Origin of the sequence: Sphingomonas sp. Leaf21 (genome assembly GCF_916858675.1) — a bacterium.
GTDB lineage: Bacteria > Pseudomonadota > Alphaproteobacteria > Sphingomonadales > Sphingomonadaceae > Sphingomonas.
The window spans coordinates 169,864-282,702 of the sequence record NZ_CAKASM010000001.1 but is presented as its reverse complement, the minus strand read 5'-3'; the positions used below and the strand labels follow the sequence as shown (position 1 = coordinate 282,702).

Sequence of the window (112,839 nt, the reverse complement as noted above, 5' to 3'; positions counted from 1 at the left end):
GGGGGCCAGCGGGAACTGTTGTGCCTTGTACCACGGAAGGTCATGCTCGGGCGGACGAACCCCGGCAGGGAGGGGCAGGTGGTTGACCGCCATCCAATAGGCCAGGCTGGCGTCGCGCCAACAGCGTGCCTCACGGTTCTGGATGGCGAGATAGGTGGCCGTCTTTTGCCAGCGCTCCTCGTCGATCTTTGACTTCAAACCATCCCATTGCCGCTGCATGCCAGCAACATAGGCCACGCCCTGGTCGTAATGCGCGACCAGATCTCCCCACAGCGTCCGGCCGTTCGCCATGCGGCGGTTCCAGGGTACGTGGTGGAACCAGAGCAACAGCGACTCGGGCGTCGTGTCCGCCTTGGCAAAGGCCTTGGCCGCGGGCCCGGCATATTGGCTGACCGCATTGCTGCCGGTAGCCGTCCTGTCGAACCCGATCCCGGTCGCATCGGCGCGGTGGTAATAGACCGGGTTCCATTCGGGGCGCGCCAGATCGGCGACCCAAGGCCCCGGCCCGTAATGGTGACTGGTCGCCACCAGATGCGCGAGCCCCAGCGCACCCGTATAGTCGACCACCGCCTCGCGCGATCCCATCATCATCGTGGTCACCGTATCGACCACCTGGGGGTCGTTGCCGAAGGTCTGCTTAGCCCAGGCGCGCGCAATCGCTTCGGCGGACAGATCCGGATCCCAGGCCAATCGGCCAAAGGCATACCAGTTGGCCTGATTGAAGGTCGAACCGCTCCAGTCGCGATCACGGCCGATATTAGCGACCCCGGCCATACCGGAAAGGCTATGGTGTTCGGCCTGGCCATCGACCACGTCGGCGACGGTTTCGCCCGGCTTTCGTCCCGTCTTCGCGTCCAGCGTCTCGGTAAACAGCGGGCCGAGATAGGCGAGATGGGTCGCGAAGCCGAGATATTCCTTGGTGATCTGGAACTCGATCATCAACGGCGTGCGCGGCATCGCGCCGAATAGCGGATGGAAAGGTTCGCGCGGCTGGAAGTCGATCGCCCCGTTCTTCACCTGCACCAGAACATTGTCGGCGAACTTGCCGTCGAGCGGTTTGAATTCGGTATAGGCCTGCTTTGCGCGATCCTCGGGATCGGTTTCGGCATAGACGAAGGCGCGCCACATCACGATGCCGCCATGATCACGGACCGCTGCGGCCAGCATGTTGGCGCCGTCCGCATGGCTCGCGCCATAATCGCGCGGGCCAGGCTGGCCCTCGCTGTTCGCCTTGACGAGAAATCCCCCGAAGTCGGGGATCGTGCGGTAGATTTCGTCGGCCTTCGCCTTCCACCACGCCGCGACCGCCGGATCGCGCGGGTCCGCCGTCTTGAGCCCGCCCAATTCGATCGGCGCCGAGAATTTCACCGACAGATAGACACGGATGCCCCAGGGACGAAATATGTCAGCCAGCGCAGCCGCCTTGGCGATATAGGGCGCGGTCAGGCTCTCGGCCTTGGCGTTGACGTTGTTGAGGACCGTGCCATTGATCCCGATCGACGCATTCGCCCGCGCATAGTCGGTGTATCGCGGATCGCGGAAGTCCGGCAGCGTCCACCAGTCCCAGATCGACTGACCGGCATAGCCACGCTCGACCGACTCATCGAGATTGTCCCAGTGATTCAGTACGCGCAGCCGCACCTTGGGGGCGGAGCGAAGGTCGATTGCGTCGCCGGAGCCCCCGGTGGCGAGGTGACGGATCAACGCGAACGTGCCGTACAGCACGCCGCGGTCGCTGTTCCCCGCGACCAGCGTTACGCGCTGCCCATCGATCGCGACGGTCCGGACCAGATAGCCTTCGTCACCTAGCCCTTCGAATGGCAGCCGCATCGCTTTCACGGCAGGCATCGTCGCCAAAGCGAGAACGATCGGTTGCGTAGGCGCCGCCAGATCGCGGCGGAGTTCGGCTTCTGCGATCCGCATCGTTTCGGAGTCGCCTAACCGCTTCACATTTATTTGTCCGACCGATGTTGCGGGGTGACGCAGCCATAGCGCGTAACCGTCTTCCGCTGCGGCAGAATTTGCGCTCAGGAACAATGGGATAGCAATTACCGTCCGCCAGATGCGCGCGCTCGTCATGCTATTCTCTCCCGTTACGCCGCCAATTGACAAGCCGACGCCTGATCAGCACGTTATCGCTATCAGACCAATTGGCAAGTCGGCTGATGGCTTTTGGATAGAGGAGAGGCGTGTGACGCGGCAGATGATGGGCGAGGGCTCGATCGCGCGCACCTACGGAGCGCCGCTCTTTCGACCGATGCCAGCTCCCAACATCATGATCGACACAGTGGCGCCCGGCGCTCCCGGCCTCGCCTGAAGGAACCAGAATGCCCAAGATCATCGCCGCCCGGCTTATCGTCACATCACCGGGCCGCAATTTCGTGACGCTGAAGATCGAGTGCGACGATGGCACGACCGGGCTGGGCGATGCCACGCTCAACGGGCGCGAGCTTGCCGTCGCAAGCTATCTGCAGGACCATGTCATTCCCTGTCTGATCGGCCGCGACGCGCATCGGATCGAGGATATCTGGCAGTTCCTCTACAAGGGGGCCTATTGGCGCCGCGGGCCGGTGACGATGACCGCCATCGCGGCGGTCGACATGGCGCTGTGGGACATCAAGGGCAAGATTGCGGGGCTTCCGGTCTATCAGCTGCTCGGCGGCGCGGCGCGCGAGGCCTGTCTGGTCTATTGCCATGCCAACGGCACGACCATCGAGGATACGATCGCCACCGCGATCCGGCACCGCGACGAAGGATACCGGGCGATCCGGCTTCAATGCGGAGTCCCCGGCCTCGCCGCGACCTATGGTGTCGCCAAGGCCGGGCAGCGTTACGAGCCCGCCGATGCGGACCTGCCGAGCGAGAGCGTGTGGTCGACCGAGAAGTATCTGCGCGTCGTCCCCGAACTCTTCAGCGCCGCGCGCGAGGCGCTGGGCTGGGACGTGCATCTGCTGCACGATGTTCATCACCGCCTGACCCCGATCGAGGCGGCAAGGCTGGGCAAGGACCTCGAGCCCTATCGCCCCTTCTGGATCGAGGATGCGACCCCGGCGGAGAATCAGGACGCCTTTCGCCTGATCCGTGAACACACCACCACCCCGATCGCGGTGGGCGAGGTCTTCAACTCGATCTGGGACGCCAAGCACCTGATCGAAAACCAGTTGATCGACTATATCCGCGCGACTGTCGTCCATGCCGGCGGCCTGACCCATTTGCGGCGGATCGCCGCGCTGGCCGACCTGTATCAGGTTCGGACGGGGTGCCATGGCGCGACCGACCTGTCGCCCGTCACCATGGCGGCGGCACTCCACTTCGGCCTGTCGATACCCAATTTCGGCATTCAGGAGCATATGCCCCACACGGAGGAGACCGGCGCGGTCTTCCCGCACCAATATCGTTTCGAAGACGGTATGATGCATCCCGGCGACGCCCCTGGCCTGGGGGTGGATCTGGATGAGGAACTGGCGTCGCAATATCCGTATAAGCGCGCCTATCTGCCGGTGAACCGGCTAGAGGACGGCACTCTGTGGAGCTGGTGAAATGAGCGAGATCGCCGACGCCGCTGCGACCGCACCCGAAACGGTGGCACATGCCGTGCCGCCGCCGCGCGGCCGGGTCCGCTGGGTCATTTGCGGACTGCTCTTCGCGGCGGTCGTGCTCAGCTACATCGATCGGCTGGTGCTGGGCGTGCTGAAGCCGCAGCTTACCGCGCTCTATGGCTGGACGAACAGCGGTTACGGCGATGTCACCGGCTATTTTCAGGTGGCCTATGGTCTGGGATTCCTGCTGTTCGGATGGCTGATCGACCGCATCGGGCCCCGCGCGGGCTATCTGCTGGCGATGGGGGCCTGGACGGTCGGGCATTTCGCCCAGCCCCTCGTGACCTCCACGACCGGCTTCGCGATCGCGCGCATACCGCTCGCCTTTGGTGAGGCGGGCACCTTCCCATCGGCCCTCGCCGCCGCGTCGCAATGGTTTCCCAAGAAGGAGCGAGCCTTTGCGATCGGCATCTTCAATGCGGGTGCGAATGTCGGCGCAGTCATCACGCCGCTGTTGATCGGATTCCTCATCGCCGATCTGGTGCTCGACTGGCGCTGGGCCTTCCTGATCACCGGGTCGTTCAACCTCGTCTGGCTGGCGGCATGGTGGCGGCTTTACCACCCGCCCCATGCCCATCCCCGCATCACGCCGGAGGAACGGGCCTGGATTGAGGCGGAGCCGGTCGAGACGGCGGGACGTGCGGGCTTCCTGACCGTGATGCGGCACCGCGAGGCCTGGTCGTACATGATCGGTCGCTTCCTGATCGATCCGGTCTGGTGGACCTTCCTCTTCTGGCTGCCTGACTTCTTCCACAGCCGTTATGGCTATGATCTCAAGAATTTCGGGCCGCCGCTCGTCGCGATCTACATCATGGCCGATGTCGGGGCGATCCTCGGCGGCTGGTATTCGTCACGACTTCTCAAGCGTGGCAGCGATGCGGGACAAGCGCGCAAGCGGGCGATGTTCTTGTGCGCCCTGTTCGCGCTGCCGGTGATGTTCGCCGCACAGGCGAGCAGCATCTGGGTCGCCGTCGCGATGATCGGGCTCGCCTGCGCCGCGCATCAGGGCTTCTCGACCAATCTCTTCGCGCTGCCCGGCGATCAGTTTCCGCGTTTCGCGCAAGGCACGCTGATCGGATTGGGCGGCTTTGCCGGGGCGACGGGCGGCTTCATCGCCTCGAAGGCCTTGGGCGTGCTGCTCGATCGGGTCGGCAGCTATCAGCCCTTCTTCATCGCCTGCGGCGTCGCATATCTGTTCGCGCTCCTGGTCTTCCACCTCCTCAACCCGCGCTACCGGAACGTGCGGATCGGCGCCACGACGACCGATTGACGGACGAACGGCGATCCCGTGCCGTCTATCGCGACGCGCCGCACGTGGCGAGCGGCACGACCCCGTCATCGCGAACCGTCACGCCCGCCGCGTCGCAGGGGTTTTCGGCCGCCGGATCATGGCCGATGGCAACAGGAAATCCGACAGCGAAACGATTGATGTGCAGCAAGACGTTCCGTTCGACTTTGCCGTAGGTTGGCATCATCCGTCGCGATCCATCGTCCATGTTGGGCCGTGCGGGTCGTCGAAAGGCGAGGAGTTCGAAACTGTCCGACGCTTTGCCCGCCCTTATCTGCATCCCCGCCCGCAATGAGGAAGCGGTACTGCCAGATTTGCTGACCGGGTTGGCAGGGTTGGCCGGTGATTGGGGGAGGGTGACCGTCTGCGTCCTGCTGGACAATTGCGCGGATCGCAGTGCCGCCCTCCTCGAACAGCGTGCTCCGCATCTGCCCTACCGGCTTATCGTCGGCACGCGCGACCAGGGCGGGCCGCCAAATGCCGGCGTCGCTCGCCATGCCGCCATGACGACGGCGCTCGACCTGCTTGGCGGCAACGAAGCACTGCTGTTCACGACCGATGCGGATACCATCCCCGCGCCCGACTGGATCGTTGCGGGGCGCAGAGCGGCGGCCGTGGCGGATGCGGTTGCCGGTCGGATTCTGCGACAGGGCGCGCGCGGCGATGCGCTGCAGTCCCGGATCGAACATTATTATGACCGGCTTCACCGCTATCGCCGGGCGCTCGATCCCGTCGCGTGGGAGGCCCGCGACACCCATCATTTCAGCGGCGGCGCGAATATGGCGATCCGGGCGTCGACCTATCGCGAAATGGGCGGCTTCAAGCCTTTGGCTTCGGGTGAGGATGCGACGTTGCTCGACGATGCCGCACGCGACGGCTTTCGGGTTCGGCGCGACGCGGCGATGCGGGTCACGACATCGTCGCGTCGCGACGGCCGCGCCACCGGGGGACTCGCCGACGATCTGCGCGCGCTGGAGGCGGGCGTGCCACCCCGCACGGCTGATCCGCGCGCCGCCGCGTGGCAATGGTCCGCACAGGCGGCTGCCCGGCGTAGTTTCGCCGTGATAGACGGGGTCGACGAACGGTTCGCGCTCGGCGAGCGCCTCGGCCTGACCGCAGACCATATCCTGGGCGTGGCGCGCGACTGCCCCAATGCGGAGGCCTTCGCCATGCGGATCGTACCCGGCTCTCCGTCCTATGATGCCAGCATGACGCTGGCCGAGGCAGAGGAGATGCTGGCCATGATGGAACTCCGGACCTGCGGGATCGCAGCATGATCGCCGTCGCTGACAGGCTCCGCGCCACCATCGCGGCGGCACGGTGGGTCGAGACACCCCCTGAAGATCCGTACGACTTCGACGGCTATATCGCCCTGCTGACGACGCTCTATGGCATCGGGCGAGAGGATCTTCCGGTTGCCCGGTTGGCCGAGGGCCATGTCGATGCGGTCCAGATCGTCCGGCGGCATGGCTCGGTCGAACAGGTGGATCGTCTGCACAGGCTTTTGAAGGACGGTGCGATGCTGGGCGTCTGGAACGCCGGGCTTCCGGGGGAACCGCTGGTGTTGAGCGCGAACCGGCTGAGCGGCGGAAAGAGCTATGCCTCTGGAGCGGGCGTTCTGACCCATGCGCTGGTCACCGTCGATACGCAGGACGGCGCGCAATTGCTGCTGCTCGATCTTGCGCGGACCATCCCGTCGATCGAACGAGACTGGTGGCGGGTAACCGGGATGCAGCGCTCCGAAACGCACCGTGTCCGCTGGGGTGGATCGCCCATCCTGGAGGGGGATCGGATCGGACCACCCGATTGCTATGCGCAGGAGCCGCATTTCAGCGGTGGGGCTTTGCGGTTCGTTGCCGTCCATGCCGGGGGCGTTGCGGGCATCTTCGACCGGGCCCGCGACCATCTGATCGACGCGGGCCGGGCCGACGATCCCTTCCAGGCAGCACGCCTGGCCGAGCTGTTCCAGTCGGCCGATGCAGCCGCCGCGATCGTGCGGCGCACGGCGAAGCGCTGGTTCGAGGAGGAGGGCGAGGCGCGGCTGGCGCGAGTCGCATCCGCTCGCCTGGCGGTCGCCGCCATCGCGGAACGCGCCATCGCGGTGGCCAGGAAATCTGTCGGTCTGGCTGGCGAATTTCTGACGCATCCGCTCTCGGCAGCCATCGCCGATCTGACCGTCTATCTGCGACAGCCAGCCCCCGACGCGCAACGCTTGCGGGTCGGCCGTGCGGTCGCCCAGGGTGGGCTGACCCCGAAGCTATGACACTGACGCTCAAAGGCGTTCGCTTCGCGGTGATCGTCGCGCCGCATCCCGACGACGAAATCATCGGTGCGGCGGCGTTGATCGCGGCACTGCGTCGGCAGGGAAGCACCGTCCGGGTCATCATCGTGAGCGACGGTGCGGCATCCCACCCGACAAGCCTCTCATGGCCGCGTGCCAGACTGGTCGCCGCTCGCCGACGCGAAAGCTTGCACGGACTTGCCAGGCTCGGCGTCCGAAGCGACGACGTCACGTTCCTTGGCCTGCCCGATGGAGAATTGTCCGCAGGGTTGGAACGATGCCGATACACGATCGGCAGGGCGATCGCCCGCAATCGCCGGATCGACCTGCTCGTCGGCCCGACGCTCAGCGATGCCCATCCCGATCACCGTGCGGTGGCGGACGCCCTCGACATGGTTCGATCATGCCCGAGATACCTGACCTACCGGGTCTGGCCGCCGCAGGGTCGGGTCACGGCCCCGATGCGCTCGATCGTGATGCCGTCCGGCGCGGCTGCGAAGCGGTCGCTGATCCGCAGCCACCGGACCCAACTCGGCGCGATCACCGACGATCCCAAAGGGTTCACGATCGCGCCGCATGAGCTCCGGGCTTTCGCGCATCCCGTCGAGCGTTTCGTGGAGCGACGGCGATGAGGTCGGCCGATCTGAGCGCGTTCGACGGCAAGTTCAGCGCCGACGACGATCCCTGGGGAACCTTCACCCGCCGCGACGAAGCGGTGAAGCGCGCCGCCATCCTCAAGGCGCTCGGGCCGGGACCGCTGGGCCGCGTGCTCGAGCTGGCCAGCGGCAACGGTTCGAACAGTCGCGCGATCGCGCCCCGCGCGCTTCGGCTGGACGCGGTCGAAGGCGCACCGCAGGGGGTTCGTCTCACCGCGCGGGCGATCGCTCGCTGGCCGCGCGCTCGCGCGCTGCAACTGCTGTTGCCAGCGACTTTTCCCCGGCGCGCCTATGATGCGATCGTCATCGCGGAATTGCTCTATTATCTGACACCTCGCCAGATGCGGGCGCTTGGCTCGGCGGTCGGTGCCGCGCTGAGGCCCGGGGGGCGGCTGGTCCTCGCGCATCATCAGGTCGACTATTACGACTTCGAGCAGCACGCGCAGGGTATCCATGATCGCTTCCTCGAGGGCACGCATCGACGCTGGACCCTCCGCACGGTGAGGCGCAGGCCGCGCTGGATCGTGGTTTCGGCCTTCTGAATGCTGAATGTCGTCGTCGTTCATGGATCGAACGACATGAACCCGTGATCGGGTCGCACGTTCATAATCCAACGAGGAGAACGCTTCATGGCCGCGCGCGCCTATTGGCAGGGACAGATCAAGCTCGCCTTGGTCAGCATTCCCGTCGAGATCTACTCCGCCACCCGTTCCGGCGCGACCGTCTCGTTCAAACAGATCCACGAGCCAAGCGGAAAGCCGGTCCACTATGAAAAGGTCGTGACCGGCATCGGTCCCGTCGACAAGGACGAGATCATGAAGGGCTATGAGATCAAGAAGGGCGAATATGTCCTGCTCGATCAGGACGAAATCGATGCGGTGAAGCTCGTGTCCAAGCGAACCCTGGAGCTGACCCAGTTCGTCGACGCCGATTCCGTCGACATCCTCTATTACGAAAAGCCCTATTTCGTCGTTCCCGCCGACGATCTCGCCAATGAAGCCTTCATCGTATTGCGCGAGGCGTTGAAGCGAACGAAGAAGGTCGGACTCGGTCAGCTCGCCCTTCGTGGTCGCGAATATGTGGTCAGCCTCAAGCCATCAGGACGGGGCATGGTTCTGGAAACGTTGCGATACGCGAGCGAGATGGAAAAGGCGCAAGGCTATTTCCGGGAAATTCCGGATGACGAGCCCGATGAGGAACTGCTCGAACTGGCCGAGGCGTTGATCGACCGGAAGAGCGGGCCTTTCCACCCGCAGGAATTCCATGATCGATATGTCGATGCGCTCAAGGCGCTGATCGAACGCAAGCGCAAGTCGCGGGGAAAGAAGCTCATCGAGGACGACGGAACGGACGAAACCGCCAGCTCGTCCAACGTTGTCGACCTGATGGCTGCGCTACGGCAGTCCATGGGTGGAAAGTCCGGGAGCGCCAAGAAGGATAAGCCGCCGGCGAAGACCGCGTCGACGGGCAAACGGACGACGGCGAAGCCCAAGGGGGGAGCCCGGAAGCGTGCCTGAACGCCGCAAGTCCGGGGCAGCGAAGGCGGCCGTCGACGCGCTGACCGTCTACAACGCCAAGCGCGACTTTTCGCGAACGCCCGAACCCGCGGGCGCGCTGGCGCCGGGTCATGCCAACGGCTTCGTCGTGCAGAAGCATGATGCGACAAGGCTCCACTGGGATTTCCGGCTGGAAGTCGATGGCGTGCTCAAGAGCTGGGCGGTGACACGCGGGCCAAGCCTCGATCCCAACGAAAAGCGGCTCGCGGTCCGCACCGAGGATCACCCGCTTACCTATGCCGGGTTCGAGGGCGTCATCCCCGAAGGCGAATATGGTGGCGGCACGGTGATGCTGTGGGACCGGGGGACATGGGCGCCGGTGGCGGGCAAGACGGCCGCCGATCTCGAAAAGGGGCATCTCCACTTCATCCTCGACGGAGAGCGGATGCGGGGCGAGTGGATGCTCATCCGCCTGAAGCGGCGCGGCAAGGAAAAGCGTGAAAACTGGCTGCTTCGCAAGGTCGATGACGACTATGCGGGCGGCACCGACATGCTCGTCGAAGAGGGACTGACCAGCGTCGATACCGGGCGGACCATGGCCGAGATCGCCGAGGGGAAGCGCGCACTCCGCAAGGCGGCGCCGAAACGGCGTCGGGCGAAGGCCATGCCGGGCTTTCGCGAACCGCAGCTCTGCACATTGCGCGATACGGTCCCGACAGGCGGGGCCTGGCTGCACGAGATAAAGTTCGATGGCTATCGCGTCATGGTTGCCGTGGGAGGGGGAAAGTCGAAGATCTACACACGTTCCGGGCTCGACTGGACCGACAAGTTTCCCGCCATCGCCGCTGCTGCTGCCGCTTTGCCAGGAAGCGCGCTGATCGACGGGGAGGTGATCGCCTTTCGCGAAGGCCGTCCCGATTTCTCGACGCTGAAGACCGCGATCGCCGGGGGCGGCGAGATGGTCTTGATGGCATTCGATCTGATCGAGCAGGACGGCGCCGACATTGCGAGCGCGACGACCCTCGATCGCAAGACCCGTCTGCGCGCGCTGCTCGCAGACGTGCCTGATCCCATTCGCTTCTCTGAGCATGTCGTGGGGCAGGGCGAGGCGCTGCTGGAACAGATGTGCCGCGACGGCCTGGAAGGTGTCGTCTCCAAGCGGGCCGATGCGCCTTACCGATCGGGCCGTGCGCGCGCATGGATCAAGGTGAAATGTGTTCAGCGCGCGCAGTTTCGGATCGTCGGATGGCTGCCCTCCGACAAGCGTCGCGGCCTTCGCTCGCTGCTGCTGGCGCGCGACGGAGACGACGGACTCGTCTACGCCGGGAAGGTGGGAACCGGGTTCGACGGCGCGACGATGGACCTGATCCGGACCAGGCTCGACGGCCTCTCCCGCAAGACGGCGCCGGTCGATGCGCCCAAGGCGATGGTGCGCGGCGCGCAGTGGGTCACGCCAAGCCTTTCCGCGGAGATCGCCTATGCCGAGACGACGCCAGACGGGTTGCTCCGCCACGCCAGTTTCATCGGGCTTGGCGACGGCAAGTCACAGCCAAAACCGCAACCCGACACGGCGTCGTCGACCAGCGTCGCGATAACCCATCCCGATCGCGTCGTCTTTCCCGACAGCGACATCACCAAAGGCGAGCTTGCGGGCTATTACGCAGCCGTCGCACCCATCATGCTGCCGCATGTCGGGCAGCGGCCGGTCAGCCTGGTGCGCTGCCCGCAGGGCCGGGCACGGCGATGCTTTTTCCAGAAGCATGACGCAGGCAGCTTCGGCGATCATGTCCGTCACGTGTCCATCCGCGACAAGGATGGCGGCAGCGACGATTATCTGTACGTCGACGACGCCGACGGGCTGCTCGCTTGCGTCCAGATGGGCGCGATCGAATTTCACGGCTGGGGTTCCGGCGTCACGACGCTTGAAAAGCCCGATCGCCTGGTATTCGACCTCGATCCGGACGAGGGGCTGAGCTTCGCCGACACGAAAAAGGCGGCCGCCCATCTCAAGGAGCAACTGGCCGAGGTCGGCCTGACCAGTTTTCCGATGCTATCGGGGGGCAAGGGGGTGCATGTCGTCGTGCCGCTTCGACCGGAAGCCGACTGGCCGCAGGTCAAGAGCTTCGCCGAACGCTTCGCCCGCGCGCTGGCGACGATGGAGCCGGATCGCTTCGTCGCGACCATGGCCAAGTCGCAGCGGGCCGGTCGCATCTTCATCGACTGGCTCCGCAACCAGCGAGGGGCGACCGCGGTCATGCCCTATTCGGCACGGGCGCGGGCCGGGGGACCGGTCGCGGCACCGGTCTCATGGAGCGAGTTGCGCGACATCGAGTCGGCGGCGGCGTGGACGGTCGGCGACGCCCGGGCGTTGATCGATCGCGCCGCCAGCCGTGCGCTCGCGGGCTGGGGAGCGGCCGACCAGACGCTCCCCGGATTGTGATCCTTCAGGGGATCAGGCGTTCCTGGCGGAGGCGTTCGAACAGCGCGAAAAAGGCATCGTCGGTCGGTCTGTAGCCGTTGAAGCCGAGGCGACGACTCTTGCTCATATCGGTCACCACCTCGATCGGGCGGCCGAGATCCGCATCGGTATGCCATGGCGACGCGAGCCGACCGAGATCGGGTTCGATCAGGCCTTCACGCGCCGCGATACGGTGCCACAGCGGCGCATCTTCGGCCATCTGCCGCTCCAACGGGCGGACGACGCCGTCGAACGGCGCGGCCTCTAAGCCGAACCAGTCCGCGATGCGACTCCACATCCACTGCCAGCGAAAGACATCGCCGTTGACGACATTGAAGGCTTCGTCATGGGCGGCTGGTGTCTCCGCCGCCCAGAGCAGGTGATCCGCGAGCTGCCCGGCATCGGTCATGTCGGTCAACCCGGCCCATTGCGCCGCCGAACCCGGGAAGACGAACGGACGTCCGGTTTCCCGGCACAGCGTGGCATAGACCGCCAGCGTCGTACCCATATTCATGGCGTTGCCGACCGCCAGGCCGATCACGGTATGCGGGCGGTGGACGCTCCAGGTGAAACCGTCCCGTTCCGCCGCCGCGAACAGCGCGTCTTCCTGCGCATAGTAGAAATTCTCGACATCGAGCCGTCCCTGCTCCTCGCGGAACGGCGTCTGCGGCAGGCTGCCCTTCCCATAGGCCTCGAACGGCCCGAGATAATGTTTGAGGCCGGTGACGAGGGCGACATGGCGGGGCCCCGTCGGTCGTGGCAGGCCGTCGAGCAGGTTGCGAACCATAGCGCCGTTGACGCGGATATTCTCCGCCTCGCTATCCTGGCGGAGCCAGGTGGTGATGAAGACGGCATCCGGATCGAGATCGCGCAGGGTATCCGCCGTCGCACGCGGGTCCTGCAGATCGGCGGTGACCGGCCGGACGCCGCTTTGCCGCGACGGGCGCCGGGCGAGGCCGTAAACGGCCCAGCGTCGCGCTATGAGAAGGTCGGCCGTCGCGCTGCCCACGATCCCGCTCGCGCCGACCACCAATGCCGTTTTCGTCATGACAAACTCCTTTGCTGGCCGGGAGTTAGGGAAGGGTGGACAGCGCTTCCAGAAGGCACCATCTGGTAACCCGGCCAAAATGGAGTAACCCGATGCAGCCCGGAACGCCCGATGGCGAATGGCGCGAGGACTGCGCACCGCGTCGTGTTCTCGAGCTTTTCTCCACCAAATGGACGAGCATGGTGTTGCACACGCTTCACGCCCGTCACGCCGGGGCGGCGCGGACCGGGGTGCTCCTGCGCAGTCTTCCGGGCATTTCGAAGAAGATGCTGACCCAGACGCTGCGCGACATGGAGGCGGGCGGGATGATCAGCCGCCATGTGCAAAGCGCCGTTCCGCCGATGGTCGAATATCGGCTGACGAACCTGGGCCACCGCTTCGTCGAGCCGGTCGAACTCCTCTATGGTTGGGGACGTGACAATGCCGACGCGCTCGACCAACTCGTGCCGCGGGCGACCTCGCGGCGCAGTTGACGATCGGCGACGTCAGCGGGCCGCGTCTGCCCCTTTCTCGGCGTAGAGGGTAACGCGCTCGCATAGCGCATGGGTCGCCAGGATCTGGTCGGCGCTGGTAGGCCGTTCTTCGCGCACGGCGCACAGGAAATCGTCGCACATCGCCTCGAATCCGCGCTGCCGACCGACCGAGGTCCAATCGCCCCGACGATCGTGGCACGCGTTCCCGTTCGACGTGATCCGATCCGACATGTTGAGGACCGATCGGCGCACGCCCTTGCCGATCACGTCCAGCCGTTCTTCATTGAGGCCGCTATCGCGGTTCATCGTCCCGATGGCCGTAAATCCGTCGCCCGACAGCATCAGCGCGACGGAGAGCAAGAGCCCATCGGCGACCTGCGCATCGATGACCGTGCGCTCGACCGGTCCGGGCGCCAGGAAGAGCAGCGTGTCGATGACGTGGATGAAATCGTCATAGATCACCCGTCGTGGCGTGTCGGCCTGGCGGTGACGATGCTTCTCCATCACGACCTGCGTCGCCCCGGTTCCAGCGAGCGTGGCATAGCTCGGCGCAAAGCGACGGTTGAACCCCATGGTCAGCAATGTTCCGCGTCGCTCGGCCAGCGCGACGATGGCCTCGACCTCCGCCAAGGTGTCGGCCAGCGGCTTGTCGACGAATGTCGGAATGCCCTGTTCGAGCGATCGGCGAACGATGGCCGGATGCGCCTCGGTCGCGGCATGGACGAAGACGGCGTCGAAACGCCCGCTGGCGAACGCCGTGTCGAGGTCCGTATACAGGCCAGCCGCATGAAAGGTCCGACCGACCTCATGCAGGACATCGCGATTGCGGGTGGCCAGATGCAGCGAGATGTCCGGGCGTGTGGCCAGGACGGGCAGATAGGCCTTGCGCGCTATATCACCCAGACCGACGACCAGAACCCGCATTACCTTCTCCCGATGGCGAGTGATTGCGCCATGCCGCAGCTAAGTCTAGTAATTTACCGTGCAGTCCAGTCCATCCGATCCCGTCGAGGCGCGTGTCAGATTGTTCGACGCGCTCGATCGCATCGGTGCGGGCGACCGGGATGCGCTTAGCGATCTGTACCGTATGACATCGGCCAAGCTGTTCGGCATCTGCCTTCGTATCTGTGGCGAACGCAGCGCGGCGGAGGACGTGTTGCATGACGTCTACGCCACCGTCTGGACGCGTGCCGGAGGTTTCGAGCCGGGGACCGCCAGCCCGATGGCGTGGTTGGCAACGATCGCCCGCAACCGCGCGATCGACTGGGTACGCGCGCGTCGCAAGCGGCCGACCCGCCCCATCGAGGACGCTGCGGCGATCGCCGACGGCGCGCCGGATCCGTCTGTCGCACTGGAGAGGAGCGAAGCCGCGCAGCGGCTGCATGAATGTCTGGAGGGGTTGGACGATCGCCAGCGAGACGCCATTCGCACCGCCTTCTTCGACGGCATGACCTATGCCGAGCTGGCCGATGCGCGGGGCGTGCCGCTCGGGACGATGAAAAGCTGGGTCCGGCGGGGCCTCAGCCAGTTGCGGGGGTGCGTTGGTGACGACTGAACCCGATCCCGACATGATGGCCGCCGAACTGGTTCTGGGCTTGCTCGAACCCGGGGAACGGGCCGTCGCCATGCGCCGCGTGCTGTCCGACCGGGATTTCGCGCGCGAAGTCGAATGGTGGCGCCTTCATCTGGCCCAGTGGCTGGAGGAATATCCCGCGATCCCCGCACCAGAGGGGATTGCGGAACGGATCGTTGCGAGCCAGGCGGCGCGCTCGCGAGGTCGGGTCCGGTGGATCGCCCCGGCGCTCGTCGCCGTGGCGGCCGCGATCCTTTTGATCGTCGTCCAGCGACCGGCGCAAACGCCAGCGCCACAGCCACTCGCTACCGCGCCGACACTGGTGATCGCGGCCCTGGCCCCGAGCGACAAATCCATCTCGCCCATCGCCGCGACCGTCAATACCGGTACGGGCGAGATCCGCGTCGCGTCGTCCCGTCTTGCACCGGCGGGCAAGGCGGCGGAGCTTTGGGTGATCCACGACGGCACCCCGCATGCGATTGGCCTGTTGACGGACGGCAAGGCCACGCGCCTGACCGCTTCCCCCGTGCAGCGCGCCTATCTGCGGCCGGACTCGGTTCTGGCAATTTCAATCGAGCCGCCCGGCGGCTCGCCGATCGCGACCCCGACCGGCCCGGTCGTCGCGACGGGCCCGCTGGCCGCCACCTGACGATCAGAACAGGATCGCACCGCCCGTCACGAGACGCAGCGCCGGAGAGGCGTGATTGAGCCCCGCGACGGCGAGGACGTCGAACTGCATGATCTTCGTCGGTCGCCAGGCGGCAGACAGCGCGGCGAGCGCCATCGTCTCATGATGCTCCGGGTCATCGTCCCGTTCGAGCGAGAGTTCGGCGGTCGTCGTGACCTTCTCGGTCAGCTTGTACCGAAGCCCGGTGATCTCGCTATAGGCCAGATGGCGGCCCATGCCCGACTGGTTCGCGGCGGCATCGGCTTCCCCCGTGACCGCGACAGCGACCTTTTCGGTCAGGTCGTATTGCAGGGGAACGATGACGCCCGTCGCCCAGGTCCCGGCGCCGATCGGGGTTCGCCCTGTCGGCGCGGTGAAATAGGCCTGGACGCCGGCGGAAAAGGCCTTGCCCTTTTCACCGGTCAGATGCTGTCGGATGGCGAAGGTCAGGTCGCCGGTTCCAGACACGGTATCGATCTGTCCGCTCGCCTTGTCGCGCGTGCGATCATAGCCGAAGCCGACCCATTCGAGCTGTAACTCGGTATTCTTGCCGACGCCGACGCGGGTCAGGATATCGGCGGTGACGATCCGATCCTCGCGCTGGTCGGGTTGGTCGTCGCGCTCCCAGTCAAGGGTGGAGGCTTCGACATGAACCCTGCCCGGCTCCGTGGTGCAACTCGACCCGCCGAGATTCGGGCGGGTGGGACAGAAACGTGGCCCGTCATCGTCGGCAAAGGCGGGCGCGGCCGTGACGAACGCGGCGGCTGCCAGCAATCGGGCTATCGAACGTTTCACTGACAATCCCCCTGTCACCGCAATGGAATATGGCGTCTTTCATCGATCAATAGGGCGGCGCGCGGCGGGCGCGTTGCTCGCGAGCGGCTTCCGTCCACCATGCCAGATCATCGGCAAAACGGGGAAAGGCGCGGGTGAGGGCGGTGCCGCCTTCCCCGACCGGCTGCGCCTGCGCGTCGAGCGCATGTCCGATCCCGCCGACGGTCAGCGTGCTGGAGACGACGACCATGCCCATTTCCGTCAGGGTGCCGTGCCAGGCTACGCTGGCATGCGCGCCAGCCAGTTGCCCGGCGGAATAGCTCGCAATCGCGGCCGGGCGCCAGAACCATTCCTCGAGGAAGTGGTCGGTAAGGTTCTTGAGACCCGGCTGCGGCCCCCAATTATATTCGCCGGTGACGAAGACGAACGCGTCGGCTTCGCGGATCTTTTGCGCCAGGCGCTCCAGCTTTTCTGGCGCTTGCCCGGTCGGATATTCCTTATACATGCGATCGAGCATCGGAAGGTCGACGGCCTTCGCATCGATCAATTCGGCCTCCGCGCCACGCTCGCCGAACGCACGGACCAGATAGTCCGCCAATCGGATACCCTGCCGATCGGAGCGGTAGGAGCCGTAGAATATCAAAACGCGGTCTGCCATCGCTCGCCCCAATTCCCTGTTATCCCGAGGTAACGTCCCTACCGCACCGTCGATCCGGATCAGCCCTTGGCGGCGATCGCGCCGAGTTCTTCCAGATCGAGATCATGCTCCAGATCGTGAAGCGTTTCGTCGTCGATCCGGCCAGCCCGGTGCAGGCGGACCAGTTCTTCCCGCCCGGCCTCGACGGCCGCGAGTATGGTGTTGAAATGGCTCTCGATCGCGACCGTGCGTTCCTCGGGCGTGCCTTCGAAATTCTCGCCCGCCGTGGCGCGGGCCTGATAGCGGCGAAGCAGTTGCGGATGGATCAATTCGCCTGCCGCATCGTAAGCCTCGCGCTGTACGGCCACCAGTTGCGCCTGAAACATCGCATGCTCGGCCGCATGGAGATCGAGCGGCGGTAGCGAGCGGGCATCCTCGACCGGGCTCGCCATGCGGATCATCCAGCCGAGCGAGGTGCCCTGGACCAGCACGGTCGCCAATATGACGGTGAATGCGGTCACCAGCATCAGGTCGCGCGCGGGCATCGTCTCAGGTAGCGACAGCGCCACCGCCAGTGTGACGACGCCGCGCATCCCGGCCCAGCCCATGACCAGCGAGGCACGCGGGCCGAGCGGGCGGGCATTCTCCCAACCCAGACGACGTGCGACGCCGACCAGTGCGTCGACGCCGAAAATCCAGACGAAGCGCGCGATGACGACCGCCACGACGATCAGCGCTACCGGCCCGGCCATGGTGGCGAAGACCGTCTCCACACCGCCGACCCGCTCCAGCAAGCCGCGAAGCGACAGTCCGATCAGGGTGAAGACGGCGGCTTCGAGCAGGAAGACCATGACCTGCCAGAAGGCCAGCGCACGGATGCGGACGCTCGCGTTGAACACCACGTGCTGATACCAGCCGCAAGTCAGCCCGGCGGTCACGACAGCGATCACACCCGACACGTGCAGCCATTCGCCCGCGATATAGGCGCTCCAGCAGACGAGCAGCGTCAGCGCGATCATCAACGTCTCGTCGCCCAGCCGACGGAGCAGCAGCACCCACAGCCCGCCGATCGCCGCGCCGACCGCGACCCCGCCGATGACGAGCAGGAAGAAGCTCCCCGTCGCCGCGCCCAGGCTGAACGTGCCGGTCAGCACCGCCGCGACGGCAAAGCGGAACAGGACCAGCCCCGCCGCGTCGTTCAGCAGGCTTTCGCCCTCCAGCAGCGTCGAAAGCCGACGCGGCAGCTTCACCCGTTGCAGTACGGCGCGAGCCGACACCGCGTCGGGCGGGGACAGGATCGCACCAAGCGCCACGCACGCCGCCCAGGGTAATCCCGGCACGATCAGCTTCGTGACCACCGCGACGACCGCCGTGGTGAAGAAGACTGCGCCGATGGCCAGCGACAAAATGCCCAGCATATGGCGCCGGAACGGTGCGATCGCCGTGAACCATGCGCCGTCCATCAACAATGGCGGCAGGAACAGGACCAATACCAGTTCGGGGTCGATCGCGATGCCGGGCAGGCCCGGCACGAACGCCAGCGCGCCGCCACCGACGATCAACGCGGCAGCGGGCGGGAGCGACAGACGCTGCGCCAGATAATGGAGCCCGACCACCACGATGAACATCGCGATGATCAACTCGAACCCCGCCGCTGCATGCATGTCGCCGTTCCCCCGCTCTGGCTTTACGGGTGAAGAGCGTAAAAATGCCGCCGAATCAATACGCCCGTTTACCAGCCGCAGCCATTGGCGTTCGGGCCGAGCCGCGCGCCGTTGATGCCGCGCGAGGTCCACGCGCCGATGGCGTGGACAGCATCGCCTGGCGCGGTGCGTCGTGCCGACTTGGGCCGATCCTTCCCAAGACCCCTGACCAGCATCTCGATCGTATCGACGGCGTCGCCGCTCCGCACCGACAGGGTGTGGAGGCCGGGCTTCTCGACCGCCACATCCGCCTGCCAGGTCGCCGGGACATCGGGCACGGGCTGCATCGCGATCTGCCGGTCCTCGATATGGAGTACGGGTGAGGGGGCTTCGTTACCCAGCACGCGCGCGATCACGTTGACCGATCCCGGCGCGGGTATGTGGCGGACATCACCCTTGCGCGTGGCCAGCCGAACATCGGCGGGAGACAGGATCTGGACATGCGGCGCGGCCCGATCCGCTTCGGCGAGCGTCCGGAAGGTCCAGCTCGGCACGGTGTCATGAACGCTGACCAGGCTATAGCCGGGCGCGCCGCCATCCTCCTCGATCTGGGCGGTCGAGCGGGTGGCGCCGTACACGACCTCTCCGTCGTTCAGCAGCTCGTTGTAATGCGTGTGTCCGGTGTCGACGAACGCCACCCGGGCATCCGCGAAGGCCGTCGCGAGGGCGGTGCCGCCCTCGGTCAGGTCGCTCGGGAAGGCATGCATGAACACCAGCGACGTCATCCCGGCGTCGTCCGCCTCGGCCAGCGCATCGCGTAATCGGCGATGTTGCCCGGCGGGGATCCGGAAATCCGGGCCACCGCTTCCGGCACTGACGATGTCCAGGAAGAGACAGCGATGATCGGCGATGATGCGGTCGAACGGCCGCATATCCTCGGGTATTCCGGCGCGATAGGCCTGCAGCGTACCGTCTTCGAAATCATGGTCGCCGGGGATGACAAAGACCGGGAGCGACAGGGGTGCCAGTGTCGCCATGATGCGGCGATACTGCTCGGGCGTCGCGTGGTTCGCATTGTCGCCGGGCAAAAAGACGAAGTCTATGCCGTCGCCGAGTTTCCGGAGATCGGCGACGATGCGTTCCAGCCGCTCGATGCCCTGCCATCCATCCGCCTCATCCGCGTGGAGGTCTCCGATATGGGCCCAGGTGATCGTCGCGGTCATGCGTCTTGCTCCGAAGTCGTGTTCTGTGTCGAGCAGGCGGGGCGAAGCGTCCCGGCGAAGCCGATCCACAGCGCGAGGCTGACCAGCGCGAAGCTGCCCAGTACGTAGAAGGCGATCTGGTAACCCAGCACCTGGGCGAGCCATCCGCCGATCGCCGGACTGAGCGAGGCGCCGACGCCCTGGATCGTCATGACCGCGCCCTGGCCGATATTGACCCGGCCCGAACCGTTGAGCAGACATGCGACGAGGCCCGGCACCGCCACGCTCTGGAGCCCGGCTCCGATCCCGTCGAGCGCCTGAACCGGCCACACGCCCCAATGTTCGATGAACGTCCCCGCCAGCGCTCCCCTGATGGGAAGCGCGGCGAAGGAGATCAGCAGGACGAGCCAATAGCCCTTGCCCGCCGCCATGCGCATGGCGAGCAGCGAGGTGAGGATCATGACCCCCTGTGCCACGACGACGACCGTCGCGGTGAACACGGCGGCATTCCCCTTGCCCGCGCCGACCACGGCAAGGCTGTAGAGGGGGAGCATCGCGCCATTGCCGAGATGGAAGCAGGCGAGCGCAGCAGCCAGGATCAGCATCGGCTTGTTGCGCAGCAGCGTCCGAAATCCTTCGGCCTGACCGCCCTTTGCATCGTCCCCGGCTTCCGCGTCCTTTTCCAGGCCGCGAGCCGCCTCATGGTCGATCGCACGCTCCGGGATCATCAGCACGCTGATGATCGCCAGCACGCCGAATGCCGCCGCCAGATAGAAGATGGCGGGCATGCCGAACCGCCAGCCAAGCCATCCCGACAAGCCCGCGCCGATCATGTTACCGGCATGGTTCCAGGCCTGGTTACGGCCATTCTGCGCGTTGAAGCCCTTTTGTCGGACGACGCCCAGCGTCATGCCCGAAACCGCCGGGCCGATCGCAGCGCCCGCGATCGCGGTGGCGACCTGGCTGACCGTCACGACCAGGCCAGATTGCGACAGAAGGATCAGGAACGATGCCATCACCGTGCAAATGCCGGTGACGATCACCACCATCCGCTTTTTCTCGGTCCGGTCGATGAACGCGCCCGCCGGGACGGTCATCAGCATTCCCGCCACGCCGCCCGCCGTCATGACCGATCCGATCGGCCCCGACGTCCAGCCCCGCTGTTGCAGGAAGACGCCGAGGAATGGACCGATCCCCGCCTGCATGTCGGCCATGAAGAAATTCAGCGCCTGCAGCGCCGTTTTCGCCTTTTTGGTATCGTCACCCGAGCCGGTGGCGGCTCTGGGAATGGACGCCGTCGCCATGGCATTGCTCCCACATATCGGGCGCAACAACATCCCTTTCGGCCGTTTCGTACCAATCCGCAAAATATAAAGTTTATGTCATGATATCGATGGCAGCCATGCGACACCGGCGCTCGTCATATCAGGGCGAATTCTTTGCCTGGCAACATGGATTTAGCGAATTGCTTGCGCGTCGCCGACCGATGGCTTCCCAGCCCGGCGGATAAAGCTCGACACGTCGTCCAGCACTGGCGCGCGACCACGAAATGGCCTGGCGAGCGAGAGCAGTATGCCGACATGGCCAAGTTTGGGGTAAGCCCGGACGTCGACGCTTACCCCGCCCGCGCGCAACCTGGCGGCGAGCGCCTCGCTGTTGCGGGGTTGGACGACATCGTCTTTCCGCCCATAGAGCAGCAGCGCGGGCGGATCTCCCGCACCGGCCCATGTCACCGGCTGTGTTTCGGCGGGCCGTGGAAAACGTCCGAAGGCGGCACGGCTCGCATCCACGTCGAACGGAGCGAAGTCATAGGGGCCCGCGAGCCCGATCAAACCCTTCACCGCGCTACGCTCTGCGCCAAGCCACCGCTGGTCCACGGCCAGCATCGCGGCGATATAGGCGCCCGCAGAATGTCCCATCAGGAATATGGATCGCCCGTCTCCGCCATAGCGTGAGGCATTTCGCGCCGTCCAGCGCACGGCCGATGCGCCGTCCTCCACGAAAGCGGGATATTCGACCGCCGGGACCAGGCGATAGTCGGGGACGACGGTGACGAAGCCTCGCGCGGCCAGCGCGCGACCGACAAAGGCGTATCCCGCCTTCGTCCCGCTGTTCCAGCTACCACCGTAGAAGAACACGACAACCGGCCGTGCTGTCGCCGCCGCGGTGCGCGGCGCATAGACGTCGAGCCGCTGGCGGGATTGAGCGCCGTAGGCAATGTCGCTGGCGACCCGAACCCCGCCCCGATCCTTGGGAACCAGCGTATCGAAGCTGGTCAGTGGCGAACATGCCCCCGCCAGCAGGCTTGCTGTCAGCGCGAGGTATCGGCGCAACCCGTGCGCGATCATCGGGCCGCCCCATGGGCAGCAACGATCGCAAGCGCCCGATCCTTCGCCTTTTGCCACACGGCCAGCTCGCCGGTCGCATCGGCGAGTGCCCGGTGGGCGGGGTTGGCGGCCTTGGTCGCCGTCGCCCAGGCGACCAACTGCTCGATGGCATCACCGAGTTGCTTGGGCGGGTAGATACTCTCAAGCACAGGCGTAACGGCGTCGCGCAGGGCGACCTCCGTATCCTGCAAGCGAAGCGCATGACGCGGCAGACCGGCGGCACGCAGCAGCACGCTGAGCCATTTTCCGTCCCATGACGGCGCGCTGGCGTACAGCGCATGACCGGCCAGGCTTTCCACCATCGCCTGCGCGACGTCGACATGCGAAACACCATCGCTTGCCAGCAGGTCGCGCGAAATGCCGTGGATATTCTCCGCCTCGTCACTCCAGTCGGTCCAGTCCTGTGTAGGCTTGATGAGGTGGCTTTGCGACCGCCCGTCCTCGAAGATCCAGGCGACTTCGATGGGATAGCTTTTGTCGCCCAGCGAAGACGCCTCGAAATCGATGAAAGCGATCATGCCTCGGTCTCCAGATCGGCATACCATTGGGCATAGCCCGTGTTGCGGGCCATATGCCGGTTCAGGTCCGGGCTGCCATCGTCCCACCAGACCGGACCGCGCTCGCCAAGCGCCACCTTCGCCGCCTGTACGCGTGAGCGCGCGAGACCGAGCGCACTCTCGTCCCCTGCTCGCTGCGCCTGTCCGACGGATCGACGCGCGTCCATCAGCGCGTCGACCAGGGACCGGCGTTCGGCCTCGCCAAGCGCGGGATTGCTCCGTCGCCACAATCGCCCGCGAACGACGATGTAGCGACCATCCGGCGTTGTCGGTGGACGCTCTCGCGCGCTCCGTCGGCGCTTATCCATTGGGACGGCAGTGGCCATGACGGCAGACTCGATCGAGGGCAGAGCTATCGAGACGCATGTCCTGCTATGTCGTTCCGCTCGGCTACTTTGCGCGACCGTGGGCGTTGATGCCGTTCCCCGGGGTTACAGGAAAGAAGCCGCATGAGAGCAGTGCCCGAGCCCGCTGGCCCCGGCCAGGAGAGCGTATGGGACTATCCGCGTCCCGCCATCGCGCTTCCCGCCGATCGACATGTCCGGATCGAGCATCGGGGCGTCGTGGTCGCCGACACGCACAGGCCGGTGCGCACGCTGGAGACCAGCCATCCGCCGAGCTGGTATATCCCGCCCGACGACATCGCAGCTGAGTTGCTGCAACGCTCGGACAGGCGCTCCTTCTGCGAATGGAAAGGGGAAGCGATCTATTGGCATCTCCATGTCGGTGGAGAAGTCCTTCGCGACGTTGCGTGGAGCTATCCGCGGCCGACGCCCGACTTCGAAGTATTGCGCGACCATTTGGCGTTTTACGCCGGGCCATTCGACCGCTGCACGGTCGATGGCGAGATCGCGCGACCGCAGCCCGGAGGATTCTATGGCGGATGGATCACGTCCCAACTGGCGGGACCATTCAAGGGCGTGCCGGGCAGCATAGGCTGGTAGAACAACGGCTTCCAGTCGTGTATTGACTAGACAATACACATCGGCGATCTTTCCGCCCATCAAATGGGGAGAAGCGCGATGTATAGCGAGAGCGATATCGATGGCGCTGTGGCGGCAGGGGCGATCTCGCCCGACGCAGCCGCTGCGCTCAGGCGCCATGTCGCGACGGTGCACGCCGCACCGGCGGTCGACGAGGAGCATTTCCGTCTGTTGACCGGGTTCAACGACATCTTCGTGTCGATCGCGCTTGCCCTGTTGCTGGCCGCGCTGGGCCAGATCGGATTTAGCATCAGCCATGGCCTGGGGGGCGCGTTCATCGCCGCCGCCTCGTGGATGCTGGCCCTGTACTTCACCGATCGCCGCCGCATGGCGCTGCCGAGCATCCTTCTCCTTCTGGGCTTTGTCGGCGGAGTCGCGGGTGCGCTGGCCGGGACGGTCGAGGCGATCTGGCCGAACATAGGCGGGACCGCCGGCGCGCTGGCGGCATCCGGGGTCGGCCTCGCCTCGGCGGTAGCGGCATGGCTACACTGGCGCCGGTTCATGGTTCCGATCACGGTCGCGGCGGGAGCCGCGGCGCTCGTGGTCGTCGCGATCGGGCTGCTCGTGGCGGCCTTTCCCGATATCAAGCATGGGGTTTGGCCCATTCTGCTACTGTGCGGCGTCGCCGTGTTCGCGCTCGCAATGCGCTGGGACATGTCCGACCCACGCCGCGAGACGCGTCGCGCCGACGTGGCGTTCTGGCTGCATCTTGCCGCCGCCCCGATGATCGCGCATCCCATCTTCCAGTTGCTGGGCGTGTTCAACAGCGAGATCGGGGCAGGGGTCGCGGTGATCGTGCTCGGTCTCTACCTGCTGTTCGCGGCTATCGCGCTGGCGGTGGATCGTCGGGCGTTGCTGGTGTCCAGCCTGGTGTACGTGCTTTACGCACTCTACTCGCTGTTCCGGAGCGCGGGCGCGGTCGAGCTTGGCGCGGCGTTCACCGCGTTCGTGATCGGATCGGCACTCCTGACCCTCTCGGCCTTCTGGCAGCCAATGCGCGCCATGGTGGTCGGTTGGCTGTCCCAGCCGATGCGGCTGCGTCTGCCCCCCGTCCACCAGCCGACCTGACACGGTCCGGGAGCCTAGATATCCACCCGGAGCGACGCGCGCACGGTACGCGGCGCGCCGGGGAAGACCCAGAGCCGACTGTACGAACTGGCGGCATAGCGCGCGTCGAACAGATTGTCGGCTTCGAGGCGCAGGCGAAGATGGTCGGCGACCGGCGCCTCGATCGCCGCCTTCGCCTTGACATAGGCGGGCAATACCAAAGGCCGGGCATCGAGCGAACCGGCCCGATCGCCGACATAGGCCAGGCCACCGCTCAGCTGCCATTCGCGGTCCCCGACCGGCAGTCGATGAACGACAAGCGCGGTTCCCGAATGCCTGGGCACCCCGAGCACCGCCGGGGTCGCGAAGCTCCTGTCGTCGTTGCGGGCGTCTACCCAGCTATAGTTGGCAATCACCTGCCACCGGCGACCGAGGCGGAGCGACGCATCGGCCTCGATCCCGCGGCTGTTCAGCCGCCCGACCGGCGCGTTGAAGGCTGGATCGACCGGATCGGTCGTCAGGATGTTGGTCTTGGCGATGTCGAACCAGGTCAGTCCGACGTCGAGCCCAGCCCATCGACCGGCAAGGCCGACCTCCAGGCCGCGCGCCTCCTCCGGCTGGAAGCCCTCGCCCGTGCGACCCGTGCCCGAGTTCAACAGGAAGGACTCGCCCCAATTGGCATGGACGGAGATATGCTCGTCCATCGCGTAGCGGCCGCCCGCACGGAATTTGACTGGCTGTTTTACGATCCGCCCGACGCTGCCCGTCCGGTTGTTGACGATGGTCTGGCGATAGGGATCCACGCGCGCCCCACCGACGAGGGTCAGTCGCTCCGTGACCGCCCACATATCCTGGACATAGACCGTGCCCGCCCATCGACGCTCGTCGTTATTGGTGAATGGCAGCAGCGGCGCGGCGGCTCCGCCATAGCTGAAAGCCGGATCGTAGAGATCCACGGCATAGGGAAACTCGGCCGAGGGATTGCGGCGCATCCATCGCTCGCCATAGGTCATCCGATAGCCCTTGATGCCCAGACTGACGCGGTGCCGACCCAATTCCCCGGCCAGTTCCAGCCGGGCGGAAAGATCGTCGACGGTGAAATCGCGCGACCGCCGCTGCCGCCAGACCTGCGTGCCGACGATCCGCGACTGGTCGGCGGAAAATCCCCGTAGCGACCCGATCCGCAGGACGATCCCCCCGTTCAAGGTCCAGCCGCCACCGATCTGCACCAGCCCCGTCATTTGATGGCGTTCGTTGCGAAAACGGGTGAGCCCGTTGGCCGGTTCGCCATAATAGTTGGAGCGGGGCAGGGCGTTCGCATCGTCGCCTACCGCCGGAATGCCGCGATCGAACGGCGTATCGAACTGCATGAATTCCGCCAGATAGGTCAGGCGCACCGCGTCGCTCGGCCGCCAGGTGATCGACGGCGACACGACGCGGCGGCGGAGCGTCACCGTGTCGCGCCAGCCGTCGCTATCCTCCGCCGCCACGACGATCCGCGCGGCCAATGTGTCGGACAAGGGGCCGGTCGCGTCGACTTCGGCGCGACGGGTATCGAACGATCCATAGGTTATGGTCGCATGGGCGGCGGGTGCGAAGTCGGGGACCTTGGACACGATGTTCACCCGCCCGCCGGGATCGATATCGCCGAATATGGCACCGGCCGGTCCCTTGAGCACCTCGATCCGCTCAACGGTGGCGGGATCGCGCGGGGGCGCCATGCCGCGATTGGCGACGAAGCCGTCGACATAGAATTCCGCGCCGCCGTCCGGCGTACCGAGAAAGCCCCGGATCGCGAAATTGTCGAGCACGCCGCCCCGATTATTCTGCTGGCTGAAGCCGCTGACGAGCTCCAGCGCGTCGCTCAGGCGATAGGTCCCGGCGGCCTGGAGCACATCCCGCTCGAGCGAACGGCTGGATTGCGACATCCGTTCCGTCGCCGGATCGGACGACAAGGTACGATCGGTCCTGCCTCGCGTGCCCAGCACGACGATGTCACCCTTGCGCTCCATGTCGTCCCCGGCCTCGACGTCCTGGGACTGGGCAGCCACCGGCGTACCGCTCCACAAGATCGCGGCGGCGATCGCTGTGGTCGATATCAAGCGGCGGGGAAGGGCGGCGGCCATGGATGCTCCGAATATTTGGTATGTTGCAACGTCTCATAGATCGAGCGCCGCGCATTGCAACCGGGCTTCCCGTTCACCCGCAATCACGGCCAGCGGCGCTGGCCGTGATCGCGGGCGTCGTCGTCCAGAGAGATTAGTCGGAGCCGAAAATGTCGCGGGTGAAGACCTTTTCGGCGCAGTCCGCGAGTTCGGGCGCGTTGCGATTGGCGATGATGACATCGCATTCCGCCTTGAAGGCGACGAGGTCGCGCACGACGCGCGAACCGAAGAAGTGATCGTCCTCGAGCGTCGGTTCGTAGACGACGACCTCGATACCCTTCGCCTTCACGCGCTTCATGATGCCCTGGATCGACGACTGGCGGAAATTGTCCGATCCCGCCTTCATCGTCAGCCGATAGACCCCCATCCGACGCGGCGCGCGTGCGATGATCTGGTCGGCCAGGAAGTCCTTGCGCGTGCGGTTCGCGTCGACGATCGCCCGGATCAGATTCTGTGGCACGTCGGAATAGTTGGCCAGAAGCTGCTTGGTATCCTTGGGCAGGCAATAGCCACCATAGCCGAAGCTGGGATTGTTATAGTGCGTGCCCACACGCGGATCGAGACCGACGCCCTCGATGATCTGGCGCGTATCCATGCCGCCCGCGATGGCGTAGCTGTCCAGTTCGTTGAAGAAGGCGACCCGCATCGCGAGATAGGTATTGGCGAACAGCTTGATCGCCTCCGCCTCGCGCGCATCGGTGAAGAGCACGGGCGCGTCCTTTTTCTCGGCCCCCTGGAGCAGGAGATCCGCGAAGATACGGGCGCGCTCGGACCGCTCGCCGACGATGATCCGCGACGGATTGAGATTGTCGTAGAGCGCGCGCCCCTCGCGCAGGAATTCGGGGCTGAAGATCACCTGCTGCGTGTCGAGACGGGCACGAACATCGTCGACGAAGCCGACCGGGATGGTCGACTTGACGACGATGGTCGCGTCGGGTGCGTGCCGCTTGGCAAGCCGGATCACGTCCTCGACCGAGCTGGTGATGAACTTGTCGGTCTTGACGTCGTAATTGGTCGGCGTCGCGATGATCACGAATTCCGCACCCGACAACGCGTCCGCCGCCTCGGTCGTGGCGGACAGGTCGAGCGTGCGATGAGCGAGGAAGTCCTCGAGTTCGGCGTCGATGATGGGCGACCGGCGAGCATTCACCTGGGCGACGCGATCGGCCGAGATGTCGACCGCGACGACCTGATTATGCTGGGCCAGCAGCACGGCGTTCGACATGCCGACATAGCCGAGCCCGAAAACAGCGATCTTCATTCGTCAAACCCCGTGCCGTGGAAGGCGCCCATCCGGGCCGCTATGACGGAGCGACTAGCCCTGCGAGCCCTCGCACGACAACCCCATTGATGGCACGGGCGATTGCCTGAGCCGTTTCGGGACAGCGGGGAAGGCCGCCTTGCGTTACAATGCGGAACGCCAGGTGCTGCATAAGGCGTTGCAAAGCGCCCGAGCCCCGACTAGGGCGGCGCCACTTCCAGCCAACCCAATTCTAGGAGCTGCGTGACCATCATGGCCGCGAACCGTACCTTTTCGATCATCAAGCCCGACGCGACCCGTCGCAACCTGACCGGCGCCGTCACCAAGATGTTGGAGGAGGCCGGCCTGCGCGTCGTCGCCTCGAAGCGCATCCAGATGACCCGCGAACAGGCCGAAGGCTTCTACGCGGTCCATAAGGAGCGTCCCTTCTTCAACGATCTGGTCACGTTCATGATTTCGGGCCCGGTCGTCGTGCAGGTGCTGGAGGGCGAGAACGCGATGCAGCGCAACCGCGACATCATGGGCGCGACCAACCCCGCCAATGCCGAGCCGGGCACGATCCGCAAGGAACTGGCCGAGTCGATCGAAGCCAACACCGTCCATGGTTCGGATTCGGATGAGAATGCGGCGATCGAGATCGCCTACTTTTTCAAGCCGGAAGAAATCGTCGGCTGATGGAATGGCGGCTGCGACGGGCGGTATCGGGCGACGCGCCCGCCCTGTCGCTCGTCGCGGCCGCGACCTTCCTCGAGACCTTTGCCGGGACCATCAGCGGTCCCGACATGGTGCGCCACTGCAACGTCAATAGTGCACCCGCCAAGTTCGACGCATGGATCGGCGATCCATCCTGCGTCGCCACCCTGGCCGAGCATCCCGACGGCGCCGCGCCGGTCGGCTATACCCTGCTGCTGCCACCCGATCTGCCGATCGAAACCGACGAACGCGATATCGAACTGCGCCGCATCTATGCGCTGTCGCTGGCGCAGGGAACGGGATTGGGCCACGCGCTGATGACCCGAGCGATCGATGACGCGAAAGCGCTCGGCGCACGCCGCATATTGCTGGGGGTATTGGGCATCAACCTGCGGGCCCGCGCCTTTTACGAACGCGAGGGCTTTGAGTTGGCGGGTACGCGTCAGTTTCGGGTCGGCGACACGATCTATGACGACGTGATCTACGCACGCCCGCTTTAGCGTTTGATCGCGGCCCATGCGGCGTCGAGCTTGGCGGTCGTGCCGTTGCGATCCTTGAGCCGCAGGCCTTCCAGTCGAAGCGTCCGCCCACGCAGCCAGCGGCCATGCGTGCTCCAGATCACATCGTACAGGCCCGTTGCGGTTCGCGCGGTGTCTCCATCCCAATAGCGGGTGGTGATCAGCACCGGCAGGCGGCCCTCCTTCGTGTCGGCTTCACCGTCGGTCATGGCGAGGATCGGCTTGACGATCGGCTCGGCCTCGATCACCGGATCACCGACCGGCACCTGTCGACCGATGCCCGATTTCGTCGGGAAGACGATCGAGACCTCTTGCAGATCGTGATTGGGATCGCGCAGCGCCAGGCGACGGCCATCGCCTTCGGCGGTCGCGGTCAGGTCGAGCCGCGCGCGCTCGCTGCGCTGGGCATTGGCGGTGGCCGCACGGTCGGCGGCATCGCTGCGCTGCTGCGACCAGTTGAGGTACAGTGTCAGCGCCGCCACGCACAGCCCAGCGACGGCGACGAACTCGGCCAGCGTCAGCAGGCGTCGCCGGGACTTGGCGCGATCGGCAGCCTCGTCGCCTGCCGAACCGCTCATCGCCCGCCCGCCTCCAGCAGCGCGGTCGGAGCCACCAGTTCCCAGCTCCGCGCGACCCGATCCTCAACCAGCGTCCAGTCGGTCGCGTCGCCGAGCGGAATGTCGGCCCAGCACGGCTCGTTGCTCGGGTCCGCCGTGCAGACCTGCAACAGGGCGCCGTCGCCCGAGAGCCGGGCAAATGCCTCCCCCTCGACCAGGAAGCGGGTTTCGCGCTCGCCCACATCTTCGGTCGTGCCGGGCAACAGCATGGCGATGTCGCGGATACGGCTCAGGTAATCGGTCATCGACGCACAAACTCCGTCAGGATCTTCGGATACAGGCGATGCTCCTCGACCAGCACCCGCGCCGCAAGGGCGTCGGCGTCGTCACCGGGCAGGATCGGCACGCGCGCCTGGCCGAGCACATCGCCATCGTCGAGCTCTTCGGTCACGATATGGACCGAGCACCCGGCTTCGGCATCACCCGCCGCGATTGCGCGCGCATGCGTGTCGAGCCCCTTGTAAAGCGGCAGCAGCGACGGATGGATGTTGACGATCCGCCCGCGCCACCGGCCGACGAAATCGCCCGACAGCAGCCGCATATAGCCCGCCAGCGCGATAATCTCGACCCCCGCTTCACGCAGCGCGGTATCGACTGCGGCTTCATAGGCGGCCTTGCCGATGCCCTTGGGCGAAAGCGCGAAGGTCGCAATTCCCTGCTCCGCGGCCCAGCGCAGACCGGCGGCGTCTGGCTTGTCGGAGGCTATGATCGCCACCTGATAGGCGGCGCCCGGCTGCTCGGCCGCGGCGACGAGCGATTGCATGTTCGAGCCGCGTCCCGAGATCAGAATGCCGACCTTCACCGGCTCGTCAGCCCGCATGGGTCGCCGTCCAGTCGGCCCTGGCGCTCCAGGTGCCCGCCGAACCGGTGACGGTACAACCGCGCTCGCCAGCCGTGATGCGACCGATCGTCACGACCGTCTCGCCCGCCGCGCGCAGCGTGTCCGCTAGCGCCTCCGCCTGGTCGGCCGCGACGATGACCGCCATGCCGATTCCGCAGTTGAAGGTGCGTGCCATTTCCTCCGGCTCGATCCCGCCCTGCGCCTGAAGGAACGCCATCAGGCGGGGCTGTTCCCAGCCATCGGCGTCCACGACGGCATGGACGCCCTTGGGCAGCACGCGAGGAATATTCTCTAGCAGGCCGCCACCAGTGATGTGCGCCAACCCCTTGATCGTCCCAGCCTTGACCGACGGGAGCAGCGACCGGACATAAATGCGTGTCGGCGCCATGAGCGCCTCGATCAGCAGTAGGTCCTGGTCGAACAGGGCAGGGCGATCGAGCTTCCAGCCCTTGTCCGCCGCCAGCCGCCGGACGAGCGAGAAGCCGTTCGAATGCACGCCGGACGAGGCCAGGCCGAGGATCACGTCGCCATCCGCTATGGTCGCGCCGGTCAGTACCTGTGTCCGCTCGACCGCGCCGACGCAGAACCCCGCCAGGTCATAGTCGCCGGGTGCATACATGCCGGGCATCTCGGCGGTCTCGCCACCGATCAGCGCACAGCCCGCGATCCGGCACCCCTCCGCGATCGAGGCGATCACGCGCTCGGGCACATCGCCTTCCAGCTTGGCGGTCGCGTAATAGTCGAGGAAGAACAGCGGCTCCGCGCCCTGCACGACCAGGTCGTTGGCGCACATCGCGACGAGGTCGATGCCGACGCCGTCGTGACGGTCATGTTCGATCGCGAGCTTCAGCTTGGTGCCGACACCGTCATTGGCCGCGACGATCAAGGGATCGGTGAAGCCCGCAGCCTTCAGGTCGAAGAAGCCGCCAAAGCCGCCCAGATCGGCATCGGCACCCGGCCGCCGCGTCGACTTCGCCAGCGGACCGATCGCGCGGACCAGCGCATTGCCTGCGGCGATCGAAACCCCGGCATCGGCATAGGTGTAGGACGTGCCGGACGTGGCGGGCGACGGGGCGGCGGACGGCGTGCTGTGGTCGGTCATGTTTGCCCGTTAGCTATATCGCGCTTGGATTTCCACGTCTGCTTCGCCAAAAGACCGCGATGCGTTTGCGATTGCCCTCCGTAATGTTCGGTCTGGCCGCTCTGACCGGCCTAGGCCTCGGGGGCGGGGCCGTGCTCGCCCAGATCGATGGGCCCGCGCGCGGCGTCACACCGATCGACAATGGCGGCGCCTATGAGGTGACGGGGGTCGCGGTCGACATCTCCGGCAAGACGGCGGAGGCGGCGCGGCTGGGCGGCTGGCGCATCGCGCAGCGCAAGGCCTGGGCCGTGCTCGCCCAGCGCGTCGGGCGGGGCGGCATGGCGGCTTCGGATGGCCTGCTCGATTCGCTCGTGAGTGGCCTCGTGGTCGAAAACGAACAGATCGGCCCGAATCGCTATGTCGCGCGGCTCGGCGTTCTGTTCGATCGAACGCGCGCGGCGGGGGTGCTGGGCGTCAGCGCCTATGCCGATCGTTCACCGCCGATGCTCGTCATGCCGCTGCAGGTTTCTGGCGGCGTGTCGCAGATGTTCGAGGCGCGCACGCCCTGGCAACAGGCATGGGCGCGCTTCCGGACCGGCAGCAGCGCCATCGACTATATCCGGCCGTCCGGCACCGGGACCGACCCTCTGCTGCTGAACGCCGGACAGATCGGGCGGCGTTCGCGCGGATGGTGGCGCACCATTCTCGATCAATATGGCGCGTCGGATATCCTGATCCCCGTCGTCCATCTTTATCGGCAATGGCCGGGCGGACCGGTGATCGGTGTGTTCGAGGCGCGCCACGGGCCCGACAATACGCTACTCGGCACGGTAACGCTGCGTGTCGGCAGTACCGACGGCATCAACCAGCTGCTCGACACGGGCGTCGGGCGACTGGACGGGCTTTACCAGAAGGCACTGGCCAGCGGGATGCTGCATCCCGACGCGACGCTGAACCCACCGCCCAAGCCCGAGGAAACGGTGATCGACGACACGACGCCTGGCGAGGAGCCGATCGCGGGGCTCGACTCGGCGATCGCTTCGACCGGCGCGGGCATCGCGCTAACGCTGCAATATGATGCGCCGAGCGCCAGCGCCGTCGCCAATGCCGAGAGCCTCGTTCGCTCGATACCCGGCGTGGTTCGCGCAGGGACGACCAGCCTTGCGCTCGGCGGCGTGTCGCTGATGGCGGTCACCTTCGACGGCGATCCCGAGCAGCTTCGCCGCGCGCTGGAGCAACGCGGCTTCCAGGTGTCCGGCGCGGGTACGACCTTGCGCATCCGGCGCGCGGCGGCTGCGGCGCCAGCGGCCACTCCCCCTTCGGATAATGCGACGACCGGATGAATCAGATGGCGTTGCCGCTGGAATGGCCAGCGGATCCCAAATCAGACGCGTTCCTGCTGACCGATTCGAATCGGATGGCGGCGAAGATGCTCGACCAGTGGGAGGCTTGGCCGACCATGGCCGCGATCCTGACCGGCCCGCGCAAGTCGGGGCGGTCGCTCCTCGCACGCATTTTCGCCGCCCGCAGCGGCGGCACGATCATCGACGACGCCGAGCGCGTCCCCGAAGTGCAGATCTTCCATGCCTGGAACACCGCGCAAGCCGAACGGCGGCCGCTGCTGATCGTCGCGGACGCGCCGCCGCCACGCTGGCAGGTCAAACTGCCCGACCTCCGCTCGAGGCTCGCCAATAGCAGCCTGGCGGCAATCGGCGCGCCCGATGACGAACTGGTCGCGGCCTTGTTCGAGCTGTTGTTCCAGCGGCGCGGCCTGGATGCCCGTCCCGATCTGATCGAGTGGCTGACGCTTCGCATCGAGCGTAGTCACCTTTCTGTCATCCGCGCGGTGGATATGCTGGATCAGGGGGCGATGGAACGGCGTGCGCGCTTGTCCATTCCCCTGGCACGATCCACACTGACCGCGGCAGGCCTCATCGCCGAGCCCTAAGCGCAAGCGAGTAAACATGACCCGTCCCGCCCATATCGCGCAAATGTCCGAACCGGACGACGACCATTTTGCGGCCGAGCCGAACGGGCGGTACTTCAATCGAGAGCTGTCCTGGCTCGCCTTCAATCGCCGCGTGCTCGAGGAAGCGTGCAACAGCGCGCATCCGCTGCTCGAGCGGCTGCGCTTCCTGTCGATCTCGGGTTCGAACCTCGACGAATTCTTCATGGTCCGCGTCGCGGGGCTCAAGGGTCAGCAGGCGCAGGATGTCGAGCAGCGCTCGGTCGACGGACTGACCCCGGCGCAGCAGTTGAGCGGGATCGTCGCCGAGGCGGATCGCCTGATGGCCAGCCAGCAGGAAGTCTGGGGCGACCTGCGCGTCCTGCTGGACGAGGCGGGCATTTTCGTCCTGCGCCGCGACGCGATCGATCAGGAGGCAAGCGCCTTTCTGGAGACGCATGTCCGCGATCAGATCTTTCCGATCCTGACCCCGCAGGCACTCGACCCGGCGCATCCCTTTCCGTTCATTCCGAACAAGGGGCTGTCGATGATCTTCGACCTGACCCGCGTATCGGACAAGGCGCCGATCCGCGAGCTGGTGATGATTCCCGCGACCATGCCGCGCTTCGTCCGCCTGCCGGGCGAGGGCGCGCGCTATGTCGCCATCGAGACGATCCTCCGCCGGTTCTCCGGGCTGTTGTTCCCCGGCTACATCGTCAACGGCGCCGCGACCTTCCGCGTGCTGCGCGACAGCGATATCGAAATCGAGGAAGAGGCGGAGGATCTGGTCCGCTATTTCGCCAATGCGATCAAGCGTCGGCGACGGGGCCGGGTGATCCGGCTCGAGCTGGAAACCGGGATGCCGGACGAATTGGCCGACGTGCTTCGCGACGAACTCGGCGGGAGCGATGCGATCATCACCGAGAGCGGCAATCTGCTGGGTATCGGCGACCTCGACACGCTGGTCGACGAGAACCGGCCGGACCTGAAATTTCCCTCCTACACGCCGCGTTTTCCCGAGCGCATCCGGGAATTTGCGGGCGACTGTTTCGCCGCGATCAAGGCCAAGGACATCGTCGTCCACCACCCCTATGAGACGTTCGAGGTGGTGATCGCCTTCCTGAAGCAGGCGGCGGTCGATCCGGACGTGGTCGCGATCAAGCAGACGCTTTACCGCGCCGGCAAACAGTCCGCCGTCATCAATGCGCTGATCGCGGCGGCCGAAGCGGGCAAATCCGTGACCGCGATCGTCGAACTGAAGGCGCGGTTCGACGAGGAGCAGAACCTCTATTGGGCCTCGGCACTCGAACGCGCGGGCGTACAGGTCGTCTATGGCTTCATCGACTGGAAGACCCACGCCAAGGTGTCGATGGTCGTCCGCCGCGAGGGAAGCGACTTCCGCACCTATTGCCACTTCGGGACGGGCAACTACCACCCGGTCACGGCCAAGATCTACACGGATATCAGCTTCTTCACCGCCGATCCTCTGATCGGACGCGATGCGGCGCAGATGTTCAACTACATCACCGGCTATGTCGAGCCTGCCGCCATGAGCAGGGTGAGCCTGTCGCCGCGCGACCTGCGGCGCAACCTGATGGCGCTGATCGACGCCGAAATCGCACATGCCCGCGCCGGTCGAAAAAGTAGCCTGTGGGCCAAGGTCAACTCGCTGGTCGACCCCCAGGTGATCGAGAAGCTGTATGAAGCAAGCGGCGCGGGCGTCGAGATCGACCTGATCGTGCGTGGCATATGCTGCCTGCGCCCCGGCGTTCCCGGCATGTCGGAGAATATCCGGGTAAAGTCGGTCGTCGGCCGCTTCCTCGAGCATAGCCGCATCTGGGCGTTCGGCGACGGCAAGGCATTGCCCCATGATTCGGCGAAACTGTTCATCTCGTCGGCGGACTGGATGCCGCGCAATTTCGATCGCCGCGTCGAATATATGCTGCCGATCCTCAATCCGACCGTCCACGACCAGATCCTGGATCAGGTGATGGTCGCCAACCTGCTCGACAATGAGCAGAGCTGGGAACTGGAGCCCGACGGAAGCTATGTCCGCGACGAGCCGGGAGATCGTCCATTCAACCTGCATCGCTATTTCATGACCAATCCCTCGCTCTCGGGACGCGGTGCGGCGCTCGATACGAGCAAGGCGGTGCCGACGCTGTCACTCCGACGGCAGCGTTGAGCGGGGTTCGCTGATCCATGGTGGGAGCACGCGCGCCGCGCACGGCGATCATCGATATCGGGTCCAACTCGGTCCGGCTCGTCGTCTATCAGGGGCACGCCCGACTGCCCGCGATCCTGTTCAACGAAAAGGTGATGGCCGGACTGGGCCGTGGCCTGGCGGCTACTGGCGCGATCGATCCGGGTGCGCTCGCCAAGGCGCAGACCGCGCTCTTCCGGTTTGCCAGCCTCGCGCGCGAGATGGGCGTGGCGACGTTGCGTACGGTGGCGACGGCGGCGGTGCGCGATGCGGCCAATGGCGGCGAACTGATCGCCTGCGCCGAATCGCTCGGCCTGACGGTGGAACTGCTGTCGGGCGAGCAGGAGGCGAAGGCGGCGGGCGAGGGGGTTCTCTCGGCCATTCCCGACGCCGACGGTATCGTGGGCGACCTCGGCGGCGGCAGCCTGGAGTTGGTGCGCGTGCGGGGCGGCAGGGTCGAGGACCGGGTGTCCTTCCCCTTGGGCGTGTTGCGCATCCCCGCGCTGCGCGAGCGTGGCGGCAAGACGTTCGAGCGCCATATCGCCCGCATGATCGACGATGCCGGATGGGAGGGGCGGGGACGTGGGCTGCCCTTCTACATGGTCGGTGGATCGTGGCGCGCGCTGGCGCGGCTCGACATGACGCTCGCAGGCTATCCGCTACCGATCATCCATCACTATGAACTCACCCCCGTCGACATTCTGCGGCTGTCGCGAACCATTCCGCATCTCAGCAAGGCGCGGCTTCGCGAGGTACAGGGGCTTTCGTCCAGCCGCGCCGCGACGTTGGGCGACGCGACGGCGTTGCTCGGCGTGCTGCTCAAGCACCTGGGCAGCAGCACGACCGTCGTATCCGCCTTCGGTCTGCGCGAAGGGCTGATCTTCGGCGACCTCGACGCCAGGACGCGCGCGCTCGATCCGTTGATCGTGGCGGCGCGTGAAGAGGGGCGGCTGTTGGGGCGGTTTCCGGAGCATGGTGATCTGCTGGACGGCTGGATCGCCCCGCTGTTCGAGGAAGAGGCCGCTGGCGATGCGCGGCTGCGTCACGCCGCCTGCCTGCTCGCCGATGTCGGCTGGCGCGCCAATCCAGAGTTTCGCGCCGAACGCGGGGTGGAGATCGCGCTGCATGGCAATTGGGTGGGCATCGATGCGACCGGTCGGGCGATGCTGGCCCAGGCCCTGCACACCAGCCTTGGCGGTGGGCTCGACGTGCCGGCACCGCTCGCCGAACTCGCCACCCCCGCGCAATTGAAGCAGGCGACGAGCTGGGGCCTGGCGATCCGTCTGGGCCAGCGGTTGAGCGGCGGTCTCGCGGGGCCATTGGAGCGCACCGCTCTGGCGCTGAACGAAAAGAGCCTAGGTCTGGCGATGGGCGAGACCGATCGGGGCTTTTACGGCGAGGCGGTCGAACGCCGTCACAGCGCTCTCGCCGCTGCGCTCGGGCGCACGCCCGAACGGATCAGCCGCAGCGAAGGCGGGTGATCCGGCCCGCGGCGTCGGTCTCCACGTTGAGGCGATCGGTCCGATAATCCATCGTGACGACCGTCTCGGGGCCGATCACGCGAATGGCTCGCGCGCCAGACCGCTTGATCGCGTCTGCACGAAGCGACTCGGTCCAAACCTTGCCGATCAGACCGGCCACCCGCGTATCGCCGCAACCGGCGTCGTTCGTCATCGGAGCAGGTTTCGGACTGGGGGTGCAGGCGGCGAGGGTGGTCAGCGCGACGAGCGCAAGCGCCTTCGTCATGCGACCTCCTCGGTATCGCGTACCATCTTGAGCTTGCCGCCCTTGACGACGAAGCCCAGGCGCCCCTCGACCAGATCGAGCGCGTCCCGGCCAAATTGTTCGAACCGCCAACCCTCTAGCACCGACAGACCCGAACGGACGCCCGCCGCCAGCATCTCCAGATCGTCGGCACGGGCGAGCAGACGCGGCGCCACGTCGATATCGCGTGCCCGGATCTTGAGCAGCAGCTTGAGCAGATCGGCGACCAGCGCGCCCTCACGGCCCATTCCGGGCTTGCGATCGTCACGGGCGGGCAGTTCATCCGCGCCGAGCGGCACCGCGGTATCGAGCGCGTCCATCAGGCGCGCGCCGATATCGTTCCCCGCCCAGGTCGCGGACAAGCCGCGCACCTTGGCGAGATCGGCCTGCTTGCGCGGCGGATGCCCCGCCAGGTCGGCCAGCGTCTCGTCCTTGACGATGCGGCCCCGTGGCAGGTCCTTGGCCTGCGCTTCGAGTTCGCGCCAGCGCGCCAGCGCCTTCAGGCGGCCCAGCATGTCCGGCTTTCGACCCGATACGCGGACCCGCTTCCACGCGCAGTCGGGATCGTTGGCATAATGCGACGGATCGGCCAGCCGCTCCATTTCCTGGTCGAGCCACGCGCCGCGCCCGGTCTTGCGCAACCGCTCCAGCATCTTGGGGAAGATCGCGGACAGGTGGGTCACGTCGCCGATCGCATAATCGACCTGGCGCTGGTCGAGCGGGCGGCGCGACCAGTCGGTGAAGCGCGCACCCTTGTCGACCTGAATGCCGAGCCAGCTGTCGACCAGGTTCGAGTAGCCGATCTGCTCGCCTTGCCCCAGCGCCATCGCCGCGATCTGGGTGTCGAACAGCGGGTGGGGCGTCTTGCCGGTCAGGTTGTAGATGATCTCGATATCCTGCCCACCGGCATGGAAGACCTTGAGCACCTGGTCGTTGTTGACCAGCAGGTCGAGGAGAGGCGTCATGTCGAGGCCCGGCGCCTTGGGATCGACCGCCGCCGCCTCCTCGGTATCGGCGATCTGGATCAGGCAGAGTTCGGGCCAATAGGTGCTCTCCCGCATGAACTCGGTATCGACCATCACATAGTCGGCTTGCGAGAGACGGGCGCAGAGATTGGCGAGCGTGGCGCTGTCGGTAATCAACGGGTGAACGTGCATAGACGGCACATAGCGCCGCCCGTGCGGCTTGACAAAGAGGAACGCGCAGCCGCCGTGTCCGGGCACATTAAGATTGACAAAAGGGGGGTAGACGGGGAAGCGGCATGGCTTTCCTAGACGTTCAGAGAATGTTCGCCATGCACGCCTATCGTACTCATAACTGCGCCGCGCTGACGGCCGAAGCCGTGGGCCAGACGGTCCGCCTTTCCGGCTGGGTCCATCGGAAGCGCGATCATGGCGGCGTGCTGTTCGTCGATCTGCGCGACCATTACGGCATCACCCAGATCGTCGCCGACAGCGACACGCCCGCGCTCTCCATTCTGGAGAGCGTCCGCGTCGAGTCAGTCGTCACGATCGACGGCGTGGTGAAGGCGCGCTCGGCGGGTACGGTGAACCCCAATCTCGCGACCGGCGAGATCGAGGTGTTCGCGCGCGGCGCGACCGTGCTGTCGGCGGCAGAGGAACTGCCGATGCCGGTGGCGGGCGAGCAGGAATACCCCGAGGATATCCGCCTGCGGTATCGCTTCCTCGACCTCCGTCGCGAGACGCTGCACGCCAATATCGTCCGCCGCACCCAGGTGATCTCCGACATGCGGCGCCGCATGGAGACGGCGGGCTTCACCGAATACTCGACCCCGATCCTGACCGCGTCGTCGCCCGAGGGCGCGCGCGACTTCCTGGTGCCCAGCCGCATTCATCCGGGCAGGTTCTACGCGCTCCCCCAGGCGCCGCAGCAATATAAGCAGTTGCTGATGGTCGCGGGCTTCGACCGCTACTTCCAGATCGCGCCCTGTTTCCGCGACGAAGACCCGCGCGCCGACCGTCTGCCGGGCGAATTCTACCAGCTCGATCTGGAGATGAGCTTCGTCACCCAGGAAGAGGTATGGGAGACGATGGAACCGGTGATCGGCGGCATCTTCGAAAAGTTCGCCGATGGCCGCACCGTGACGCCGATAGGCCAGTTTCCGCGCATTCCCTATTCGGAGTCGATGCTGAAATACGGCAGCGACAAGCCCGATCTGCGTAACCCGCTGATCATCACCGACGTGTCCGAGCACTTCACGACATCGGGTTTCGGCCTGTTCGAGAAGATCGTGGGTTCGGGCGGCGTCGTCCGTGCGATCCCTGCGCCGAAGACCGCCGAGAAGAGCCGCAAGTTCTTCGATGAGATGAACGAGTGGGCCCGGGCCGAGGGTCATGCCGGTCTCGGCTATGTCACCCGCAAGGGCGGCGAGTTCGGTGGTCCGATCGCCAAGAACCACGGCACCGAGGGCATGGAGGCGCTCTATGCCGCGCTCGGCCTCGGCCCGGATGACGGGCTGTTCTTTGCGGCGGGCAAGGTCGAGGCCGCTGCAAAGCTGGCCGGCCTCGCGCGCACCCGCGTCGCCGAACAGCTTGGCCTGATCGAGGAGGGCGCGTTCCGCCTGTGCTGGATCGTCGACTTCCCCTTCTACGAATGGGACGAAGACGAGAAGAAGGTCGAGTTCGCGCACAATCCCTTCTCGATGCCGCAAGGCGGGATGGAAGCGCTCAACTCGGCCGATCCGCTGTCGCTCAAGGCGTACCAGTACGATCTGGTGTGCAACGGTTTCGAGATTGCCTCGGGCTCGATCCGCAACCAGAGCCCGGAGCTGATGGTCAAGGCGTTCGAGCTGGTCGGCCTGTCGAAGGCGGATGTCGAGGAGCGGTTCGGTGGCCTGTACCGTGCGTTCCAATATGGCGCGCCGCCGCACGGCGGCATGGCGGCGGGCGTCGACCGTATCGTCATGCTGATCTGCGGCGCGCAGAACCTGCGCGAGATCTCGCTGTTCCCGATGAACCAGCGTGCCGAAGACCTGTTGATGGGCGCGCCGAGCCTTCCCGAGCTTCGCCAGATGCGCGAGCTTCACCTGCGCTCGACCGCCGAGGCCAAGAAGGACGGCGATCCCGTCGTGGTCGCCGCGAGCCACTAAGTCTCGTGAAAAAGGGACGGGCGTCGCGACCGACACCCGTCCCCCTTCAAAGCGATACCGCCGGCGTCGGAAGTCCCGACGCGGGCGTCTTCGTTCAGGCCGCAGCGACGGTCGCGGCGGCGGGCTTGAACTCGCCCTGCTCGTCCATCAGGTGCAGCACGCCGTCCGCAATGGCGAAATAGGCGCCGCGAAGCTTCAGCTTGCCCGCATCCTCACGCGTCGTGACGAAGGGGAAGGTCCGCAGGTTGGCGATCGAGGTGCGGACCGATTCCAGCTCCATTTCACGCATCGCATCGGGTCCGTCGCCATGCTTGGCGATGACCTTCTCACGCGCCTCGTCGAGCAGATTGACCCAATTGGAGATGAAGCCGCCTTCGCCCTCCGGCGCATGGGCGAAACCCTGCGTCAGCGCCGCTTTGCAGCCACCGCAGGCGCCGTGGCCCATCACCACCACGTCGGTGACCTCCAACTGCGTCACCGCGAATTCCAGCGCCGCCGACACGCCATGATGGCCGCCGCCGGTTTCGAACGGCGGAACGAGGTTGGCGACGTTGCGCACGACGAAGATTTCGCCGGGCAGGGTGTCGAAAATCTGTGCCGGATCGACGCGGCTGTCCGAACAGGCGATCACCATCACCTTGGGGCTCTGGCCTTCCTTCAGCTCGGCCCAGCGGTCGCGCTGGCGACGCCAATCGGAAGTCCGAAAGCGCTTATAGCCATCCACGAGGTCGTTAAAGTCGGTCATTGCTCTCTCTTATCCAGTTAAGGAAACGTCGTAGTAGCAGGCGAACCCGGGCATGGCCGTTTCGGTTCCATATCAAATTGTGTCTGCCAGGCCAGCCATTCGCCGCTATCGCAGCCATTGTGTCCGACCGATAGCATCGCTATTTCGCGGGGCATGAACGAGTTGACACCGCTGGTCGCGCCGGTGCGCGCACGCAAGCCCGATTGGATCCGCGTCAAGGCTCCGACGAGCGCCGGGTTCGCCGCCACTCGCGAATTGATGCGTGCCAAGAGCCTGACGACCGTCTGCGAAGAGGCCGCCTGCCCGAACATCGGTGAGTGCTGGTCGAAGAAACATGCGACGGTCATGATCCTGGGTGACACCTGCACGCGCGCCTGCGCCTTCTGCAACGTCAAGACGGGTATGCCGCGCAAGGTCGACGCGATGGAGCCGCAGAACGTCGCGGACGCTGCGGCGCAGATGGGGCTCAACCATATCGTCGTCACCTCGGTCGACCGCGATGACCTTCCCGATGGTGGCGCGTCGCAGTTCGTGAAGGTGATCGAGGCGCTTCGCCGCACGACGCCGAACACCACGATCGAGATCCTGACACCCGACTTCCGCAACAAGGCGCAGGCCGCGATCGAGTCGATCGTCGAGGCACGCCCGGACGTCTATAACCACAATCTCGAAACGGTGCCGCGGCTCTATCCGACCATCCGGCCCGGCGCGCGCTACTATGCGTCGCTTCGCCTGCTGGAGAGCGTAAAGCGGCATGATCCGTCGATCTTCACCAAGTCGGGCGTGATGCTCGGCCTGGGCGAGGAGCGACTGGAAGTCCATCAGGTGATGGACGACATGCGCTCGGCCGATATCGATTTCCTGACCATGGGCCAGTATCTCCAGCCGACCCCGCGCCATGCCAAGGTCGCCGAGTTCGTGACGCCCAAGGCGTTCGACGCCTATGCCTCGATCGCGCGCGCCAAGGGCTTCCTGCTGGTCGCCAGCTCGCCGCTGACCCGGTCCAGCTATCACGCGGGCGACGATTTCGAGCGGCTGCGGGCCGCGCGCGAGGCGAAGCTGGCAGCCAAGCGCTGATGCCAAGGCATAGCGAGACGCGCCATCTGCCCTATACGCCGGAGCAGATGTTCGATCTGGTCGCCGACGTGGCGCGCTATCCCGAGTTCCTCCCCTGGGTCTCGGCGATGCGCGTGCGCTCGGACAGCGATACCGAAACGGTTGCCGACATGATCGTGGGGTTCAAGGGGTTGCGCGAGACCTTCACGAGTCGGGTGACGAAGTCGCGGCCCGAGTCGATCGATGTCGACTATCTCGACGGGCCGCTCAAATATCTGCGGAACAACTGGCGGTTCCGGCCCGAGGAACAGGGGTGCGCGGTCGACTTCACCGTCGACTTCGCGTTCAAGAACCGGGTGTTCGAAATGCTCGCGGGGCAAGTGTTCGGCACCGCGCTTCGCCGAATGATCGGCGCGTTCGAGGATCGCGCCGCGAAGCTTTACGGCAGCAGCAGCTCGAGCGCCAACAGCGCCGCCTGAAGCCGGATCGCGCCGCGCCCGATATCGCCGAACTCGTGACGTTCGGCCTTCACGTCCTCGGGATCACCATCGCGTAGCGCTCGCGCGAAGACGACCGTACCGACGGGCTTTTTGGCGGTGCCGCCGCCAGGCCCGGCGACGCCGGTGATGGCGACCGCTACCTCGGCCTCGCTCGCCGCCAGCGCCCCCTGAGCCATCGCCCAGGCGGTGGCGGTCGACACGGCGCCGAACGTCTCTATCACTTCCGGGTTGACCCGCAGCAGTGCGATCTTCGCCTGGTTCGAATAGGTCACGAACCCCGCCTCGACCACGTCGGACGATCCGGGAATTTCCGTCAGCGCGGCGGAGACGAGCCCGCCGGTGCAGCTTTCGGCCAGCGCCACGCGCCGTCCCGCCGCGCGGTTCTCGGTCACGACACGCTCGGCAAGCGCGATCAGTTCGCGCGGGAGGATCACGTCCATCAGCGGTTCCCGTTGGTGCAAAGCGGCAGATCGGGCACGGCGACCTGCCGTCCACGCGCCTTCTCGGTCTTGAGATATTGAAGCGCGGTGACGACCACCGATGCCATGTTGCGCGGGGGCAGGGGGGCGAGCTGGGTGACCAGCCGGTCGATCGTCCCGCAATCCTCCAGCCCGATCCGCCCGACGATGAACGGCACGAGCAGCGAGGTCAGCAACGGACGCGCGTAATCCGATTGGAGCAGAGTATCGATCGCGGGATCGGACAGCTTGACGATCGCGGCGCGCGCGGACGGCCACGCCTGATCGGCCGCCGTCTCATATTTCGCGATCAGCGTGCCGCCACCCCGGATCAGGCTGGTCGCGGGCAGGCGTGCGCCGCAGACGCGACCGGTTTCGCGCAGGATATCGGGCATGGCGACCAGCGTCATGGCTTCCGCCTCGGGCGCGGTGATGCAGGCGCGCGTCTGTGCCGCAGCGACCTGAGGCGCCGCCAGCGTGACTAGCGCGACCAGGGTGGCGAGCCGCTTCACGCCGACTTGCTCGCGGGAATGCGGACCGTCGCCACCGCCTGGGTCGCGATGCCTTCGCCACGTCCGGTAAAGCCCAGCCGTTCGGTCGTCGTCGCCTTCAGGCTGACCCGGTCCCGACCGATATTCAGCAGCGCTGCGATCCGCTCGACCATCGCCGCGCGGTGCGGGCCGATCTTGGGCGCTTCGCAGATGATGGTCAGGTCGACAAAGTCTATACGTCCGCCCTTCTCGGCGATCAGCTTGGCGGCATGCTGGAGAAACTGGCCCGACTCCGCGCCCTTCCACTGCGGGTCGCTCGGCGGAAAGTGCGTTCCGATATCGCCCGCCGCGATCGTGCCGAGCAACGCGTCGGTCAGCGCGTGAAGCGCGACGTCCGCGTCGCTATGCCCGGACAATCCCTGATGATGTGGGATCAGGACCCCACCGAGCCACAATTCTTCGCCATCCTCCAGGCGGTGGACGTCATAGCCCATGGCGGTACGGGTTTCCCAAGCCAGTCGCCCATCGGCTCCGGCCATGTCGTCGGGATAGGTGATCTTTTCGAGCATCGCATCGCCCTGCACCAAAGCGACGCGTCCGCCAAGCCGTCGCACCATCTGAGCGTCATCGGTGGCTTCCGCATCGGCGGGCCAGGCGGCATGGGCCGCGATGACCGCTTGGAGGTGGAAGCCCTGCGGCGTCTGGACTCGAACCACGCCGTCACGCGGGACGGTTTCGCCGAGCATCGTGTCCCCCCGACGGTGGTCCTCCCGAGCCAGCGTGTCCGCGACCGGCATGACGGGCATCGCCCCATCCGCCGTGTCCAGTCCGGCCAGGACGCGCTCGATCACCTCGGCCGACAGGAAGGGCCGGGCCGCGTCATGGATCAGAACCCTCTCGACGCCTGTCATCGCCAGATGCCGCAAGCCCTTCGCGACCGACTCGCGACGGCTGGCACCGCCTGGCTCGCACCAGCCTGCGGGGAGAATCGCCCTGGCGGTCTCGAGCTGATCCGGCGCCACCATGATCAGTACGGGGCCGATCGCGGGATGCTGAGCGAACGCGGCGTGGCTCCACGCGAGCATCGGCTTGCCGCCCACCTCGCGAAACTGCTTCGGAATGCCGCCGCCCATCCGGCTGCCGCCACCCGCAGCGACGATCAACGCCGCGATCTTGCCATTGTCGCTCATGGCGAGGCGTTTAGCGGCAATGGAGCCACACCGCCAACCTTGCCTGTCGGGCCATGTTGGCGTAGACGGCTGCTTATTTTTCAGGCAGTATGATGCGCAACCTCGCCCCCATTCAGGTCGGTCCCGTGACGATCGACAGCCCGGTCGTCCTGGCCCCGATGACCGGGGTGACCGACATGCCGTTCCGCACGCTGGTCCGTCGATACGGCTCGGGCCTGAACGTGACCGAGATGATCGCCAGCCAGGCGGCGATCCGCGAGACGCGGCAGTCGATCCAGAAGGCCGCATGGCATCCGCTGGAAGAGCCGGTGTCGATGCAGCTCGTCGGCTGTACGCCCTATGAGATGGGCGAGGCCGCCAAGCTCAACGCCGATCGCGGTGCCGCGATCATCGACATCAACATGGGCTGTCCGGTGCGCAAGGTCGTGAACGGCGACGCGGGCTCTGCGCTGATGCGCGACCTGAAGCTGGCCTCCGCGATCATCGAGGCGACGGTCAAGGCCGTCGACGTACCCGTGACGCTGAAGATGCGCATGGGCTGGTGCCACGACAGCCTGAACGCCCCCGAACTGTCGCGCATCGCGGAGGATATCGGGGTCAAGATGATCACGGTCCATGGGCGTACCCGCAACCAGATGTACAAGGGGCAGGCGGACTGGGCCTTCATCCGCCAGGTAAAGGACGCGGTGTCGATCCCGGTCATCGCCAATGGCGATATCTGTTCGGTCGAGGATGCCGATATGGCACTCGACCAGTCGGGCGCCGACGGCGTCATGATCGGGCGCGGTGCCTATGGTCGGCCCTGGCTGCTGGGGCAGGTGATGCATTGGTTCGCCACGGGCGAGCGTCTCGAGGATCCGTCGCTGGACGAGCAATATCGTGCCGTCACCGGTCATTACGACGCGATGCTCGATCATTATGGCACCGAGACCGGGGTCAACATGGCACGCAAGCATATCGGCTGGTACACGCGTGGCCTCCACGGCTCGGCGGAGTTCCGCAACAAGGTCAATCAGGAAGCCAGCGCCGACCGCGTCAAGGCGATGCTGTACGACTTCTACATGCCGCAGATCGAGCTTGCAGCCGCGGCCTGACGCCACGCGCCTCGGCCGACCGGGTTTCGGGGCGCTGTTCGCCGCCCTGCCGGTCGCGGTCGTGGTGGTGGATCCCGACGATCGGATCGCCCACGCCAACGGCTTGGCCGAGCAGCTTCTCAACCTGTCCGAGCGTCTGATGGTGGGGCAGCCGGTCAACGCGATCCTGCCGCCGCCGGATGCGCCGCGCAGCCGCGACGGGCATGGCTTTGCCGTCTATGACACGGTGATCGCGACGCCACGTGGTCCGAAGATCCGCGTCGATTTCGTCGAGGCGCAGATTCCCGACCATCCCGGCTGGCGGGCGATCACGCTGCACAGCGCGGGGCCCTCACGTCGGCTTGCGCATTCGTCGGAACGGGGGCCGGGCGCACGGGCCGCCATCGGCGCGGCCGCGATGCTGGCGCACGAGATCAAGAACCCGCTCTCGGGCATCCGCGGCGCCGCGCAGTTGCTCAATGGCGGTGAGCTGACCACGCTCATCACCACCGAGGTCGATCGTATCGCAGCCCTGATCGACCGGATGCAGGACTTCAGCGATACCAGGCCTTTGCCGCTGGCTTCCGAGAACATCTATCCGCTTCTCACCCATGCGCGGGGCGTCGCATCGGCCGGCTTTGCGCGCGGGATCGCGATCGAGGAGCGGTTCGACCCGTCGCTGCCGCCCGCGCGGATCAATCGCGACGCGCTGCTCCAGATCGTTATCAATCTGTTGAAAAATGCCCGAGAGGCGGTGCGCGCGGTGCGCAATCCCCGGATCATACTGACCACCGCCTATCGTCACGGCATGTCGATCAGCACGGGCGAGGGCCGGACGCGATTGCCCTTGCCGATCGAGATTTGCGTGATCGACAACGGCCCCGGCGTCCCGCCGGATCTGGCCGATCACATGTTCGATCCCTTCGTCTCCGGCCGCCGTGAGGGGCAGGGGCTGGGGCTCGCACTGGTCGACAAGCTGGTCCGCGACATGAGCGGTATCGTGCAATATGCGAGAGAAGGCTCACCCGAAATGACTGTCCTGCGCCTTTTGCTTCCCCGGGCCATCGCATGAGCCACGTGCTGGTCGTCGATGACGACGCCGCAATCCGGACCGTCGTGGGGCAGGCACTACGCCGGGCGGGCCATGAGGTGACGGCCGTCGAGACCTTGGCGCGGCTCGATCGGGTCCTTGCGAACGGCGCGCCCGATATCCTGGTGACCGACGTCATCCTGCCCGATGGCGACGGCATCGACCATATTCGCGGCGTGGCCGAACGCTTCCCCGCGTTGCCGATCATCATCCTTTCGGCGCAAAATACGCTGACCACCGCCGTTCGCGCGGCCGAGGTGGGCGCCTATGAATATCTCCCCAAGCCGTTCGATCTCGACGCGCTGACCAACGCGGTGTCGGGCGCGCTGGCGCGACGCGGCGTGGCCATCGAGGACGGAATTGCCGAAGACGATCGCGCGCTGCCGCTGATCGGGCGATCGCAGGCGATGCAGAGCGTCTACCGCGTCATCGCTCGCGTGGTGTCGACCGACCTGACGGTGCTGATCTCGGGCGAGTCGGGAACCGGCAAGGAACTGGTCGCAAGGGCGATCCATGATCTCGGCCCCCGCCGCGCGGCGCCCTTTATCGCGATCAACATGGCCGCCATCCCGCGCGAGCTGATCGAAGCCGAGCTGTTCGGCCATGAGCGTGGCGCCTTCACGGGTGCGGCGCAGCGGAATGCGGGCCGCTTCGAACAGGCGGCGGGGGGGACGCTGTTCCTCGATGAGATCGGCGACATGCCGATGGAGGCGCAGACCCGCCTGTTGCGTGTCCTCCAATCCGGCGAGTTCACCACCGTGGGCGGCGCGCGCACCATCAGGACCGATGTCCGCATCGTCGCGGCGACCAATCGCGATCTGAGCCAGCAGGTAGCGTCGGGCCAGTTCCGCGAGGATCTCTTCTATCGCCTCAACGTCGTGCCGATCGCGCTTCCGGCATTGCGCGAGCGTCGGCAGGATATCCCATTGCTAGCAAGGCACTTTCTGGAGAATGCCGCGCTGCAAGGGCTGCCACGACGCCGGATCGACAGCCAGGCGATCGACGTGCTGGTCACGCACGACTGGCCGGGCAACGTCCGTGAGCTGGAAAATATGATGCGGCGGCTGGCGGTCCTCGCCCGCGACGAGGTCATCGATGCCGAGGCGATTCGCGCCATGATGGGAGCGGGGCGGTCGGCACCGGGGCACGCGGCCGAAGCCGGTGATGGCGATCTGGTCCGGGCGGTGCGCACCTATCTCGCCCGATTGGCCATCGAGCGGCCGACCGCGCTCGACGACGGGTCGCTCTACGACCGGATCATCGGCGAGGTCGAGCGCCCGCTGATCGAGGCGATGCTGGCGCGCCACGGCGGCAACCAGCTGCGGACGGCACGGGCGATGGGTATCAATCGAAACACGCTGCGCAAACGGCTCGATACGCTTCGCATCCCGACGAGCGGCGATGACGGGATATCGGGCTGACTGACGATATTTTTAAGAATTGTGGCTTGCAGGTCACGCATGACGTTGTACGATTGCAACGATGTCGGCGATCCTGAACCCTGTCGTTCCCGACGAGACACGGCGGCCGCGCTTCGCCGTGACGCCGCTGATGGAGTTGGCCATCATCGTCGTGGCCATCACGATCGCGGGCGGAACATACTGGTTCATCGAGCAGCGGCATGATGCGCAGGGACTGATCGCGCCACCGGTCATCGCCGGACTTCTCGCGCTCAACCTCGTTCCTGCCATCCTGCTGCTGATGCTGCTGGGCCGTCGCGTGGCCATGCGCCGGGCAGCCGAATCGGCGGTGGGTGGTGGCGGCCGGTTGCATGTTCGCCTGGTGGCGATCTTCTCGCTGACGGCGAGCGTCCCCATTCTCCTGACGGTGGTGACCGCGTCGATGATGTTCCAGTCGTCGGCGGAGTTCTGGATTTCCGACCGGGCGCGCAAGGCGTTCAGCGATGCGATGGACATCGCCCGCCAATCGCAGCAGCAGATCATCAACCGCTGGGTGTTCGCCGGGCGAGCCATGTCGCAGGATCTCGGGCGCAATCTGCCGGTGCTGCGCGAGAACCGCCGCGATTTTCACGACTATCTCGTGCAGCAGACGATCGTGCGCGACATGGAGGAGGCGGTCCTCTTCTCCTATGACGCCAAGCAGGGCTTCAAATTCTACGACTTCTTCAACCAGCCGACCGATGCCAGCTTCCGCGAACTCGTGACGCCGGAGATGATGGATCAGGCCAGCCGCTCGAACCGCCCCGAAGTGGGCATCAACGAGCAGCGCGTCTGGGTCGTGACGCCGTTGCCCGACAGCAGCGGCATCATGCTGTATGTCGGCACGAGCGTGAACGCGGCCTTCCTGAGCAAGCAGCATTTCGCCGCCGAGGATGTCGTCGAGGGTTACCGCGCGCTTCAGGGACGCGCGCGGTCGCTCCAGTTGAAGTTCAACATCGCGCTGTTCTTCGTGGCGCTGCTGATCGTGGGTATCGCGGTGTGGATCGCGCTGGCCGTCGCCGACCGGTTGGTGCGACCGGTGGGCGAACTCGTGGATGCGGCCCGGCGCATCGCCGGTGGCGACCTTTCCGCACGGGTGCCCGATCCGCGGACCCGGGACGAAGTCGGTACGCTTGCCAACGCCTTCAACCAGATGACCGGCCAGCTCGAGCAGCAGAATACGGAACTGGTCACCGCGAACGCGCAGCTCGACAATCGTCGCGCGCTGATCGAAGCGGTGATGGCGGGCGTATCGGCCGGCGTCGTGGCAATCGGCGCCAATCGCCAGGTTCGGATCGCCAACAATTCCGCCGACATGCTATTGGGGGTGGAGCCGGGCGGGCTGGTCGGCCACCGCCTGACGGAGGTTGCCCCCGAGCTGGACGCTTTGCTCGATCAGGGGCGGCGTGAGGCGACGGTACAGGTCGCGCTTCACGGCGACATGCGGACGCTTGCCGTGCGGATCGCGCAGACGGCGGACGGGCCGATCCTGACCTTCGACGACATCACGCAGCAGCTGCTCGATCAGCGTCGCGCCGCCTGGTCCGACGTGGCGCGCCGGATCGCGCACGAGATCAAGAACCCGCTGACCCCGATCCAGCTGGCGGCCGAGCGATTGCAGCGCCGCTACGGCAAGGTGATCGATCCGCAGGACGAGACCTTCGGGCGCCTGACCGAGACGATCGTGCGCCAGGTCGGCGATCTTCGCCGGATGGTCGACGAATTCTCGTCCTTCGCCCGGATGCCCAAGCCGGTGTTCCGCGAAGAGGCGATCGCCGACATCTGCGCCCAGGCGATGTTCCTGCACGAAGTCGCGCATCCCGAGATCCGTTTCGAGATGGAGCAGGACGAACCCGCCCCGACGATGGTCTGCGACCGGCGGCAGATGAGCCAGGCGCTGACCAACATCGTCAAGAACGCGGTCGAGGCGATCGAAGGTCGGCCCGAGGGGACCAAGGGCGGCCATGTCATGCTGACCGTCGGGCAGCATGGCGGGATGATCACGATCACGGTCGCCGACAATGGCGTCGGCCTTCCTCCAGAGCGGGATCGTATCATCGAGCCCTATATGACGACGCGCGCGCGGGGCACGGGGCTCGGCCTCGCCATCGTCAACAAGATCATCGAGGAACATGCCGGCACGATCGGCTTTTCCGACAATCCTACCGGCGGCACCATCGTTTCGATGATGTTCGATGCCGGCGCCCTGGCGGCGCTGGATCAGGGGGGCGCCGAACCCGAACTGGCTGGGGAGGGCCAGCTCACCGCTTTGACTCGTACTCGGACGTAAAGAATCATGGCTTTGGACATTCTCGTCGTCGATGACGAACTCGATATCCGCGAACTGGTCGCGGGCGTCCTGGAGGACGAGGGCTATGACGCCCGCGTCGCCGCGGACAGCGACGCCGCGCTGGAGGCGGTGGCGGTGCGGCGACCGTCGCTGGTGCTGCTCGACGTGTGGCTGCAGGGATCGAAGCTCGACGGGCTGGAACTGCTCGATGAGATCAAGCGGCGCGATCCGTCGATCCCGGTTCTGGTGATTTCGGGACACGGCAATCTCGACACGGCGGTCGCCGCGATCCGCAAGGGTGCCGCCGATTTCATCGAAAAGCCGTTCGAGGCCGAGCGCCTTTTGCTCATGGTCGCGCGGGCGACCGAGACCGAGCGACTGCGCCGCGAGAACGCCTCGTTGCGCGCAAGCGCCGGACGCGAGACCGACCTGACCGGATCGTCGAGCGCGATCAACGGCATCCGGGCGACCTTGAAGCGCGTTGCCGCCACTGGCAGCCGCGTGCTCATCATGGGTGCGGCTGGCGTGGGCAAGGAGGTCGCGGCACGGCTGCTGCACGGCTGGAGCAACCGCGCGAGCGCCCCCTTCGTGGTGGTCAGTGCCGCGCGGATGACCCCCGAACGCGTCGATGAAGAATTGTTCGGCGTGGAGGAGGGGGGCGATCTCGTCCGGACGGGGCTTCTCGAGCAGGCCCATGGCGGGACGCTTTTCCTCGACGAGATCGCCGACATGCCGATCGCGACGCAGGCGCGCATCCTGCGCGTGCTGACCGACCAGAGCTTCACCCGCGTCGGCGGGACGCGCGTGGTCAAGGTCGACGTTCGCGTCGTCTCGGCGACCGCACGCGACCTGACCCAGGAGATCGCCGAGGGGCGGTTCCGCGAGGACCTCTACTATCGCCTCAACGTCGTTCCGGTGACCATCCCCTCGCTGTCCGAGCGTCGCGAGGACATACCGCCACTGGTCGAACATTTCATGGCGCATTACGCGACCGAACGTCGCGTTCGCACGCCCGAGATCGCGCCCGACGCGATGGTCGCGATGCAGTCCTATGACTGGCCCGGCAATGTCCGGCAGCTTCGCAACGTCGTCGAGCGGACGATCATCCTGGCGCCGGGCGACCGGGTCGGCCGGATCGACCTCGATCTCCTCCCCGCCGAGGTGCTGGGCGAAGGTGCCGATATGGGGGGAGGGGGCGCTACCGCGATCATGGGTGCCCCCTTGCGCGAGGCGCGCGAAAGCTGGGAACGGGAATATCTTCGCGTTCAGATCCGCCGCTTTTCGGGCAATATCTCACGCACCGCGAGCTTCATCGGAATGGAGCGATCGGCGCTCCACCGGAAGCTGAAACTCCTCGGGATCAGCGAGACGCGCGAGGATTGATCCGTCGGTCGGTCGGCCACCTCTGGACGAATGCCCTTTGAAACCATAGATATTGGCCGCGCCCGGTCCACGGGCGCGGTTCCGACGCCGGGAAACGGCGCTATTCGCGGGCACGGACCCGCCAAGAACAAGGGCTCGACCATGGCCGACAAGACGGGTTCGCTGCAGGACCTCTTCCTCAATGCGCTGCGCCGCTCCAAGGCGCCCGTCACGATGTTCCTCGTCAAGGGCGTGAAGCTCCAGGGGATCGTGACCTGGTTCGACAATTTTTCGGTGCTCCTTCGCCGCGACGGACAGTCGCAGCTGATCTACAAGCACGCGATCTCCACCATCATGCCATCGGGCCCGCTCGATGTCGCGGCGATCGTCGACGGTGTCAACGAACAGCACCGAAAGAATCCGCTTCTCCAGGAGATCTTCCTCAACGCGGTGCGGAAGTCCGAAGACCCGGTCACGATGTTCCTCATCAACGGCGTCATGCTGCAGGGGCAGATCGCGGGCTTCGACCTGTTCTGCATGTTGCTCCAGCGCGAGGGTATGGCACAACTCGTCTACAAACATGCCGTCTCGACCATTCAACCGGCCCGGCCGTTGAACCTGGCCGAGGAACAGGCGGGATCGGCCGAAGATTGAGCAACGGCTTCGACCGCGATCGCGGTGAATTCACACGCGGCGCCCGCACCATCATCGTCCTGCCGGATCAAGGCGATGCGGCACGGGACGCTGAAGCACGTCTGGACGAGACCGCCGGGCTGGCGATGGCGATCGGCCTCGACGTGGTCGAGCGGATCGCGCTGCGGGTTCGGGCGCTGAAGCCTGCGACCCTGATCGGCAGCGGCCAGGTCGAACAGGTCGCCCAGCAGGTCCGGATGGACGATGCGCAGCTCGTCGTGTTCGACGGCGCGTTGACGCCCGTTCAGCAGCGGAACCTCGAAACCGCGCTGGAAGCGAAGGTCATCGACCGCACCGGTCTGATCCTCGAGATATTCGGCGAGCGCGCCGCCACCGCCGAAGGACGATTGCAGGTCGAGCTGGCGCATCTCGACTATCAGGCGGGCCGCCTGGTGCGAAGCTGGACCCACCTCGAGCGCCAGCGTGGTGGCTTCGGCTTCCTGGGTGGGCCTGGCGAAACGCAGATCGAAGCCGACCGGCGGATGATCCGCGATCGCATGGCGCGGCTGCGTCGCGAGCTGGATCAGGTAAGCCGGACGCGCGGCCTGCATCGTGACCGTCGACAGCGCGCGCCGTGGCCGATCATCGCGCTCGTCGGCTATACGAATGCCGGAAAGTCGACCTTGTTCAACAGGCTGACGGGCGCTCATGTCATGGCGAAGGACCTTCTGTTCGCCACGCTGGACCCGACATTGCGCCAGATTCAGCTACCAGGTATCGACAAGGCGATCCTGTCCGATACCGTGGGCTTCGTCTCCGACCTGCCGACCCAACTCGTCGCGGCATTCAAGGCGACGCTGGAGGAGGTGGTATCGGCCGATCTGCTGATCCATGTCCGTGACATCGCGCATCCCGACAGCGAGGCGCAACGCGCCGATGTCGAGGCGGTGCTGACCGAAATCGGCGTCGATCCGGAGACCCCACGCTTCGAGGCCTGGAACAAGCTCGATCTGGTCGAGGGCGATGCGCGAGACGATCTGTTGGTCGAGGCGGCGCGCCGATCCCATATCGTCGCGGTGTCGGCGATAACGGGGGAGGGCGTGGATGATCTTATCGAACAGGTCGCCGCGGCGCTGACGTCCGGCCACCGGCGGTATCGGGTCACGTTGGACGCGGGTGACGGGGCGGGGGCCGCGTGGCTGCACGCGCATGGCGAGGTCCTGGACCAGGCCATCGAGGGCGAGCAGGCGGTCTACGAGGTTCGCCTTTCCGAGGCGGATTACGATCGCTTCACCCGTCGCGATGCTTGACCGCCTGCCATAAGTCTTCCTTCGCCGCGAGGTCCAGCGCGGCGAAGGCATCGCCCGCTTGCTGTTCCATGGCGCGGAAGCGGCGTTCGAACTTCCGGTTGCCGTTGCGAAGGGCTCGCTCCGCGTCGATGCCATGATGGCGGGCGAAGTTGACGACGGCGAATAGCAGATCGCCGAATTCCTCTTCGAGCGTTTCGGGCGTCGCGTCGGCGATCTCCGCCAGTTCCTCGTCGATCTTGGCACGTGGGCCCGCCGTATCGGGCCAATCGAAGCCGACACGCGCGGCGCGGTTCTGAAGTTTCTCGGCGCGCAGGAGCGCTGGCAGGCCGAGTGCGACGCCGTCCAGCGTGCCGTCGGCCGCCTTGGCCTGGCGCTCCTCCGCCTTGATCTGCTCCCATAGGTGATGGCCGCCTTCGGCAACGTCGCCGAAGATGTGCGGGTGGCGGCGCTCCATCTTGTCGCAAATGGCCGTCACGACATCGGCGAACGTAAACTGCCCGTTGTCCTCGGCGATCTGGGCATGGAATACCACCTGGAGCAGCAGGTCGCCGAGTTCGTCCTTCAGGTCGGCGAGGTCGTCACGGGCAATCGCGTCCGCGACTTCATAGGCTTCCTCGATGGTATAGGGCGCGATCGTCTCGAAAGATTGCGCAACGTCCCATTCGCAACCGGTGTCGGGGTCTCGCAACCGCTTCATGATCGTCAGAAGACGCTCCACCGCTCTGGCTCCTTCAGTTCGATAATATATATTATGTAAAACAGGATTACGGTTTGTCGTTGAGGATCAGCTCGCCGCGCTCCACGCGCCACGACCGCAGTCGGCGTAACACGTTCATGCCGATCACATCCTGCCTGCCGAAGCTTGGCGACACGATTGCACCGACATCGTCCAGCACGATGGGTCCGACACGCAACTGCGCGATGCTCGCATGGTCTGCCATGACCCGCCCGTTTGCGGTGTCGACCATCGTCCCGAACGGGCTTTCGTCCAAAGCCACACCCGCCGCCTTCGCCGTCTCGACCGATAGAGCCGTGGTCGTCGCGCCGCTGTCGACCAGCATATGTCGTGCCACGCCGTTGACGCGGACATCGGCCCAGAAATGTCCGTCGGGCGCCATGGCGATGCGCACGACGCCATCCGGGGACGCTCGCCCTGGCAGCAGACCCGCCAACCGATCACGCTGGGCGAAGATCAGGAATGCTGTTCCGAAGATCGCGATCCAGATCAACGCCATACGGACCGTTTGTCCGAGCGGGATCCGCCGCGCCAGCAATGCACTCAGCGGCAGCAACAGGATCAGGCCGTAGAATAGGAGATCGACGGCCCGATCAGTGCTCACGCGATCAGTTCCAGTCCGTCATAGGCCGGTCGGACATGCGCGGGCAGCTCTTCGCACAGCGTCGCATAATCCATCGACTGGTCCATATGGATCAGATAGCTCGCACGCGGCGCGAGTTCGTCGATCCAGTGGAGGACCGACGGCAAATCGGCATGGGCGGGATGCGGATGGCGCCGCAGCGCATCGACCACCCACAGATCGACCCCCCGGTACAGATCCGCCATGTCCTCGGTAAGCGCATGGAAATCAGTGGCATAGCCGATGCTCTTGGCGTCGCAGTCGAAGCGCAGACCCGCCGACAGGATATGGCCATGCGGTTGATCCACCGTCCGAACGCGGATCGGCCCGATCATGACATCGTCGCCCAAGGGCGTCATCGTGGCGGTCGGCGGATAACCCGTCTTGCCCTGGAATACATAGCCGAAACGCCGGGCGAGCGCCTCGGCCGTCGCTGGTCGCGCATAGCCGGACACGGGTTGTCCCAAGGCATGGTAGATCTGCCGGACATCGTCGATGCCGTGGCAATGGTCGGCGTGATCATGGGTCCAGATGATCGCATCGACGGTCCCGATTTCCGCCGCCAGCAATTGCTCGCGCATGTCAGGGCCGGTATCGATCAGGATCCGCGTGCCGTCATGCTCGACCAGCGCGGCGCAGCGCATGCGGCGATTTCGGGGTTCGGCCGGATCACAGGCCCCCCAGTCATTGCCGATCCGGGGTACGCCTGACGATGTGCCACAGCCCAGGATCCGAATCTTCACGCGACGGTCTTCGCAAACAGCCGATGGAAATTCTCCGCGGTCGTGCGGCTCAGCAGATCGAGCGGTTCACCGCGCAGGTCCGCCAGAAACGCGGCGGTGTCCGCCACGAAGGACGGCTCACCCGTCTTGCCACGATGCGGCACGGGCGCCAGGAACGGTGCATCGGTTTCGATCAACAAGCGATCGAGCGGCAGGCGTGCGGCGGTGGCCTGCAAATCCTTCGCGCTCTTGAAGGTCACGATACCCGAAATGGATATATAAAAGCCTAATGCCAATGCCTTGTCGGCAAAATCGCCACTAGCTGTAAAACAGTGGATGACCCCGGGATAGGCCCCCTTCCCCATCTCGTCCGCGAGGATCGCGATCGTGTCCTCCTCGGCATCACGCGTGTGGACGATCAGCGGCAGGCCGGTCTCGCGACACGCGGCGATATGTGCACGGAAGCTCGCCTGCTGCCGCACGCGATCGCTATGGTCGTAATAATAGTCGAGCCCGCTTTCACCGATACCGACGACGCGGGAATGCGCCGCGCGCTCGATCAGCCTGGCGGTGTCGATATGGCCATGTGCATCCGCTTCATGCGGATGGATGCCGACCGTCGCCCAGACATCGGGTTCGCGCTCGGCGGTAGCGATCACCGCATCCCATTCGCTTTCGCGCGTCGAGATGTTGAGCATCGCCGTCACACCGCGAGTGCGAGCCCGGTTCAGGATTTCCCCCTGTTCCTCAATCAACCCTTTGTAATTGAGGTGACAATGGCTGTCGGCCAACATCAGGCTTCGGCCTCCGCCGGGATTTCGAGCCGCGGGAAGGCCGGGGTCGGGGGCGATAGCGCGACGCCCATGGCAGCACGGCGAGCATACCAGCCGTCATCGTCGATCGCGGCGTGATCGCGCTGTTCGACGCCCAAGGTGTCAAGGACGAGCCCGGCTCCGCGTGGCGTCACCGGCAAAATCGCGATCGCCAGCATCCGGATCGCGCGGACCAGCGTACCAAGCACGGCATGCATCCGATCGGGGTCCGTCTTGCGGAGCGACCAGGGCGCCTGCACGTCGATATACTGATTGCACGCATAGACGCCACGCATCCACGCCTCGATACCCTGGCTGAGCATCAGCCCCTCAAAGGCCGTCTTGAGCCCGGCGCAGGCGACGACGACCTCTTCGATGAGCATCGCGTCGGCCGGATCGCCGCGTCCGGTATCGGGCAGTTCACCGCCCAGATTCTTCGCGATGAAGGACAAGGTCCGCTGCGCCAAATTGCCGAAGCTGTTCGCCAGCTCGGCATTGACGCGGGTCACGATCGCTTCCGCCGAATAGGAACCGTCCTGCCCGAAACTCACCTCGCGCAGGAAGAAATAGCGAAGGGCGTCGACGCCGAACGCATCGGCCAATTCCATGGGATCGACGACGTTCCCGACCGACTTGGACATCTTCTCCCCCCGATGGAGGAGGAAGCCATGCCCGAACACCGATCGCGGCAATGGCAGGTCGGCGGACATCAGGAAGGCGGGCCAATAAACCGTGTGGAAGCGGATGATGTCCTTGCCGATCAGATGCAGATCGGCGGGCCAGAACCGCGCCAGCTCACTGTCGGGATCAGGGTATCCCGTCCCCGTCAGATAGTTGGTCAGCGCGTCGACCCAGACATACATGACATGACCTGCGCTGTCCGGCACCGGAACGCCCCAGTCGAAGCTGGTCCGCGAAACGGAAAGATCGGATAGCCCGCCCTCGACGAACCGCATCACTTCGTTTCGGCGACTTTCGGGACGGATGAAATCGGGATTGTCGCGATAGAGGTCGAGCAGCGGCTGCTGATATTTCGACAGCCGGAAGAACCAGGTCTCCTCGGCCGTCCATTCGACCGGCGTACCTTGCGGCGACAATTTGGTGCCGTCGTCACCCGTCGTGAGTTCGCTCTCGTCATAGAAAGCCTCGTCACGAACCGAATACCATCCCTCATAGCGGTCGAGGTAGAGGTCGCCCTTCGCCTCCATCGCCTTCCAAATCGCCTGGCTGGCGGCATAATGGTCGGTGTCGACCGTCCGGATGAACCGGTCGTAGGAGATGGCAAGACGGTCGGCCATCACGTGGAAATGACTGGACATTTCGTTCGCGAACTCGCGCGTCGAGATGCCGCGGGCGCGCGCTGCCTGCGCCATCTTCAGCCCGTGTTCGTCGGTGCCCGTCTGGAACAGCACATCGCGTCCCGCCTGGCGCTGGAACCGCGCGATGACATCGGCGGCCACCATCTCATAGGCATGGCCGATATGCGGGCGGCCATTGGGGTAGTGGATCGCGGTGGTGATATAGAATGGATCGGCCATGTCCGGTCCCTAGAACAACATGCAGGGCAGGTGAAGCCCGCCTGCCCCGGTTCATCCGCGCATCGTCCAGGCGAGCCATAGCCAGCCGACGATCAGGATCGTCCCGCCGATCGGCGTCACCGCGCCAAGCCAGCGCGGCGCGCCGAACGCCATCGCATAGAGGGAGCCCGCAAAGATCGCGCCACCGACGACGAACGCCCATGCGACGCCGCGCGCGTCCATACGTAGTGCGACGAGCGCGGCGACCGCATGGATGAGCTGGTACTGCCCGCCAGTCTTGAGCCATTCCACCGCAATGCCCTCGGCGCGATGGGCGCCAAAGGCTCCCGCCGCGATGGCGATCGCGCCAGACAGTGCCGCGAGTACGCCCAGCAAACCCATGATCAGCCCTTTCGCTCGTCTTGCGTGATGATCCGGTCATTCGCCGCGCGCAGATCGCCCGAGGCCGCCTGTGCGGCCAGCCGTTCCTTGTCGCGGGCGCGGTACATCGTCTCGACCCGGTCGATTTCGGCGCGATCGATCTTCAGGCTGTCGAGCGCCAGGCGCGCCATCTTCACGGCGGACTCCAGCACCTCGCGCACGACATAGGAAGCCGGGCCACCCTTCAACCGAAGCACGGCGCGGCGGTCATAGGCGCGAACGAAGAGCGAGGCATTGGGAAAGGCCGCATGGACGCTTTCGAGCAGTTCGAGCGAGATCTGGTCCTCGTCGAGGCAGAAGAGGATCAGCTCCGCTTCCGCCGCGCCCGCCTGCCGCAACAGGTCGAGCCGGGTGCCGTCGCCATAATAGACCTTGGCCCCGAACTCGGCCGCGATGTCGATCATCTCGATATCGCGGTCGATCAGCGTGACCGGAATATCGCTGGCGATCAGCATCTGCGCCACCGTCTGTCCGAAGCGGCCATAGCCGACGATCAACGCATTGGCGCCATCGGTAACCGGCCCCTCGCGCTTCTCGCCCCGCATGATCACCGGTTCCTCGCGAATGCGGCGGGTCGCGCGCATCAGGAACGGCGTGGTGGCCATCGACAATGTGATGATCGCACCGAACAGGCTCGCCGCCTCCGGCGCGACCAGGTAACCGGCCTGCGCCTGCGCGAACAGCACGAAGCCGAACTCGCCACCCTGGCTCATCAACAGGCCCAGCGCGAACGCCGATCGCCAGTTCATCTTGAAGGCGAGGCCGATCAGGAAGATGACCAGCGTCTTGGTCGCGATCAGCGCCAGCGCCATGACGGCAACGAAGATCGGCCGCTCGATGATCGCGGGCAAGTTGAGCATCATGCCCACCGCCAGGAAGAACAGGCCTAGCAGAATCGAACGGAACGGCTCGACATCGGCTTCCAGCTCGTGTCGGTAGGGACTGTCGGCGAGCATCACGCCCGCGATGAACGCGCCCAGCGCGGTCGACAATCCGAGCAGTTCCATTACGGCGGCGCTGGCGATAACGGTGAACAGCCCGGCGAACACGAACATTTCGCGCTCGCCCATATTGCCGATCAGCCGGAACAGCGGACGCAACAGGAACCGTCCGGCGATGATCAGTCCGACGATCGCACCCACCGTCTCGAGCGCCAATATCCATCCCGGCGGTCCGGCATGATCGGCCGGATTGCGCGACATGGCGGCGACGATCGTGATCAGCGGGACGATCGACAGATCCTGGAAGAGCAGGATGGAAAAGGCCCGCTCGCCGAAGGGCGTGCGCAACCGGCCCGAGGATTGCAGCATCGGCAGCACCTGCGCCGTCGACGACAGCGCCAGCGGCAGGCCCAGCGCGAGCGCGGCCTCCATCGAGAAGTGCGCGAGCAGCACGATCCCGCTGATCGCCAGTCCGCAGATCGCGACCTGTAGCAGCCCGAGGCCGAAAATCTCGTGCTTCATCCGCCAGAGCCGCGCGGGGTTCAGTTCCAATCCGACGATGAAGAGGAGGAGCGTGATGCCGATCTCAGCAATGCCCAGCTTGGCCTCCGCGTCGCCCACCAGACCCAGGACGTGCGGTCCCACCACCGCGCCCGCGACGAGGTAGCCCAGCGTGGCGCCTAAGCCCAGCCGACGAAATACCAGCACGAACGCCAGCCCGAAGCCGAGAAGGATTGCACCGTCCCGCAGCAGCGATACGTCTTCATGCATCAGCTCGACCGCCCGGCGGCCGCGTCTTCGGCTGCCTGTGCCGCCGCCTCGAACGCGAGGCGGATCGATGGGTGACGCGCGCTGTACGGCACGGCGGGCGCGAAGACCGCGAGGCCGGGCCATTCGGGCGCATCGGTCCGGTCACCTGCCAGCCAGGCGGAAAGTTCGTCGCGTGCCTTGGCGAGTTCCGAAGCGTTGCGTCCCACCACATGCGCCGACAGGAGCGCCGCCGATGCCTGGCCAAGCGCGCAGGCGCGGATGAGCATGCCCACCTCGCTGACCCGTCCGTCTGCACCGAGATTGACGTCGACCGTCACCCGGCTGCCGCAAATCGGCGAGCGCCGCTCGACGCTGGCCATCGGGTCCGTCAGCCGCTGGTCATGCGGAATGGCAGTCGTCAGCCGCAGGATCTCTGCATTGTAGAGGGGCGCGGTCATGAGGGTGTCTCGCTGGCATTGGCCGCGCCGCTCTCGGACGCTGGCGTGGGCGCGCCGAATACGGGGAGGCCGCGACGGCGGCGATCGACGAAATCGGCGATACCCGCGCTGGTCGCGTTGAGAAGCTTGTAGGTCCGGCTCTTGACCATCCATTCGGGTCGACGCGCAGGTCCGCCGCTGACCGTGTCGATCATCAAGGCGACAACGAGGAAGACCAGGCTGGCCAGGATCAATCCCTTGAGCGCACCGAATCCGAAGCCGAGCGCTCGGTCGACCGGCCCCAGGATCGACGTCCGCGTCCTGCTGCCGACCGCGCGTGCGACCAGGCGTCCGCCGATATAGGTCACCCCGACGATCAGCGCGAAGGCAAGGACGGCGGAACCGGATACCGTGCCGACGATGCCGGTCAGCGCCTGCGCGAGCGGAATATGAAACAGCTTGAGCGCGGCGACGATCGCGATCCAGGCGAACAGCGCCAGAACCTCGGTGACGAAGCCGCGTAGAAAACCCTGGATCGCCGCACCGAACACCGCGATCAGGACGAGGATATCAAGGGCCGTCAATGCTTCGTGTCCACCATCTGCTCCGGGTCCTGATCGGCGCCAGACCGCACCGCCATGGGTTGCACGGGAGATGGCGTGGATCGCCCGCCTTCGCTACCCCCGGCCCAGCATATGGTCAACGAACTCGGCCAATGTCCGGAACCCCGTCATCCGCAAGCCCCCTTCGTCGCCCGCCATGCTGCGTGGAAGCATGGCCTTCTCGAAGCCGAGTTTGCCCGCCTCCTTCAACCGCAACGGACCGTGCGCGACCGAACGGATTTCGCCCGACAACGCGATCTCGCCGAAGACGATCGATTCCGCCGGGACGGGACGCTCCGACAATGCCGAGACGAGCGCTGCGGCGACGGCCAGGTCGGCGGCCGGATCCTGCACCCTGTAGCCACCCGCGATATTGAGATAGACTTCGGCCGACGAGAAGCTGAGCCCGCAGCGCGCTTCCAGCACCGCCAGGATCATGGCCAGACGGCCCGTGTCCCACCCGACGACCGCACGACGCGGCGTCGCACCAGACGCGAGCCGGACGGTCAGCGCCTGGATCTCGACGAGGACCGGTCGGGTGCCTTCCAGCGCCGGGAAGACGGTCGCACCCGTCACGCCCTGTTCGCGATTGGTCAGGAACAGCGAAGACGGATTGCCGACTTCGGTCAGCCCTTCGGTCTGCATGGCGAACACGCCGATTTCGTCCGTCCCGCCAAAGCGGTTCTTGATCGCACGCAGGATGCGATACTGATGGCTGCGCTCCCCCTCGAAGGCGAGAACGGTGTCGACCATATGCTCGAGCACGCGCGGGCCAGCGATCGAACCATCCTTGGTGACATGGCCGACGAGCACGACGGCGGTGCCACGCTCCTTGGCGAACCGGATCAGTTCCTGGCCCGAGGCACGCACCTGGCTCACCGTCCCCGGCGCCCCCTCGATCAGGTCGGAATGCATCGTCTGTATCGAGTCGATGATCAGCAAGGCGGGCGGCGTCCCGATCGACAGGGTCGTCAGGATGTCGCGGACGGAGGTCGCCGCCGCCAGCCGCACCGGCGCCTGACCCAAGCCGAGCCGCCGGGCACGCAACCGGACCTGATCGGCCGCTTCCTCGCCCGAGACATAGGCCACCGGCCGCCCCGCCATGGCGAGCTTCGCCGCAGCCTGAAGCAGAAGCGTCGATTTGCCGATACCCGGATCACCGCCGATCAGCGTCGCCGACCCCTCGACGAACCCGCCGCCGAGCGCGCGGTCCAGCTCGGCGATACCCGTCGCCATCCGATCGGGCAGCGGAATGTCCGCATCGAGCCCGACCAGCTGGATCGCCCGCCCCCCGCCCTGCAGATTATGCTTCGCCGCGAAGGGGGTCGTCTGGACCGGTGCTTCCTCCAACATGGTGTTCCATTCCGAGCAGTCGGGGCATTGCCCCTGCCAGCGGGAGGATACCGAACCGCAGGATTGGCAGACGTAGCGCTTTTGGACCTTGGCCATGGCGACCATCTAAGAGACCGGGAACGAAAATGGAACATCGTTCGCGATCGGTGTCGGGATAGTTTTTGGACGGCCAGACGGCTATGGCGCGGTTTCCATGACCCCAGATATGTTCCGCGTCGCGCTGTTCAGCGGCAATTACAACTATACGCGCGATGGCGCGAACCAGACGCTGAACCGGCTCGTCGGCCATCTGCTCGACCGGGGTGTGGCGGTCCGCGTCTATTCGCCAACCTCCGCGACGCCCGCCTTCCCCCCGGTGGGCGATCTGGTCGACGTACCTGCCATTCCCCTGCCCTTCCGTGCCGACTACAAGCTCGCGCGTGGCCTTCCGGCGAAGGCGCGCGCGGATCTGGAGGCGTTCGCGCCCAATATCGTCCATGTTTCCGCGCCGGAGTTCCTCGGCCATGCAGCGGTACGCTGGGCGCGCGAGCACGGCGTCGCGTCGATCGCCTCGGTCCATACCCGGTTCGAGACCTACCCGGCCTATTATGGTCTGGGATTTCTCGAGCCTGCGATCATCCGGTTGTTGACGCGCTTCTATAATCGCTTCGATCGGATCGTCGCACCGAGTCCGAGCATGATCACGTTGCTTCGAGGCTGGGGCGTGACGCCGCCGATGAGCATCTGGTCGCGCGGGATCGATCACGATCGGTTCCAGCCTTCGCGCCGGAGCCTGGAATGGCGGCGCTCGCTGGGGATCGCCGACCACGAAGTGGCGATCGGATTTCTCGGCCGACTGGTCAAGGAAAAGGGCCTCGACGTCTTTGCGGAGGCTTTGGCCGAACTGCGTCGGCGCGGCGTCCCGCACAAGGTGCTGGTGGTCGGCAAGGGGCCGGCGCAGGACTGGTTCGCCAAGGCGACGCCCGATGCCATCTTCGCGGGCTATCAGACGGGGGATGGGCTTGGCCGCGCGGTCGCGTCGATGGACGTCTTCTTCAACCCCAGCGTCACCGAGACCTTCGGCAATGTGACGACCGAGGCGATGGCGGCGGGCGTGCCGGTCGTCGCCGCCAACGCGACCGGCGCGATGGACCTGGTCGCGGACGGCGAGACCGGCTTCCTGGTCGGCGCGCGCGATGTCGCGGGCTATGCCGACGCGCTGGAGAAGATCGCAACCGACCCCGCGCTGCGTCGACGGTTCAGCGAGGCGGGACATGCCCGCGTCGCCGATTATCGCTGGGACAAGGTCAACGACGCGATGCTCGACGCCTATCGCACGCTGCTCGCCGAGCGAGGCTGACCTACACGTCCTGCCAGTCGAAGGTCAGAGGCGCTTCGCGAAAGGCGAAGCGATCTAGGTGGCTCGACACCACCTCTCGCATACGGGCCGTGTCCTCGCCCTCCGGCACGGTCAGGACGACGTCCAGCGTCTCGCTATCGGCGCGCATTTCCACCTTCGACCCGTTGGGGAACAGGATCGTCCCCTCCTCTGCCGTGAAGGCGACCTCCATCTTGTGCGACCAGTGCTTGGCAAGCTGCTGGAGATAACGGCTGGCCGACAGGGTCGGCACGCGGGAGACGGAGACGCTCACTTCAGGCGCTCCACCTTCTGGGCGAGTTCATCGATCATCGCGGCCACATCGTGGATCATCTCCGGCGAGGCGTCGCCGCCGCCGAACCGCTCGCCCAGCGCCATCTTCAGGCCACCCATCGCCCGACGAAGCGGGGCAGCGTCGACGCGCTGGCGATGCTCGCCCAGTGCCTGGAGCCGCGCGATCAGCGCATCGACCTGTTCGGCATTCTCGGCCAGGTGCGAACGCCCCGTATCGGTGGCGGCGAAGCGCTTCTTCGCGCCTTCGGACCGCTGCTCGTCGATGAAGCCCAATTCGTCGAGCAACGTGATCGTCGGATAGATCACACCGGGGCTCGGCGCATAGGCGCCGCCGGTCATCGCCTCGATCTCGCGGATCAGGTCGTAGCCGTGGCGGGGTTCGTCGGCGATCAGCTTGAGCAGGATCAGCCGCAATTCTCCGCCGTCGAACATCCGCCGGCTGCGACCTCCGCCGCCACCCCTGCGCCGATGCTCGCCGTCATTCAGGCGTTCGACCCAGTGCAAGAAGCGCTCGGCATCGAGCTCGGGACCGCCGTGATGATGACCGGCATGGTGACGGCGATGGCCGCCGCCGCGGGAGAAACGAAACATGGAATTTCCTCTTGATCGGTTTTGACAAGCTCAAGATATATCGTAAGCCATCGGTGTCAAGATGCTCCTAGATATATCTTTAGCGATGATGGTGACGAGACCTGTGCGGAGGCTTACATGGCGGCCATGGCCGACCTCTTCGCGGGCATGGACCCCGCCCCCACCTCCCCCGTAATTCCGCCCGACGCGCCACTGGCCGACCGGCTGCGACCCGCGCAGTTGAGCGAGGTCGTCGGTCAGGACCATCTGACCGGGCCGGAAGGCGCAATCGGCCGCATGGTTGCCGCGGGGCGGCTGTCCTCGATCATTTTGTGGGGGCCGCCCGGTACGGGCAAAACCACCATCGCCCGGCTGCTCGCGGCCGCCGTCGGCCTTCGCTTCGCATCCATTTCGGCGGTGTTCTCCGGCGTAGCGGATTTGAAGAAGGTCTTTGCCGAAGCGCGGGAACATGCGCGGGTCGGGCAACGCACGCTCTTGTTCGTCGACGAGATCCATCGCTTCAATCGCGCGCAGCAGGATGGGTTCCTGCCCTTTGTCGAGGACGGCACGGTGACCCTGGTCGGCGCGACGACCGAAAACCCGTCGTTCGAGCTGAATGCCGCGTTGCTCAGCCGCGCGCAGGTGCTGATCCTGCATCGGCTTGGCCAGTCGGCGCTCGACCTGTTGCTGACCCGCGCCGAAGCCGAGATGGGGCGCCCCCTTCCCCTGGACGCGGCGGCGCGTGATGCGCTGATAGCCAGTGCGGACGGCGACGGGCGGTTCCTTCTGAACCAGACCGAGACGCTGTTCGCCGTCGACCTGCCGGAGCCGCTGGACCCTGCCGGGCTTTCCGCCTTTCTCCAGCGGCGCGTCGCGGTCTACGACAAGGATCGCGAAGGGCATTACAACCTCATCTCCGCGCTTCACAAATCGATCCGGGGCTCCGACCCGCAGGCCGCGCTCTACTATCTGGCGCGGATGCTGACCGCAGGCGAGGAGCCGCTTTACGTACTTCGCCGCCTGACGCGCGCGGCGATCGAGGATATCGGCCTGGCCGATCCGCAGGCACTCAGCCAGTGTCTCGCGGCAAAGGATGCCTATGATTTTCTTGGCTCGCCCGAAGGCGAACTGGCGATCGTCCAGGCTTGCCTCTACCTGGCGACCGCTCCCAAATCGAATGCGGCCTATATGGCGCAGAAACAGGCCTGGCGCACCGCGCGCGAAACGGGATCGCTGATGCCCCCGGCGAACATATTGAACGCGCCGACAAAGCTGATGAAGCAGATCGGCTATGGCGCGAACTACCAGTACGACCATGACGCCGAAGAGGGTTTTTCCGGCGCGAATTACTGGCCCGACGAGTTGCCGCCGCAGAATTTCTATGCGCCATCGGGGCGCGGCCTCGAAAAGCGGATCGCCGAGCGCATGGCCTGGTGGGACGAACGCCGGCGCGCGCTGGGCGGCGATGACGATCGCCCCTGACCGCTTCACGGGCTTCGTCGCCATCGACTGGTCGGGGGCGCATGGTACGGCGCATGACGGCATTCGCGTCGCGATGTGCACTATCGGCCATGCGGCGCCCGTCATCGTCGCGCCACCGGGTCGGGCCTGGTCGCGCGAAGGCGTTGCGGATTGGGTGCTGGAGCATGCCGCCGAGCCGCTTCTGATCGGTTTCGACTTCAGCTTCTCCGCGCCCTTCGTCACGCGCGGCGCGCATTTGCCCGGCGATCGCGTGACGCAGGATGCGCGCGAACTCTGGACCTATGTCGACGAAAGCGCCGACGATCCCGATCTCGGCGCGCGCAGCTTTCTGGAGGCGCGGCGCGGCACGCATTTCTATTTCGGCGCGGCCGATGGGCGCAAGGCGGACTTCCTCCATTGGCGCGCGTGCGAGATCGCCGCCGACGGGGGCCGCAAGCCGTCGACCGTCTATGACGCGATCGGCGCTTCACAGGTCGCGAAGGCGAGCTTCGCGGGTATGCGGATGCTGCGAAGACTGGACGGCCGGATCGCCATCTGGCCCTTCGATCGCGTGCCGGCCACGGGGGCGACCGTGGTCGAGATCTACACCTCGATCGCCGCCCGTGCAGCCGGTCGACCGCGCGGTCGAAGCAAGATGCGAAATGCCGAGGCGCTGGACGATGCCTTGGTCGCGTTGGACAGCGACCGTCATGCCCCGCTCGCACGTTATGACGATCACTCGACCGACGCGATCCTCACCGCGGCCTGGCTGCGCGGGGTGCGCGATCGTGCCGATCTGTGGGACCCTCCCGGCCTTTCGCCACGGATCGCGCGCACGGAGGGCTGGACCTTCGGTGTCGCTTGACGCTAGGGGGACGGCGACGCCGGATTAGCACAGCGGTAGTGCAGCGGTTTTGTAAACCGAAGGTCGGGGGTTCGATCCCCTCATCCGGCACCATTTCCCGTCGCACCCCCCCCTTGACCTTGGCACCAAACCTTCGGCGCTGCGTTACAGTGGCGGAATGATCAAGGTCGCCAGCTATAACATCCGCAAGGGGATAGGTGCCGACCGGCGGCGCAATCCCGACCGCATTCTCGACGTGCTGCGTGAAGTCGACGCCGACGTCATCGCATTGCAGGAGGCGGATCGTCGCTTCGGCGAGCGCGAAGGGGTCATCCCCCTCCATCTTCTCGACGAACATAGCGACTGGAAGCCCATCGTCTATGGCATGAAGGCGCGGTCGATGGGCTGGCACGGCAACACGATCCTGGTCCGCAAGTCGACCCAGGTCCTCGATTTCGAGGCCATCCACCTGCCCTCGCTCGAGCCGCGCGGCGCGGTGATGGCCGACCTGCGTACCGCCAGCGGGGTGATCCGCGTCGTCGGCATGCACCTGGACCTGTCGGGTTTGTGGCGGCGACGGCAGGCCGCTGCGATCCTAGCCCATCTGTCGAGCTGTCTTCACCGTCACCCGACAGTGATGATGGGCGATCTCAACGAGTGGACGCGTGGCGCCGGGTGCCTGCGCGATTTCTGCCGGGACTTTACCATGGCGGAGACGGGGCCCAGCTTTCATGCGCGACGTCCGATCGGGCGGCTCGACCGGATCATGGTGTCGCACGAGTTGCAGGTCGCCGCCTGCGGAGTCCATGCCAGCCCGACCTCTCGCAAGGCGTCCGATCACTTGCCCATCTGGGCGAAGATCGGGCCGCGCTGATGCGTGAGAAGGAGCTGCGGCTGGCGCTGGTCTGCTATGGCGGCATCAGCCTGGCGGTCTACATGCATGGCATCACCAAGGAGATCTGGCGGGTCGTGCGCGCGAGCCGCGCCTCGCATGAAGGTGATCCCCCCGCATCGGCGGTCGATGCCGTCTATCACGATCTGCTCGACGAGATGGCCGAGCGCGGCGGTGTCCGCGTCCGTATCCTCGCGGACATCATCGCGGGCGCGAGCGCCGGCGGCATCAACGGCATCTTCCTGGGTCAGGCGCTATCGACCGGCCAATCGCTCGATCCGCTGACCGACCTTTGGCTGGAGGCGGCCGACATCGAGTCGCTGATCGCGCCCGACGCCGCCCCCACCTCGCGCTTTTCGAAGATGTGGGCTCTCCCCTTCGCGTGGATGGCGGCCGGGCGCAGCGGCGAGAAGGTCGAGGGCCTCGACGAGGAGACCCGGGAGGAGGTCCGCCGCAAGCTGGGCCACCTGATCCGTTCGCGCTGGTTCGAACCGCCCTTCGCCGCCGATGATTTCACCGCCCGTCTGCTGGAGGCCTTCGATCGCATGGCCGCCGCGCCGACAGGCAAGCGACTTTTGCCGCCGGGTCAGCCGCTCGACCTGTTCGTCACCGTCACCGATTTCACCGGCCAGCCGCAGCGGCTTCGCCTCCATTCCCCGAGCGAGGTGGTCGAGACCGAACACCGGATGGTCGTCGATTTCACCGACAGCGGCGACGGCAAGCTGGCGGCCATACCGGAGCTGGTATTCGCCGCCCGCGCGACGTCGAGCTTCCCCGGCGCGTTTCCGCCCTTCACCGTCACCGAACTCGACCGTGTGCTCGGAACGCGAAATCAGTCCTGGCCGGAGCGCGACGAATTCCTCCGCCGGGTTCTGCCGCGCCATCACGCGGCGGGGGCGGCCGAAAAGGCCGTGCTGATCGATGGATCGGTACTGGTCAACGCCCCCTTCCGCCCGGCGATCGACGCCCTGGGCCGCCGCCCGGCGCGACGGCAGGTCGACCGGCGCTTCGTCTATATCGATCCCTTTCCCGGCATGCATTTCCGGCTGCCCGGCGGTGGCGGCCATCCCGGTTTCTTCCAGACGATCATCGGCGCGGTCAGCGAGTTGCCGCGCCAGCAGCCGATCCGCGACAACCTCGAGGCGATCGCCGCGCGTTCCGGGCGGATCGACCGGATGCAGGCGATCGTCGCCGCGATCCGCGAGGATGTCGAGCAGGAGATCGAGCAGCTTTTCGGCGGCACCTTCTTCCTCGATCGACCGACCGCCGCCCGCCTCGCGTCCTGGCGGGTGCGCGCACAGGCCGCCGCGGCCGCCAAGGCGGGGTTCAGCTATGCCGCCTATGGCCATTTGAAGGTCGCAGGCGTCATCGACATGATTGCGGCGATCCTGTCCGAGGCGATCGGTGACGATGCCGCCCTGCGCCGCACCCGGATGCGCGCGTTTATCGAGCGGACGCTCGCCGCGCGAAGCGAGGGGCAGGCGATCGCCTTTACCGCGGGCCCCAGCGAAGGCGCGAAGTCCTTCCTGCGTGGTTTCGATCTGGGTTTCCGCATTCGCCGTCTCCGGCTGCTGGCACGCCGCCTGACCGAATTGGAAGCCGACCACAGCGAAGCGCAACTCGCCCCGGTGCGCGACGCGTTATACGAATCGCTGGCCGATTATCTGGAGCGACAGGGCGGCTCCGCCCATACCGAGATGGCGGACGATGTCCGCTCCGCGCGCGAGGATGAAGACGGCGAACAGTTGCTCGCCCGGCTGGAAGCGCGGCTCGATTTGATCCGGCTCGACGGAGAGACCGACGCGCGACTGGCGAATGCGCTGGCGGGTCTGCCGCGCGCGGCACGGCGCACGCTGCTGCTGACCTATCTCGGCTTTGCCTATTTCGATGTCGCGACCCTGCCACTCCTGCAGGGCGAAGGATTGGACGAGTTCGACCCGATCAAGGTCGATCGGATCGCCCCCGATGATGCGACCGCGATCCGGTCCGGCGGCGCGGAGGCGACCCTCAAGGGCATCCAATTCCTGACCTTCGGCGCGTTTTTCAGCCGCAACTACCGCGAGAACGACTATCTGTGGGGCAGGCTGCACGGCGCGGAGCGAATGATCGACATCGCGGTGTCGACGCTGCCCTCTACAATTCGCCTGAAGCCCGGTGCGGTGGCCGCGTTCAAGCGCCGTGCGTTCCTCGCGATCCTCGACGAGGAAGAGCATCGACTGACCGCGATCGCGCCGCTGATCACGTCGCTTCGCCGCGAGATCGGCTGAAGGCTGGTCATGCCCGATCAAGGCGGCTAGACCGCCAGCCTTGAGCGAAGTCCGTCCGTCTCGTCAGGGGGCGGCGGATCGGGTTACGCGGAGAAGCGCATGCAGTTCCTGAAAATGCTGTTCTGGTGCCTGCTGGCCTTCCTGGCCGCGGCCTTCACGCTGGGGAACTGGACGACCGTGCCGATCCGGCTGGTCGGCGGCCTGGTCGCCGACGTGAACCTGCCACTGCTGCTGTTCCTGACCTTCCTGCTGGGGCTCATCCCGACGTTGATCTGGCAGCATGCCGCGCGCTGGCGCCTTCGTCAGCGATTGAGCGCCGCCGAGCGTTCGCTTGCTGCCGTCTCGGCGGAAACCGGCGCCTACGCGGCGCCCGCGCCGAACGTCGCCATCACCCCCATCCAGCCCACGGTCTGATCCCTTCATGAGCAACCGCATCTACGTCGCCATCGATACCCCGGACCTGGCGCGTGCGCAGGCGCTGGCGCAAAAGGTCCGGCACCATGTCGGCGGTCTGAAGCTGGGCCTTGAGTTCTTCTGCGCACATGGCGCTGGCGGCGTGCGCGAGATGGCGCATATCGGACTGCCGATCTTTCTCGATCTGAAGCTGCACGACATTCCCAACACGGTCGCCAAGGCGGTCCAGTCGCTCGGCCCGCTCGCTCCGGCGATCCTGACGGTCCACGCAAGCGGCGGCCGGGCGATGCTGGAGGATGCGAAGGCGGCGGCCCCGGTCAATACCAAGGTCGTGGCTGTGACTATGCTGACCAGCCTGGACGCCAATGACCTGAGCGATACCGGCGTCACCGGGTCGCCAGCCGATCATGTCCGCCGCCTCGCCGATCTGGCCGCGGAAGCGGGGATCGACGGCATCGTCTGCTCGGGCGAGGAGGTCGGCGCCGTCAGGAAGGCGTGGCCCAAGGGCTTCTTCGTCGTACCGGGCGTCCGGCCCCAGCATGGCGCGATCGGCGACCAGAAGCGCGTCGTCACCCCGCGTGCCGCCGTCGATGCCGGTGCCTCGATCCTGGTGATCGGCCGCCCGATCACCCAGGCCGAAGATCCCGACGCTGCCGCAAGGGCGATCGCCGCCACGCTGTAGAACGTTTCTCGACTCCTCCCATTCGGGAAAACGATCATGCCGACCACTGCGAAAATCTGCGGGCTGACGACGACCGCGACCCTCGACGCGGCCTTGGGCGGCGGGGCGAGCCATGTCGGCTTCGTCTTCTTTCCGGCCTCGCCCCGGCATCTGACCTTCGATGTCGCCGCAGGTCTGGCGGGGCGCGTGCCCGATCACGTGCGGCGCGTCGGCGTGTTCGTCGATCCCGACGATCAACTGCTGGAGGCTGCCGTTCGTGCGGGGATGCTCGACGCCATCCAGCTTCATCGAACCGCACCCGCCCGCGTCGCCGCGATCCGCGCGAAGTTCGACAGGGAGGTCTGGGCCGCCGTCGCGATCAAGCAGCGCGCCGATGTCGACAAGGCGCGCGACTATGCCGGTGCCGCCACGCTGATCCTCTACGACGCCAAGACGCCGGACGATGCGTCGCTCCCCGGCGGCATGGGGCTCCGTTTCGACTGGAGCCTGCTCGACGGGGTTCGCCACCCCTTGCGCTGGGCCTTGTCGGGCGGGCTGGATGCCGAAAATGTCGGCGAGGCGATCCGCCGGACCAACGCCCCGCTGGTCGACATATCCTCTGGCGTGGAAAGCGCGCCGGGCGTCAAGGATATGGACAAGATCGCCGGCTTCCTTAAAGCCGTTGCGACAAATCAGTGACAGGATCGTTTGCGCCGGACAGCCCGCAACGCCCAAGGAATACGAGATGAACGCCCCCAACTCCTTCCGCGCCCAGCCTGACGAGCGTGGCCATTTCGGCGAATTCGGCGGCCGCTATGTCGCCGAGACGTTGATGCCGCTGATCCTCGACCTGGAGCGCGAATATCGCGCGGCGCAGGTCGATCCGGCGTTCAAGGCCGAGTTCGATGGGCTGATGACCCATTATGTCGGGCGACCCAGCCCGATGTATTACGCCGAGCGCATGACCGAAATGCTCCGCGCGAATGCGCCCGAGGGCAAAGGGCCGAAGGTCTATTTCAAGCGCGAGGAGCTGAACCACACCGGCGCGCACAAGATCAACAACTGCATCGGCCAGATCCTGCTCGCCAAGCGCATGGGCAAGACGCGGATCATCGCCGAGACGGGCGCGGGCCAACATGGCGTGGCGACCGCGACGGTGGCGGCCCGCTTCGGCCTGCCCTGCACCATCTTCATGGGCGCACGCGATATCGAGCGGCAGGCGCCCAACGTGTTCCGCATGAAGTTGCTCGGTGCGGAGGTGCAGTCGGTCACCTCGGGCGCGCAGACGCTCAAGGATGCGATGAACGAGGCGCTGCGCGACTGGGTCGCGAACGTCCATGACACGTTCTACATCATCGGCACCGCAGCGGGCCCGCATCCCTATCCGGAGATGGTTCGCGACTTCCAGTCGGTGATCGGCACCGAGTCGCGCGCGCAGATCCTGGAAGCGGAGGGCCGCTTGCCCGACCTGCTGGTCGCCGCGGTCGGCGGCGGGTCGAATGCCATCGGCTTGTTCCACCCCTTCCTCGACGATCCAGAGGTGAAGATGTTGGGCATCGAGGCGGCGGGCCACGGCCTCGCCACCACCCAGCACGCCGCCAGCCTCACCGGCGGCAAACCCGGCATCCTGCACGGCAATAAGACCTATTTGTTGCAGGACGAGGATGGCCAGATCACCGAGGCGCATTCGATCTCGGCCGGGCTCGACTATCCAGGCATCGGTCCCGAGCATAGCTGGCTCAACGATACCGGTCGCGTGATCTATGAGGGCATCACCGACACGGAGGCGCTCGAGGCGTTCCAGCTCTGCTGCAAGATCGAGGGGATCATTCCCGCGCTAGAGAGCAGCCATGCGCTGGCCGGTCTGATCAAGCGCGCACCGTCGATGGACCGCGACCAGATCGCGCTCGTCAACATCTCGGGCCGTGGTGACAAGGACATCTTCACCGTCGCCGACGCCATGGGAGTGAAAATGTGAGCCGGATTGCCGAGCGTTTCGCGACGTGCGCCGAGGCTGGCCGGGCCGCGCTCGTGACCTTCGTCACGGCGGGCGATCCGACCCCCGGCGACACCGCCGCGATCCTCGACGCGCTGGTCGCGGGTGGTGCGGACGTGATCGAGCTGGGAATGCCCTTCACCGATCCGATGGCCGACGGCCCCGCCATTCAGAAGGCCAATATCCGTAGCCTGGGTGCGGGCACGCGGACCGCCGACGTGCTGTCGATCGCGGCCGCGTTCCGCGCGCGTCACGCGGACGTGCCGCTTGTCCTGATGGGCTATGCCAATCCGATGACGGTACGCGGTCCCGAATGGTTCGCCAAGGCCGCCGCCGAAGCCGGAGTCGACGGGGTCATCTGCGTCGACGTCCCCGCCGAGGAAGACGATGCGCTCGGCGTCGCGCTGCGTGCGGAAGGGGTAGCCTCGATCCGGCTCGCGACGCCGACAAGCGATGCCGACCGCCTGCCGACGATTTTGACGGGGGCCGACGGCTTCCTCTACTACGTATCGGTCGCGGGGATCACCGGACAGCAACAGGCGGCGCAATCGTCGATCGAGGAAGCCGTTGCCCGGCTGAAATCGGCGACCCACCTGCCCGTGGCGGTCGGGTTCGGCGTTCGCACTCCCGAACAGGCGGCGGCGATCGGTCGCGTGGCCGACGGCGTCGTCGTCGGCTCGGCGATCGTCGACCTAGTCGGCGAACACGGCGCCGCTGCGCCCGCGCCGGTCCGCGCCTATATTGAAACTCTGTCGTCGGCACTGGCCGACGCGCGCAAGGAACTCGCATGAGCTGGCTCAACAGCGTCCGCAACGTCATCCCCTTCGTCGTCAAGAAGGAGACGCCCGACAATCTCTGGCACAAGTGCAAGGGCTGTGGGCAGATGGTCTTCACCAAGGAGCTGGAAGACAATCTGAACGTATGCCCCAAATGCGACCATCATGATCGCATCGGACCCAAGGTGCGTTTCCGCCATCTGCTCGATGAGGGCAGTTGCAGCGAGCTGCCCGCCGCCAAGGTGCCGGAAGACCCGCTCAAGTTCCGCGACTCGAAACGCTATGCCGACCGCCTGAAGGCCGCGCGCGTCAGCGCCGCCGAGGCCGACGCGCTCATCAATGCGCGCGGCACCATCCTGGGCCACAAGGTCGTGGTCGGCGTGCAGGACTTCGCCTTCATGGGCGGGTCGATGGGCCTTGCGGTGGGCGAAGCCTTTGTGCGCGGCGTCGAGGCGGCGATCGCCGACCAGTGCCCCTATGTCATCTTCACCGCATCGGGCGGCGCGCGCATGCAGGAGGGTATCCTCAGCCTGATGCAGATGCCGCGCACTACCGTTGCGATCCAGATGCTGCATGACGCGGGCCTGCCCTATATCGTCGTGCTGACCGATCCGACCTCGGGCGGCGTGATGGCGGCCTATGCGATGCTGGGGGACGTGCAGATCGCCGAGCCCAAGGCGACGCTGGCGTTCACCGGACGCCGGGTGATCGAGAACACGATCCGCGAAAAGCTGCCCGATGATTTCCAGACGTCGGAATATTATCTCGACCACGGGATGCTCGACATGGTCGTCCATCGCCACGACCTGCGGGAGCGTCTGGCGACAGTGATCGGCTATCTGACAGGATCGCGGCAAGCCGCCTGACGGCCCGTCGATCCGCGTCGCCTTTGCGCGACGACGACGCTAAAGGGGCGGGCCGGGAGGTCCGCCTCTTTCACATTTCCTCCGCTCCATTGCGAGACCGGCCGATGCCCGATCATGCCCGCTCCGAACATCCCGACGTTCAGGCGCAACTCGACCGTTTGTGGTCGCTGTCACCGGGCGCGGACATATTGGGGCTGGAGCGGATCACGACGCTGCTCGGTCGGCTGGGCGATCCGCAACATCATCTGCCACCGGTCTTTCACGTCGCGGGCACCAACGGCAAGGGTTCGACCTGTGCGTTCCTGCGCGCCGCGATCGAGGCGTCGGGCCAATGCGTCCACGTCTACTCCAGCCCGCACCTCGTTCGCTTCAACGAGCGCATCCGGATCGCGGGCGACCTGATCTCCGACGAGGCGCTGGCCGCCGTGTTCCGCGAAGTGCTCGATCGCGCGGAAGGAATCGGGGCGAGCTTCTTCGAGGTCACGACCGCCGCCGCGTTCCTGTCGTTCGCGCGCGCCCCGGCGGCGGCGACGATCGTCGAGGTCGGGCTGGGCGGACGACTCGATGCGACCAATATCCTGCCGCCATCCGCGATCTGCGGGATCGCGGCGCTTGGTATCGATCATGAAGCGTTCCTTGGACGGAGCCTGACCGGGATCGCGCGGGAAAAGGCGGGTATCGCCAAGCGCGGCACGCCACTGGTGACGATGGACTATCCGCGAGCACTCCGTTCCGCCATCGCGCGGGTCGCCGCCGACGCGGGTGCGCCGGTGGTGGCACGCGGCGAACGTTGGTTCAGCGAGACTCGGGGGCAGCGGGTCGCGTACCGGGACGAGCAAGGCGAAATCCTGCTCCCCCGCCCCGCCCTGTCCGGCGGGCATCAGGCACGCAATCTCGCGCTCGCGGTGGCGATGGCCCGGCATCAGAACGCCGTCTCGATCCCCGAAGGCGCACTCAAGGCCGCCGCGGCGCGTGCGACATGGCCCGCCCGGATGCAAAGGCTGGCGGATGGCCCTCTGACCGCGATATTGCCCGGCGGCAGTGTCTGCTGGCTGGACGGAGCGCATAATCCGTCGGCCGCGAGCCCGGTCGCTCGCGCGATGGCGCGGTGGCGGTCGCACGGTCCCAGCGCGCTGATCCTTGGAATGCTGTCCAACAAGGAAGCGGGGCCGGTCATCGAAAGGCTGGGCGCGATGGTGGACCTCATCGTGACGGTGCCCGTTCCCGATCATGCGAGCCACAGCCCCGACGACCTGGCCGCCTTGGCCAGACGGTCAGGCATGGAGGCGATGGCGGCCGTTGGCCCGGCCGAGGCGTTGGCCGCCGTCGCGGCGCGGTTCGGTGCGCCCGTGCAGGTGTTGATCGCCGGGTCGCTCTACCTGGCGGGGCAGGTGCTGGCCCTCAACGGCGAAGTGCCGCGATAACGCGACGAGCGCCTCGCTCCGTCGGTATTATTTGCGATTGACTATCAATAGCGAGGAATTAGCATGGGGCTTCGTTATCACGGAGTCCCAGCCGATGGCCGAAACCACGACCCTGTCCGCCACGCTTCCCCATATGCTGCCAGCGTGCCCCCATGCGCGTATCGCGCTGTTCGCGGTCCGGCGGATGGGTGCGCACGGGCTGGCGGACGCGCGCGCGGCGCACACCTTGTTGACGGTCTTCGGGCAGGATTTCCGGCGTCCGCTGCTGCTCCTGCGGACCTTGATGGCCGATCTGGCGGCGCATGCCTCGGGACAGATCGCGATCGCGCCCTGCTGCTGCGCGCGGATGACGGCGGCGGAGGCCGCACTGCTCACGATCCTGGCACAGATCGAGACCGCACCTGACAAGGTGCGCTATCTGATGAGCGATCTGCTGGGCGTCCGGCGGGTGGACGGCGTGCTCGCGAGCGCGGCGGCGGTCAGCGCCGCATTCGCCGACGAGGGGCGACCGATCAGTTGCTGACCGGCACGTCCCGACGGGCGTCCCCCTCTCCTTCGACGCCCGCGCTGCCTATCGACCGATCGACCAGGCCGGTCCGCGCCATCCACCAGAACAGGAGGACACCAGGCACCGCGACGATCGTGGTCAACAGGTAGAAGTCGACATAGCCGACCTGTTCGACCAGCGCGCCCGCGGTCGTGCCGCTCAGGATCCGACCGACGATACTCGCCGCCGCCGAGATCAGCGCATATTGCGCAGCGGTGAAGCGCAGATCGGTCAGGGCGGAGAAATAGGCGACCACGGTCACGCCGCCGATCCCGCTCGAGAAATTCTCGAATCCGATCGCACCGGCCATCCCCCAGTTGCTGTGCCCCAACGCGGCCAGTCCGGCGAACGACAGGTTGGAGACCGCCATCAGCACCAGGCTGATCAGCACCGACCGCTTCATGCCGAGCCGCGCATAGAGCACGCCGCCGACGAAGACGCCGATCAGCAAGGCCCAGAAGCCGACGCCCACGTCATAGAGCGCGATCTCATCCTTGCTGAACCCCAGATCGTTGAACAGCAGACGGAAGGTCAGGTTGGCGAGCGTGTCACCGATCTTGTGGACGAGGATGAACGCAAGGATGACCGCCACGCCCTGCCGCCGGAAGAATTCCGCGAACGGGCCGATCACCGCGCGGACGATACCCTCGGTCGGACGCTTGGCGGTGATCTCGCTATGCCGCGCCGGTTCGCCCATGACGAGCGCGGTCAGGACGGCGGGCAGTGCGAAGGCACAACTGACCAGATAGGCGACGCTCCACCCCGCGCGGGTGGCGACGATCAGCGATAGCGAGGCCACCAGGGCCGAGCCGATCCGCCAGCCATATTGCCCCATCCCGGCCCCGACGCCCAATTGACGCGGTTCGAGCAGCTCGATGCGATAGGCGTCGATGACGATGTCGAACGTCGCCCCCGCCACCCCGAGCGCGATCGCCGCCAAGGCCGTCTGCGCAAGCGAGACGCGCGGATCGGCAAGGCCCAACCCGATCGCAGCAAAGCAGACGAGGGCAGCGACGACGAGCAGCCAGGATACGCGCTGGCCAAGCCGATGGAGGACCGGAATCTTCACCCCCTCGACGATCCAGGCCCAAAGGAACTTCAGGTTATAGGCCAGAATCACAAGCGCAAAGGCCGTGACGCTCTTCTTTTCGATACCCGCCTCGGCCAGTCGGCTCGAAAGCGTCGCGTTGATCATCGTCAGCGGAAAAGCCGATGATATGCCCAGCGCCAGGGAGGCCAAGGGGGCCGCCTCGACATAGGGCCGCACTCCGTCCCGCCAACCCGCACGCGCCATAGAAACCCGATCCGACTATCGCAAAGCGTGGACCGTAGAGAGCTTGACCCCGCCGGGCAACGGGAACCCGATCAGGCGCGGGCGAACAGACGGAAACCCGCTGGCAAGCGGCTGGGCGACTTGCCGGTCCGCCGCTGCTCGATCGCCGCGATCGCGCCCAGCAACTCGCGCGAGCCATAGGGTTTCATGAGGATTCCCTCGGCAAGGTCCTCGACGCCATCGGGCGGCGTGCCGGTCAGGAACAGGACGGGAATGTCGCGGCCATGCGCGGCGCGCGCGACGTCGACTCCGCTACCGTCGGCGAGCCGGATATCGGCGAGCACGAGATCGATCGCCGTGCCCCCCTCGATCAGCGTGACAGCCTTGCTGACGCGGTCGACGGTGGCGACGATCTCGTAATCGGCGTCGCTCAGGACATGCTCCGTATCGAAGGCGACCAGCGGTTCGTCCTCGACAACGAGCAACCTGACCAGCTGCCGCTTTTTGCGCCCGAAGATCTTCATCCCTCTATCGGCCTGTCTCTCTTGCCCCGCTCGTATCCGTAACGCTTTGTCGAGGCGAAACGACGCAATTAATTTCCTTTAGCCTGTACCCTATGTATCAGCGTCCATCATGACATCAGATCAACGTATCGCCAAGCTGCTGGCCCGTGCCGGAGTCGCGTCGCGACGGGAGGTCGAGCGGATGATCGCCGAGGGGCGAATCGCCCTGAACGGCACGGTCATCGACACCCCCGCCACCCTGTTATCCTCGCTGGACGGGGTCACGGTCGACGGCGATCCCGTCGCCGCGCCGGAGCCGACCCGGCTCTTTCTATACAACAAGCCGACGGGCCTGCTCGTCACCGAACATGATCCGGCCGGGCGGCCGACCATCTATGATCGTCTACCTTCCGAGCTTCCGCGTGTCGTTCCGGTCGGGCGGCTCGATCTCAATACCGAAGGGCTGCTGCTCCTGACCACCGACGGGGGTTTCAAGCGACAGCTCGAGCTGCCCGCGACGGGTGTCGAGCGGACCTATCGGGCCCGCGCCTATGGCGACGTCACTCAGGCTCAGTTGGAAGAGCTGATCCACGGAATCGAGATCGACGGTATCCGCTATGGCCAGATCGACGCCAATCTGGAGCGTCGCACCGGCGCCAATGTCTGGATCGAGATGACGCTGCGCGAGGGCAAGAACCGCGAAGTCCGGCGCGTCCTGGAGCATATGGGGCTGCAGGTCAGTCGGTTGATCCGGCTGCGCTATGGCCCCTTCGTACTTGCTGATCTGCCCGCGGGCGAGGTGGGCGAGGTAAAGGGCTCGGCGATCGTCGAATTCCGGAAGACCCTGCTTGGCGGCATCCCCGCCGACGCCGTCCGTCCGTCCCCGCGCGACGGGTTTCGGGCAGCCCCGACGCGGGCCGCCACGCCGCGCGCTCGAAGCGAGCCAACCGGCGAAGCGCGTCCCGAACGGACCCCGCGCCTCCCGTCCGGGCAGGGTGACCGAACCAGGCCCGTCGCCAAGCGGGCTGACGCCCGGCCCGAGCGGGACGACCGTCCGCGTCGCGGCGCCGAGGCCCCATCGCTGCGCTCCGACCAGTCGTCCGCGCCGCGCGGTGACGACCGTGCGGCATTTGGCGGCCGCGGAAAGCCCTTTGCCAAGCGGCCGGGCGGTGATCGCAATGATGGCGGTGCCGCCTCCGCCTCTGGTCGATCTGCCCAAGGCGAGCGCGGCAAGCCCTTCGATAGGCGCGACACCGCTGAGCGCGGCGATCGCGCCGCCCGTGGGGGAGCTCCCGCCGGTCGATCGGACCGCTTTGCGCCGAACGGCCGGGGCAGCGACGGGCGGGATACGGAGCGCTCGAGTGCTGGTGAACGTGGCAAGCCCTTCGCGAAGCGCCCGTCCCAGGAGCGCGGCGAGCGAGGCGACCGCCCCGATCGGGGTAGTGCCGCGCCATCGGGGCGGCAGGGTCGCCCGCCCTCCGGTCGACCGGAGGGCAAGCGGCCGACCAACCGCCCGGGCGGCGGCGCGCGGCCAGGTCGGCCACGGGGGAATCGCTGATGCGCGTCATCGCTGGACAGTGGCGCGGTCGTCCGCTCGTCGCACCCAAGGGCGAAGTGACGCGGCCCACCGCCGACCGGACCCGAGAGGCGCTGTTTTCGATGCTGACCGCGCGGCTCGGCGATTTCGACGGGCTGGCGGTGGGTGATTTCTTTGCGGGCTCGGGAGCGCTCGGGATCGAGGCGCTGTCGCGCGGCGCGGCCTCCTGCCTCTTCGTCGAACAGGATCGCAACGCGCTCGATGCGTTACGCGCCAATCTCGACAAGCTGGGAGCCAAGGGCGACGTTCGCGCCGCGTCCGTCATGGCGCTCGGCCCCGCCCGCCAGCCGCTCGACCTGATCCTGATGGATCCGCCCTATGGCACCGGCGCGGGCAGCGTGGCGCTCGACAAGCTGGGGCGCCTCGGCTGGATCGGGGCAGGCACGTGGATAAGCATCGAAACCGCCAAGCAGGAAGAAATCACGCTGGCTGGGTTCACCGTCGACGCCTCGCGTGTGCACGGAAAGGCGCGACTGACCCTGCTGCGTCAGGCTTGAACGCTGCGCCCCCGCATCAACGTGATACCGGCAAGGCTGAGCAACCCGGCGGCGACGAGATAGCCGCCGACGAAATTGAGCCCTCCCCGCTCGGTGAGCGCCTGCGCGGCGATCGGGGCGAGCGCGCCGCCGACGATGCCGCCCAGGTTGAACGTCATCGACACGCCGGTGTAGCGCACGCCCGCCGGGAACAGCGCGGGTAGCCAACCGCCGAGCGGGCCATAGGCGAACCCCATCACGAACAGCGACAGCGAAAGCCAGACGAAGACGATCGCGAGCGATCCCGACCCCAGCATGGGCCCCATCACCAGCCCGACCAGCACGCACCCCGCAAAGCCCAGGGTCAACATGGCGGGAGCGCCACGCCGGTCCGCCATCACGCTCGACACGATGACGCCCAGCGCGAGGAAGAGGATCGCGACGAGTTGAACGCCCAGGAATCCCTCGCGCGGATAGCCGAGTACGGTCGTTCCGTATCCCAGCGCAAAGGCCGTCGCGAGATAGAAGATCGCAAAGCAGGCGATGACGCCGCCCGTCCCCGCGAGCAGTGCGCGGCCATGATGCTGAACCAGCGTCGCGAACGGGATCCGCGGCAGTGCCTCGGCCTGTTTGGCCTGCGCGAAGTCGGGCGTCTCGGTCAGCCTGAGGCGAACCCACAGGCCGAGCAGGACCAGCACCGCGCTCGCCAGGAATGGCAGGCGCCAGCCCCAGGCACGAAACTGCGCGTCGGTCAGGACCAGGCCCAGCATCAGGAAGAAGCCATTGGCCAGGATGAACCCGACCGGCGCGCCGAGCGGGGGAAACATCCCCCAGGTATTCCGTCGGCCCGGTGGCGCATTCTCGACGGCGAGCAGGGCGGCCCCACCCCATTCCCCGCCAAGCCCCAGGCCCTGCCCCAGTCGCGCCAGGCAGAGCAGCAGCGGCGCGACCCAGCCCGCCTGCGCATAGGTCGGCAGGAAGGCGATCGCGACCGTCGAGCCACCCATGAGCATCAGGCTGACGACCAGCGTCGACTTTCGCCCCACCCGGTCGCCGAAATGGCCGAAGGCGATCGCGCCGATCGGGCGGGCGACGAAGGCGAGGCCGAAACTGGCATAGGACACCAGCAACTGCGCGGTCGCCGACGAGGACGGGAAGAAAAGCGGCCCGAAGACCAACGCCGCCGCCGTCGCGTAGATGTAGAAGTCATAGAACTCGACCGCCGTGCCGGTCAGGCTGGCCAGCAGGATGTGGCGATGCGACGGAGCCGATGCATGGGTCATGCCCCGTCCGTGCAGAAGCCGAGGGTCTTCGTAAAGACCCCTGCCCGCCAAATCGGGCATCGTACCGGCCCGGATCGCCCGGTCAGCGCGCCAGAATGCCGGTCAGGCCGAGCAGCAACCAGTAGAGCAAGCCCGAGAGAAGCATCGCCGCCGGAAGCGTCAATACCCAGGCCAGCACCATGTTGCGGATCGTCCTCACTTGAAGCCCGGCGCCGTTCGCGACCGAAGCACCGGCCACGCCGGAGGTCAGGATATGCGTGGTCGAAACCGGCCGTCCCAGGAACTCCGCCATCAGGATGGTCGCGGCGGTCGTCAGTTCGGCGGCGGCCCCCATGCCATAGGTCAGATGGGTCTTGCCGATCCGCTCGCCAACCGTGACCACGATCCGCTTCCAACCCACCATCGTGCCGAGGCCGAGCGCCAATGCGACCGTCACCTTGACCCATAGCGGGATGTATCGCGTCCCGCGCTCGAGATCCTTGGCGTAATTGTCGAGCGACTCGATCTCGGTCGCGGTGAAACGGCTCCTGGCACCGTCGCTCTTGGTCACCATCCGGGTCGTGTCGAGTACCAGGTACATGTCGTTGCGGAGGTTCGGAACGACGGCGGCTGGCACGCGGCTGAACGCGCCGTAATTGCCGATCCGCTCGCCGATATCGCGCGAAAGGACCGACAGGCCGGTATAGACCTGGGGCGTGTCCACCGCCTTGGCGCGGACACCGGCCACGACGACCGCGCGTGCCTGGTCGATCGAGGGGCGGCCGCCGACGCCATGCGCGGCATAGGCAGCGGAGGCGACCTGCGCGCTGCGGACGAAGGCGGGCATCGCGCTCTCGGGCAACGTCCGGTTCAACGCATAGGCCGTGGGCGCGCAACCGATCAGGATCAGCATGATGAGACCCATGCCCTTCTGCCCGTCATTGCCACCATGCGCGAAGCTGACCGCCGTGCAGGTGAAGATCAGCAGCGCCCGGATCCCGCGCGGCGGCGGGGTATCGCCCTGCGGCTCGCGATAGAGGCGCTTGTCGCGGAAGAAGCGCTTCATGACCAGAAGCAGCATCAGCGCGCTGACGAAACCGATCAGCGGGCTGAACAACAGCGCGTACAGGACCTTCTGCACCTGCGCCATGTCGACGCCCGAGGTGCCGGGAATCCTGGACAGAAGCTGGTTCGCCAGCCCGACGCCCAAGATCGACCCGATCAGGGCGTGGCTCGACGAATTGGGCAGACCCACCGCCCACGTCGCCAGATTCCACAGCACGGCGGCCAGAAGCAGCGCGAAGATCATCGCGAACCCCGCCGCCGACCCGACATGCAGCATCAGGTCGATCGGCAGCAGCGTGATGATCGAATAGGCGACCGCCCCGGTCGAGACCAGCACGCCGAGGAAATTGAAGAAGCCCGACCAGACCACCGCCAGTGGCGCCGGCATCGAATGCGTGTAGATCACCGTCGCCACAGCATTCGCGGTGTCGTGGAAACCGTTCACGAATTCGAAGCCCAGTGCGATCAGCAACGCGAGGCCGAGAAAGGCGAACACCCCCATCGCCATCGGCTCACCCACGCGGGCGGTGTCGACCGCGATGCTGTACCCGGCATAGCCAAGTCCGCCGACCAGCAGGATCACGAAGATCCAGCGCCCCATGGGGTGCAGCCCGGTATCGAGACGGGGTCCGCGAATACGGGATTCGGATTGGCCACCGGCGAGCGCGATTGAAGTCATGACAATGATCCGTTGCGCCCTTGAGGTGACATTTTGATGACTATGGGGCCGCTGCCGTCCCGCTCCGCAACGCGACCGGCGCCGTTGCTGGCAGACCGGTCGCCCCCGGCAACGATGTTTAGCGATTGCTCGCCAGGGCCGTCGGAGCGGCGACCAGCGCAGCGATCTGGTTCGAGGCGTTGGCCAGCATTTCCTTGCGACAATGCTCGACATCGAGGTTCGAGACGATGTCGCTTGTCAGATTGCCACATGCACGGGCCGCCGCGCGACGAACGCGCCCCTCGAGCACCGCGCGTTGATCGGCGCGGCGCAGATCGAGGTCGCCGCGATGGACGGTAACGGAAACAGGCTCACGAAACTGAGCCTCGGCGATAGCGGGCACGAAAAGCGAGGCCGCGACGGCGGCGGTCAAGAATCGGTTCATCGAAGAAGCTCCTGCAGCGTGGCGTGCCCGTCACGGCGATGGTCGGCGTCGGCGCGACGCCGCCGAAGCTCATCGGCACGCGTGGCGCCCTAGCGAGGCCGCATGTCGCTTTCGGGTCGGGCGTGCGACGGGATCATGACGACACCGCAATGAAACAATTGGCGCAAAGTGCCGCCAATGGTTGCTCCACCTGCCAACGTTCCCTAACTGTTCGCGATGACCGCCACTTCGCCCGATCCCGCCACTTCGCTCACCGATTATCCGTATCTGCGGACGCTCAACCCGGCGCAGCGCGAGGCGGTGCTGACCACCGACGGTCCGGTACTGGTGCTGGCGGGGGCGGGCACGGGCAAGACGGCCGCGCTGACCGCGCGGCTTGCGCACCTGCTTTACACGCGCAAGGCGTGGCCCTCGGAAATCCTGTCGGTGACCTTCACCAACAAGGCCGCCCGCGAAATGCGCGAGCGTGTCGGACGGCTGGTCGGCGATGCCGTCGAAGGAATGCCCTGGCTCGGCACGTTCCACGCGATCGGTGCCAAGATGCTGCGCCGACATGCCGAACTGGTCGGGCTGCAATCCAATTTCACCATCCTCGATACCGATGACCAGCTACGGCTTCTCAAGCAACTCATCGTCGCGGCGGATCTGGACGAGAAACGCTTCCCGGCGCGCGCGCTGGGTGGGCTTATCGATGAGTGGAAGAACAAGGGGCTCGTCCCCGCCGACATCGACGCGGGCGAGGCGGAACGCTACGCCAACGGCCAGGGCGGCGAGCTTTACCGGCAATATCAGGAGCGGCTGCGCAGTGTGAACGCCTGCGACTTCGGCGACCTGCTGCTCCACATGCTGACCATCCTGAAGACGCATCGCGACGTGCTCGAACATTATCAGCAGCGTTTCCGCTACATCATGGTCGACGAGTATCAGGACACCAACAGCGTCCAGTATCTCTGGCTGCGGCTGCTCGCGCAGGCGCGCAAGAATATCGCCTGTGTCGGCGATGACGACCAGTCCATCTATTCCTGGCGGGGGGCGCAGGTGGAGAATATCCTGCGCTTCGAACGTGATTTCCCGGGCGCGAAGATCATCCGGCTCGAACAGAATTATCGTTCGACCCCGCATATCCTCGGCGCAGCCTCGGGCGTCATCGCGAATAATGGCGGGCGGCTGGGCAAGACCCTGTGGACCGAGCTCGATGTCGGCGAGAAGGTCCGCGTGCTCGGCGTCTGGGATGGCCCCGAGGAGGCACGCCGGGTCGGGGAGGAGATCGAGGCGGCGAAGCGTTCGGGCACCTCCTATGGCGACATCGCGATTCTGGTCCGCGCCTCGCACCAGACTCGCGAGTTCGAGGATCGCTTCATCGCGATCGGCCTGCCCTACCGGATCGTCGGCGGTTTCCGCTTCTACGAACGCGCCGAGATACGCGACGCGCTCGCCTATCTCCGCATCGTCAACCAACCCTCGGACGATCTCGCGTTCGAGCGGATCGTCAACGTCCCGAAGCGCGGCCTGGGCGACAAGGCGCTGGCCAAGATCCATCAGCTTGCGCGGGCCGAGGGGATGCCGTTGACGATCGCGGCGGCGCGCATTCTGGATACCGACGAACTGACCCCGCAGGCGCGGCGCAGCCTGGGCAATCTGATCGGCGATATCGCACGCTGGCGCGACATGGCGCGTGACCTCGCCCATCCCGAACTGGCGAGGCAGTTGCTCGACGAGAGTGGCTATACCGCGATGTACCAGAACGAAAAGTCGGCGGAGGCAGCCGGGCGGCTCGAAAATCTGACCGAGCTCGTCCGGGCGATGGAGGACTATGAATCGCTCGGCGCCTTTCTCGAGCATGTCTCCCTGGTCATGGACCGCGATGGCGACCAGCGCGAGCCGGAGGTCACGATCATGACGATCCACGCCGCCAAGGGCCTGGAATTCGACACGGTCTTTCTCGCCGGTTGGGAAGAGGGGCTGTTCCCCTCGCAGCGGGCGATCGATGAGGGCGGCACCCGCAGCCTGGAGGAGGAGCGTCGCCTCGCCTATGTCGCGATCACGCGCGCGCGGCGAAAGGCGGTGATCCTCCACGCCGCCAACCGCCGCATCTATGGGCAGTGGACGTCCAGCCTGCCCAGCCGCTTCGTCGGCGAACTTCCCCCGGAGCATATCGACAGCGAGACCAGCATGACCGGCGGCGAAAGCCTTTGGCGGGCGAACTGGTCCGAACATGCGGACCCCTTCGCCGACGTCGCCCGGGGCACCGGCCGTGGTCCCGGGTGGCAGCGCGCGGCGACCAGCCAGGCCGGGCTTCAGGGGCGCCCGGCGCGCATCGTCGAATCGCGTTCCCCCTCGGTCGGACTGGGCCAGAAAGGCCGCGACGACCTGACCCTGGGGGAGCGGGTGTTCCATCAGAAGTTCGGCTATGGCCGCATCGAGACGATCGAGGGCAACAAGCTGGAGATCGATTTCGAGCAGGCGGGGCGCAAGCGCGTGATGGACAGTTTCGTCACCAAGGCGTGACCCGCGAGCGACGCCGTTCAGGAACCATATCAATTCGCAGCCGTATCGGTCGCATCGCCCGATTGTCCGGGCATGGAGGATAGGATCGATGGGCTTTCGTCGTCTGGCCATCGCAGCAATCACGACCGCCGTCACGCTGACGGCCGTTCCCGCCACCGCGCAGTCCGCCGCCGACGATGCGCGCTTCCGGGCGGCGCAGGCGCGGTTCGACCGGGAATATCAGATCTATCGGCAGGAGGTCGACCTGTACCAGTCGCAACGCGACCGTGGCGGCTATGACAATGGCGACTATCGCCCCGCCCCGCCGCCCGGCGGCCCCGGAGGCTATCGTGTGGCGCCGCCGCGGCCGGCGGATGGCTATGACGGCAATGGCGAGCCCTATTACGATCCGGTCGGCGACTATCGCGACGGCCCGCAATATCGCGAACGCGTGCTTCAGCCGCAGGACCGGGTCTATGCCGGGACCGATGGCCGCTATTATTGCCGCCGCTCGGACGGGACGACCGGTCTGATCATCGGCGGCGCCGCCGGTGGCGTGCTGGGCAATCTGGTCGGCGGGCGGAGCAGCACGATCGCGACGCTGCTCGGTGCCGCGGGCGGTGCGCTGGCGGGTCGTTCGATCGACCAGAACCAGAGCCAGGTTCGCTGCCGCTAGGGCGACCCGGCGACGCGGCCCTGACGGCACGCGTCGCCGGTCATCCCCGGTGTCAGGAAGGCTCGATCATCATGAGCGCGGCATTCCGATACTTGTCCGCGCCGCGCTCGAACAGCGTGCTCGCGGTGAAACGCCGGGGCGTCAGGCGCAGCGAGCCGAGCCCGGCAAGCTTGAACGTCCCCATCTTCTCTTCACGCGGTGGCTTGCCGTCGCGCTCGATCGTCGTCGCGTCGACATAGAGCTCGTCGTGGCGGGTGAAGATCACGTGCGGCGCCAGCACCACCTCGCCGCGATTGTACAAGGCAGACACCGCCTGCATCTTGACGATCGCTTCGAAGATGATGGCGGGAGCGCCAGCCGCCGGCTCAGCCGGACGGCGCTCGGTCGTCGTCATATCGGTCATGCCTTGCATTTGCCCATCCTGCCGCAACGCAGCAAGACCTTTATTGCCGCATACGTCATACGAAAAAAGGCCGGGCGACGCCACCCGGCCGCCAGGTCGTCAGGGCTTGGGCGGGCCCATCAGCTTCTGCGCGAAATAGACCATCTGCTGCGCGCTCAGTCGCGCGCCCTGCGCGATATCGGCATCGCCCGAATGGCCGCCCGCCGTATCTTCGTAGAAAAGATAGGGAATGCCATATTCCGACAGCCGCGCGGCAAACTTGCGCGCGTGCTGCGGCCCGACCCGATCGTCCTTCGTCGTCGTCCAGATATAGGGCTCGGGATAGGCGACACCCTTGCGGATATTGGCATAGGGCGAGATCTTGCGGAGGAACGCCGCCTCGGCAGGCACGTCGATCGAACCATATTCGTCCTTCCAGGAATCGCCCGCCGCAATCTTCTGGTATCGGACCATGTCGAGCAGCGGCACCTGGATCGTCACGGCCTTCCACAGCTCGGGATGCTGTGTCAGTTCGACGCCCATCAGCAGGCCGCCGTTCGAGCCGCCATAGATCCCCAGCTTCTGCGGGCTGGTGATCTTGCGTGCGAACAGGTCCTTCGCGACGGAGGCGAAATCATCATAGATGATCTGACGCTTCGTCTTGCGGCCCGCATCATGCCATTTGGGACCGAACTCGCCACCGCCCCGGATATTGGCGAGGACGAACGCACCGCCCCGCTCGGTCCAGATCTTGCCGGTCGATCCCAGATAGGTCGGCAGGCGCGCGATCTCGAACCCGCCATAGGCGGTCATCAGCGTAGGCGTCGTGCCGTTCAGCGTCGCGCCCTTGGGCAGGACGACGAAATAGGGGATCCTGGTCCCGTCCGTCGACGTCGCTTCATATTGATGGACAGTCGTCCCGGTCGCGTCGAAACGCGCGGGCAGTGTCTTGAGTACCGAGGGCGTGGCGGGGCGCTCCGCGTCGAAACGCGACAGCACGGTCGGTGTCGTGAAGCCCGAAGTCGACAGATAGACGATGTTCGACCGATCGCTGGTGCTCGCCACGTCGACCGCCATATTGTCGGGCACGGTCACCGCCGTCGACGACCAGCCACTGACCGTCGGCGCGAAGACGCTCGCCCGCCCCCGGACATTGTCGATGAAGGTCACGACGACCCGGTCGCGCGTTGTCGCAACGCCCTCCACCGCCTGGCGGTCGGTCGGCCTGAACAGCGGACGCGGCGTGATCTTGCCCGCCTCCAGTTCGGACAGCGGCGCCCAGACGACCGATCCGGCGGGATGCCCACCCCAGTCGTCACTCGTCTGGAAGACCACGCGGCCATCCACCATGCCCGACGGAAATGCCCGTGCGGGCATCGCGACCGGCTTGGCACCGCCGGTCGGCGTCCAGAAGAGCTTGTCGCCCCCGAAGAAGGTCTGGCGCCGCTCGATCATCACCGCGCGATTGCCCTTCGCATCGGTCAGCACGCTCGCATAGGTTCCAAGCTCGTCCGTCGGCGCACCGCGAAAGATCTCGGTGGCCTGAGAGAGGGGCGCACCGCGCTTCACCATCTTCACGACGAAGGGGTAGCTCGACTGGGTCAGCGTCCCCTGCCCCCAGTCGCGGCTGACCAGCAGCGTATCCTTGTCGAGCCAGGCCGCACCCTGTTTGGAGGTGGAGAGGCGGAAGCCGTTCGGAACGAACTGCCCCGTCTGCATGTCGAACTCTCGATATTCGATCGCGTCCTCACCACCCTCCGACAGTGCGACCAGACAGAGACGCTCCTCCGGGCTGAGGCAGTTTACGCCCTTCCATACCCATTTCTTCCCCTCTGCCTTGCTCAGCGCATCGAGGTCGAGAAGTGTCGTCCAGCGCGGATTGGCGGAGGCATAGTCCGCCTCGCTCGTCCAACGCCAAAGACCTTGCGGATGATCGGCGTCGCGCCAGAAATTGACGATCCGGCCGTACATCTGGCCGGGCATCGGGATGCGATCCTTGGCCGACGCGATCGCCAGAGCCTCACGGTAGAAGGTCTGATAGCGCGGATCGTTCTGGAGCCGTGGCAGGGTCTTGGCGTTCTCCGCCTCCACCCATGACAGCGCCTTGGGGCCGTCCTTGTCCTCCAGCCAGATATAGGGATCGTTTTCGGTCATCCGATTCGCCTGCGCCATCACGGCACCCGCCGCAAGCTGGCTGGTCAGCATCGACCCCGCCAGCATCCACCGCCATCCCCGCATCCGTCACGCTCCATATCATACTCGATCGCGCAACAATGTGACTTCCCCGCGCGAGGCTGGCAATGCGTCACGGCAGCGTCATTGTCGTTTTCTCGGGCGAGCCCCCATCCCGCGCCGCCAGCTACAGGGTTACGGGCAGGATATCGCTGCCGGACCGTAAACGGAACGCCCGTACCGCCGAGCCGTTCAAGGCGCGCACCTCTCGCAGGACCGCTCAGGAGCAGATCATGCCTTATGTAAAGACGCGCGACGGCACGGACATCTACGTCAAGGATTGGGGTGAAGGTCGCCCCGTGGTGCTGCTCCACGGCTGGCCGCTGTCCGCCGATATGTGGGATCCTCAGATGATGGCGCTGGCCGACGCGGGCTTCCGCGCGATCGCCTATGATCGCCGGGGCTTTGGCCGGTCGGGTCAGCCCTGGTCGGGCTATGACTATGACACCTTGTCGGACGATCTCGCCGATGTGCTGGAGGCGACGGGCGCGCGCGATGCGGCGATCATCGGTTTCTCGATGGGCGGCGGTGAAGTGGCGCGCTATATGAGCCGACATGACGGCCGAAATGTCATCGCCGCGGGCCTGATCGCCTCGGTCGTGCCCTTCATGTTGAAGACGGACGATAATCCGAACGGCACCGACCAGTCGGTGTTCGATCAGATCGGCCAGAACCTCCGTGATGACCGTGCGCATTTTCTGCGTCACACGTTCCTGAAACAGTTCTTCGGCGTCGGCTATATCACCAGCCCGGTCAGCGACGAGGTTCTCGACTGGGCGACCGGCGTCGCGATGCAGGCTGGCCTCAAGCCGACCCTGGCCTGTGCGGAGGCGTTCAGCCAGACCGACTTCCGTCCCGACCTCGCCGCCTTTCGCGTGCCGACCCTCATCATCCACGGCACGGGCGACCAGACGGTGCCGATCGATGCGGCCGGTCGGGCGGCGGCGGCGGGCATCGCGCATTCGCAACTCGTGGAATATGACGGCGCGCCGCACGGGCTGAACGTCACGCATGGCGATCGGCTGACCAGCGATCTGCTGACCTTCCTGGGACGCTGAACGGACAAGGGCGGTACGGCAGTGCCGCCCTTGCCTATTTCAGGGGAACGATGACCTCGTCCGGGTGCGCGACATTCAGTTCCTTGCGCACCATCTCGTCCACCATGTCCGGATTGGCGTGGTCGGGATCGAGCAGCGCCACGCGGTTCTTGAGGATCATCCGCTTGCGGTCGAGCGACGCGTAATCCTGCTCGCGCTTGACGAGCTGACGCTGATACTCGCCATAGGCGAGCAGGCCATTGCGCCCCAGCACCGCATAGGCGCCGAAGAACGCGACGATGGTAAGGCCAAGGGCGGGCAACGCGGCCCGCCGCATGGTTCGCATGAAAGGCGTCGGCTTTCTGTTCACGGCTATCATTGTCGTACCGACGCCCTTCAAATTCAAGCGCGTATCAACACGTCGCGACCGGCATAGCGCGCCGCGTCGCCAAGCTCTTCCTCGACGCGGATGAGCTGGTTGTACTTGGCGAGCCGGTCCGAACGCGCGAGGCTGCCCGTCTTGATCTGGCCGCAGTTGGTCGCGACCGCAAGATCGGCGATGGTCGAATCCTCGGTTTCGCCCGACCGGTGCGACATCACCGCCGTGTAACGCGAACGCTGCGCCAGCGACACCGCCTCCAGCGTTTCGGTCAGCGTGCCGATCTGGTTGACCTTGACCAGCAGCGAGTTGGCATAGCCGCCCTCGATGCCCTTCTTCAGGCGCTTCGGATTCGTGACGAACAGATCGTCGCCGACGAGCTGCACCTTGTCGCCGATCAGATCGGTCAGCGCCTTCCAGCCCTCCCAATCGTCCTCGGCCATGCCGTCTTCGATCGACAGGATCGGATATCGGCGGGTCAGGTCAGCGAGATATTCCGCCATCTCATGGCTCGACAGGATCTTGCCCTCGCCCGAGATATTGTACTTTCCGTCCTTGAAGAACTCGGTCGCGGCGCAGTCGAGCGCGATCATCACGTCGTCGCCCGGCTTGTACCCGGCCTTCTCGACCGAGGCCATGATGAAGTCGAGCGCTTCGGTGGTCGAGGCGATGTTGGGGGCGAAACCGCCCTCGTCGCCCACGCCGGTCGCCAGGCCCTTTTCGTGAAGCGCCTTCTTGAGCGTGTGGAAGATTTCCGAACCGCAGCGGACGGCTTCCATGATGTTCTCCGCCCCGACGGGCATGATCATGAATTCCTGGAAGTCGATCGGATTGTCGGCATGCTCGCCGCCGTTGATGATGTTCATCATCGGGACGGGCAGTAGATGCGCCGATACGCCGCCGACATATTTGTAGAGCGGCAGGCCGCGCGCTTCCGCTGCCGCCTTCGCCGCCGCCAGGCTGACGCCCAGGATCGCGTTCGCGCCCAGGCGGCCCTTGTTCTCGGTGCCGTCCAGCTCGATCATCGCACGGTCGAGATCGGCCTGGTCCTCGGCATCCATGCCCAGAAGCGCGTCGGTGATCTCGTCGTTCACCGCCTCGACCGCCGCATCGACGCCCTTGCCCATCCAGCGGCTCTTGTCGCCGTCCCGCTTCTCGACCGCCTCATGCGCGCCGGTCGACGCGCCCGACGGCACGGCTGCACGGCCGAAGCTGCCGTCTTCAAGCAGAACGTCCACCTCGACCGTGGGATTGCCGCGGCTGTCCAGGATCTGGCGCCCGTGGATGTCGATGATTGCGGTCACGTAACGATGCTCCTACATCAGCCTTGAAGGTCTCGGCGGGGCTCTATCGTGTGACCGCGCGAAGGGCAATTGCGGGAAAGCATGGAACCGTGGTTCCGCTGCCGGGGTTAAGAGGCGAACTGCCCGGTCACCCGGGCCAAGGAGGAAAGGATTTCCCATGGCCGACACGGACAATAATTTTCCGCTGTCACAGGACAGCACACCGGGCTTCGGAGCCAATGCCGCCGTCGCTCCGGAGGTCGCCGCCCCCAACGCGGCACCCGGCGCTTTCGGGGACGATGCCGCGACGAAGAGCAAGGCCAGCCTGTCCGACGCCAAGCAGCAGGTGAAGGACGGCGTCACCAAGGTTCAGCATCAGGCCGTCGACAAGATCCACGCGCTGGCCGGCGACGGCAAGGCGAAGGCGGGATCGGCGCTCGATCAGGTCGCCCAGCTGCTGCACGACGCGGCTGGTCAGGTCGACGAGAAGCTCGGCAGCCAATATGGGCAATATGCCCGTTCGGCGGCCGACAGCGTCACCTCGCTGTCCGGCGCGATCAAGGACAAGGATGTCGAGGAACTGCTCGACGACGCGCGGGCTTTCGTGACGAAGAGCCCGGCGGTCGCCGTCGGCATCGCGGCCGCGCTCGGCTTCGTGCTGGCGCGCGTGGTTCAGTCGGGCGTCGAAACCCGCTCGCCGGTCGACACCGCCGCGTGACGCGCGCGACCTCCTCCCTGTCGGCGGCGACGTCGAGCCCCGAGACGCTGACGTCGTTGGTGTCGCAGCTGGTCGATGACGGTCGGTCGTACATCACCGCCGAGATCGACCTCGCCAAGGCCCGCGCCACGGACAAGATCGGTCGCTATCGCAGCGCCGCGATCTTCCTCGGCGCGGCGGCGGTGCTGGCGCTCGCCGCGCTGATCGCGTTGCTGGTCGGGCTGATCTTCGCCCTGACCCCCGCGACCGGGCCGCTCGGTGCGACGCTGATCGTCGTGGGCGTCGTGCTGGTCGTCGCCGGGATCCTGGCGATGGTCGGCAAGTCCCGTCTCTCGGGAGGAACAGCATGAGCGTCACCGAAGCCGAAGTGCGGGCTGCGGCCGCACGGGAGCGGATGAGCCACACCGCTTCGAAATTGCAGGCGCGGCTCGAACCGCACGCGCTGGCCGCTCAGGCGAAGGAGGCCAGCCTTTCGGCCGCAAAATCGAGCCTGGATTGCGCGAAAAGCAATCCGGCCACGGTCGCGGGCGGTGTTGCCGTACTTGGCCTGTTACTCAATCGTCGGCGGATCGCCCGCCTGTTCAAGCGCAAGCGCTGATGTGGCTCGCCGACGCGGAATCGTCGGCGGGTTAGTCCAGAAGGATGTTCGCAATGACCACCGAAACCCAGACCGAACAGCAGGCCGACCGTCTCCGTGACAAGCTCGACCAAGGGCGCGAGACCGCATCACAGGCCTATCACGATGCCAAGGACAAGGCAGGCGAGTTGGCGCACAAGACCGCGCGGACCATGGAGGCCAATCCGCTTGGCATCCTGGTCGGTGGCCTTGCCGTCGGCGCGATCGCTGGCGCGCTGATCCCCCGCTCCGTCCGTGAGAAGGAGCTGCTGTCGCCGCTCGGCAAGAAGCTGGGAGAGGCAATCCGCCAGGCGACGCAGGCCGCGCGGGAAACCGGACTGCGCGAGCTGGAGCAGGCCGGGCTGACCAAGGACGCGGCCAAGGATCGCGCCAAGACGCTGCTCGACGATGTCGTGAAGGCGGCCAGCACCGCCGGATCGGCGGCAGCGAAGGCGGCGACGAACAAGACCACCGACTGACCTGTCAAAGCTTCAGCGGACACGGGCGTTCGGCAGGCCAAAAGGCTTGCCGAACGCCCTTTCCTTTATCCGCGTCCGACAGTGGCTTGCGGGCGACAAGCGGAATTTCTACCAAGACACCTTGTCCGCCTTTGAACGGGAAATTCGCTTGCGCCACCTCCCCCTCGTTGCCCTGCTCGTTTCGCTCGCCATCCCCGCCGCGCCGCTCGCCGCGCAAGCCATTCCGCCATCCCCCGCGCAACCCGGTGAAGGCCAGGAGGATGCGCGGCTCAAGCGGCTCTTTCACGACAGCGACGAAGCGAGCCTCGCGCGCAATCCGATCAACGGGCTGTTCCGGGGCGACATGCGGCGCGCCGACCAGATCGGAGACTTCTTTTCCGACGCGTATATCGCGGCGGAGCGTGGCGCGGCGGAGAACGATCTGAAGCGATTGCGGCAGATCGACCGCGCCAAGCTGACCCCGACCGACCAGGTCGCCTATGACGTGTTCCGCACCCAGACCGAGACGACGCTCAAGGGGTTCGATCCCTCGCTCGTTGCGCTGACCATCGTGCGGCCGATGGATCATTTCTTCGGGATCCAGACCTTCTATCCCGAATTCGCGTCCGGCCAGGGCGCAGCGCCGTTCAACACGGTCGCCGATTACGACAACAACCTGAAGCGCAACGTCGAATATGCGCATCTGCTGGACGAGGCGATCGAGCGGTTCCGCCAGGGCATGGCGAGCGGGGTCGTTCAGCCCAAGCTGGTCGTGCGCAACATGATCGCGCAGTTCGACAACCTTCTCGCCGGTCCGGTCGAGCAATCGACCTTCTATGGCCCGGTCAAGCGTTTCCCCGCGACGATACCGGCGGCCGAACAGGCGCGACTGACGGCGGCCTACGCCACGCAGATCCGCGACGTCATCGTTCCCGCCGAGCGGCGGATGCGTGCCTTCCTCGCCGACACCTACCTCCCGGCGGCGCGCGACTCGGTCGGGCTCGTCGGTATGCCGGGCGGCGACAAACTCTATTCGTATCTGATCGAGCAGAACACGACCTTGCCACTCAAGGCGGAGGACGTGCACCAGCTCGGTCTGTCGGAAGTCACCCGCATTCTGAAGGCGATGGAGGTTCAGAAGCAGGCGGTCGGGTTCAAGGGCACGTTGCCCGAATTCTTCACCTTCCTGCGTACCGACCCCCGCTTCCATCCCAAATCGGCCGCGCAGCTTCGCGAAGGCTATGAGGCGATCGGACGGCGCATCGATGCCCGCATTCGCGAGCAATTCTCGCTCGTCCCCAAGACGCCGCTCGAAATCCGCCCGGTGCCCGCCTTCAAGGAGAAGACCGACGCCGGTGGCTCCTATCAGGGCGGCACGCCTGACGGCACGCGGCCCGGGGTGTTCTACTACAACACCTATGACCTCCCCTCGCGCTATATGTGGGAGATGGAGACGCTGTACCTGCATGAGGCGGTGCCGGGGCATCATTTCCAGATCAGCCTGGCGCAGGAGAATGCCGCCCTCCCCGCCTTCATGCGCTTCGGCGGCAACACCGCCTATGCCGAGGGCTGGGCGCTCTACGCCGAAACCCTATGGCCCGAACTCGGAATGGAAACCGACCCCTATCAGCGGATGGGCGGGCTGAACGACGAGATGCTGCGCGCGATGCGACTGGTCGTCGACACCGGCATCCATGCCAAGGGTTGGACGCGCGATCAGGCGATCGACTACATGCTCGCCAATTCCCCGATGGCGCGCACCGACGCGACCGCCGAGGTCGAGCGCTACATCGCCATTCCGGGCCAGGCGCTCGCCTATAAGATCGGCCAGCTTACGATCAGCCGGTTGAAGGCGCAGGCCAAGGCGGAACTTGGCGCCCGGTTCGACCCGCGCCGTTTCCATGCCGAGGTGCTCGATACCGGCGCGTTGCCCATGCCGGTGCTCGAGAAGAAGATCGCCGACTGGATCGCGTCGGAAAAGCGGCGCGGCTGACCGATCGGGGAAGCGCCCCTGTCAGGGGACGTGGCGCTTCTCCAGCTTTCGGGCGAGCGTGCGGCGATGCATTCCCAGCCGCCGCGCAGTCTCGGAGATGTTGAAGTTGGTTTCGGCCAGCGTCTCGTTGATCCGTTCCCATTCCAGCGTCTTGATCGAACTGGGCCGGTCGGTGATCGCCGTCGTCGTATCGCCGCCCGCCTTGTGGAAGGCCGCCTCGATATCGTCGGTGTTGGACGGTTTGGCGAGATAGTGACAGGCGCCGAGCTTGATCGCCTCGACCGCGGTCGCGATACTCGCGAAGCCGGTCAACACGACGATCAGCATTTCGGGGTCATGGGCATGCAGCGTCTGCACGCAAGCCAATCCCGAAGCCTGTCCCAGCTTCAAATCGACCACCGCATAGCGCGGTGTCGTCTCTGACAAGATCGCGACCAGCGCGTCCTGGCTATGGGCGACCCACACCCGGTAGCCACGCCGCTCGAACGACCGTTGCAGCGTGCGCGCGAACGTCTCGTCGTCCTCGACGATCACCAGCGAACGTTCCTCGTCCATCAAGCCTCCCGATCCGATAAGCCGATCATACTCAGAGGTAGGGTGAGCGTGACCACCGCGCCACCCTCCGGCCGGTTCGCCGCCTCGACCCGGCCACCCAGCTTGCGCACGACGCTGGACACGAGGAACAGGCCGACGCCGTGGCCTTCGCCCTTGGTCGATTGCTGGGGGCGACCGACCTGCGACAGCGTGGCCGACGTGAAGCCCGGACCTCGATCGGTCACCCGCACCGCGACCGCACCGCCCTCGCGCGTCACCGTCAGTCCGACCCAGCGCGGCGATGCCTCCGCCGCATTGTCGAGGACGTTCCAAACCGCCTGCTTGATCGCTGGATCGGAGACGATCGTGGCGTCGTCATCGGACCGCTGATAGTCGAGCGCGACCTGGCCGTGGCTCTGCCGCCATTCGGCGACGATCGTATCGATGAACAGGCCGACTTCGGACAGTTCCGCCGCCTCGCCACGCGGTTCGCCCGCCGATTGCAGGATGCGGGTGACGATCGCCTTGCAGCGCTGCACCTCCGCCTGCATCTCGGCGATCTCACCCATGAGTTCGGCATCGTCGCGCAATTTGGGCACGCGGCGCCAGTCGCTGAGGATGACCGACAGGCTGGCGAGCGGTGTTCCCAGTTCATGCGCGGCCCCGGAGGCGAGCAGCCCCATGCGGACGATATGCTCCTCCTCCGATGCCTGCTCACGGAGGTCGGCGAGCCGGGCGGCGCTCTGGCGAAGATTATGGCTGATCCGGGTGACGAACAGGATCAACAGTCCAGCCACCAAGGCGAAGCCCAACCAGTTGCCAAGCGTATGCAACCCGGCGATGTCCCCGAACAGCCACGGCGGAAAGGCCAGCGGCCGGTGGTGGAGCGAGAGCAGGCCGAAACAGACGCCGGTGATCCCCGCCAAGGCCCAGGCCGACCATGTCTCCAGAAGCACGGCCCCGAGGACGACCTGGATCAGGTAGAGCGAGATGAACGGATTCGTTGCCCCCCCGGCCAGGAAGAGCTGGAGCGTCAGCGTGCCGACATCGAACATCAGCGCGAACAGCAGTTCGGTATTGGTGATCCGGTGGAAGCGCAGCCGGAAATGGCTGAGCAGGTTGATCGCCACCGCCATGCCGAGCACACCCATCATCGCCGCGACGGGCAGCTGAACCGCCATGACGCGGTTGACGAACAGGATCGTCACCAACTGTCCGAAGACGGCCATCCAGCGGAGATGGATAAGCTGCCGCATGTTGGCCGTGCCCGCCGTCGCGTCGGGCTCACGCGGGCGGATGGTGAACGGCAGGAAGGGTGGGACGATCGATCTCATTCCCGCCCGCGCCTCCACAGGATGACGAGGCCGACCACGGTCAGGATCGCCAGCGCGAACCATGTCAGCGCGTAGGAAAGATGGCTGTTGCGAAACGCGACGACGGTCAATCCGCCGACCGGATAGCCACCGGGATTGGGTGCCGCGTCAGCGTCGATGAAATAGGGTGCGACGGGCCCAAGGCGCCTGGCGGCGGCGATCGCCGCGACGTCGCGCGAATACCAGCGATCCGCCTTGGGGTCGTTCGAACGGAGGAAGGCGCCGCCCGGCTCACTCACACGCACCAACCCGGTGATGCGGACCGGACCCTGCGGGCGGTCGTGATCGGCTCGCCGCTCCGAGGGGACGAAGCCGCGATTGACGAGGACAGTGAAGCGCGGTCCGACGAGCGGGGTCAGCACCCAAAAGCCGGGGCCCCGCTCGGTCACCGCCTGGACGAAGGTCTCGCGATCGTTGCGGAACGTGCCCGTCGCGGTAACCCGGCGATATACGTCGGCAAGGCCAGCCGCAGCGGGGGCCGCGATGGGGGCCGCGTGGAGCCGGGCATCGACCTTGGCGATCAGGTCCAGCTTCCAGACCCGGCGCTGTAGCTGCCAGACACCGAGCGAGAAAAACCCCGCGATCAGCGCCACGCCGATCGCGGTCAGTATCGCCAGCGTCAGCGGCGAACGGCCGCGCCGCCCGCCCCTGACGTCGGCGTCCGCCATTACATGCCGCCGCCCAGCTGGGCGGCCATGTCCGGCATCATGTTGGTGTTCATGTGATACATGACCCAGATCGATCCGCTGAGCGTGATGATGACCAGCACGGCGGTAAACACCAGCGCCATCATCGTCCAGCCACCTTCGGACTTGGTGTTCATGTGCAGGAAGTAGATCATGTGCACGACGATCTGGACGAAGGCGAGCCCCATGATGACCAGAGCGGTCGTCTGGGTATCACCCAGCGCGCCGGTCATCACCGCCCAGAACGGGATTGCCGTCAGGATCACCGACAGCACGAACCCGATCATATAGCCCTTCATCGAGCCGTGACCATGGGTGTCGCCATGGGCGTGGAGGTCATGGTCCAGGTTGGCGTGATCGCCATGGCCATGGGGAGGATGAGCGCTCAACGGAGAACTCCCAGCAGATAGACAAAGGTGAAGACGCCGATCCAGACGACGTCCAGAAAGTGCCAGAACATTGACAGGCACATCAGGCGACGCTTGTTCGCCTCGATCAGGCCGAAACGACCGACCTGCACCATCAGCGTGACCAGCCAGATCGAGCCGAAGGTGACGTGCAGGCCGTGCGTGCCGACCAGCGTGAAGAAGGACGACAGGAAGGCCGAACGCTGCGGACCCGCACCTTCATGGATGAGGTTGGCGAATTCGTAGAGCTCGATCGAGAGGAAGGCGAGGCCGAACAGGCCGGTAATGCCCAGCCAGATCAGCGTGTTCGACTTCTGGTTCTTCTCCATCGCGATCATGGCGAAGCCATAGGTGATCGACGACAGCAGCAGCATCGAGGTGTTGAGCGCGACCAGCGGAAGCTCGAAGATCTCCCGCGGGGTCGGGCCGCCCGCGTAGCTCGTACCCAGCACGCCATAGGTGGCGAACAGGATGGCGAAGATGAGGCAGTCGCTCATCAGGTACATCCAGAAACCGATGGCGGTCGATCCACCGGATTCGTGATGGTGATCCTCGTCCTCGACCAGATAATAGGTCGGGTTCTTGGCCGGATCGGCGCTCAGAACGTCGGTCGACATGGATCAGGCTCCCTGCCCGAGCAGACGGCGCCGCTCGCTTTCCGTTGCCACGACTTCCTCGACGGGGATGTAGTAGTCGCGGTCATAGTTGAACGTGTGCCAGATGGCGACGGCGACGACACCCACCAGCGCGATCGCGGCCAGCCACCAAATGTACCAGATCATGCCGAAGCCGAAGGCGGTCGACAGGCCGGCGATGATGACGCCTGTGCCCGTGTTCCTGGGCATGTGGATCGCGCGATAGCCCTCGACCGGCGCCTCGGCCTTCTTGTCCTTCATGTCGTACCAGGCGTCCAGCTCGTGGATGACCGGCGTGAAGGCGAAGTTATAGTCCGGCGGCGGCGACGAGGTCGCCCATTCCAGCGTGCGGCCGTCCCAGGGGTCGCCCGTCACGTCGCGCAGCTCTTCCTTCTTCCAGATCGACACGCCGATCTGAACCAGGAAGGCCCCGATACCGCCCGCGATCATCAGCGCACCCAGCAGGGCGACGACGAAGTAGATCTGCAACGACGGATCGTCGAAATGGTGGAGACGACGGGTCACGCCCATCAGGCCCATGATGTAGAGCGGCGTGAAGGCGACCCAGAAGCCGATGACCCACAGCCAGAACGATACCTTGCCCCAGAACTGGTTGAGCTTGAACCCGAAGGCCTTCGGCCACCAGTAGTTGATCGCGGCGAAAGCGCCGAACAGCACGCCGCCGATGATCACGTTGTGGAAGTGCGCGATCAGGAACAGCGAGTTGTGGAGCACGAAGTCGGCGGGTGGAACGGCCAGCAGAACGCCGGTCATGCCGCCGATGGTGAAGGTCAGCATGAACGCGATGGTCCACATCATCGGCAGCTCGAACCGGATGCGCCCCTTGTACATGGTGAACAGCCAGTTGAAGATCTTCGCCCCCGTCGGGATCGAGATCACCATGGTGGTGATGCCGAAGAACGAGTTGACGCTGGCCCCCGAACCCATGGTGAAGAAGTGGTGCAGCCAGACGAGGTACGACAGGATCGTGATGACGATCGTGGCGTAGACCATCGAGGTATAGCCGAACAGCCGCTTGCCCGAGAAGGTCGAGGTGACTTCCGAGAACACGCCGAACAGCGGCAGGATCAGGATGTACACCTCCGGGTGGCCCCAGATCCAGATCAGGTTCACGTACATCATCGGGTTGCCGCCGAGGTTGTTCGTGAAGAAGTTGGTGCCGACATAGCGGTCGAGCGACAGCAGGACGAGCGTCGCGGTCAACACAGGGAAGCTGGCGACGATCAGGACGTTCGCGCACAGCGAGGTCCAGCAGAACACCGGCAGCTTCATCATGGTCATGCCCGGCGCGCGCATCTTGATGATCGTCGCGATCAGGTTGATGCCCGACAGGGTCGTACCGACACCGGCCACCTGCAGTGCCCAGATATAATAGTCGACACCGACATCGGGACTGAAATCAAGCTCCGACAGCGGCGGGAAGGCCAGCCAGCCGGTGCGCGCGAACTCGCCGATGAACAGCGAAGCCATGACCAGCACGACACCGCCCGCGGTCATCCAGAAGCTCAGGTTATTGAGATACGGGAAGGACACGTCGCGCGCACCGATCTGGAGCGGCACGACATAGTTCATCAGGCCGGTGATGATCGGCATCGCCACGAAGAAGATCATGATGACGCCGTGCGCGGTGAACACCTGGTCATAGTGATGCGAATTCAGGAAGCCCTGATTGTCGCCGAACGCGATCGCCTGTTGCCCGCGCATCATCAGTGCGTCGGCAAAGCCGCGCAGCAGCATCACGATGCCCAGGATCATGTACATGATCCCGATGCGCTTGTGATCGACGGTGGTGAACCACTCCTTCCAGAGATAGCCCCACAGCTTGAACTTGGTGATGAGCGCCAGCACCGCGATCCCGCCGACCGCGACGCCCAGGAAGGTGCCGACGACGATGGGCTCGTGGATCGGCAGCGACTCGATCGATAGCCGTCCGAAGATGGTCTTTATGATGTGTTCCATGATGGCGTGCCTCAGCCGCGACCCGCACCGACATGACCGAAGGTCAGCGGGCCGGGGGTCTGCGGGATGGAAAGGAGGGTCATGCGACGGTTCTTCATCTCACCCGGTTCCTGATCACCCTTTGAGGGAACCGGTTCCTTGCTGTTGTGCGGCGAGACTTCGATTTCCGAAGGCGACTTTTCGAGCGCGCCCTTGGTCCGCGGACCGTGCATCGGGCCGGTGTTGTTGACGGGCGGATTGCCCTCGCCGACCTTCATCTTGTGCGGGTCGCCGCCACCGGTCATCCGGTCGTGCATCATCACGTCCGACATGCAGGGGGTGTTGTCGGCGACGCAGCGGTTGACGACGCGATCGAACAGGCCGCCCTGGACGGCGCTGAAATACATGGCGGGCACATATTCGCTGGGCCGTTCGATCGTCATGAAGGTGGCGCGATCAAGCTGCCCCTTGCCCTTGGCCTGACCAGCCTGCGACGCGCGAACCGTCTCGACCCACTGGTCGAACCCGCTCGACTGCAGCGCATAGACCGGGAAGTGCATGCCCGAGAAGCCGGCGCCGCTATAGTGCGACGACAGCCCCTTGAACGTGCCCTCGCGGTTCAGCACCGCATGCAGCTTCGTCTCCATGCCGGGCATGGTATAGATCATGCCCGCCATCGCCGGGATGTAGAAGGCGTTCATCACCGAGGTGCCGGTCAGGCGGAACTCGACCGGCCGGTCGACCGGCAGTGCCAGCTCGTTGACCGTGGCGATACCCTGCTCGGGGTAGATGAACAGCCATTTCCAGTCGAGCGCGACGACCTGCACCTCAAGCGGCTTGACGCCCGCCGCGACCGGCTGGCCCGGCGCGGTCCGCTCGATCGGGCGATAGGGATCGAGCAGATGGGTGCTCGTCCACGTGACCGCGCCGAGGCAGATGATGATCAGCAGCGGGGCCGACCAGATCACCAGCTCGAGCATGGTCGAGTGATCGAACTCCGGATCATATTCGGCCTCGGTGTTGCTCTTGCGATAGCGCCACGCGAACAGCACGGTCAGCGCCATCACCGGTATGATGATGAGCAGCATCAGGGCCGTTGCGATCAGCACCAGATCGCGTTGCTGCACGGCGACGTCACCGGCAGGGTTGAGCACGACCGCGTCGCATCCCCCCAGCATGGCCAGGATGGGCAAGGCGGCCCAGCGAAGAGGGCGCAGGCGCGCGAGGCTCGACGAATGAGACATATGACAGGGGCCGCTACGCCTTTGCTGCACCTGCGCACATTGGACAGTTTGTCCAATCCCCGTGGCGACGCGAAAGGCGCATAGGCGAGCCAGAATGGCGGGCATGCGCGGTCTTTTTGCACCGCACATGCGTTGCCCTGGTAACAGGTAAGAAGTCAGGACTGGCAGCCGATGAGCGCAGAGTTAACCGCATCGACCTCGACGCCCCTTGAGCGGGACGCGCGACTGGTCAATGCCCGCGATCCGCATCATGTCGCGCCGGGCGATATCGCCATCGGCGTCATCATCGGCCGCACGTCGGAGTTTTTCGACTTCTTCGTGTACGCCATCGCGTCGGTGCTGGTGTTCCCGTCGCTGATCTTCCCCTATGTCGACGCGCTGACCGGCACGCTCTACTCGTTCGCGCTGTTCTCGCTGGCGTTCATCGCGCGTCCGATCGGCACCTTCATCTTCATGGCGGTCGATCGCAGCCTGGGTCGCGGGGTCAAGCTGACCATCGCGCTGTTCCTGCTCGGCGGTTCGACCATGGCGATCGCCTTCCTGCCCGGTTACGAACAGATCGGAACCTCGGCCGCCGTCCTGCTGGGTATCTTCCGCATCATGCAGGGTCTGGCCCTGGGCGGTGCCTGGGACGGTCTGCCCTCGCTGCTGTCGCTCAACGCGCCGGAGCGCCGTCGCGGCTGGTACGCGATGATTCCGCAGCTCGGAGCGCCGCTCGGCCTGCTGGTCGCCAACGGGCTGTTCGCCTTCTTCCTGACGACGCTGAGCACCGCCGACTTCCTCGACTGGGGCTGGCGCTATCCCTTCTTCGTCGCCTTCGCGATCAACGTGGTGGCGCTCTTCGCGCGGCTGCGGATCGTCGCGACGCCGGAATTCCAGCGGCTGTTCGAGACCCGCGAGCTTCAGCCCGCGCCGGTCGGCGAGACGCTGAGTGCCGAGGGCCGCACCGTCTTCCTGGGCGCCTTCGCCCCGCTCGCCAGCTTCGCGATGTTCCACATCGTCACTGTGTTCCCGCTCTCCTGGGTCGTGCTGTTCAATCGTGAAAAGCCGCAGGACTTCATGATGATCGAGATCATCGGCAGCATCGTCGGGGTCATCGCGATCCTCGCCTCGGGCAAGATCGCCGACCGCGTCGGCCGTCGCACCCTGCTGGGCGCGTCGGCAGCCGCCATCGCCGCCTATGCCGGTTTCGCCCCCCAGCTGCTGAGCCAGGGCGGCGTCGGCGAGACGATCTACATCGTCCTCGGCTTCCTGCTGCTCGGCCTTGGCTTCGGTCAGTCCTCGGGTGTCATCAACTCGGGCTTCTCGCCGATGCGGCGCTATACGGGGGCCGCGATCACCTCGGATCTGGCATGGTTGCTGGGCGCTGGCTTCGCGCCGCTCGCCGCGCTGCTGCTGTCGAGCAATTTCGGCCTGTTGTCGGTCGGCGTGTACCTGCTCTCCGGCGCGGTCGCCACGCTGGCGGCGCTGGGCATCAACAAGGAACTCGCCAAGCGCGCGTCCTGATCGACTAGCCACATTTGAATACCGAAGCGGCCGGTGGAGCGATCCACCGGCCGTTTTGCTTTGGACGCATCGCTTCCTACATCATGCTGGTAACGCATTGATCCAGGAGTAAAGCCGCATGACGTTCAGCCACTGGCGCAAGGCCGCGATCGCCGTCCTGGCACTGGGAGGCGCGATGGCTCCCGGCATGGCCGAGGCCCGCGTGCCGGGCGGCATCTGGGCCAATCCGTCCAAGACGGTTCAGGTCCGCTTTGCCCCATGCGGACGTGGTCGCGACGCGCAACTGATGTGCGGGACCGTCGTGTGGGCCAGCGAACAGGCGAAGGCGGATGCCGCGCGGGGCGGGACCGATCGCCTGATCGGAACGCAGCTCTTCGCCGATTTCGAGGAAGAGGAGCCCGGCCGCTGGGCGGGAACGGTCTTCATCCCCGATATCGGTCGCGAAGTCGAAGGGACGATCACCCAGGTCGACGCTCGCACGCTCGTCGGCGAGGGGTGCCTCTTCGGCGGCCTGGGCTGTCGTCAGCAACGCTGGCAGCGTGTCAAATGATGTCGGCCAGGGAACCCCAGCCCGTCTGCCGCGTCCCGCACGGGAAGCAATAGGGAAGGAACGCCATGGCAGACGATGCGCTGACGGTCATCAAGGATACGGTCGAGGACAATGTCTCCGAGCGCCAGGTCGAGTTCGTCGCGGAGATGGAGGGCGAGGAATATCAGTTCGCCGTCCAGTATGACCTGCTGGAGGCGCTGAGCGGCGATGTGCCCGATGGCGATGCGATCGAGATGTTCGAGCGCTATTCGGACGACATTCTCGAAGCGGCGTTGACCGCGCTCGGACGCGACATGGAACAGTCGCTGGTCGTCGTCAGCGAGAATGACCTCGACTGACCGTCGATCGGGTCATCCGCCGAACAGGTGGTCGATCTGCTGCGCAAGCTCCGACAAGGTGTAGGGCTTGCGCAGCAAGGCGAAGCCATGGCTCCCCTCGTCCGCGATGACCTGGCTATAGCCGCTGGTCAGCAGGATACGGAGCCGGGGGTGGAGCCTGCTGATATCGTGCGCGAAGTCGATCCCTGACTGGCCCGGCATCATCACGTCGGAAAATACCAGGTCGAAGCGATCGGCGTCGTGTTCAAGCTCCGCGACCGCCGCCGCCGCATTGTTCGCGATGACCGTCTCGCAGCCCAGGGTCTGCAACGCCTCGACCGCGAAGCGACCGACCTCGACATTATCCTCGACGACCAGGACGCGGCAACCCGCGCGGCCCGCCTCCCTCGACAGGCCTTGACGCTGGTCGGGTGTCGGCAGCCCGTCGACCTCGGGCAGCGACAGGGTGAAGGTCGCGCCCTCGCCGGGCGGGCTGACGACCTTGACATCGCCCCCCGATTGCCGGGCGAACCCGAACACCTGGCTGAGGCCGAGGCCGGTTCCTGCACCGAGCTTCTTGGTCGTGAAGAAAGGCTCGAAGATCTGGTCTAGCCTCTCGGGCGGAATACCCTCGCCCGTATCGGTGATCGCGATGCGGACCTGGCCACGTCCTGCGGCATCATATTCCGACCAAAGCCGGATCGTCAGCCGCCCCTGCCCCGCCATCGCGTCGCGCGCGTTGACCGCCATGTTGACGATCGCGGTGTCGAGCTGGCTGCGGTCGACATGCGCGTGGCAGGGCGCCTCGGGCAGATTGATGTCGAGTGCGACGCCGGGGCCCGACAGCGTTCTGATCATGTCCGCCAAGGTCAGGATGCTGGCTCCGACATCGACGATCTCCGGCGTCAGCGGCTGGCGCCGGGCGAAGGCCAGTAGCTGCGCGGTCAGCTTGGCAGCCCGGTCGGCGGCGTCGGCGATCGCATCGATATGACGCTGGCGGCGCTCGGGCGGGAAGTCGGCGCGGCGGATCAGGTCGATCGAACCCCGGATCACGGTCAGCAGGTTGTTGAAGTCATGCGCGACGCTGCCGGTCAGTTGACCGATCGCCTCCAGCTTCTGCGCCTGGCGGAGCTGTTCCTCGGTCGCGCGCAAGGCCTCCTCGGCGGCCCTTTGCTGGGTGATGTGCCGGCCGACCGCAAAGACCTCGCCCGCGCTGGCGGCGCCGACCCAGGCGATCCATTCGTCATGCCCGCCGACATGCCGCATACGCAATTCCACCCGCGAGACGCTGCCGGTCAACGAGGCGGCCAGTGCCGCGCGCGCGTCGGCGACGTCGTCGACGTGCATGAAATCCATGACCGAGTGGCCGATGAGGTCGTTGGGCGCATAGCCGAGCAAGCGATACCAGGCCGGATTGACCCGGTGGATGATGCCCCCGGTATCGACGATGGTCAGCAGATCGGGCGACACGTCCCACATCCGATCGCGCTCGGCGGTACGCTCGACGATCCGCTGTTCGAGCGTGACGTTGAGTGCGCGCAGTTCCTCCAGCGCCAGCGACAATTGGGTCTGGCTTTCACGCAGTGCGGAATCGGCATGGACGCGAGCCGTCGTCTCGTTGGTGAAGATGAACAGGCCCGCGACCTCGCCCCGCCCGTCGAGCACGCGGGAATAGGAGAAGGTCCAGAAGGTATGCGCCTCGCCCCGATCGGTATCCAGTTTCCACGGCAGATCGACAAAACGCTGGGTCTGGCCCGCAAGCGCCGCGTCGATGATCGGTCTCGCCTGTTCGAGTGCATCGGCCCAGACCTCATCGAAACGTGACCCCATCGCCCAGGACAGACGCGGCCCCAGCAGCGGGAAATAGGTCTCGTTGAAGAAGAAGTGGAGATCGGGCCCCCAGGCCAGGATCATCGACTCCGGCGAGTTCAGCACGAGGCTGAGGGCGACGCGAAACGCCTCGGGCCATCGTTCCGGCGGCCCGAGCGGATGCCCCGTCCAGTCCCGCTCCAGGATCAGCCGTGTCGCGGCACCACCGCCCTCCAGAAAGGCAAGCTGTGGATCGAGGGGTTCGGCGGTCATGACCAGGCTGCTAGCAAGTCGGGGGAGGCTGCGCCACCTTGGTGGGGTGAGCCGCCCGGCTTTACAGCTCTTCGCCAGCCAGCGTCGCCGCCGCCTGAAGGACCGCCAAATGGGTCAGCCCTTGCGGCATGTTGCCCAGATAGTGGCCGGTCCTGGGATCGATCATCTCGGCGTAGAGGCCACATCCGCGACTGTCGAGCGCCTCGTTCGCCGCGTCGAACGCCGCTGCCGCCGCCGCCTGCTGTCCAAGTATCGCCCGTGCCTCGATCATCCAGAAGGTGCAGGCCAGGAAACACCCCTCTTCCTTGTGTACCCCCGAGTAGCGGTAGTGGAATGCCCCCTTCCCCAATTCGCGATCGATCGCGTCGAGCGTCCTCGCCAACCGGTCCTGTCCGTCGAACCGGAACCGCACCGCCAGTGCGAGGCTGGCATCGAGCGCGTCGCTGTCGGGGTGCATCAGATAGGCACCGCGCGTCTCGGACCAGCAATGCTCGCCGATCCACGCTTCGATCCGGTCGCGTTCGCGTGCCCAGCGATCGCGGCAGGTCGTCGGGATCTGCCCTTCGTCGGCCAGTTCGACCGCGCGTGCCAGCGCCTGCCAGCAGCTGATTTTGGACATGGTGTAATGCCGTTCCTCGGGCAGTTCCCATATCCCTGCATCGGGCAGGCGCCAGCGGTCGGCACAGGCATCCGCGAGGTGCGACAGCGTCTCGGCGCTCGACGTGTCGAGGAAGTTGCCGCAGGCGACGAACCGGCTCGCGGTTTCGAAGATGTCGCCGTAGATCCCGTGCTGATGCTGTCCGCCCGCCAGGTTGCCGACACGGACCGGCTTCGAGTTGCGATAGCCGCAGACGGCGATCTCGCGCTCGGCCGGGACGGGTTGCCCTTCGAGCGTGTAGCAGACCTGCGGATCGCCCTCCCCCAGTCGCTTGAGCAACCAGGTGAAGGCGGCCTTCGCCTCGCCATGCGCGCCGATCCGCAGAAAGGCCTTGATGGTGTAGCCGGCGTCGCGGACCCAGGCGTAGCGATAATCGTAATTCTTGCTCCCGCCGATCCCTTCGGGCAGCGAGGTCGTCGCCGCCGCCGTGATCGCGCCGGTCGGTGAATAGAGCAGCAGCTTGAGCGCAAGCGCGTTGCGCAAGATGCGGTCGCGGTGCATCTCCGGCACCTTCAGATTCTCCGACCATTGCCGCCATTCGAAATCGGACAGGTCGATCCGCGCGTCGATCTGCTCGATATCCTGGCAGACCAGTGGCTCGTCCTCGCCCGCGATGATGGCGATGCGCGCCCGGTCGCCGGGTCCGACGGCGGCCGTGCCCGTCACCAGCCCGTCCTCGACATGGTCGATCGTCACATTCGAGCAGTGGCGAAAGACGCCGAGCACCCGGTCGACATGAAAGACGTTGTGCCCGCCCGCAGGCGCGAAATAGGGGCTGACCGTGTCGGCCCGGCGGCTGAACCGCAAGGTCACCGCGAAGCGGACGTGGCCGTCCAGCCCCTCCACCCGTCGTGCCAGTTCGGCCCAGGGCAATCGTCCCGCCGGACCGCTGTTGATCGACTCGACGAGTTTGGCGCGTCCGCTCGGCGTCGTGAAGATGGTCTCCAGCACATTGCTGCTCGGCCGGTAGGCGCGCTCGACGGTGAAGGGCTCGATCGGGGTGATCGAGAAGCATCCGCCCCGGTCGCCGTCGAGCAGCCGGTCGAACAGCGGCGCGGAATCCATGTTGGGCACGCACCACCAGTCGATCGAACCATCCGCGCCGCTCAACGCGACACTCCGTCCGTCCCCCATCGCGGCATAGTTTTCGAGGTCGAGGAACCCGTCGGCGTCGCGGAGCGGATCGGCATGCTGATCGGGCAGGGTCACGTTGGCGCTCGCTCCGCTATGTCAGGAAAGGCAAAGAATGATGCAGGTTAGGATCGGGAAAACTCGCCAGAACCATTAAGTCTCCGTGGGACCTTCGCGGGATTTGCGCGTTGCAGCAGCCGGATCGTCATCTGGAGTATCGGCATGAGCCTGGCATCGGCATTGGGATTGGGCGCGAAGAAGATTCGCTACGCCGTAGTAGGTGCGGGTGACATCACCCAGTCGGCGATGATGCCCGGCATCAGCCATACCGGGAATTCGGAGCTGACCGCGATCGTCACCGGCGATGCGGAGAAGGGGCGTCTGCTCGCCAAGAAATATGGCGTCGAGCATGTCTACTCCTATGCCGAGTTCGACAAGCTGCTGACGGCCAATGTCTGCGACGCCATCTATCTGGGAACCCCCAACTGGCGCCATGCCGAATTCGCGATCCCCGCGCTGGACGCTGGCGTCCATGTGCTTTGCGAAAAGCCGCTGGAAATCTCGGTGGAGAAGGCGCGCGCCATTCAGGATGCCGAGCGCCGGTCCACGGCCAAGCTGATGACCGCCTATCGCCTGCATTTCGAACCGGCGACGCTCGACGCGATCGAGAAGATCCGCAACGGCGACCTGGGCGAACTCGTCGCCTTCACCTCCTGCTTCGGGCAGAAGCTCGATCCGGACAACCATCGTGCCAAGCACGGCCTGGAGGCGGGTCCGTTGTTCGATATGGCCCCCTATCCCATCAACGCCATCCGCTATCTGTTCGGTGCGGAACCCGTCGCTGTCGAAAGCGCCGTCGCGACCCGCCAGCCCGGTGCCGGGCTGGGCGATCTGGACGACACGTTCGCCGTCGTCCTGCGGATGCCGGGCGACAAGCTCGCCAGCTTCACGGTCAGCTATGCGATGAACAATGTCGACAGCCTGATCATCGCGGGCATGAAGGGTTCGATCCACATGAGCCCGGCCTATGGCTTCCAGTCGGCGCTCGAACAGAATGTCACGATCGGCGACAAGCAGAGTCACGAAGCGTTCAAGCATACCGACCATTTCGGCGGCGAGATGCGCTACTTCTCCGACTGCATCCTGAACGACCGCGATCCCGAGCCGGATGCCGAAGAGGGCCTGTCGGATCTTCGGGTGATCGAGGGCATCGTGAAAGCCATCGAGACGGGTGGCCGCGTCGAACTTCCGCCCTTTACCCGCACCCGCCGCATCGATCCCGCCAGCCAGCGCCAGACGCTGGGCGCGGTCAAGCCACCCGAGCCGGTAAAGGCCAAGTCGCCGACCGGAAAGAATTGATCGGCATCAGGGCGTTTCCGGCGGAGCGGAATTGCGCCATCAATCGTTACGCTCGCGATGACATAAGACTCGTCGCATCAGGGAGATGACGGTGGACAATCGGGAAGAACAGCTTCGCCAGCGGGCCTATGATATCTGGCAGTCCGAGGGCGAGCCGCATGGCCGTGACCGCGACCATTGGGAACAGGCCGAACGCGAGGTCGCGCCCGCCACGTCGGAGGGCGCAGAGCCGAAGCCGGCGGCTGGTCCCAAGGCCGGCGGCACACGGCGCAAGAAGGCCGAGCCATCCGACGCCTCGGCCGCCCAGACCGACGCTGGGGCGCCCGAACAGATGGCCAAGCCCAAGGCGCGCAAGCCCCGCGCCACCAAGGCGGATTGAATCGATCGCCGCAAGGGCGCTCCGAACGTCGGAACGTCCTCGCGGCGAGCACCCGCGTTTCCCGCATCACTGCCGTTTTGACCCAACGCATAGTCGCTCGACTTTTGCCGGAGACCTGACTTGACCGCATTGCCCGACCAGATCCATTCCGGCTCCGCGCATCCTTTGGGTGCGACATTCGATGGCGAAGGGGTGAACTTCGCCGTCTTCTCCGCCAATGCCGACCGGATCGAGCTTTGCATCTTCGATGCGCAAGGCAAGCGCGAACTCAAGCGCTACACCCTGCCCGAATGCACCGACGAGGTCTGGCACGGCTATCTGCCCGATGTCGGTCCCGGCCTGCTCTACGGCTACCGCGCACACGGCCGCTATGAGCCCGAGGCCGGGCACCGGTTCAATCCCAACAAGCTGCTTCTCGACCCCTATGCGCGCAAGCTGCATGGCGAGATCCGCTGGACCGATGCGCTGCACGGCTATCAGATCCGGTCCAAGAAGGAGGATCTGAGCTTCGACAAGCGCGACAGCGCCGCAGCCATGCCCAAGGCCGTGGTGGTCGACGACCATTTCGACTGGT

General features: G+C 65.9%; 112 protein-coding genes and 1 tRNA gene (2 of these 113 cut by a window edge). 59 read left to right on the top strand and 54 right to left on the bottom strand.

All coding sequences use genetic code 11. From position 1 onward, the window contains the following. On the bottom strand, window positions 1–2,079 hold the 5' portion of the coding sequence (locus LRP66_RS01340; RefSeq protein ID WP_230480696.1) for an alpha-glucuronidase family glycosyl hydrolase. 15 nt of this gene lie to the left of the window's left edge; 2,079 of the gene's 2,094 nt are visible here — the first part of the coding sequence; it begins with the start codon at window positions 2,077–2,079; the stop codon falls past the left edge of the window. A 248-nt stretch (window positions 2,080–2,327) separates the two neighbouring features. Between LRP66_RS01340 and manD the strand changes: the two genes are divergently transcribed. Both manD and LRP66_RS01330 read left to right on the top strand, forming a co-directional pair. Then, window positions 2,328–3,539, top strand: coding sequence for a D-mannonate dehydratase ManD (gene manD, locus LRP66_RS01335; protein WP_230480695.1), 1,212 nt, complete (start codon window positions 2,328–2,330; stop codon window positions 3,537–3,539). Between the two features lies 1 nt (window position 3,540). Beyond that, window positions 3,541–4,869: an MFS transporter gene (locus tag LRP66_RS01330; RefSeq protein WP_230480694.1), complete on the top strand. Its 1,329-nt coding sequence runs from the start codon at window positions 3,541–3,543 to the stop codon at window positions 4,867–4,869. Between the two features lie 25 nt (window positions 4,870–4,894). On the opposite strand, the gene LRP66_RS01325 is transcribed toward LRP66_RS01330, so the two are convergent. Then, complete coding sequence (locus LRP66_RS01325; RefSeq protein ID WP_230480693.1) at window positions 4,895–5,074, bottom strand: hypothetical protein; 180 nt, start codon at window positions 5,072–5,074, stop codon at window positions 4,895–4,897. A gap of 19 nt (window positions 5,075–5,093) precedes the next feature. On the opposite strand from LRP66_RS01325, the gene LRP66_RS01320 reads away from it, so the two are divergent. From LRP66_RS01320 to ligD, 6 genes are all read left to right on the top strand, one after another. Further along, a complete protein-coding gene (locus tag LRP66_RS01320; protein WP_230480692.1) occupies window positions 5,094–6,164 on the top strand; it encodes a glycosyltransferase in 1,071 nt (356 codons plus the stop codon). Beyond that, window positions 6,161–7,150 carry an acyl-CoA dehydrogenase gene (locus LRP66_RS01315; RefSeq protein ID WP_230480691.1) on the top strand — a complete coding sequence of 330 codons (990 nt, stop codon included), beginning with the start codon at window positions 6,161–6,163 and terminating at the stop codon, window positions 7,148–7,150. The genes LRP66_RS01320 and LRP66_RS01315 overlap by 4 nt, the downstream gene beginning before the upstream one ends. Beyond that, window positions 7,147–7,800, top strand: a complete 654-nt coding sequence (locus LRP66_RS01310) for a PIG-L deacetylase family protein (protein WP_230480690.1) — start codon at window positions 7,147–7,149, stop codon at window positions 7,798–7,800. Before LRP66_RS01315 ends, LRP66_RS01310 begins: the two co-directional genes overlap by 4 nt. Further along, window positions 7,797–8,366 (top strand): class I SAM-dependent methyltransferase, encoded by a 570-nt coding sequence (locus LRP66_RS01305; protein WP_230480689.1) that lies wholly within the window; start codon window positions 7,797–7,799, stop codon window positions 8,364–8,366. The genes LRP66_RS01310 and LRP66_RS01305 overlap by 4 nt, the downstream gene beginning before the upstream one ends. Window positions 8,367–8,453: 87 nt before the next feature. After that, window positions 8,454–9,341, top strand: coding sequence for a non-homologous end joining protein Ku (gene ku, locus LRP66_RS01300; protein WP_230480688.1), 888 nt, complete (start codon window positions 8,454–8,456; stop codon window positions 9,339–9,341). Beyond that, a complete protein-coding gene (gene ligD / locus LRP66_RS01295) occupies window positions 9,334–11,760 on the top strand; it encodes a DNA ligase D (protein ID WP_230480687.1) in 2,427 nt (808 codons plus the stop codon). The genes ku and ligD overlap by 8 nt, the downstream gene beginning before the upstream one ends. 4 nt (window positions 11,761–11,764) lie before the next feature. On the opposite strand, the gene LRP66_RS01290 is transcribed toward ligD, so the two are convergent. Then, a complete protein-coding gene (locus tag LRP66_RS01290; RefSeq protein WP_230480686.1) occupies window positions 11,765–12,826 on the bottom strand; it encodes an SDR family oxidoreductase in 1,062 nt (353 codons plus the stop codon). 92 nt (window positions 12,827–12,918) lie between these two features. Here LRP66_RS01290 and LRP66_RS01285 point away from each other — a divergent pair, with 92 nt between their 5' ends. After that, a complete protein-coding gene (locus tag LRP66_RS01285) occupies window positions 12,919–13,299 on the top strand; it encodes a winged helix-turn-helix transcriptional regulator (protein WP_230480685.1) in 381 nt (126 codons plus the stop codon). Between the two features lie 12 nt (window positions 13,300–13,311). On the opposite strand, the gene LRP66_RS01280 is transcribed toward LRP66_RS01285, so the two are convergent. Then, a complete protein-coding gene (locus LRP66_RS01280) occupies window positions 13,312–14,223 on the bottom strand; it encodes a Gfo/Idh/MocA family protein (protein ID WP_230480684.1) in 912 nt (303 codons plus the stop codon). Window positions 14,224–14,281: 58 nt separating this feature from the next. Between LRP66_RS01280 and LRP66_RS01275 the strand changes: the two genes are divergently transcribed. Together LRP66_RS01275 and LRP66_RS01270 are read left to right on the top strand one after the other, a co-directional pair. Next, window positions 14,282–14,854, top strand: a complete 573-nt coding sequence (locus LRP66_RS01275) for a sigma-70 family RNA polymerase sigma factor (RefSeq protein WP_230480683.1) — start codon at window positions 14,282–14,284, stop codon at window positions 14,852–14,854. Further along, window positions 14,844–15,521 (top strand): anti-sigma factor, encoded by a 678-nt coding sequence (locus LRP66_RS01270; RefSeq protein ID WP_230480682.1) that lies wholly within the window; start codon window positions 14,844–14,846, stop codon window positions 15,519–15,521. Before LRP66_RS01275 ends, LRP66_RS01270 begins: the two co-directional genes overlap by 11 nt. Before the next feature lie 3 nt (window positions 15,522–15,524). Here the strand turns inward: LRP66_RS01270 and LRP66_RS01265 are convergent, their stop codons facing one another. The 8 genes from LRP66_RS01265 to LRP66_RS01230 form a co-directional block, all read right to left on the bottom strand. Then, the gene (locus LRP66_RS01265; protein WP_230480681.1) at window positions 15,525–16,334 is read right to left on the bottom strand and encodes a transporter; all 810 of its coding nucleotides are present in this window, start codon (window positions 16,332–16,334) and stop codon (window positions 15,525–15,527) included. A 46-nt stretch (window positions 16,335–16,380) separates the two neighbouring features. Beyond that, window positions 16,381–16,971: an NADPH-dependent FMN reductase gene (locus tag LRP66_RS01260; RefSeq protein WP_230480680.1), complete on the bottom strand. Its 591-nt coding sequence runs from the start codon at window positions 16,969–16,971 to the stop codon at window positions 16,381–16,383. Between the two features lie 59 nt (window positions 16,972–17,030). Continuing rightward, window positions 17,031–18,614 carry a Na+/H+ antiporter gene (locus LRP66_RS01255; RefSeq protein ID WP_230480679.1) on the bottom strand — a complete coding sequence of 528 codons (1,584 nt, stop codon included), beginning with the start codon at window positions 18,612–18,614 and terminating at the stop codon, window positions 17,031–17,033. Window positions 18,615–18,682: 68 nt separating this feature from the next. Continuing rightward, on the bottom strand, window positions 18,683–19,816 hold the full coding sequence (locus LRP66_RS01250) for a metallophosphoesterase family protein (RefSeq protein ID WP_230480678.1): 1,134 nt from the start codon (window positions 19,814–19,816) through the stop codon (window positions 18,683–18,685). Beyond that, the gene (locus tag LRP66_RS01245; RefSeq protein ID WP_230480677.1) at window positions 19,813–21,099 is read right to left on the bottom strand and encodes an MFS transporter; all 1,287 of its coding nucleotides are present in this window, start codon (window positions 21,097–21,099) and stop codon (window positions 19,813–19,815) included. The genes LRP66_RS01250 and LRP66_RS01245 overlap by 4 nt, the downstream gene beginning before the upstream one ends. Before the next feature lie 153 nt (window positions 21,100–21,252). Continuing rightward, window positions 21,253–22,143, bottom strand: coding sequence for an alpha/beta hydrolase (locus tag LRP66_RS01240; RefSeq protein ID WP_230480676.1), 891 nt, complete (start codon window positions 22,141–22,143; stop codon window positions 21,253–21,255). Continuing rightward, window positions 22,140–22,700, bottom strand: coding sequence for a 3'-5' exonuclease (locus LRP66_RS01235; protein WP_230480675.1), 561 nt, complete (start codon window positions 22,698–22,700; stop codon window positions 22,140–22,142). The genes LRP66_RS01240 and LRP66_RS01235 overlap by 4 nt, the downstream gene beginning before the upstream one ends. Further along, window positions 22,697–23,047 (bottom strand): hypothetical protein, encoded by a 351-nt coding sequence (locus tag LRP66_RS01230; protein WP_230480674.1) that lies wholly within the window; start codon window positions 23,045–23,047, stop codon window positions 22,697–22,699. Before LRP66_RS01230 ends, LRP66_RS01235 begins: the two co-directional genes overlap by 4 nt. Window positions 23,048–23,188: 141 nt before the next feature. Between LRP66_RS01230 and LRP66_RS01225 the strand changes: the two genes are divergently transcribed. Further along, window positions 23,189–23,683 (top strand): DUF427 domain-containing protein, encoded by a 495-nt coding sequence (locus LRP66_RS01225; RefSeq protein ID WP_230480673.1) that lies wholly within the window; start codon window positions 23,189–23,191, stop codon window positions 23,681–23,683. 78 nt (window positions 23,684–23,761) lie between these two features. Then, on the top strand, window positions 23,762–24,790 hold the full coding sequence (locus LRP66_RS01220) for a hypothetical protein (RefSeq protein WP_230480672.1): 1,029 nt from the start codon (window positions 23,762–23,764) through the stop codon (window positions 24,788–24,790). Between the two features lie 14 nt (window positions 24,791–24,804). On the opposite strand, the gene LRP66_RS01215 is transcribed toward LRP66_RS01220, so the two are convergent. After that, entirely contained in the window at window positions 24,805–26,895 is a 2,091-nt protein-coding gene (locus LRP66_RS01215; protein ID WP_230480670.1) for a TonB-dependent siderophore receptor, read from the bottom strand. 133 nt (window positions 26,896–27,028) lie between these two features. Continuing rightward, on the bottom strand, window positions 27,029–28,195 hold the full coding sequence (locus LRP66_RS01210) for a nucleotide sugar dehydrogenase (protein ID WP_230480669.1): 1,167 nt from the start codon (window positions 28,193–28,195) through the stop codon (window positions 27,029–27,031). A gap of 252 nt (window positions 28,196–28,447) precedes the next feature. Between LRP66_RS01210 and ndk the strand changes: the two genes are divergently transcribed. Both ndk and LRP66_RS01200 read left to right on the top strand, forming a co-directional pair. Beyond that, window positions 28,448–28,870, top strand: a complete 423-nt coding sequence (gene ndk, locus LRP66_RS01205) for a nucleoside-diphosphate kinase (protein WP_230480937.1) — start codon at window positions 28,448–28,450, stop codon at window positions 28,868–28,870. After that, window positions 28,870–29,388: a GNAT family N-acetyltransferase gene (locus LRP66_RS01200; RefSeq protein WP_230480667.1), complete on the top strand. Its 519-nt coding sequence runs from the start codon at window positions 28,870–28,872 to the stop codon at window positions 29,386–29,388. The genes ndk and LRP66_RS01200 overlap by 1 nt, the downstream gene beginning before the upstream one ends. On the opposite strand, the gene LRP66_RS01195 is transcribed toward LRP66_RS01200, so the two are convergent. Genes LRP66_RS01195 through purM form a run of 4 tightly spaced genes read right to left on the bottom strand, consistent with a single transcriptional unit; the run spans window position 29,385 to window position 31,966 of the window. Continuing rightward, complete coding sequence (locus LRP66_RS01195) at window positions 29,385–29,984, bottom strand: hypothetical protein (RefSeq protein ID WP_230480666.1); 600 nt, start codon at window positions 29,982–29,984, stop codon at window positions 29,385–29,387. The genes LRP66_RS01200 and LRP66_RS01195 overlap by 4 nt on opposite strands. Then, on the bottom strand, window positions 29,981–30,268 hold the full coding sequence (locus tag LRP66_RS01190; RefSeq protein WP_230480665.1) for an MmcQ/YjbR family DNA-binding protein: 288 nt from the start codon (window positions 30,266–30,268) through the stop codon (window positions 29,981–29,983). Before LRP66_RS01190 ends, LRP66_RS01195 begins: the two co-directional genes overlap by 4 nt. Then, window positions 30,265–30,843 carry a phosphoribosylglycinamide formyltransferase gene (gene purN, locus LRP66_RS01185; RefSeq protein ID WP_230480664.1) on the bottom strand — a complete coding sequence of 193 codons (579 nt, stop codon included), beginning with the start codon at window positions 30,841–30,843 and terminating at the stop codon, window positions 30,265–30,267. Before purN ends, LRP66_RS01190 begins: the two co-directional genes overlap by 4 nt. Next, window positions 30,833–31,966 (bottom strand): phosphoribosylformylglycinamidine cyclo-ligase, encoded by a 1,134-nt coding sequence (gene purM, locus LRP66_RS01180; protein ID WP_230480663.1) that lies wholly within the window; start codon window positions 31,964–31,966, stop codon window positions 30,833–30,835. The genes purN and purM overlap by 11 nt, the downstream gene beginning before the upstream one ends. Before the next feature lie 59 nt (window positions 31,967–32,025). Between purM and LRP66_RS01175 the strand changes: the two genes are divergently transcribed. From LRP66_RS01175 to LRP66_RS01160, 4 genes are read left to right on the top strand one after another with little or no spacing between them, the layout of a single operon-like run. Further along, window positions 32,026–33,288, top strand: coding sequence for a heavy-metal-associated domain-containing protein (locus LRP66_RS01175; RefSeq protein ID WP_230480661.1), 1,263 nt, complete (start codon window positions 32,026–32,028; stop codon window positions 33,286–33,288). Next, entirely contained in the window at window positions 33,285–33,893 is a 609-nt protein-coding gene (locus LRP66_RS01170; protein WP_230480658.1) for an HdaA/DnaA family protein, read from the top strand. Before LRP66_RS01175 ends, LRP66_RS01170 begins: the two co-directional genes overlap by 4 nt. Before the next feature lie 16 nt (window positions 33,894–33,909). Beyond that, window positions 33,910–36,075, top strand: a complete 2,166-nt coding sequence (locus LRP66_RS01165; protein WP_443026647.1) for an RNA degradosome polyphosphate kinase — start codon at window positions 33,910–33,912, stop codon at window positions 36,073–36,075. A gap of 17 nt (window positions 36,076–36,092) precedes the next feature. Beyond that, window positions 36,093–37,574, top strand: a complete 1,482-nt coding sequence (locus LRP66_RS01160) for a Ppx/GppA family phosphatase (protein WP_230480657.1) — start codon at window positions 36,093–36,095, stop codon at window positions 37,572–37,574. Here LRP66_RS01160 and LRP66_RS01155 read toward each other — a convergent pair. Both LRP66_RS01155 and rnd read right to left on the bottom strand, forming a co-directional pair. After that, window positions 37,552–37,839, bottom strand: coding sequence for an I78 family peptidase inhibitor (locus tag LRP66_RS01155; protein ID WP_230480655.1), 288 nt, complete (start codon window positions 37,837–37,839; stop codon window positions 37,552–37,554). The genes LRP66_RS01160 and LRP66_RS01155 overlap by 23 nt on opposite strands. After that, window positions 37,836–39,014: a ribonuclease D gene (gene rnd, locus LRP66_RS01150; protein WP_230480654.1), complete on the bottom strand. Its 1,179-nt coding sequence runs from the start codon at window positions 39,012–39,014 to the stop codon at window positions 37,836–37,838. The genes LRP66_RS01155 and rnd overlap by 4 nt, the downstream gene beginning before the upstream one ends. Window positions 39,015–39,151: 137 nt before the next feature. Between rnd and aspS the strand changes: the two genes are divergently transcribed. Continuing rightward, window positions 39,152–40,966: an aspartate--tRNA ligase gene (aspS, locus tag LRP66_RS01145; RefSeq protein ID WP_230480652.1), complete on the top strand. Its 1,815-nt coding sequence runs from the start codon at window positions 39,152–39,154 to the stop codon at window positions 40,964–40,966. A gap of 94 nt (window positions 40,967–41,060) precedes the next feature. On the opposite strand, the gene LRP66_RS01140 is transcribed toward aspS, so the two are convergent. After that, a complete protein-coding gene (locus LRP66_RS01140; RefSeq protein ID WP_230480650.1) occupies window positions 41,061–41,711 on the bottom strand; it encodes a carbonic anhydrase in 651 nt (216 codons plus the stop codon). 153 nt (window positions 41,712–41,864) lie between these two features. Here LRP66_RS01140 and lipA point away from each other — a divergent pair, with 153 nt between their 5' ends. Both lipA and LRP66_RS01130 read left to right on the top strand, forming a co-directional pair. Then, window positions 41,865–42,788, top strand: a complete 924-nt coding sequence (gene lipA, locus LRP66_RS01135; protein WP_230480649.1) for a lipoyl synthase — start codon at window positions 41,865–41,867, stop codon at window positions 42,786–42,788. Next, window positions 42,788–43,246: a type II toxin-antitoxin system RatA family toxin gene (locus tag LRP66_RS01130; RefSeq protein WP_230480646.1), complete on the top strand. Its 459-nt coding sequence runs from the start codon at window positions 42,788–42,790 to the stop codon at window positions 43,244–43,246. Before lipA ends, LRP66_RS01130 begins: the two co-directional genes overlap by 1 nt. Here LRP66_RS01130 and LRP66_RS01125 read toward each other — a convergent pair. The 3 genes from LRP66_RS01125 to LRP66_RS01115 are packed head-to-tail and all read right to left on the bottom strand — an operon-like array spanning window position 43,207 to window position 45,406. Next, on the bottom strand, window positions 43,207–43,707 hold the full coding sequence (locus tag LRP66_RS01125; RefSeq protein WP_230480645.1) for a CinA family protein: 501 nt from the start codon (window positions 43,705–43,707) through the stop codon (window positions 43,207–43,209). The genes LRP66_RS01130 and LRP66_RS01125 overlap by 40 nt on opposite strands. After that, window positions 43,707–44,237: a hypothetical protein gene (locus tag LRP66_RS01120; protein ID WP_230480644.1), complete on the bottom strand. Its 531-nt coding sequence runs from the start codon at window positions 44,235–44,237 to the stop codon at window positions 43,707–43,709. The genes LRP66_RS01125 and LRP66_RS01120 overlap by 1 nt, the downstream gene beginning before the upstream one ends. Continuing rightward, entirely contained in the window at window positions 44,234–45,406 is a 1,173-nt protein-coding gene (locus LRP66_RS01115; RefSeq protein ID WP_230480642.1) for a bifunctional 2-C-methyl-D-erythritol 4-phosphate cytidylyltransferase/2-C-methyl-D-erythritol 2,4-cyclodiphosphate synthase, read from the bottom strand. Before LRP66_RS01115 ends, LRP66_RS01120 begins: the two co-directional genes overlap by 4 nt. Before the next feature lie 92 nt (window positions 45,407–45,498). On the opposite strand from LRP66_RS01115, the gene dusB reads away from it, so the two are divergent. From dusB to hflX, 7 genes are all read left to right on the top strand, one after another. Next, complete coding sequence (dusB, locus tag LRP66_RS01110; RefSeq protein ID WP_230480640.1) at window positions 45,499–46,500, top strand: tRNA dihydrouridine synthase DusB; 1,002 nt, start codon at window positions 45,499–45,501, stop codon at window positions 46,498–46,500. Continuing rightward, window positions 46,484–47,551 carry a two-component system sensor histidine kinase NtrB gene (locus tag LRP66_RS01105; protein WP_230480639.1) on the top strand — a complete coding sequence of 356 codons (1,068 nt, stop codon included), beginning with the start codon at window positions 46,484–46,486 and terminating at the stop codon, window positions 47,549–47,551. The genes dusB and LRP66_RS01105 overlap by 17 nt, the downstream gene beginning before the upstream one ends. Next, window positions 47,548–48,990, top strand: a complete 1,443-nt coding sequence (gene ntrC, locus LRP66_RS01100; RefSeq protein ID WP_230480637.1) for a nitrogen regulation protein NR(I) — start codon at window positions 47,548–47,550, stop codon at window positions 48,988–48,990. The genes LRP66_RS01105 and ntrC overlap by 4 nt, the downstream gene beginning before the upstream one ends. Before the next feature lie 61 nt (window positions 48,991–49,051). After that, on the top strand, window positions 49,052–51,298 hold the full coding sequence (locus tag LRP66_RS01095; protein ID WP_230480636.1) for a sensor histidine kinase NtrY-like: 2,247 nt from the start codon (window positions 49,052–49,054) through the stop codon (window positions 51,296–51,298). A gap of 6 nt (window positions 51,299–51,304) precedes the next feature. Next, on the top strand, window positions 51,305–52,681 hold the full coding sequence (gene ntrX, locus LRP66_RS01090; protein WP_230480634.1) for a nitrogen assimilation response regulator NtrX: 1,377 nt from the start codon (window positions 51,305–51,307) through the stop codon (window positions 52,679–52,681). Window positions 52,682–52,711: 30 nt separating this feature from the next. After that, window positions 52,712–53,314, top strand: a complete 603-nt coding sequence (gene hfq, locus LRP66_RS01085) for an RNA chaperone Hfq (RefSeq protein ID WP_268992423.1) — start codon at window positions 52,712–52,714, stop codon at window positions 53,312–53,314. After that, window positions 53,311–54,603, top strand: a complete 1,293-nt coding sequence (hflX, locus tag LRP66_RS01080; protein ID WP_230480631.1) for a GTPase HflX — start codon at window positions 53,311–53,313, stop codon at window positions 54,601–54,603. Before hfq ends, hflX begins: the two co-directional genes overlap by 4 nt. On the opposite strand, the gene mazG is transcribed toward hflX, so the two are convergent. From mazG to radA, 10 genes are all read right to left on the bottom strand, one after another. Beyond that, window positions 54,584–55,300 carry a nucleoside triphosphate pyrophosphohydrolase gene (gene mazG, locus LRP66_RS01075; RefSeq protein ID WP_230480935.1) on the bottom strand — a complete coding sequence of 239 codons (717 nt, stop codon included), beginning with the start codon at window positions 55,298–55,300 and terminating at the stop codon, window positions 54,584–54,586. The genes hflX and mazG overlap by 20 nt on opposite strands. Window positions 55,301–55,367: 67 nt before the next feature. Beyond that, window positions 55,368–55,943, bottom strand: a complete 576-nt coding sequence (locus tag LRP66_RS01070) for a retropepsin-like aspartic protease family protein (RefSeq protein WP_230480630.1) — start codon at window positions 55,941–55,943, stop codon at window positions 55,368–55,370. Then, window positions 55,940–56,704 carry an MBL fold metallo-hydrolase gene (locus LRP66_RS01065; RefSeq protein WP_230480628.1) on the bottom strand — a complete coding sequence of 255 codons (765 nt, stop codon included), beginning with the start codon at window positions 56,702–56,704 and terminating at the stop codon, window positions 55,940–55,942. The genes LRP66_RS01070 and LRP66_RS01065 overlap by 4 nt, the downstream gene beginning before the upstream one ends. Beyond that, window positions 56,701–57,477 carry a TatD family hydrolase gene (locus LRP66_RS01060; protein WP_230480626.1) on the bottom strand — a complete coding sequence of 259 codons (777 nt, stop codon included), beginning with the start codon at window positions 57,475–57,477 and terminating at the stop codon, window positions 56,701–56,703. The genes LRP66_RS01065 and LRP66_RS01060 overlap by 4 nt, the downstream gene beginning before the upstream one ends. Continuing rightward, window positions 57,477–59,033, bottom strand: coding sequence for a methionine--tRNA ligase (metG, locus tag LRP66_RS01055; protein WP_230480625.1), 1,557 nt, complete (start codon window positions 59,031–59,033; stop codon window positions 57,477–57,479). Before metG ends, LRP66_RS01060 begins: the two co-directional genes overlap by 1 nt. A gap of 51 nt (window positions 59,034–59,084) precedes the next feature. Next, window positions 59,085–59,414, bottom strand: a complete 330-nt coding sequence (locus LRP66_RS01050; RefSeq protein WP_230480624.1) for a DUF423 domain-containing protein — start codon at window positions 59,412–59,414, stop codon at window positions 59,085–59,087. Between the two features lie 2 nt (window positions 59,415–59,416). Beyond that, window positions 59,417–61,165 (bottom strand): cation:proton antiporter domain-containing protein, encoded by a 1,749-nt coding sequence (locus tag LRP66_RS01045; protein ID WP_230480622.1) that lies wholly within the window; start codon window positions 61,163–61,165, stop codon window positions 59,417–59,419. Further along, window positions 61,165–61,602, bottom strand: coding sequence for an iron-sulfur cluster assembly scaffold protein (locus tag LRP66_RS01040; protein WP_230480619.1), 438 nt, complete (start codon window positions 61,600–61,602; stop codon window positions 61,165–61,167). The genes LRP66_RS01045 and LRP66_RS01040 overlap by 1 nt, the downstream gene beginning before the upstream one ends. Next, entirely contained in the window at window positions 61,599–62,165 is a 567-nt protein-coding gene (locus LRP66_RS01035; protein ID WP_230480617.1) for a CvpA family protein, read from the bottom strand. The genes LRP66_RS01040 and LRP66_RS01035 overlap by 4 nt, the downstream gene beginning before the upstream one ends. 93 nt (window positions 62,166–62,258) lie before the next feature. After that, window positions 62,259–63,632, bottom strand: coding sequence for a DNA repair protein RadA (gene radA, locus LRP66_RS01030; protein WP_230480615.1), 1,374 nt, complete (start codon window positions 63,630–63,632; stop codon window positions 62,259–62,261). A gap of 97 nt (window positions 63,633–63,729) precedes the next feature. Between radA and LRP66_RS01025 the strand changes: the two genes are divergently transcribed. Continuing rightward, complete coding sequence (locus tag LRP66_RS01025; protein ID WP_230480611.1) at window positions 63,730–64,875, top strand: glycosyltransferase family 4 protein; 1,146 nt, start codon at window positions 63,730–63,732, stop codon at window positions 64,873–64,875. A gap of 1 nt (window position 64,876) precedes the next feature. Here LRP66_RS01025 and LRP66_RS01020 read toward each other — a convergent pair whose 3' ends face one another. Both LRP66_RS01020 and LRP66_RS01015 read right to left on the bottom strand, forming a co-directional pair. Then, the gene (locus tag LRP66_RS01020) at window positions 64,877–65,167 is read right to left on the bottom strand and encodes a DUF2218 domain-containing protein (protein WP_230480610.1); all 291 of its coding nucleotides are present in this window, start codon (window positions 65,165–65,167) and stop codon (window positions 64,877–64,879) included. Continuing rightward, on the bottom strand, window positions 65,164–65,778 hold the full coding sequence (locus LRP66_RS01015) for a PadR family transcriptional regulator (RefSeq protein WP_230480609.1): 615 nt from the start codon (window positions 65,776–65,778) through the stop codon (window positions 65,164–65,166). The genes LRP66_RS01020 and LRP66_RS01015 overlap by 4 nt, the downstream gene beginning before the upstream one ends. A 126-nt stretch (window positions 65,779–65,904) precedes the next feature. Here LRP66_RS01015 and LRP66_RS01010 point away from each other — a divergent pair, with 126 nt between their 5' ends. From LRP66_RS01010 to LRP66_RS00950, 13 genes are all read left to right on the top strand, one after another. Continuing rightward, complete coding sequence (locus LRP66_RS01010; protein WP_230480934.1) at window positions 65,905–67,239, top strand: replication-associated recombination protein A; 1,335 nt, start codon at window positions 65,905–65,907, stop codon at window positions 67,237–67,239. Next, window positions 67,223–68,083, top strand: a complete 861-nt coding sequence (locus LRP66_RS01005) for a hypothetical protein (protein WP_230480608.1) — start codon at window positions 67,223–67,225, stop codon at window positions 68,081–68,083. Before LRP66_RS01010 ends, LRP66_RS01005 begins: the two co-directional genes overlap by 17 nt. An 18-nt stretch (window positions 68,084–68,101) precedes the next feature. Continuing rightward, window positions 68,102–68,176 (top strand) — tRNA-Thr (locus LRP66_RS01000). Between the two features lie 64 nt (window positions 68,177–68,240). Then, on the top strand, window positions 68,241–68,936 hold the full coding sequence (locus LRP66_RS00995; RefSeq protein WP_230480607.1) for an endonuclease/exonuclease/phosphatase family protein: 696 nt from the start codon (window positions 68,241–68,243) through the stop codon (window positions 68,934–68,936). Further along, window positions 68,936–71,221 carry a patatin-like protein gene (locus tag LRP66_RS00990; protein ID WP_230480605.1) on the top strand — a complete coding sequence of 762 codons (2,286 nt, stop codon included), beginning with the start codon at window positions 68,936–68,938 and terminating at the stop codon, window positions 71,219–71,221. Before LRP66_RS00995 ends, LRP66_RS00990 begins: the two co-directional genes overlap by 1 nt. 99 nt (window positions 71,222–71,320) lie before the next feature. Continuing rightward, window positions 71,321–71,635: a hypothetical protein gene (locus LRP66_RS00985; protein ID WP_230480604.1), complete on the top strand. Its 315-nt coding sequence runs from the start codon at window positions 71,321–71,323 to the stop codon at window positions 71,633–71,635. 7 nt (window positions 71,636–71,642) lie between these two features. Further along, window positions 71,643–72,317 (top strand): orotidine-5'-phosphate decarboxylase, encoded by a 675-nt coding sequence (gene pyrF / locus LRP66_RS00980; protein WP_230480603.1) that lies wholly within the window; start codon window positions 71,643–71,645, stop codon window positions 72,315–72,317. Between the two features lie 36 nt (window positions 72,318–72,353). Beyond that, complete coding sequence (locus tag LRP66_RS00975; protein WP_230480602.1) at window positions 72,354–72,995, top strand: phosphoribosylanthranilate isomerase; 642 nt, start codon at window positions 72,354–72,356, stop codon at window positions 72,993–72,995. 46 nt (window positions 72,996–73,041) lie between these two features. Continuing rightward, complete coding sequence (gene trpB, locus LRP66_RS00970; protein ID WP_230480600.1) at window positions 73,042–74,274, top strand: tryptophan synthase subunit beta; 1,233 nt, start codon at window positions 73,042–73,044, stop codon at window positions 74,272–74,274. Next, entirely contained in the window at window positions 74,271–75,083 is an 813-nt protein-coding gene (trpA, locus tag LRP66_RS00965; RefSeq protein WP_230480599.1) for a tryptophan synthase subunit alpha, read from the top strand. Before trpB ends, trpA begins: the two co-directional genes overlap by 4 nt. Next, the gene (accD, locus tag LRP66_RS00960; RefSeq protein ID WP_230480597.1) at window positions 75,080–75,934 is read left to right on the top strand and encodes an acetyl-CoA carboxylase, carboxyltransferase subunit beta; all 855 of its coding nucleotides are present in this window, start codon (window positions 75,080–75,082) and stop codon (window positions 75,932–75,934) included. The genes trpA and accD overlap by 4 nt, the downstream gene beginning before the upstream one ends. A 104-nt stretch (window positions 75,935–76,038) precedes the next feature. Further along, complete coding sequence (locus LRP66_RS00955) at window positions 76,039–77,358, top strand: bifunctional folylpolyglutamate synthase/dihydrofolate synthase (protein WP_230480590.1); 1,320 nt, start codon at window positions 76,039–76,041, stop codon at window positions 77,356–77,358. Between the two features lie 94 nt (window positions 77,359–77,452). Beyond that, window positions 77,453–77,881, top strand: a complete 429-nt coding sequence (locus tag LRP66_RS00950) for a DUF6628 family protein (RefSeq protein WP_230480586.1) — start codon at window positions 77,453–77,455, stop codon at window positions 77,879–77,881. On the opposite strand, the gene LRP66_RS00945 is transcribed toward LRP66_RS00950, so the two are convergent. Both LRP66_RS00945 and LRP66_RS00940 read right to left on the bottom strand, forming a co-directional pair. Then, on the bottom strand, window positions 77,871–79,199 hold the full coding sequence (locus tag LRP66_RS00945) for an AmpG family muropeptide MFS transporter (protein ID WP_230480585.1): 1,329 nt from the start codon (window positions 79,197–79,199) through the stop codon (window positions 77,871–77,873). The two genes, LRP66_RS00950 and LRP66_RS00945, sit on opposite strands and share 11 nt — an antisense overlap. A gap of 71 nt (window positions 79,200–79,270) precedes the next feature. Beyond that, window positions 79,271–79,702 carry a response regulator gene (locus tag LRP66_RS00940; RefSeq protein ID WP_230480584.1) on the bottom strand — a complete coding sequence of 144 codons (432 nt, stop codon included), beginning with the start codon at window positions 79,700–79,702 and terminating at the stop codon, window positions 79,271–79,273. Window positions 79,703–79,811: 109 nt separating this feature from the next. On the opposite strand from LRP66_RS00940, the gene LRP66_RS00935 reads away from it, so the two are divergent. Together LRP66_RS00935 and rsmD are read left to right on the top strand one after the other, a co-directional pair. Then, window positions 79,812–81,239, top strand: a complete 1,428-nt coding sequence (locus LRP66_RS00935; RefSeq protein ID WP_230480583.1) for a pseudouridine synthase — start codon at window positions 79,812–79,814, stop codon at window positions 81,237–81,239. Beyond that, window positions 81,239–81,775, top strand: a complete 537-nt coding sequence (gene rsmD / locus LRP66_RS00930) for a 16S rRNA (guanine(966)-N(2))-methyltransferase RsmD (RefSeq protein ID WP_230480581.1) — start codon at window positions 81,239–81,241, stop codon at window positions 81,773–81,775. The genes LRP66_RS00935 and rsmD overlap by 1 nt, the downstream gene beginning before the upstream one ends. On the opposite strand, the gene LRP66_RS00925 is transcribed toward rsmD, so the two are convergent. The 3 genes from LRP66_RS00925 to LRP66_RS00915 form a co-directional block, all read right to left on the bottom strand. Next, the gene (locus tag LRP66_RS00925; RefSeq protein WP_230480576.1) at window positions 81,766–83,037 is read right to left on the bottom strand and encodes an MFS transporter; all 1,272 of its coding nucleotides are present in this window, start codon (window positions 83,035–83,037) and stop codon (window positions 81,766–81,768) included. The genes rsmD and LRP66_RS00925 overlap by 10 nt on opposite strands. An 82-nt stretch (window positions 83,038–83,119) precedes the next feature. Further along, window positions 83,120–84,760 carry an inorganic phosphate transporter gene (locus LRP66_RS00920; RefSeq protein WP_230480574.1) on the bottom strand — a complete coding sequence of 547 codons (1,641 nt, stop codon included), beginning with the start codon at window positions 84,758–84,760 and terminating at the stop codon, window positions 83,120–83,122. A 118-nt stretch (window positions 84,761–84,878) separates the two neighbouring features. After that, complete coding sequence (locus LRP66_RS00915; RefSeq protein WP_230480573.1) at window positions 84,879–85,184, bottom strand: UrcA family protein; 306 nt, start codon at window positions 85,182–85,184, stop codon at window positions 84,879–84,881. Window positions 85,185–85,400: 216 nt separating this feature from the next. Here LRP66_RS00915 and LRP66_RS00910 point away from each other — a divergent pair, with 216 nt between their 5' ends. Then, window positions 85,401–87,692 (top strand): ATP-dependent helicase, encoded by a 2,292-nt coding sequence (locus LRP66_RS00910; RefSeq protein ID WP_230480572.1) that lies wholly within the window; start codon window positions 85,401–85,403, stop codon window positions 87,690–87,692. An 88-nt stretch (window positions 87,693–87,780) separates the two neighbouring features. Beyond that, window positions 87,781–88,347, top strand: coding sequence for a glycine zipper 2TM domain-containing protein (locus tag LRP66_RS00905; protein WP_230480570.1), 567 nt, complete (start codon window positions 87,781–87,783; stop codon window positions 88,345–88,347). A 52-nt stretch (window positions 88,348–88,399) separates the two neighbouring features. Here the strand turns inward: LRP66_RS00905 and LRP66_RS00900 are convergent, their stop codons facing one another. Beyond that, complete coding sequence (locus LRP66_RS00900; protein ID WP_230480569.1) at window positions 88,400–88,741, bottom strand: hypothetical protein; 342 nt, start codon at window positions 88,739–88,741, stop codon at window positions 88,400–88,402. A 108-nt stretch (window positions 88,742–88,849) separates the two neighbouring features. Then, the gene (locus LRP66_RS00895) at window positions 88,850–90,967 is read right to left on the bottom strand and encodes a prolyl oligopeptidase family serine peptidase (protein WP_230480566.1); all 2,118 of its coding nucleotides are present in this window, start codon (window positions 90,965–90,967) and stop codon (window positions 88,850–88,852) included. Window positions 90,968–91,194: 227 nt separating this feature from the next. Between LRP66_RS00895 and LRP66_RS00890 the strand changes: the two genes are divergently transcribed. Continuing rightward, a complete protein-coding gene (locus LRP66_RS00890) occupies window positions 91,195–92,019 on the top strand; it encodes an alpha/beta fold hydrolase (RefSeq protein WP_230480564.1) in 825 nt (274 codons plus the stop codon). Between the two features lie 34 nt (window positions 92,020–92,053). On the opposite strand, the gene LRP66_RS00885 is transcribed toward LRP66_RS00890, so the two are convergent. Both LRP66_RS00885 and eno read right to left on the bottom strand, forming a co-directional pair. Further along, the gene (locus tag LRP66_RS00885; protein ID WP_230480562.1) at window positions 92,054–92,344 is read right to left on the bottom strand and encodes an FtsB family cell division protein; all 291 of its coding nucleotides are present in this window, start codon (window positions 92,342–92,344) and stop codon (window positions 92,054–92,056) included. A 56-nt stretch (window positions 92,345–92,400) separates the two neighbouring features. After that, window positions 92,401–93,681 (bottom strand): phosphopyruvate hydratase, encoded by a 1,281-nt coding sequence (gene eno / locus LRP66_RS00880; RefSeq protein WP_230480561.1) that lies wholly within the window; start codon window positions 93,679–93,681, stop codon window positions 92,401–92,403. Between the two features lie 157 nt (window positions 93,682–93,838). On the opposite strand from eno, the gene LRP66_RS00875 reads away from it, so the two are divergent. The 5 genes from LRP66_RS00875 to LRP66_RS00855 all read left to right on the top strand — a co-directional run bounded on the left by LRP66_RS00875 (window position 93,839) and on the right by LRP66_RS00855 (window position 97,445). Continuing rightward, window positions 93,839–94,378 carry a hypothetical protein gene (locus LRP66_RS00875; RefSeq protein WP_230480560.1) on the top strand — a complete coding sequence of 180 codons (540 nt, stop codon included), beginning with the start codon at window positions 93,839–93,841 and terminating at the stop codon, window positions 94,376–94,378. Then, a complete protein-coding gene (locus LRP66_RS00870) occupies window positions 94,375–94,728 on the top strand; it encodes a phage holin family protein (protein WP_230480557.1) in 354 nt (117 codons plus the stop codon). Before LRP66_RS00875 ends, LRP66_RS00870 begins: the two co-directional genes overlap by 4 nt. After that, window positions 94,725–94,976 (top strand): phosphatase, encoded by a 252-nt coding sequence (locus LRP66_RS00865; RefSeq protein WP_230480554.1) that lies wholly within the window; start codon window positions 94,725–94,727, stop codon window positions 94,974–94,976. The genes LRP66_RS00870 and LRP66_RS00865 overlap by 4 nt, the downstream gene beginning before the upstream one ends. A gap of 53 nt (window positions 94,977–95,029) precedes the next feature. Beyond that, on the top strand, window positions 95,030–95,473 hold the full coding sequence (locus LRP66_RS00860) for a hypothetical protein (protein ID WP_230480552.1): 444 nt from the start codon (window positions 95,030–95,032) through the stop codon (window positions 95,471–95,473). A gap of 148 nt (window positions 95,474–95,621) precedes the next feature. Continuing rightward, the gene (locus LRP66_RS00855) at window positions 95,622–97,445 is read left to right on the top strand and encodes a DUF885 domain-containing protein (protein WP_230480550.1); all 1,824 of its coding nucleotides are present in this window, start codon (window positions 95,622–95,624) and stop codon (window positions 97,443–97,445) included. Window positions 97,446–97,466: 21 nt separating this feature from the next. Here the strand turns inward: LRP66_RS00855 and LRP66_RS00850 are convergent, their stop codons facing one another. From LRP66_RS00850 to cyoA, 7 genes are read right to left on the bottom strand one after another with little or no spacing between them, the layout of a single operon-like run. Then, a complete protein-coding gene (locus LRP66_RS00850; RefSeq protein ID WP_230480548.1) occupies window positions 97,467–98,000 on the bottom strand; it encodes a response regulator transcription factor in 534 nt (177 codons plus the stop codon). Then, complete coding sequence (locus LRP66_RS00845) at window positions 98,000–99,313, bottom strand: ATP-binding protein (RefSeq protein ID WP_230480547.1); 1,314 nt, start codon at window positions 99,311–99,313, stop codon at window positions 98,000–98,002. Before LRP66_RS00845 ends, LRP66_RS00850 begins: the two co-directional genes overlap by 1 nt. Next, the gene (locus LRP66_RS00840; protein ID WP_230480543.1) at window positions 99,310–100,020 is read right to left on the bottom strand and encodes an SURF1 family protein; all 711 of its coding nucleotides are present in this window, start codon (window positions 100,018–100,020) and stop codon (window positions 99,310–99,312) included. The genes LRP66_RS00845 and LRP66_RS00840 overlap by 4 nt, the downstream gene beginning before the upstream one ends. Then, complete coding sequence (cyoD, locus tag LRP66_RS00835; protein ID WP_443026646.1) at window positions 100,020–100,427, bottom strand: cytochrome o ubiquinol oxidase subunit IV; 408 nt, start codon at window positions 100,425–100,427, stop codon at window positions 100,020–100,022. Before cyoD ends, LRP66_RS00840 begins: the two co-directional genes overlap by 1 nt. After that, window positions 100,424–101,062, bottom strand: coding sequence for a cytochrome o ubiquinol oxidase subunit III (cyoC, locus tag LRP66_RS00830; protein WP_007403230.1), 639 nt, complete (start codon window positions 101,060–101,062; stop codon window positions 100,424–100,426). Before cyoC ends, cyoD begins: the two co-directional genes overlap by 4 nt. Before the next feature lie 3 nt (window positions 101,063–101,065). Continuing rightward, window positions 101,066–103,060 carry a cytochrome o ubiquinol oxidase subunit I gene (cyoB, locus tag LRP66_RS00825; RefSeq protein ID WP_230480542.1) on the bottom strand — a complete coding sequence of 665 codons (1,995 nt, stop codon included), beginning with the start codon at window positions 103,058–103,060 and terminating at the stop codon, window positions 101,066–101,068. An 11-nt stretch (window positions 103,061–103,071) separates the two neighbouring features. Beyond that, window positions 103,072–104,283, bottom strand: a complete 1,212-nt coding sequence (gene cyoA / locus LRP66_RS00820) for a ubiquinol oxidase subunit II (RefSeq protein WP_268992422.1) — start codon at window positions 104,281–104,283, stop codon at window positions 103,072–103,074. Window positions 104,284–104,454: 171 nt separating this feature from the next. Here cyoA and LRP66_RS00815 point away from each other — a divergent pair, with 171 nt between their 5' ends. From LRP66_RS00815 to LRP66_RS00805, 3 genes are all read left to right on the top strand, one after another. After that, a complete protein-coding gene (locus LRP66_RS00815) occupies window positions 104,455–105,789 on the top strand; it encodes an MFS transporter (protein WP_230480541.1) in 1,335 nt (444 codons plus the stop codon). Window positions 105,790–105,907: 118 nt separating this feature from the next. After that, window positions 105,908–106,339: a DUF2147 domain-containing protein gene (locus LRP66_RS00810; protein ID WP_230480540.1), complete on the top strand. Its 432-nt coding sequence runs from the start codon at window positions 105,908–105,910 to the stop codon at window positions 106,337–106,339. A gap of 65 nt (window positions 106,340–106,404) precedes the next feature. Further along, window positions 106,405–106,677, top strand: a complete 273-nt coding sequence (locus LRP66_RS00805) for a DUF1488 family protein (protein WP_230480539.1) — start codon at window positions 106,405–106,407, stop codon at window positions 106,675–106,677. Window positions 106,678–106,689: 12 nt separating this feature from the next. Here the strand turns inward: LRP66_RS00805 and LRP66_RS00800 are convergent, their stop codons facing one another. Then, complete coding sequence (locus LRP66_RS00800; RefSeq protein WP_230480538.1) at window positions 106,690–108,738, bottom strand: ATP-binding protein; 2,049 nt, start codon at window positions 108,736–108,738, stop codon at window positions 106,690–106,692. Between the two features lie 61 nt (window positions 108,739–108,799). After that, a complete protein-coding gene (locus tag LRP66_RS00795; protein ID WP_268992421.1) occupies window positions 108,800–110,605 on the bottom strand; it encodes a glycoside hydrolase family 15 protein in 1,806 nt (601 codons plus the stop codon). 144 nt (window positions 110,606–110,749) lie between these two features. Here LRP66_RS00795 and LRP66_RS00790 point away from each other — a divergent pair, with 144 nt between their 5' ends. The 3 genes from LRP66_RS00790 to glgX all read left to right on the top strand — a co-directional run. Further along, entirely contained in the window at window positions 110,750–111,886 is a 1,137-nt protein-coding gene (locus LRP66_RS00790; protein ID WP_230480537.1) for a Gfo/Idh/MocA family protein, read from the top strand. Between the two features lie 91 nt (window positions 111,887–111,977). Next, window positions 111,978–112,265: a DUF2934 domain-containing protein gene (locus LRP66_RS00785; RefSeq protein WP_230480536.1), complete on the top strand. Its 288-nt coding sequence runs from the start codon at window positions 111,978–111,980 to the stop codon at window positions 112,263–112,265. 120 nt (window positions 112,266–112,385) lie between these two features. Then, window positions 112,386–112,839, top strand: the beginning of a protein-coding gene (gene glgX, locus LRP66_RS00780; protein WP_230480535.1) for a glycogen debranching protein GlgX. It continues 1,649 nt past the right edge of the window; the window shows 454 of its 2,103 coding nt (coding positions 1–454); the start codon lies at window positions 112,386–112,388; its stop codon lies beyond the right edge, outside the window.

Bases quoted from the DNA above. Each gene is read 5' to 3' on its own strand.
- LRP66_RS00920 (WP_230480574.1), bottom strand. From the start codon at position 84,760: ATGACTTCAATCGCGCTCGCCGGTGGCCAATCCGAATCCCGTATTCGC.
- LRP66_RS00925 (WP_230480576.1), bottom strand. From the start codon at position 83,037: ATGACCCATGCATCGGCTCCGTCGCATCGCCACATCCTGCTGGCCAGC.
- LRP66_RS00990 (WP_230480605.1), top strand. From the start codon at position 68,936: ATGCGTGAGAAGGAGCTGCGGCTGGCGCTGGTCTGCTATGGCGGCATC.
- LRP66_RS00895 (WP_230480566.1), bottom strand. From the start codon at position 90,967: ATGCGGGGATGGCGGTGGATGCTGGCGGGGTCGATGCTGACCAGCCAG.
- LRP66_RS00790 (WP_230480537.1), top strand. From the start codon at position 110,750: ATGAGCCTGGCATCGGCATTGGGATTGGGCGCGAAGAAGATTCGCTAC.
- LRP66_RS01330 (WP_230480694.1), top strand. From the start codon at position 3,541: ATGAGCGAGATCGCCGACGCCGCTGCGACCGCACCCGAAACGGTGGCA.
- LRP66_RS00935 (WP_230480583.1), top strand. From the start codon at position 79,812: ATGACATCAGATCAACGTATCGCCAAGCTGCTGGCCCGTGCCGGAGTC.
- LRP66_RS00845 (WP_230480547.1), bottom strand. From the start codon at position 99,313: ATGAGATCGATCGTCCCACCCTTCCTGCCGTTCACCATCCGCCCGCGT.
- pyrF (WP_230480603.1), top strand. From the start codon at position 71,643: ATGAGCAACCGCATCTACGTCGCCATCGATACCCCGGACCTGGCGCGT.
- purM (WP_230480663.1), bottom strand. From the start codon at position 31,966: ATGACCGACCACAGCACGCCGTCCGCCGCCCCGTCGCCCGCCACGTCC.
- LRP66_RS01235 (WP_230480675.1), bottom strand. From the start codon at position 22,700: ATGATCGCTTTCATCGATTTCGAGGCGTCTTCGCTGGGCGACAAAAGC.
- LRP66_RS01230 (WP_230480674.1), bottom strand. From the start codon at position 23,047: ATGGATAAGCGCCGACGGAGCGCGCGAGAGCGTCCACCGACAACGCCG.
- LRP66_RS00905 (WP_230480570.1), top strand. From the start codon at position 87,781: ATGGGCTTTCGTCGTCTGGCCATCGCAGCAATCACGACCGCCGTCACG.
- LRP66_RS01320 (WP_230480692.1), top strand. From the start codon at position 5,094: ATGTTGGGCCGTGCGGGTCGTCGAAAGGCGAGGAGTTCGAAACTGTCC.
- LRP66_RS00800 (WP_230480538.1), bottom strand. From the start codon at position 108,738: ATGACCGCCGAACCCCTCGATCCACAGCTTGCCTTTCTGGAGGGCGGT.
- LRP66_RS00850 (WP_230480548.1), bottom strand. From the start codon at position 98,000: ATGGACGAGGAACGTTCGCTGGTGATCGTCGAGGACGACGAGACGTTC.
- LRP66_RS00975 (WP_230480602.1), top strand. From the start codon at position 72,354: ATGCCGACCACTGCGAAAATCTGCGGGCTGACGACGACCGCGACCCTC.
- LRP66_RS01315 (WP_230480691.1), top strand. From the start codon at position 6,161: ATGATCGCCGTCGCTGACAGGCTCCGCGCCACCATCGCGGCGGCACGG.
- LRP66_RS00890 (WP_230480564.1), top strand. From the start codon at position 91,195: ATGCCTTATGTAAAGACGCGCGACGGCACGGACATCTACGTCAAGGAT.
- LRP66_RS00810 (WP_230480540.1), top strand. From the start codon at position 105,908: ATGACGTTCAGCCACTGGCGCAAGGCCGCGATCGCCGTCCTGGCACTG.
- dusB (WP_230480640.1), top strand. From the start codon at position 45,499: ATGCGCAACCTCGCCCCCATTCAGGTCGGTCCCGTGACGATCGACAGC.
- ntrC (WP_230480637.1), top strand. From the start codon at position 47,548: ATGAGCCACGTGCTGGTCGTCGATGACGACGCCGCAATCCGGACCGTC.
- LRP66_RS01125 (WP_230480645.1), bottom strand. From the start codon at position 43,707: ATGGACGTGATCCTCCCGCGCGAACTGATCGCGCTTGCCGAGCGTGTC.
- LRP66_RS01005 (WP_230480608.1), top strand. From the start codon at position 67,223: ATGACGATCGCCCCTGACCGCTTCACGGGCTTCGTCGCCATCGACTGG.
- radA (WP_230480615.1), bottom strand. From the start codon at position 63,632: ATGGCCAAGGTCCAAAAGCGCTACGTCTGCCAATCCTGCGGTTCGGTA.
- LRP66_RS00815 (WP_230480541.1), top strand. From the start codon at position 104,455: ATGAGCGCAGAGTTAACCGCATCGACCTCGACGCCCCTTGAGCGGGAC.
- purN (WP_230480664.1), bottom strand. From the start codon at position 30,843: ATGCGGGCTGACGAGCCGGTGAAGGTCGGCATTCTGATCTCGGGACGC.
- LRP66_RS01130 (WP_230480646.1), top strand. From the start codon at position 42,788: ATGCCAAGGCATAGCGAGACGCGCCATCTGCCCTATACGCCGGAGCAG.
- rsmD (WP_230480581.1), top strand. From the start codon at position 81,239: ATGCGCGTCATCGCTGGACAGTGGCGCGGTCGTCCGCTCGTCGCACCC.
- LRP66_RS01215 (WP_230480670.1), bottom strand. From the start codon at position 26,895: ATGGCCGCCGCCCTTCCCCGCCGCTTGATATCGACCACAGCGATCGCC.
- LRP66_RS00995 (WP_230480607.1), top strand. From the start codon at position 68,241: ATGATCAAGGTCGCCAGCTATAACATCCGCAAGGGGATAGGTGCCGAC.
- ku (WP_230480688.1), top strand. From the start codon at position 8,454: ATGGCCGCGCGCGCCTATTGGCAGGGACAGATCAAGCTCGCCTTGGTC.
- LRP66_RS00950 (WP_230480586.1), top strand. From the start codon at position 77,453: ATGGCCGAAACCACGACCCTGTCCGCCACGCTTCCCCATATGCTGCCA.
- manD (WP_230480695.1), top strand. From the start codon at position 2,328: ATGCCCAAGATCATCGCCGCCCGGCTTATCGTCACATCACCGGGCCGC.
- LRP66_RS01170 (WP_230480658.1), top strand. From the start codon at position 33,285: ATGAATCAGATGGCGTTGCCGCTGGAATGGCCAGCGGATCCCAAATCA.
- LRP66_RS01175 (WP_230480661.1), top strand. From the start codon at position 32,026: ATGCGTTTGCGATTGCCCTCCGTAATGTTCGGTCTGGCCGCTCTGACC.
- LRP66_RS01195 (WP_230480666.1), bottom strand. From the start codon at position 29,984: ATGAGCGGTTCGGCAGGCGACGAGGCTGCCGATCGCGCCAAGTCCCGG.
- LRP66_RS01115 (WP_230480642.1), bottom strand. From the start codon at position 45,406: ATGAGCGACAATGGCAAGATCGCGGCGTTGATCGTCGCTGCGGGTGGC.
- LRP66_RS01290 (WP_230480686.1), bottom strand. From the start codon at position 12,826: ATGACGAAAACGGCATTGGTGGTCGGCGCGAGCGGGATCGTGGGCAGC.
- accD (WP_230480597.1), top strand. From the start codon at position 75,080: ATGAGCTGGCTCAACAGCGTCCGCAACGTCATCCCCTTCGTCGTCAAG.
- LRP66_RS01050 (WP_230480624.1), bottom strand. From the start codon at position 59,414: ATGGGTTTGCTGGGCGTACTCGCGGCACTGTCTGGCGCGATCGCCATC.
- LRP66_RS01310 (WP_230480690.1), top strand. From the start codon at position 7,147: ATGACACTGACGCTCAAAGGCGTTCGCTTCGCGGTGATCGTCGCGCCG.
- LRP66_RS01255 (WP_230480679.1), bottom strand. From the start codon at position 18,614: ATGCATGCAGCGGCGGGGTTCGAGTTGATCATCGCGATGTTCATCGTG.
- LRP66_RS00915 (WP_230480573.1), bottom strand. From the start codon at position 85,184: ATGAACCGATTCTTGACCGCCGCCGTCGCGGCCTCGCTTTTCGTGCCC.
- aspS (WP_230480652.1), top strand. From the start codon at position 39,152: ATGCACGCCTATCGTACTCATAACTGCGCCGCGCTGACGGCCGAAGCC.
- LRP66_RS01220 (WP_230480672.1), top strand. From the start codon at position 23,762: ATGTATAGCGAGAGCGATATCGATGGCGCTGTGGCGGCAGGGGCGATC.
- cyoA (WP_268992422.1), bottom strand. From the start codon at position 104,283: ATGTCTCATTCGTCGAGCCTCGCGCGCCTGCGCCCTCTTCGCTGGGCC.
- LRP66_RS00865 (WP_230480554.1), top strand. From the start codon at position 94,725: ATGAGCGTCACCGAAGCCGAAGTGCGGGCTGCGGCCGCACGGGAGCGG.
- rnd (WP_230480654.1), bottom strand. From the start codon at position 39,014: ATGCACGTTCACCCGTTGATTACCGACAGCGCCACGCTCGCCAATCTC.
- LRP66_RS01190 (WP_230480665.1), bottom strand. From the start codon at position 30,268: ATGACCGATTACCTGAGCCGTATCCGCGACATCGCCATGCTGTTGCCC.
- hfq (WP_268992423.1), top strand. From the start codon at position 52,712: ATGCCCTTTGAAACCATAGATATTGGCCGCGCCCGGTCCACGGGCGCG.
- LRP66_RS00985 (WP_230480604.1), top strand. From the start codon at position 71,321: ATGCAGTTCCTGAAAATGCTGTTCTGGTGCCTGCTGGCCTTCCTGGCC.
- LRP66_RS00805 (WP_230480539.1), top strand. From the start codon at position 106,405: ATGGCAGACGATGCGCTGACGGTCATCAAGGATACGGTCGAGGACAAT.
- LRP66_RS01010 (WP_230480934.1), top strand. From the start codon at position 65,905: ATGGCCGACCTCTTCGCGGGCATGGACCCCGCCCCCACCTCCCCCGTA.
- mazG (WP_230480935.1), bottom strand. From the start codon at position 55,300: ATGAAGCGGTTGCGAGACCCCGACACCGGTTGCGAATGGGACGTTGCG.
- LRP66_RS01060 (WP_230480626.1), bottom strand. From the start codon at position 57,477: ATGTTGGCCGACAGCCATTGTCACCTCAATTACAAAGGGTTGATTGAG.
- LRP66_RS01040 (WP_230480619.1), bottom strand. From the start codon at position 61,602: ATGACCGCGCCCCTCTACAATGCAGAGATCCTGCGGCTGACGACTGCC.
- LRP66_RS01245 (WP_230480677.1), bottom strand. From the start codon at position 21,099: ATGGCGACGGCGTCCATTCCCAGAGCCGCCACCGGCTCGGGTGACGAT.
- LRP66_RS01155 (WP_230480655.1), bottom strand. From the start codon at position 37,839: ATGACGAAGGCGCTTGCGCTCGTCGCGCTGACCACCCTCGCCGCCTGC.
- LRP66_RS00840 (WP_230480543.1), bottom strand. From the start codon at position 100,020: ATGGCGGACGCCGACGTCAGGGGCGGGCGGCGCGGCCGTTCGCCGCTG.
- lipA (WP_230480649.1), top strand. From the start codon at position 41,865: ATGAACGAGTTGACACCGCTGGTCGCGCCGGTGCGCGCACGCAAGCCC.
- LRP66_RS01165 (WP_443026647.1), top strand. From the start codon at position 33,910: ATGACCCGTCCCGCCCATATCGCGCAAATGTCCGAACCGGACGACGAC.
- LRP66_RS01025 (WP_230480611.1), top strand. From the start codon at position 63,730: ATGACCCCAGATATGTTCCGCGTCGCGCTGTTCAGCGGCAATTACAAC.
- LRP66_RS01160 (WP_230480657.1), top strand. From the start codon at position 36,093: ATGGTGGGAGCACGCGCGCCGCGCACGGCGATCATCGATATCGGGTCC.
- LRP66_RS01045 (WP_230480622.1), bottom strand. From the start codon at position 61,165: ATGCATGAAGACGTATCGCTGCTGCGGGACGGTGCAATCCTTCTCGGC.
- LRP66_RS00900 (WP_230480569.1), bottom strand. From the start codon at position 88,741: ATGACGACGACCGAGCGCCGTCCGGCTGAGCCGGCGGCTGGCGCTCCC.
- LRP66_RS01260 (WP_230480680.1), bottom strand. From the start codon at position 16,971: ATGGCAGACCGCGTTTTGATATTCTACGGCTCCTACCGCTCCGATCGG.
- LRP66_RS01325 (WP_230480693.1), bottom strand. From the start codon at position 5,074: ATGATGCCAACCTACGGCAAAGTCGAACGGAACGTCTTGCTGCACATC.
- LRP66_RS00885 (WP_230480562.1), bottom strand. From the start codon at position 92,344: ATGCGAACCATGCGGCGGGCCGCGTTGCCCGCCCTTGGCCTTACCATC.
- LRP66_RS00875 (WP_230480560.1), top strand. From the start codon at position 93,839: ATGGCCGACACGGACAATAATTTTCCGCTGTCACAGGACAGCACACCG.
- cyoB (WP_230480542.1), bottom strand. From the start codon at position 103,060: ATGGAACACATCATAAAGACCATCTTCGGACGGCTATCGATCGAGTCG.
- cyoC (WP_007403230.1), bottom strand. From the start codon at position 101,062: ATGTCGACCGACGTTCTGAGCGCCGATCCGGCCAAGAACCCGACCTAT.
- trpB (WP_230480600.1), top strand. From the start codon at position 73,042: ATGAACGCCCCCAACTCCTTCCGCGCCCAGCCTGACGAGCGTGGCCAT.
- LRP66_RS01225 (WP_230480673.1), top strand. From the start codon at position 23,189: ATGAGAGCAGTGCCCGAGCCCGCTGGCCCCGGCCAGGAGAGCGTATGG.
- LRP66_RS00910 (WP_230480572.1), top strand. From the start codon at position 85,401: ATGACCGCCACTTCGCCCGATCCCGCCACTTCGCTCACCGATTATCCG.
- LRP66_RS00955 (WP_230480590.1), top strand. From the start codon at position 76,039: ATGCCCGATCATGCCCGCTCCGAACATCCCGACGTTCAGGCGCAACTC.
- LRP66_RS01240 (WP_230480676.1), bottom strand. From the start codon at position 22,143: ATGATCGCGCACGGGTTGCGCCGATACCTCGCGCTGACAGCAAGCCTG.
- metG (WP_230480625.1), bottom strand. From the start codon at position 59,033: ATGGCCGATCCATTCTATATCACCACCGCGATCCACTACCCCAATGGC.
- LRP66_RS01140 (WP_230480650.1), bottom strand. From the start codon at position 41,711: ATGACCGACTTTAACGACCTCGTGGATGGCTATAAGCGCTTTCGGACT.
- LRP66_RS01285 (WP_230480685.1), top strand. From the start codon at position 12,919: ATGCAGCCCGGAACGCCCGATGGCGAATGGCGCGAGGACTGCGCACCG.
- LRP66_RS01015 (WP_230480609.1), bottom strand. From the start codon at position 65,778: ATGTTTCGTTTCTCCCGCGGCGGCGGCCATCGCCGTCACCATGCCGGT.
- ntrX (WP_230480634.1), top strand. From the start codon at position 51,305: ATGGCTTTGGACATTCTCGTCGTCGATGACGAACTCGATATCCGCGAA.
- LRP66_RS00945 (WP_230480585.1), bottom strand. From the start codon at position 79,199: ATGGCGCGTGCGGGTTGGCGGGACGGAGTGCGGCCCTATGTCGAGGCG.
- LRP66_RS00860 (WP_230480552.1), top strand. From the start codon at position 95,030: ATGACCACCGAAACCCAGACCGAACAGCAGGCCGACCGTCTCCGTGAC.
- LRP66_RS01305 (WP_230480689.1), top strand. From the start codon at position 7,797: ATGAGGTCGGCCGATCTGAGCGCGTTCGACGGCAAGTTCAGCGCCGAC.
- LRP66_RS01280 (WP_230480684.1), bottom strand. From the start codon at position 14,223: ATGCGGGTTCTGGTCGTCGGTCTGGGTGATATAGCGCGCAAGGCCTAT.
- LRP66_RS00940 (WP_230480584.1), bottom strand. From the start codon at position 79,702: ATGAAGATCTTCGGGCGCAAAAAGCGGCAGCTGGTCAGGTTGCTCGTT.
- LRP66_RS01250 (WP_230480678.1), bottom strand. From the start codon at position 19,816: ATGACCGCGACGATCACCTGGGCCCATATCGGAGACCTCCACGCGGAT.
- LRP66_RS01200 (WP_230480667.1), top strand. From the start codon at position 28,870: ATGGAATGGCGGCTGCGACGGGCGGTATCGGGCGACGCGCCCGCCCTG.
- LRP66_RS01095 (WP_230480636.1), top strand. From the start codon at position 49,052: ATGTCGGCGATCCTGAACCCTGTCGTTCCCGACGAGACACGGCGGCCG.
- LRP66_RS01210 (WP_230480669.1), bottom strand. From the start codon at position 28,195: ATGAAGATCGCTGTTTTCGGGCTCGGCTATGTCGGCATGTCGAACGCC.
- ndk (WP_230480937.1), top strand. From the start codon at position 28,448: ATGGCCGCGAACCGTACCTTTTCGATCATCAAGCCCGACGCGACCCGT.